99 protein-coding genes, 5 tRNA genes, 5 pseudogenes and 1 riboswitch are annotated in these 114,334 nt (G+C 69.2%); of the genes and pseudogenes, 49 read left to right on the top strand and 60 right to left on the bottom strand.

Annotated elements, in window-relative coordinates; genetic code table 11:
• Positions 1 to 302: 302 nt before the first annotated feature.
• From AB0I15_RS42430 to AB0I15_RS42410, 5 genes and pseudogenes are all read left to right on the top strand, one after another.
• Positions 303 to 2,243: a hypothetical protein gene (locus AB0I15_RS42430; RefSeq protein ID WP_358109296.1), complete on the top strand. Its 1,941-nt coding sequence runs from the start codon at positions 303 to 305 to the stop codon at positions 2,241 to 2,243.
• A 160-nt stretch (positions 2,244 to 2,403) separates the two neighbouring features.
• Positions 2,404 to 2,532, top strand: coding sequence for a hypothetical protein (locus AB0I15_RS42425; protein ID WP_358109294.1), 129 nt, complete (start codon positions 2,404 to 2,406; stop codon positions 2,530 to 2,532).
• Between the two features lie 223 nt (positions 2,533 to 2,755).
• Entirely contained in the window at positions 2,756 to 3,199 is a 444-nt protein-coding gene (locus tag AB0I15_RS42420; RefSeq protein ID WP_358109291.1) for a helix-turn-helix domain-containing protein, read from the top strand.
• Positions 3,200 to 3,225: 26 nt separating this feature from the next.
• Positions 3,226 to 3,282, top strand: a pseudogene (locus AB0I15_RS42415) (hypothetical protein); the annotation flags it as partial.
• A gap of 58 nt (positions 3,283 to 3,340) precedes the next feature.
• On the top strand, positions 3,341 to 4,279 hold the full coding sequence (locus AB0I15_RS42410) for a hypothetical protein (protein WP_358109288.1): 939 nt from the start codon (positions 3,341 to 3,343) through the stop codon (positions 4,277 to 4,279).
• 39 nt (positions 4,280 to 4,318) lie between these two features.
• On the opposite strand, the gene AB0I15_RS42405 is transcribed toward AB0I15_RS42410, so the two are convergent.
• Positions 4,319 to 4,882 carry a helix-turn-helix domain-containing protein gene (locus AB0I15_RS42405; RefSeq protein ID WP_358109284.1) on the bottom strand — a complete coding sequence of 188 codons (564 nt, stop codon included), beginning with the start codon at positions 4,880 to 4,882 and terminating at the stop codon, positions 4,319 to 4,321.
• 209 nt (positions 4,883 to 5,091) lie between these two features.
• Here AB0I15_RS42405 and AB0I15_RS42400 point away from each other — a divergent pair, with 209 nt between their 5' ends.
• Positions 5,092 to 5,928 carry a CPBP family intramembrane glutamic endopeptidase gene (locus AB0I15_RS42400; RefSeq protein WP_358109281.1) on the top strand — a complete coding sequence of 279 codons (837 nt, stop codon included), beginning with the start codon at positions 5,092 to 5,094 and terminating at the stop codon, positions 5,926 to 5,928.
• A gap of 12 nt (positions 5,929 to 5,940) precedes the next feature.
• Here the strand turns inward: AB0I15_RS42400 and AB0I15_RS42395 are convergent, their stop codons facing one another.
• Positions 5,941 to 8,097, bottom strand: coding sequence for a hypothetical protein (locus tag AB0I15_RS42395; protein ID WP_358109278.1), 2,157 nt, complete (start codon positions 8,095 to 8,097; stop codon positions 5,941 to 5,943).
• 988 nt (positions 8,098 to 9,085) lie between these two features.
• Positions 9,086 to 9,424 (bottom strand): hypothetical protein, encoded by a 339-nt coding sequence (locus AB0I15_RS42390; RefSeq protein WP_358109275.1) that lies wholly within the window; start codon positions 9,422 to 9,424, stop codon positions 9,086 to 9,088.
• 909 nt (positions 9,425 to 10,333) lie between these two features.
• Between AB0I15_RS42390 and AB0I15_RS42385 the strand changes: the two genes are divergently transcribed.
• Together AB0I15_RS42385 and AB0I15_RS42380 are read left to right on the top strand one after the other, a co-directional pair.
• Positions 10,334 to 10,465: a hypothetical protein gene (locus AB0I15_RS42385; protein WP_358109273.1), complete on the top strand. Its 132-nt coding sequence runs from the start codon at positions 10,334 to 10,336 to the stop codon at positions 10,463 to 10,465.
• A gap of 416 nt (positions 10,466 to 10,881) precedes the next feature.
• Positions 10,882 to 11,136: a hypothetical protein gene (locus tag AB0I15_RS42380; protein WP_358109270.1), complete on the top strand. Its 255-nt coding sequence runs from the start codon at positions 10,882 to 10,884 to the stop codon at positions 11,134 to 11,136.
• Positions 11,137 to 11,201: 65 nt separating this feature from the next.
• On the opposite strand, the gene AB0I15_RS42375 is transcribed toward AB0I15_RS42380, so the two are convergent.
• Positions 11,202 to 13,568, bottom strand: coding sequence for a S1 family peptidase (locus AB0I15_RS42375; RefSeq protein WP_358109267.1), 2,367 nt, complete (start codon positions 13,566 to 13,568; stop codon positions 11,202 to 11,204).
• A 158-nt stretch (positions 13,569 to 13,726) separates the two neighbouring features.
• On the opposite strand from AB0I15_RS42375, the gene AB0I15_RS42370 reads away from it, so the two are divergent.
• From AB0I15_RS42370 to AB0I15_RS42340, 7 genes are all read left to right on the top strand, one after another.
• Positions 13,727 to 13,921: a hypothetical protein gene (locus AB0I15_RS42370; RefSeq protein WP_358109264.1), complete on the top strand. Its 195-nt coding sequence runs from the start codon at positions 13,727 to 13,729 to the stop codon at positions 13,919 to 13,921.
• A complete protein-coding gene (locus AB0I15_RS42365; RefSeq protein WP_358109261.1) occupies positions 13,918 to 15,102 on the top strand; it encodes a DUF2786 domain-containing protein in 1,185 nt (394 codons plus the stop codon). The genes AB0I15_RS42370 and AB0I15_RS42365 overlap by 4 nt, the downstream gene beginning before the upstream one ends.
• 607 nt (positions 15,103 to 15,709) lie before the next feature.
• Complete coding sequence (locus tag AB0I15_RS42360) at positions 15,710 to 16,033, top strand: YciI family protein (RefSeq protein ID WP_358109258.1); 324 nt, start codon at positions 15,710 to 15,712, stop codon at positions 16,031 to 16,033.
• Positions 16,030 to 17,265 carry a DUF6596 domain-containing protein gene (locus tag AB0I15_RS42355; RefSeq protein WP_358109255.1) on the top strand — a complete coding sequence of 412 codons (1,236 nt, stop codon included), beginning with the start codon at positions 16,030 to 16,032 and terminating at the stop codon, positions 17,263 to 17,265. Before AB0I15_RS42360 ends, AB0I15_RS42355 begins: the two co-directional genes overlap by 4 nt.
• 469 nt (positions 17,266 to 17,734) lie before the next feature.
• On the top strand, positions 17,735 to 17,866 hold the full coding sequence (locus AB0I15_RS42350) for a hypothetical protein (protein ID WP_358109253.1): 132 nt from the start codon (positions 17,735 to 17,737) through the stop codon (positions 17,864 to 17,866).
• An 87-nt stretch (positions 17,867 to 17,953) separates the two neighbouring features.
• On the top strand, positions 17,954 to 19,813 hold the full coding sequence (locus AB0I15_RS42345; RefSeq protein WP_358109250.1) for a RiPP maturation radical SAM C-methyltransferase: 1,860 nt from the start codon (positions 17,954 to 17,956) through the stop codon (positions 19,811 to 19,813).
• Positions 19,810 to 20,424, top strand: a complete 615-nt coding sequence (locus tag AB0I15_RS42340) for a DUF5825 family protein (protein WP_358109247.1) — start codon at positions 19,810 to 19,812, stop codon at positions 20,422 to 20,424. The genes AB0I15_RS42345 and AB0I15_RS42340 overlap by 4 nt, the downstream gene beginning before the upstream one ends.
• 69 nt (positions 20,425 to 20,493) lie before the next feature.
• Here AB0I15_RS42340 and AB0I15_RS42335 read toward each other — a convergent pair whose 3' ends face one another.
• Positions 20,494 to 21,102 (bottom strand): TetR family transcriptional regulator, encoded by a 609-nt coding sequence (locus tag AB0I15_RS42335; RefSeq protein ID WP_358109245.1) that lies wholly within the window; start codon positions 21,100 to 21,102, stop codon positions 20,494 to 20,496.
• Positions 21,103 to 21,172: 70 nt separating this feature from the next.
• Between AB0I15_RS42335 and AB0I15_RS42330 the strand changes: the two genes are divergently transcribed.
• Positions 21,173 to 22,201, top strand: coding sequence for a hypothetical protein (locus tag AB0I15_RS42330; RefSeq protein ID WP_358109242.1), 1,029 nt, complete (start codon positions 21,173 to 21,175; stop codon positions 22,199 to 22,201).
• A gap of 104 nt (positions 22,202 to 22,305) precedes the next feature.
• Here AB0I15_RS42330 and AB0I15_RS42325 read toward each other — a convergent pair whose 3' ends face one another.
• Entirely contained in the window at positions 22,306 to 25,839 is a 3,534-nt protein-coding gene (locus AB0I15_RS42325) for a protein kinase (RefSeq protein ID WP_358109239.1), read from the bottom strand.
• 176 nt (positions 25,840 to 26,015) lie between these two features.
• On the opposite strand from AB0I15_RS42325, the gene AB0I15_RS42320 reads away from it, so the two are divergent.
• Positions 26,016 to 26,282, top strand: a complete 267-nt coding sequence (locus tag AB0I15_RS42320) for a hypothetical protein (RefSeq protein WP_358109236.1) — start codon at positions 26,016 to 26,018, stop codon at positions 26,280 to 26,282.
• A 104-nt stretch (positions 26,283 to 26,386) separates the two neighbouring features.
• Here the strand turns inward: AB0I15_RS42320 and AB0I15_RS42315 are convergent, their stop codons facing one another.
• Together AB0I15_RS42315 and sigJ are read right to left on the bottom strand one after the other, a co-directional pair.
• Positions 26,387 to 26,797, bottom strand: coding sequence for a hypothetical protein (locus tag AB0I15_RS42315; RefSeq protein WP_358109234.1), 411 nt, complete (start codon positions 26,795 to 26,797; stop codon positions 26,387 to 26,389).
• 213 nt (positions 26,798 to 27,010) lie between these two features.
• A complete protein-coding gene (gene sigJ / locus AB0I15_RS42310) occupies positions 27,011 to 27,907 on the bottom strand; it encodes an RNA polymerase sigma factor SigJ (protein ID WP_358109231.1) in 897 nt (298 codons plus the stop codon).
• A gap of 138 nt (positions 27,908 to 28,045) precedes the next feature.
• Between sigJ and AB0I15_RS42305 the strand changes: the two genes are divergently transcribed.
• The 3 genes from AB0I15_RS42305 to AB0I15_RS42295 are packed head-to-tail and all read left to right on the top strand — an operon-like array spanning position 28,046 to position 31,561.
• Positions 28,046 to 29,194, top strand: coding sequence for a serine hydrolase domain-containing protein (locus AB0I15_RS42305; protein WP_358109227.1), 1,149 nt, complete (start codon positions 28,046 to 28,048; stop codon positions 29,192 to 29,194).
• 10 nt (positions 29,195 to 29,204) lie between these two features.
• A complete protein-coding gene (locus AB0I15_RS42300; RefSeq protein WP_358109224.1) occupies positions 29,205 to 30,620 on the top strand; it encodes an MFS transporter in 1,416 nt (471 codons plus the stop codon).
• The gene (locus AB0I15_RS42295) at positions 30,617 to 31,561 is read left to right on the top strand and encodes an NADP-dependent oxidoreductase (RefSeq protein ID WP_358109221.1); all 945 of its coding nucleotides are present in this window, start codon (positions 30,617 to 30,619) and stop codon (positions 31,559 to 31,561) included. Before AB0I15_RS42300 ends, AB0I15_RS42295 begins: the two co-directional genes overlap by 4 nt.
• Positions 31,562 to 31,764: 203 nt before the next feature.
• Here the strand turns inward: AB0I15_RS42295 and AB0I15_RS42290 are convergent, their stop codons facing one another.
• The 6 genes from AB0I15_RS42290 to AB0I15_RS42265 all read right to left on the bottom strand — a co-directional run bounded on the left by AB0I15_RS42290 (position 31,765) and on the right by AB0I15_RS42265 (position 35,144).
• Positions 31,765 to 32,718, bottom strand: a complete 954-nt coding sequence (locus AB0I15_RS42290; protein ID WP_358109217.1) for an endonuclease/exonuclease/phosphatase family protein — start codon at positions 32,716 to 32,718, stop codon at positions 31,765 to 31,767.
• 199 nt (positions 32,719 to 32,917) lie between these two features.
• Complete coding sequence (locus AB0I15_RS42285; protein WP_358109302.1) at positions 32,918 to 33,133, bottom strand: dihydrofolate reductase family protein; 216 nt, start codon at positions 33,131 to 33,133, stop codon at positions 32,918 to 32,920.
• Positions 33,134 to 33,248: 115 nt separating this feature from the next.
• Positions 33,249 to 33,482, bottom strand: coding sequence for a hypothetical protein (locus AB0I15_RS42280; RefSeq protein ID WP_358109214.1), 234 nt, complete (start codon positions 33,480 to 33,482; stop codon positions 33,249 to 33,251).
• A gap of 162 nt (positions 33,483 to 33,644) precedes the next feature.
• Positions 33,645 to 34,307 (bottom strand): hypothetical protein, encoded by a 663-nt coding sequence (locus tag AB0I15_RS42275; RefSeq protein WP_358109210.1) that lies wholly within the window; start codon positions 34,305 to 34,307, stop codon positions 33,645 to 33,647.
• On the bottom strand, positions 34,300 to 34,908 hold the full coding sequence (locus AB0I15_RS42270; RefSeq protein WP_358109207.1) for an RNA polymerase sigma factor: 609 nt from the start codon (positions 34,906 to 34,908) through the stop codon (positions 34,300 to 34,302). Before AB0I15_RS42270 ends, AB0I15_RS42275 begins: the two co-directional genes overlap by 8 nt.
• 11 nt (positions 34,909 to 34,919) lie before the next feature.
• Entirely contained in the window at positions 34,920 to 35,144 is a 225-nt protein-coding gene (locus AB0I15_RS42265) for a hypothetical protein (RefSeq protein WP_358109307.1), read from the bottom strand.
• 327 nt (positions 35,145 to 35,471) lie between these two features.
• Here AB0I15_RS42265 and AB0I15_RS42260 point away from each other — a divergent pair, with 327 nt between their 5' ends.
• Positions 35,472 to 35,969, top strand: a complete 498-nt coding sequence (locus tag AB0I15_RS42260; RefSeq protein ID WP_358109204.1) for an ABC transporter ATP-binding protein — start codon at positions 35,472 to 35,474, stop codon at positions 35,967 to 35,969.
• 32 nt (positions 35,970 to 36,001) lie between these two features.
• A complete protein-coding gene (locus tag AB0I15_RS42255) occupies positions 36,002 to 36,367 on the top strand; it encodes a S26 family signal peptidase (RefSeq protein ID WP_358109201.1) in 366 nt (121 codons plus the stop codon).
• A gap of 418 nt (positions 36,368 to 36,785) precedes the next feature.
• Here the strand turns inward: AB0I15_RS42255 and AB0I15_RS42250 are convergent, their stop codons facing one another.
• Positions 36,786 to 37,724, bottom strand: a complete 939-nt coding sequence (locus AB0I15_RS42250; RefSeq protein WP_358109199.1) for a CU044_5270 family protein — start codon at positions 37,722 to 37,724, stop codon at positions 36,786 to 36,788.
• Positions 37,721 to 38,293: an RNA polymerase sigma factor gene (locus AB0I15_RS42245; RefSeq protein ID WP_358109196.1), complete on the bottom strand. Its 573-nt coding sequence runs from the start codon at positions 38,291 to 38,293 to the stop codon at positions 37,721 to 37,723. Before AB0I15_RS42245 ends, AB0I15_RS42250 begins: the two co-directional genes overlap by 4 nt.
• A gap of 393 nt (positions 38,294 to 38,686) precedes the next feature.
• Here AB0I15_RS42245 and AB0I15_RS42240 point away from each other — a divergent pair, with 393 nt between their 5' ends.
• Positions 38,687 to 39,289: a hypothetical protein gene (locus AB0I15_RS42240; protein WP_358109193.1), complete on the top strand. Its 603-nt coding sequence runs from the start codon at positions 38,687 to 38,689 to the stop codon at positions 39,287 to 39,289.
• Positions 39,290 to 39,495: 206 nt separating this feature from the next.
• The gene (locus AB0I15_RS42235) at positions 39,496 to 40,461 is read left to right on the top strand and encodes a winged helix-turn-helix domain-containing protein (protein ID WP_358109190.1); all 966 of its coding nucleotides are present in this window, start codon (positions 39,496 to 39,498) and stop codon (positions 40,459 to 40,461) included.
• Positions 40,462 to 40,517: 56 nt separating this feature from the next.
• On the opposite strand, the pseudogene AB0I15_RS42230 reads toward AB0I15_RS42235, so the two are convergent.
• Positions 40,518 to 40,643, bottom strand: a pseudogene (locus AB0I15_RS42230) (transposase); the annotation flags it as partial.
• A 195-nt stretch (positions 40,644 to 40,838) separates the two neighbouring features.
• On the opposite strand from AB0I15_RS42230, the gene AB0I15_RS42225 reads away from it, so the two are divergent.
• Both AB0I15_RS42225 and AB0I15_RS42220 read left to right on the top strand, forming a co-directional pair.
• Positions 40,839 to 44,036: a BTAD domain-containing putative transcriptional regulator gene (locus tag AB0I15_RS42225; protein ID WP_358109187.1), complete on the top strand. Its 3,198-nt coding sequence runs from the start codon at positions 40,839 to 40,841 to the stop codon at positions 44,034 to 44,036.
• A 327-nt stretch (positions 44,037 to 44,363) separates the two neighbouring features.
• Positions 44,364 to 45,161 carry a response regulator transcription factor gene (locus AB0I15_RS42220; protein WP_358109184.1) on the top strand — a complete coding sequence of 266 codons (798 nt, stop codon included), beginning with the start codon at positions 44,364 to 44,366 and terminating at the stop codon, positions 45,159 to 45,161.
• Between the two features lie 85 nt (positions 45,162 to 45,246).
• Here the strand turns inward: AB0I15_RS42220 and AB0I15_RS42215 are convergent, their stop codons facing one another.
• The 18 genes from AB0I15_RS42215 to AB0I15_RS42130 all read right to left on the bottom strand — a co-directional run bounded on the left by AB0I15_RS42215 (position 45,247) and on the right by AB0I15_RS42130 (position 67,272).
• Positions 45,247 to 46,503, bottom strand: coding sequence for an amidohydrolase family protein (locus AB0I15_RS42215; protein WP_358109181.1), 1,257 nt, complete (start codon positions 46,501 to 46,503; stop codon positions 45,247 to 45,249).
• Between the two features lie 109 nt (positions 46,504 to 46,612).
• Entirely contained in the window at positions 46,613 to 46,747 is a 135-nt protein-coding gene (locus AB0I15_RS42210; protein ID WP_358109178.1) for a hypothetical protein, read from the bottom strand.
• A gap of 33 nt (positions 46,748 to 46,780) precedes the next feature.
• A complete protein-coding gene (locus tag AB0I15_RS42205; protein ID WP_358109175.1) occupies positions 46,781 to 47,734 on the bottom strand; it encodes a hypothetical protein in 954 nt (317 codons plus the stop codon).
• Positions 47,735 to 47,843: 109 nt separating this feature from the next.
• On the bottom strand, positions 47,844 to 48,668 hold the full coding sequence (locus tag AB0I15_RS42200) for an ABC transporter permease (protein ID WP_358109172.1): 825 nt from the start codon (positions 48,666 to 48,668) through the stop codon (positions 47,844 to 47,846).
• The gene (locus AB0I15_RS42195; protein WP_358109169.1) at positions 48,665 to 49,429 is read right to left on the bottom strand and encodes an alpha/beta fold hydrolase; all 765 of its coding nucleotides are present in this window, start codon (positions 49,427 to 49,429) and stop codon (positions 48,665 to 48,667) included. Before AB0I15_RS42195 ends, AB0I15_RS42200 begins: the two co-directional genes overlap by 4 nt.
• Positions 49,422 to 50,342 (bottom strand): LLM class flavin-dependent oxidoreductase, encoded by a 921-nt coding sequence (locus AB0I15_RS42190; RefSeq protein ID WP_358109166.1) that lies wholly within the window; start codon positions 50,340 to 50,342, stop codon positions 49,422 to 49,424. Before AB0I15_RS42190 ends, AB0I15_RS42195 begins: the two co-directional genes overlap by 8 nt.
• 79 nt (positions 50,343 to 50,421) lie before the next feature.
• Entirely contained in the window at positions 50,422 to 55,953 is a 5,532-nt protein-coding gene (locus AB0I15_RS42185) for an SDR family oxidoreductase (protein ID WP_358109163.1), read from the bottom strand.
• On the bottom strand, positions 55,953 to 56,324 hold the full coding sequence (locus AB0I15_RS42180; protein WP_358109160.1) for an acyl carrier protein: 372 nt from the start codon (positions 56,322 to 56,324) through the stop codon (positions 55,953 to 55,955). The genes AB0I15_RS42185 and AB0I15_RS42180 overlap by 1 nt, the downstream gene beginning before the upstream one ends.
• A 50-nt stretch (positions 56,325 to 56,374) precedes the next feature.
• Positions 56,375 to 57,037: a GNAT family protein gene (locus AB0I15_RS42175; RefSeq protein ID WP_358109157.1), complete on the bottom strand. Its 663-nt coding sequence runs from the start codon at positions 57,035 to 57,037 to the stop codon at positions 56,375 to 56,377.
• Entirely contained in the window at positions 57,038 to 58,594 is a 1,557-nt protein-coding gene (locus AB0I15_RS42170) for an AMP-binding protein (protein WP_358109154.1), read from the bottom strand.
• Complete coding sequence (locus AB0I15_RS42165) at positions 58,591 to 61,239, bottom strand: amino acid adenylation domain-containing protein (RefSeq protein ID WP_358109152.1); 2,649 nt, start codon at positions 61,237 to 61,239, stop codon at positions 58,591 to 58,593. Before AB0I15_RS42165 ends, AB0I15_RS42170 begins: the two co-directional genes overlap by 4 nt.
• A complete protein-coding gene (locus AB0I15_RS42160) occupies positions 61,236 to 61,643 on the bottom strand; it encodes a phosphopantetheine-binding protein (RefSeq protein WP_358109148.1) in 408 nt (135 codons plus the stop codon). Before AB0I15_RS42160 ends, AB0I15_RS42165 begins: the two co-directional genes overlap by 4 nt.
• Positions 61,636 to 62,175 (bottom strand): phosphopantetheine-binding protein, encoded by a 540-nt coding sequence (locus AB0I15_RS42155; RefSeq protein ID WP_358109146.1) that lies wholly within the window; start codon positions 62,173 to 62,175, stop codon positions 61,636 to 61,638. Before AB0I15_RS42155 ends, AB0I15_RS42160 begins: the two co-directional genes overlap by 8 nt.
• Complete coding sequence (locus AB0I15_RS42150) at positions 62,168 to 63,610, bottom strand: AMP-binding protein (protein WP_358109144.1); 1,443 nt, start codon at positions 63,608 to 63,610, stop codon at positions 62,168 to 62,170. Before AB0I15_RS42150 ends, AB0I15_RS42155 begins: the two co-directional genes overlap by 8 nt.
• Positions 63,611 to 63,612: 2 nt before the next feature.
• Positions 63,613 to 65,214: a hypothetical protein gene (locus AB0I15_RS42145; protein WP_358109141.1), complete on the bottom strand. Its 1,602-nt coding sequence runs from the start codon at positions 65,212 to 65,214 to the stop codon at positions 63,613 to 63,615.
• 17 nt (positions 65,215 to 65,231) lie between these two features.
• Entirely contained in the window at positions 65,232 to 66,071 is an 840-nt protein-coding gene (locus tag AB0I15_RS42140; protein ID WP_358109138.1) for an ABC transporter permease, read from the bottom strand.
• Positions 66,068 to 67,066, bottom strand: a complete 999-nt coding sequence (locus AB0I15_RS42135) for an ABC transporter ATP-binding protein (protein ID WP_358109135.1) — start codon at positions 67,064 to 67,066, stop codon at positions 66,068 to 66,070. Before AB0I15_RS42135 ends, AB0I15_RS42140 begins: the two co-directional genes overlap by 4 nt.
• Positions 67,067 to 67,083: 17 nt before the next feature.
• Positions 67,084 to 67,272, bottom strand: coding sequence for an MbtH family NRPS accessory protein (locus tag AB0I15_RS42130; protein ID WP_358109132.1), 189 nt, complete (start codon positions 67,270 to 67,272; stop codon positions 67,084 to 67,086).
• A 218-nt stretch (positions 67,273 to 67,490) separates the two neighbouring features.
• Here AB0I15_RS42130 and AB0I15_RS42125 point away from each other — a divergent pair, with 218 nt between their 5' ends.
• Positions 67,491 to 67,742, top strand: a complete 252-nt coding sequence (locus tag AB0I15_RS42125; RefSeq protein WP_358109129.1) for a phosphopantetheine-binding protein — start codon at positions 67,491 to 67,493, stop codon at positions 67,740 to 67,742.
• Positions 67,743 to 67,750: 8 nt separating this feature from the next.
• On the top strand, positions 67,751 to 68,533 hold the full coding sequence (locus AB0I15_RS42120; RefSeq protein ID WP_358109126.1) for a thioesterase domain-containing protein: 783 nt from the start codon (positions 67,751 to 67,753) through the stop codon (positions 68,531 to 68,533).
• A gap of 24 nt (positions 68,534 to 68,557) precedes the next feature.
• Here AB0I15_RS42120 and AB0I15_RS42115 read toward each other — a convergent pair whose 3' ends face one another.
• The 5 genes from AB0I15_RS42115 to AB0I15_RS42095 form a co-directional block, all read right to left on the bottom strand.
• Positions 68,558 to 69,400: an LLM class flavin-dependent oxidoreductase gene (locus tag AB0I15_RS42115; protein ID WP_358109123.1), complete on the bottom strand. Its 843-nt coding sequence runs from the start codon at positions 69,398 to 69,400 to the stop codon at positions 68,558 to 68,560.
• 13 nt (positions 69,401 to 69,413) lie between these two features.
• Positions 69,414 to 70,661: an ATP-grasp domain-containing protein gene (locus AB0I15_RS42110; RefSeq protein WP_358109120.1), complete on the bottom strand. Its 1,248-nt coding sequence runs from the start codon at positions 70,659 to 70,661 to the stop codon at positions 69,414 to 69,416.
• Between the two features lie 581 nt (positions 70,662 to 71,242).
• On the bottom strand, positions 71,243 to 72,913 hold the full coding sequence (locus tag AB0I15_RS42105; protein WP_358109117.1) for an FAD-dependent monooxygenase: 1,671 nt from the start codon (positions 72,911 to 72,913) through the stop codon (positions 71,243 to 71,245).
• Between the two features lie 384 nt (positions 72,914 to 73,297).
• Positions 73,298 to 74,326: a hypothetical protein gene (locus AB0I15_RS42100; protein WP_358109114.1), complete on the bottom strand. Its 1,029-nt coding sequence runs from the start codon at positions 74,324 to 74,326 to the stop codon at positions 73,298 to 73,300.
• A 347-nt stretch (positions 74,327 to 74,673) separates the two neighbouring features.
• Entirely contained in the window at positions 74,674 to 76,074 is a 1,401-nt protein-coding gene (locus AB0I15_RS42095; RefSeq protein ID WP_358109111.1) for a hypothetical protein, read from the bottom strand.
• A 205-nt stretch (positions 76,075 to 76,279) separates the two neighbouring features.
• Between AB0I15_RS42095 and AB0I15_RS42090 the strand changes: the two genes are divergently transcribed.
• Both AB0I15_RS42090 and AB0I15_RS42085 read left to right on the top strand, forming a co-directional pair.
• Positions 76,280 to 76,906, top strand: coding sequence for a TetR/AcrR family transcriptional regulator (locus AB0I15_RS42090; RefSeq protein WP_358109108.1), 627 nt, complete (start codon positions 76,280 to 76,282; stop codon positions 76,904 to 76,906).
• Positions 76,907 to 77,167: 261 nt separating this feature from the next.
• Positions 77,168 to 77,299, top strand: a pseudogene (locus AB0I15_RS42085) (IS5/IS1182 family transposase); the annotation flags it as partial.
• A 55-nt stretch (positions 77,300 to 77,354) separates the two neighbouring features.
• On the opposite strand, the gene AB0I15_RS42080 reads toward AB0I15_RS42085, so the two are convergent.
• The 3 genes from AB0I15_RS42080 to AB0I15_RS42070 form a co-directional block, all read right to left on the bottom strand.
• Positions 77,355 to 78,353: a hypothetical protein gene (locus tag AB0I15_RS42080; protein ID WP_358109105.1), complete on the bottom strand. Its 999-nt coding sequence runs from the start codon at positions 78,351 to 78,353 to the stop codon at positions 77,355 to 77,357.
• Between the two features lie 205 nt (positions 78,354 to 78,558).
• On the bottom strand, positions 78,559 to 79,719 hold the full coding sequence (locus tag AB0I15_RS42075) for a GNAT family N-acetyltransferase (RefSeq protein ID WP_358109102.1): 1,161 nt from the start codon (positions 79,717 to 79,719) through the stop codon (positions 78,559 to 78,561).
• A gap of 539 nt (positions 79,720 to 80,258) precedes the next feature.
• On the bottom strand, positions 80,259 to 80,996 hold the full coding sequence (locus AB0I15_RS42070; protein ID WP_358109099.1) for a haloacid dehalogenase type II: 738 nt from the start codon (positions 80,994 to 80,996) through the stop codon (positions 80,259 to 80,261).
• Positions 80,997 to 81,143: 147 nt separating this feature from the next.
• On the opposite strand from AB0I15_RS42070, the gene AB0I15_RS42065 reads away from it, so the two are divergent.
• From AB0I15_RS42065 to AB0I15_RS42055, 3 genes are read left to right on the top strand one after another with little or no spacing between them, the layout of a single operon-like run.
• Entirely contained in the window at positions 81,144 to 82,151 is a 1,008-nt protein-coding gene (locus AB0I15_RS42065) for a hypothetical protein (protein ID WP_358109096.1), read from the top strand.
• Entirely contained in the window at positions 82,135 to 83,301 is a 1,167-nt protein-coding gene (locus AB0I15_RS42060; protein WP_358109093.1) for a CaiB/BaiF CoA-transferase family protein, read from the top strand. Before AB0I15_RS42065 ends, AB0I15_RS42060 begins: the two co-directional genes overlap by 17 nt.
• Positions 83,302 to 83,329: 28 nt before the next feature.
• A complete protein-coding gene (locus tag AB0I15_RS42055; protein WP_358109090.1) occupies positions 83,330 to 86,107 on the top strand; it encodes an FAD-binding and (Fe-S)-binding domain-containing protein in 2,778 nt (925 codons plus the stop codon).
• Positions 86,108 to 86,145: 38 nt separating this feature from the next.
• Here AB0I15_RS42055 and AB0I15_RS42050 read toward each other — a convergent pair whose 3' ends face one another.
• Entirely contained in the window at positions 86,146 to 87,762 is a 1,617-nt protein-coding gene (locus tag AB0I15_RS42050) for a helix-turn-helix domain-containing protein (RefSeq protein ID WP_358109087.1), read from the bottom strand.
• A gap of 223 nt (positions 87,763 to 87,985) precedes the next feature.
• On the opposite strand from AB0I15_RS42050, the gene AB0I15_RS42045 reads away from it, so the two are divergent.
• Positions 87,986 to 89,323, top strand: a complete 1,338-nt coding sequence (locus AB0I15_RS42045) for an SLC13 family permease (RefSeq protein ID WP_358109084.1) — start codon at positions 87,986 to 87,988, stop codon at positions 89,321 to 89,323.
• Between the two features lie 90 nt (positions 89,324 to 89,413).
• On the opposite strand, the gene AB0I15_RS42040 is transcribed toward AB0I15_RS42045, so the two are convergent.
• The 12 genes from AB0I15_RS42040 to AB0I15_RS41985 form a co-directional block, all read right to left on the bottom strand.
• On the bottom strand, positions 89,414 to 89,578 hold the full coding sequence (locus tag AB0I15_RS42040) for a S8 family serine peptidase (RefSeq protein WP_358109081.1): 165 nt from the start codon (positions 89,576 to 89,578) through the stop codon (positions 89,414 to 89,416).
• A gap of 433 nt (positions 89,579 to 90,011) precedes the next feature.
• Positions 90,012 to 90,524: a LuxR C-terminal-related transcriptional regulator gene (locus AB0I15_RS42035; RefSeq protein WP_358109078.1), complete on the bottom strand. Its 513-nt coding sequence runs from the start codon at positions 90,522 to 90,524 to the stop codon at positions 90,012 to 90,014.
• 387 nt (positions 90,525 to 90,911) lie between these two features.
• Positions 90,912 to 90,987 (bottom strand) — tRNA-Pro (locus AB0I15_RS42030).
• A gap of 198 nt (positions 90,988 to 91,185) precedes the next feature.
• Positions 91,186 to 92,277: a mechanosensitive ion channel domain-containing protein gene (locus AB0I15_RS42025; protein ID WP_358109075.1), complete on the bottom strand. Its 1,092-nt coding sequence runs from the start codon at positions 92,275 to 92,277 to the stop codon at positions 91,186 to 91,188.
• Between the two features lie 12 nt (positions 92,278 to 92,289).
• Entirely contained in the window at positions 92,290 to 93,285 is a 996-nt protein-coding gene (locus AB0I15_RS42020) for a ribonucleotide-diphosphate reductase subunit beta (protein WP_358109072.1), read from the bottom strand.
• A 10-nt stretch (positions 93,286 to 93,295) separates the two neighbouring features.
• Positions 93,296 to 95,458, bottom strand: coding sequence for a ribonucleoside-diphosphate reductase subunit alpha (locus AB0I15_RS42015; protein WP_358109069.1), 2,163 nt, complete (start codon positions 95,456 to 95,458; stop codon positions 93,296 to 93,298).
• Positions 95,459 to 95,568: 110 nt separating this feature from the next.
• A riboswitch (cobalamin riboswitch) is annotated at positions 95,569 to 95,765 on the bottom strand.
• Positions 95,766 to 95,769: 4 nt separating this feature from the next.
• Complete coding sequence (locus tag AB0I15_RS42010; protein WP_358109066.1) at positions 95,770 to 96,651, bottom strand: tripartite tricarboxylate transporter substrate-binding protein; 882 nt, start codon at positions 96,649 to 96,651, stop codon at positions 95,770 to 95,772.
• Positions 96,652 to 96,827: 176 nt separating this feature from the next.
• A complete protein-coding gene (locus AB0I15_RS42005; RefSeq protein ID WP_358109063.1) occupies positions 96,828 to 97,217 on the bottom strand; it encodes a hypothetical protein in 390 nt (129 codons plus the stop codon).
• 80 nt (positions 97,218 to 97,297) lie between these two features.
• Positions 97,298 to 98,080 carry an SAM-dependent methyltransferase gene (locus AB0I15_RS42000; RefSeq protein WP_358109060.1) on the bottom strand — a complete coding sequence of 261 codons (783 nt, stop codon included), beginning with the start codon at positions 98,078 to 98,080 and terminating at the stop codon, positions 97,298 to 97,300.
• 60 nt (positions 98,081 to 98,140) lie between these two features.
• Positions 98,141 to 99,961: a glutamine--fructose-6-phosphate transaminase (isomerizing) gene (gene glmS / locus AB0I15_RS41995; protein WP_358109057.1), complete on the bottom strand. Its 1,821-nt coding sequence runs from the start codon at positions 99,959 to 99,961 to the stop codon at positions 98,141 to 98,143.
• A gap of 11 nt (positions 99,962 to 99,972) precedes the next feature.
• Complete coding sequence (locus AB0I15_RS41990; RefSeq protein WP_358109054.1) at positions 99,973 to 100,260, bottom strand: hypothetical protein; 288 nt, start codon at positions 100,258 to 100,260, stop codon at positions 99,973 to 99,975.
• 51 nt (positions 100,261 to 100,311) lie between these two features.
• On the bottom strand, positions 100,312 to 100,572 hold the full coding sequence (locus AB0I15_RS41985; protein WP_358109051.1) for a hypothetical protein: 261 nt from the start codon (positions 100,570 to 100,572) through the stop codon (positions 100,312 to 100,314).
• A gap of 441 nt (positions 100,573 to 101,013) precedes the next feature.
• Between AB0I15_RS41985 and AB0I15_RS41980 the strand changes: the two genes are divergently transcribed.
• The 5 genes from AB0I15_RS41980 (at position 101,014) to AB0I15_RS41960 (ending at position 103,504) form a co-directional block, all read left to right on the top strand.
• Positions 101,014 to 103,041 (top strand): N-acetylmuramoyl-L-alanine amidase, encoded by a 2,028-nt coding sequence (locus AB0I15_RS41980; protein WP_358109047.1) that lies wholly within the window; start codon positions 101,014 to 101,016, stop codon positions 103,039 to 103,041.
• A 91-nt stretch (positions 103,042 to 103,132) separates the two neighbouring features.
• A tRNA-Gly gene (locus tag AB0I15_RS41975) sits at positions 103,133 to 103,204 on the top strand.
• Positions 103,205 to 103,219: 15 nt separating this feature from the next.
• Positions 103,220 to 103,290: transfer RNA gene (locus AB0I15_RS41970), tRNA-Cys, on the top strand.
• A 49-nt stretch (positions 103,291 to 103,339) separates the two neighbouring features.
• A tRNA-Gly gene (locus tag AB0I15_RS41965) sits at positions 103,340 to 103,411 on the top strand.
• Between the two features lie 21 nt (positions 103,412 to 103,432).
• Positions 103,433 to 103,504: transfer RNA gene (locus AB0I15_RS41960), tRNA-Val, on the top strand.
• Positions 103,505 to 103,585: 81 nt separating this feature from the next.
• On the opposite strand, the gene AB0I15_RS41955 is transcribed toward AB0I15_RS41960, so the two are convergent.
• A complete protein-coding gene (locus tag AB0I15_RS41955; protein WP_358109044.1) occupies positions 103,586 to 104,215 on the bottom strand; it encodes a GNAT family protein in 630 nt (209 codons plus the stop codon).
• 249 nt (positions 104,216 to 104,464) lie between these two features.
• Here AB0I15_RS41955 and AB0I15_RS41950 point away from each other — a divergent pair.
• Positions 104,465 to 104,647, top strand: a pseudogene (locus AB0I15_RS41950) (hypothetical protein); the annotation flags it as partial.
• Between the two features lie 163 nt (positions 104,648 to 104,810).
• Positions 104,811 to 105,686 carry a 3,4-dihydroxy-2-butanone-4-phosphate synthase gene (locus AB0I15_RS41945; protein WP_358109041.1) on the top strand — a complete coding sequence of 292 codons (876 nt, stop codon included), beginning with the start codon at positions 104,811 to 104,813 and terminating at the stop codon, positions 105,684 to 105,686.
• Positions 105,687 to 105,714: 28 nt separating this feature from the next.
• Here AB0I15_RS41945 and AB0I15_RS41940 read toward each other — a convergent pair whose 3' ends face one another.
• From AB0I15_RS41940 to AB0I15_RS41930, 3 genes are read right to left on the bottom strand one after another with little or no spacing between them, the layout of a single operon-like run.
• Positions 105,715 to 106,488: a DeoR/GlpR family DNA-binding transcription regulator gene (locus AB0I15_RS41940; RefSeq protein ID WP_358109038.1), complete on the bottom strand. Its 774-nt coding sequence runs from the start codon at positions 106,486 to 106,488 to the stop codon at positions 105,715 to 105,717.
• 20 nt (positions 106,489 to 106,508) lie between these two features.
• Positions 106,509 to 107,507 (bottom strand): 4-hydroxythreonine-4-phosphate dehydrogenase PdxA, encoded by a 999-nt coding sequence (gene pdxA / locus AB0I15_RS41935; RefSeq protein WP_358109035.1) that lies wholly within the window; start codon positions 107,505 to 107,507, stop codon positions 106,509 to 106,511.
• The gene (locus AB0I15_RS41930; protein ID WP_358109299.1) at positions 107,504 to 108,973 is read right to left on the bottom strand and encodes a four-carbon acid sugar kinase family protein; all 1,470 of its coding nucleotides are present in this window, start codon (positions 108,971 to 108,973) and stop codon (positions 107,504 to 107,506) included. Before AB0I15_RS41930 ends, pdxA begins: the two co-directional genes overlap by 4 nt.
• Between AB0I15_RS41930 and AB0I15_RS41925 the strand changes: the two genes are divergently transcribed.
• From AB0I15_RS41925 to AB0I15_RS41890, 8 genes and pseudogenes are all read left to right on the top strand, one after another.
• Positions 108,963 to 109,136, top strand: coding sequence for a hypothetical protein (locus tag AB0I15_RS41925; protein ID WP_358109305.1), 174 nt, complete (start codon positions 108,963 to 108,965; stop codon positions 109,134 to 109,136). The genes AB0I15_RS41930 and AB0I15_RS41925 overlap by 11 nt on opposite strands.
• Complete coding sequence (locus AB0I15_RS41920) at positions 109,133 to 110,053, top strand: aldo/keto reductase (RefSeq protein WP_358109033.1); 921 nt, start codon at positions 109,133 to 109,135, stop codon at positions 110,051 to 110,053. Before AB0I15_RS41925 ends, AB0I15_RS41920 begins: the two co-directional genes overlap by 4 nt.
• Before the next feature lie 11 nt (positions 110,054 to 110,064).
• Positions 110,065 to 111,150: an exo-alpha-sialidase gene (locus AB0I15_RS41915; protein WP_358109030.1), complete on the top strand. Its 1,086-nt coding sequence runs from the start codon at positions 110,065 to 110,067 to the stop codon at positions 111,148 to 111,150.
• Positions 111,147 to 111,911, top strand: a complete 765-nt coding sequence (locus AB0I15_RS41910; RefSeq protein ID WP_358109027.1) for an aldolase/citrate lyase family protein — start codon at positions 111,147 to 111,149, stop codon at positions 111,909 to 111,911. Before AB0I15_RS41915 ends, AB0I15_RS41910 begins: the two co-directional genes overlap by 4 nt.
• A 93-nt stretch (positions 111,912 to 112,004) precedes the next feature.
• Positions 112,005 to 112,139 (top strand): annotated as a pseudogene (locus tag AB0I15_RS41905) (3-phosphoglycerate dehydrogenase); the annotation flags it as partial.
• Positions 112,140 to 112,170: 31 nt separating this feature from the next.
• Complete coding sequence (locus AB0I15_RS41900) at positions 112,171 to 112,302, top strand: hypothetical protein (protein WP_358109024.1); 132 nt, start codon at positions 112,171 to 112,173, stop codon at positions 112,300 to 112,302.
• The gene (locus AB0I15_RS41895) at positions 112,281 to 112,703 is read left to right on the top strand and encodes a hypothetical protein (RefSeq protein WP_358109021.1); all 423 of its coding nucleotides are present in this window, start codon (positions 112,281 to 112,283) and stop codon (positions 112,701 to 112,703) included. Before AB0I15_RS41900 ends, AB0I15_RS41895 begins: the two co-directional genes overlap by 22 nt.
• Positions 112,704 to 112,789: 86 nt before the next feature.
• Positions 112,790 to 114,334: AAA family ATPase (locus AB0I15_RS41890; RefSeq protein WP_358109018.1), on the top strand; the 1,545-nt coding region annotated here is incomplete at its 3' end.

Genomic DNA, 114,334 nt, shown 5'->3' with positions numbered 1-114,334 from the left:
CGAGACGACCGAACTCCGTCGCGGCGACGACGAACCGGACGCCGCCTGCACACACATTCCCGAGCTTCGTGGCCGGCGGCGACATACCTCGGATAAACCGCCCCTCACTACCATCGCCACCGTTTGGATCTTCCAACTCCGACGCTGGGACAGCGAAATGCCAGAGCTCCGCAGAAGGTGGCCGCCATCGTGACGGTGGCACCCTGCGGATCCGCCGCTCTGCCGCGCGGCGGAGAATCCGCTGACCCCATTCGGAAATTACGGTCAAGCCCGTTATATCAAAACTCCTTCAGGAGGTGCCCGTGCGGGCACGGATCACGGCCGTCGTCGCCGCGCTGTTATTGCTGATCCCGGTCCCGGCCGAAGCCGCCGCGCCACCCACCGGGTGCGGCTTCCAGAACCTCGACCCGCTGCCGCTCACCGGCGTGACCACCGCCGGCACGGCGCTCGACGGTGACCGCGTCTACTCGGTCACCTCCAGCGCCTCCGGACCCGCCGTCCTCGGCATCAGGAACGCCCGCGACGCATCGCTGATCGCCGAGCGCCCTCTGCCTCTGGCGCTCGGCTCCTGGGCCGTCACCGTGGCCCCCGACCACAGCGTCTACGTCGGCAGCTACAACTCCACCCCGGGCGCGATGGGCCGTCTGTTCCGCTACACCCCGGCCGACGACAAGGTGACCGAGCTGGGCATCCCCATCCCCACCGAGACCTACATCTGGACCGTCGCCGCCACCACGGGCGCCGTCTACGGCGGCACCTCCCCCAACGGAAAGCTCTTCCGCTACGACGTCGCCACCGGCCAGGTCAAGGACCTCGGCAGCCCCGTCCCCGGCGAGCAGTTCATCCGCGACCTGGCGATCGGCCGGGACGGTACCATCTACGCGGGCATGGGCTCGACGAGCATGAAGGTCGCCGTCCTGTCGCCCGGCGGCGAGCTCCAGCGGATCATCGAGCCGCCGTTCCAGGCCACCGGCTGGTCCTACGACGTCGACGTGGTGGGACGCTACCTGCTCGTCCGCTACTCCACCTCCTCCGGCACCAACCCGATGGGCATCTACGACCTGTCCGCTAACAAGTGGAAGCACGTGGTCGAGGACGTCGACAGCCTCACCCTCGGCGGCGGCGCGCTGGGCGGCAAGGTCTACCTCGTCCAGCACAGCGAGCTCGCCGTCCTCGACCTCAGGTCGGGCAAGACCAAGGCGCTCGGCTACACCGACTTCGGTGACGGCGCCGTCCGGCCCCTCGGCTGGATCGGCCACACCCTCGTGGGTACGACCGGCTTCGGCCTCATGTGGCACTACGACCGCAAGACAGGCGCCGGCAAGCTCTTCGAGAGCACGGTGACGAACCAGCGGGTCACCATCAGGTCGATGACCGTCGGACCCGAGGGGCACATCTACGGCGGCGGCTTCTTCACCGGCGGCCTGGCCTCCTTCGACCCCGCCACCGGGGAGAAAAGGTTCTGGCCCAATGTCGGCCAGAGCGAGGGCATGGTCACTCACAAGGGCAGGCTCTACCTCGGTGTCTATCCCGGTGCCCGTATCTACGCCTGGAACGGCACCTCCCCCGAGCTCCTGCTCTCCCTCGACGACCAGGAGCAGGACAGGCCCTTCGCGATGGCCTCGGCCGGCGACTGGCTGGCATTCGGCACCGTGCCCAAGTCGGGAACCGTCGGCGGCGCCCTCGGCCTGCTCAACCCCGACACCGGCGAGACCAGGATCAGGCGCAACATCATCCCCAACCACAGCATCCTCGGCCTGGCCTACCGCGACGGCATCCTGTACGGCGCCACCACGACCTTCGGCGGGGTCGGTTACCCGCTGGACACCGCCGCCAAGGTCTTCGCCTACGACATCGCCACCGACACGGTGAAGTGGGTGACCGCCCCCGTCGAGGGCGACCTGGCACTCGGCTCGATCACCTTCGACGACGAGGGCATGCTGTGGGGGCTCACCCCCGACGCGCTCTACGTGATCGACCCCGCCACCGGCCGGACGCTCCGGACCGCCAAGCACCAGACCTACCCCTGGGCGACCCAGACGCAGGTCTGGCTGGACACCTACATCGAGTTCCGCAACGGCCATCTGTGGGGCAAGGCGCAGGGCAGGGCCTACCGGATCGACCGGGCGACCATGGGGATGACACAGATCACGAGCCAGCGGATCGGGATCCTGATCAAGGGGTCCGACGGGCACATGTACCTGTCGCGCTTCGAGAACTTCTACACCTACAGGATCTGCTAGTACTTCTGCACGCAAAGGTCTTCTGGCGGCAAAATGCTGGACGGGATCTCCGAAATCAGGATATTTGCGGAAGGTTCGCCATACCCGCTTAGTTGTCTCCTGTGTTGGCTCAAACAAGAAGTGTCGGACGGATGCCGGCACGCCATTCTCGGGGGGAATCATGACGATCAAGCAATACCTCGGGCTGCTGGGCTTCGGCGTGCCCTACGCCCCGTACCCGGACCCGAAGACGCCCAGCGGCGGCTCCGACAGCAGCCGGAGTTCGCGCCGCCGGAGACGCCGCCGCTGACGCCGCCACACCGGCGGACGACGTGACGGCGACCATGTGATCTGACACCCTCGGCCGCGAACCGCATGGCGGGTCGCGGCCGAGTGGCGGCCGGGCCGGGAACGATCACAAGGCCGTCACCCACGATGAGCAGGCGATCCAGCATGCAGCCACGGCAGGTCTGCCGTGCCTATCTCTGGCAGGGTGTGGCTGGGTCGCGAACCGGCCCCCAATATTGTGAGCCATGAACACGAGACGACGGCTCGGCGAGTTCCTGCAGACGAGGCGCTCCCAGTTGCGGCCCGAAGACGTAGGAGTCGCCACGTACGGTGGCCGGCGCCGGGTCCCCGGGTTACGCCGGGAGGAGCTGGCGCTGCTGGCCGGGGTGAGCGTGTCGTACTACTCGCGGCTGGAGCAGGGCCAGGCGCCCAACGCCTCGCCCGAGGTGCTGGACGCGCCGGCCCGGGCACTCCGCCTGAACGACGCGGAACGCCGGCACCTGCACGAACTGGCCACCGGCACCCGTCGCAGGGACCGTCGGCCCACCCCCGAACAGGTCGGCCCGGCGACGCGCCAACTGATCGCGGCACTGGGCGACGTGCCCGTGGTGGTGCTGGGCCGACGCAGCGACGTGCTGGCCTGGAACACGCCGGGACACTCCCTGTACGCCAGCTGCTCGGGGAGCTGACGGTCAGGAGCCCGGAGTTCGCCAGGATGTGGGCCGACCACCGGGTCAAGGCCGGCGGCGACGCGGTCTACGAGATGCGGCACCCGCTGGTGGGCGCCATGCAGGTGACCCAGCAGACGCTGCGGACCGCCGACGAGCAGAATGCTCACCCTCGCGGTCGCCGCCATGACAGCCGGGATCGGTCTGGTGACCGTACCGCCGTCGAACACCACCGCATCGTCCCCTGCGGCGGTGCCGTCCCGGATCGCGGCGCACTTCGACCTGACGAAGGGCCAACTGCCGGAGAACATCGCGCTCGGCCCGGACGGCACGGCCTACGTCACCTTCGCGACCGCCCGCCAGGTCGCCGCGATCAGCCCGGCCGGCGCCACCCGGATCCTGGCGACCCTCCCCGCGCCCGCCGACGGCGGCGCCGGCACCCCGGCCCTCGGGTTCGCGCTCACCACCGGCATCGTCCGCACGGCCGACGGCACGCTGTACTTCCTGTACGCCAGTGGCGACGCCGCGACCACCGGCCTCTACCGGCTGCGTCCCGGGCAGGAACCGCGGCGGATCGCGACGCTGCCGGCCGACGGACTGCCCAACGGCCTGGCGTACGACGAGCCGGCGAAGACCTTCTACCTCACCGACTCGGTTCTCGGCACCATCTCCGCCGTGCCCCTGACCGGCGGCCGCGCCCGGGTCTGGTCGTCGGCTCCGGAACTCGCCGCGACCGAATTCCTCGGCGCCAACGGCATCAAGGTACGGCACGGCGCGATCTGGGCCACCAACCTCGACCGCGGAACCCTGCTACGCATCCCGCTGCGGCCCGTCCGGGTCAAGGCCGCCGGGCTGGCCGGCATCGACGACATCGCTTTCGCCGGAACCGGCGACGACCACGTCATCGCGACCCTCAACGCGCCGAACAAGGTCGTCCGCATCGACGCGGACGGCCACGCGAAGACGCTCCTGACGGCCGCCGCCGGACTGCAGAACCCGACCTCGGTGGTCGTACGCGACCGCACCGTCTACGTGCTCAGCGCCGCCTACACCACCGCCACCGACCCCAACCTGGTGCTGGCCACCCTGCCGCGCCGCTGACCCGCATCCCTGGAGGCGTACCGCCCGCCCTGGATCAGTTCACCCGGCGTCACCCTCGGCGTCGGCGGGCGGCCCGGCGTGCTTGTCCGGCACGACGACGAGGCTGACGATGCGACGGGTGCGGCCCTGATCCCCGGGGCGGCCGACTCGTGTGACGACCGCCTTCTCTATTTCCTCGATCATCTCGGCGAACTCGTCGTCGGACAGCCACACCGCCGCCTGCCGGTAGACCACCCCGTCGCCAAGGGGATCGGCGTCTTCGCGGGCGAGGTAGCGGTCGAAATCCGCCAGCAACGATGCGACGAACGTGGCGTACGCCCGTTGGTGGTCCTCCCGCGTCATGGCCGCCCGCGCCGCGGGGTCGACCACCGCCTCCTCCGCGCGGATCCGGTAACTGCGCACCACGATTCCGCGCACCCGTTCCTCGCTCGCCACATCCAGCACGCCCCCCTCGGTCAACAGGGCGATGTGCCGGTACATCGTCGCCGGCGGGATGTCGGGCAGCCGGTCACGGAGCTGCGCGGTGGTCAGCGGATCGGTGTCGAACAGCGCTTGCAGGATGCGCATCCGAACGGGGTGCAGGAGAAGGTCTGCCGTTGCCACGCGCTGATTCTCTCACATAGGATAATGTAACCAAATTCGATAACGTTCCCAAAAATGAGAGATACAGTGGGCCGCGGACGGCAGACCTCCACCCGTGCCCCCAGCCCGGGACACCTCTGCCGATGAGACGCGCCCGAATGCAGGTTTCGCCCACCCCCCGCGGAATGGATCATGAATCCCTCTCCTCGACTCCCGCGAAAGAGACAAGCGTGACCACCACAACCCCCGTTCCCCAGAAGAGTGGCCTTGTCCTTTTCTGGGCCGTCACATTCGCGACGACCTTTGCCTTCTGGTCCGTCGCGATCGCGCTCGGTGGATCGGTGATGAGTCCCCCCACCGTCATCCCCTACGTGCTCGGCGGCTTCGGCCCGGTGTTCGGCGCGATCGCGGTCCGCGTCCGCCGTGCCCGCCTCGGTCAACCCGTCCCCACGCATACGGTGAGGCTCCGACTGACCGTGCGGCTGCTCTGGGTGCTGCCCCTGCTGGTGCTGGCATCGGCGACCGTACTGGGAGCCGCGCTGCTCGCGGAACTCCTGGGTGGTCCCGCGATGAGCTTCACGGCTGGACAGAGTTTGATCGCGGCCGCGGGCGGACCCGTCCCCTTCTTCATCACCATGCTGGTCGCCGGTCCGTTGGCCGAGGAGCCCGGCTGGCGCGGCACGGCCTATCCCCGCCTGCGTGCGTCGATGAGCAGGCTGCGGGCCGGCCTGCTCATGGGCGCCGTCTGGGCGGTATGGCATCTGCCGCTGTTCTTCATCTCCGGCACCGTCCATTCCGCGTTCGGTCTGGTCAGTTGGAGCGGGCTGCTGTTCACGCTCAGCGTCATCCCGATGGCGCTGCTGACCTGTTACGCCTACGAGCGTGCCGGGGTCGCGGCGTCGATCGCGGTTCACTTGGGGGTCAACGCGACGATGGCGCTGCTGAGCGTCAATTCGCCCATCACGCAGGCGTCCATTCTGGTGGTGCAGTTCCTTGTCGCGATCGCGCTGCTTGCTCGGCAGCGCGAACGCCGGCCGGAACGACGGGTCGACATGGCCCATGGGTGAGCCTTGATCGGTTCACGGGGTGAGGTTGAGCGGCGTGGTGACCATCAGCGACCATTCGCCGTCCGAGAAGTACGAGCCGTTGCCGTCCGTCCAGACGATCACCGGCCGTCCCGCCCGGTCGAGCGTCATGGCCAGGCCGTCGCCCGGCCCGTTGCGCAGGCCGGCCACCGCGGTACGGGCGCAACGGCCGTCCGCGCAGGTGGCGAGCATGACGTACGGGCGGCCGACGTCCTGGTAGGCCACCAGGACGTGCCCCGCCCGATCGATCACCGGCACCGGCGGGGCGTACGACCCACCGGACAAAGTGACCGTGACGTGCCGCCCGCAGTCCCGGGTGCGGCAATCGAGATACCTGACCGCCGAATCCCGTATGTCCTGGTACGCCAGCACCGGCCGACCGTCCAGGCGCACCGCCACCGCCACGGCGTGGCGTGGGCCGTCGCGGGTCGGCTCGATCGTCCGGGGCGCCACCGGCCGGGTGACGTGCGGGCGCGCGCAGGCCGGATCCTCGCACGAGACCACGTGGACCGCGCCGGTCCTGCTGTCCATCCGCGCGACCACCGGACGGTCGTCAGCGCCGACCACGACGGACAGGGTCTGCGACTCGGGAGCGAAACCTCCCGAGGGGACCCGCGCCACCTCCCGGGTGACCGGGCGTGAACAGCCGGGGTCCGCGCAGAAGACCAAGGAGATCACGTCGTCGTACCGCCTGAGCCCTCGGCCGATCTCCACCTGCTCGGCGATGGCGACGACCAGCCCGCCGCCGGGTCGCGCGGACATTGCCAGCGACAAGCCACGGGCGAAGTCGTGCCGCGGGATGAGGGGACTGCCGTCCCGCGGCGGGACGCACCCCTCCCGGTCACAGATCAGCAGCCCGAGCCGCTCCCACGAGTCGAACCCGGCGTGGTGCCGCGTCCACGAGGTCAGCACCAGGCGGCCGTCCGGCAGCGCGGCCCCGACGGCCTCGACACCGAGGTCCTGGTCCGGGCCCGCCTGCGCTTCATGGAGGCGGGCCCGGCGACAGGCGGGGTCGGCGCACGCGAACATCGCCGACGGCGTGTCGGGTCCGCCGTGGACCAGCGCGACCATCCCCTTGCCCGGCCCCGGGTACAGGGCGCGCAGGTCTCCCCTGCGGAGCACCGGAGCTCCGATGCCGACGTCGAACGAGTCACGCCACGCGGCGGTGACGTCCGTCTCGCTGGTCTCCAGCCAGCCGAACGGGTTGACCGCCGCGACGCCGCCGTACACGAGGCCGGGCAGGACCAGCGCGGGCAGCACGAGCGGAAACCGGACCCGGCGGCGCGGGCCCGCCCCGGGCAGGTCCGCCAGGATCCGGCCGAACTCCTCGGCCGGGACCGGGGCCGGCCGCAGTGCCAGCCGGTGCAGGAACTGGCGGGTGACCACGCTCGCCTGGAAGGCCGTTCCGGCCAGCGCCAGTACGCCGCCCGCCAGGCCCGAGGCGTACATCAGCGCCGGACCGTGCAGCCCTGCCATGACCGCGTCCAGGACTTGGGAGACGACGCCCGGGATGACGTACACGCCGCAGGCGAGCGTGAAGGTGCTCGACGGCGCGTGCCCGACCACCAGGTCGTAGCCGCGTCCGACGGCGGCGGGAGCCGAGCGGCCCTCCAGGACGACGGCGGGCACGGCCAGCAGCGCCGGCATGGTGAACAACGCCAGCCCCACGAACACGAACACCGCCGGCGCCAAGCTCCCGGTCACCAGCAGCGCCCCGTACCCGGCCGCCACCACCAGCGCGAACACGGGCACGGCCAGCACCACGAGCGGCAACATGGAGGGCAGCCGCCGCAGGGCCACCCGCAACGCCCGCAGCGCGGGCACGGGCGGCCCGCCCGCCTGCAGCGCCGCCGCGATCACCACGGTCGCGGGGAACACCACAGCCTGCGCCACGACGAACGCCACCAGCACCGCCGCGCTCCAGACGAGCAGGTGGCGCGGCTCGGCCCCATAGATCTCCAGCTCGTCGTTCCGCACCACGGCCGAGTCGCTGAGCAGCGGCAGCAGCGCCGACGCGGCGATCAGGGCCAGCGGCACGAACACCACCGCGGCCGGCGCCACCAGCGGCACCAGGTGCCTGGCAGCGTCGAGATAGGCGCGCACGACGACGAACGGCCGCCGCAGCCGCACCAGGGCATCCACGATCTCCACGGGTCGCCACTGTCGCAGCCTTGGTGATCGTTCGCTGTTCACCGGAGGAAAAGGATCTGCCGCGTCACGGTCCCGCGCCCACGAAGGCCGGCGGGAAAAATGGTGCGCCGCGGCCAGAGGGCGCCGTAGGGTGCAGGAGGCAGTGACTGAGCGTCGCAGGATGGCCGGAAATCTGATCCGGTGGGGGTCGACTCTGCGAGAGCCGAATATTCACCCGTGCAGGTCGTGGCAGTACTGGGCCCTCTTGTTCTTCCGCCGCGCGCTCGCACGGCATGATGCCCGATCGTTTTGCTGCACTTGACCTACCTCACGATGACGACCACCTTTTCGCTCCCGCGACCGCTGCCCCGAACCGACCGTGACAAGGAGATCGAAATCGTGGTGTACGGCACCAGGTGACGGTGCTGCAGCGGCAGGTGACCAAGCCCGTGTTCACGCGGGCCGATCGGTTCCTCCTCGCTGGGCTAATTCACTGCCTGCCGACGGACAAACTCGCCAAGCGCGCGCCTCGCGAGCGTGGACGCCCACATACCGTCCGGTCCAACGGTGAGCTGGCCGCGCCCGGTATCAAGGTCGCCGCTTCCACCGTGTGGGAGATCCTCAAAGCGCACGACATCGACCCGTCTCCCGAGTGGACACCACAACCTGGCAACGTTCCTGCGCAGCCGGGCAGGCGCCCTGCTCGCGTGCGACCTCTTCAAGGTCCGCACCCTCACCGGCACGCGCCTAGACGTTCTGGCCGTCATCGAGCACGCCACCCGACGTATCCGCGTCCGCGGCGTCACCGCCCATCCCACCGGCCAATGGGCAGCCCAGCTCGACCCCAACCTCGCCATGGACCTGCAGGATGTGGGCACCACCACCAGATTCCTCATCCTGACCTGGCCGGATGTCTAATCGGCACCCGCAAACCAGGGCTGTGACCTGGACCGTTGATCGGTGCCTACGACGCTCGCCTGCGCGGCGGCTTACCTCGGAGGGCGGAAGGTCAGAACATCACGGCGCGCCGGGCGATCACCAGCCACACCGCGAGCGGCGGGCCGAGCACCGCCATCAGCACGTACAGGTTGAAGCGTTCCTCATTGTCATCGGAGATGGACTTCTCGCGAGACCACGTGTAGGCCGTGAACCCGGTTGACGCGCTGCTGATCAGGAGCACCACCGCCATGAACCATAGGTTGACAGACAGCTGCACGCGTTCCATGGGCGTCGTGTAGCCCTTGGCCAGGTCGTCGTACTCGAAAATCCAACCAAGGGCGGACAGGATCATCAGACCCCCGACCCACGGCGCGATGTAGGGCAGCAAGCCAGGGACGATGGCGCGCACGTAGTCCTCAACCGGGGCGCCGGGTGGCGAGGAGGGGTGCGCTTCCTCTACCTGCGCATCTCCGACCTGCGGATCGGGGCACGGATGGGACTCTGGCACGTGGCGCTGTTGGGGCGCTTCGGGCGTCGGTTCGGCGGGGGCGCCGTGTGGCGGCTGCCCAGAACCGGGGGAAGGCACCGGCCCGGCGCTCGTGGCTCGCGGAGGCGACGGAGGAGGCGACGCGTTCTCGGCCAAGCCCGTCTGTTGAGGCATCGCCTGACTGCGTGAATGACGTAGCTGCAGCCAGGCGAGGCAGACCTGTGCAACGCCGATTGCGATCGTGACAACGAAACTGATCACGCTTAAGTCCACCGTGCCAGCGTGCCGTCGATGATCGGGGCTTCGCAAGCGGCACGGTTTGACGTGGAACGAGCCGACATCCACGAGAGCCCTACCCCTTGACCCCCGCAGCCAGTTGGGGCCGCGTCCTGACCGCCTGGACGATGCGGCTTGGCGGCGCAGCAGGGCTTCCCTACCCGAGTCAGGGGGTGAAGATCTTCTTGGGACCTTCTCGAGCCGCGCACCACGAAGCAACGTGGGCGCCCACCCACGGTCCGCTCCATCCGCGCTCTCGTCCTGCGCCTGGTTCGAGAGAACCCCAGCTCGGGATATCGGCGGATCCACGGAGAGCTCCCCACGCTCGGCATCGAGATCGATTTCATCGCGACCATCACCATGAACGGGCAACGCCAGTACGTCCTAGCGGGGATCGAGCACGCCACCAGGCGGGTCCGCGTGTTGGGGGCCACCGCTCACCCCACCGCAAACTGGGCAGCCAGGCGACAAAGAACTTGATGATGGACCCTGGACGATGCGGACTGCCGGGCACGCCATCTGATCCGCGATCGGGATGGGAAGTTCCCCGCCCTCATGGACGAGATCCCCGCCGAACCCGGCATCAAGACCGCGCGCACCGGCATCCGAATGCCTTACATGAACTCGGTCATGGAACGGTGGGCGCTGTCATGCCGCCACGAACTCCTCGACCGCTGCCTCCTGTAGAACGAACACCACCTACGGCACGCCCTGCGCGAGTACGAACGCTTCTACAATCAGAACCGCGCGTCAAAGGTCTAAACCAAGCCGCCCCGTCCCGGACCCGATCACAGACCCCAAGCGAGTCACCGACCAGAACATACACCGAAGAGACCGGCTCGGCAGAGTTCGCCACGAGTACTCACATGCAGCTTGAACTGCACGGATGGAATTTTCGGCGGGCGCACAGGCACCGTGCTTCACTGGACGTCTCCGGTGTGATGCGCTGAGCTCATCGCCATCTGGAGGTGGACAATGAACATCCCACACGCCCAAATTCAGCTCTCGTAGCAAGACCGGCGGCAAGGAACTGGGCGAACAGACGTACTGCAGTGTGGGCTACTTTGCTCAAGGCCCCGCCTGCTCACCGGCCAAGGGGGTTCGTGAGAAACATCATCTGGTCAGCGACGATCGCAGCACTGATTCTCGTCCGCACCGCCTGCCGGCCACGCCCTAGCCGATGGGTGGAGCTTGAGAACCGCACGGGTGAAACCGTGTCCGTGAAATGGCTCAGCGATACGAACTACGGTCGACAGGTTCCATCCGGAGAGTCGACGCGGATTGTGGTCGTGTCCGGAGCCTGCCTCCATGCGGGAGCCGAAGACGTGATCGTGGCCGAAACGCCCGGCGAGTGCTGATCTCGCGGTCAATGAATGGGCTGAACGGCCGGCCGGATGTCCTATGCCGGCCGGCCGTTCGGTTCTCAGCTGACGACCCGCAATTCCAGGAGGGTCTCTCGGCAGTTGTCGGGATAATCCTGGTGACTCTCGTCACAGGTGGTATCCGTACGTCCGAACTGCTCGCTCTCGTCCCGTTCGACGAGCTTGGTTCGCTCCACGCCGGACGACACGTTCACGACTGTCGCGTCCACGTCATGGCCGGCCCCTGGCGAGCGGCTGTCTCCCTGAACCTCGTAGACGTTCGGGATCCGGATCTTCACCCACCCTGCGGAGCCGAGGACCTTGAAGCAGACCGCCGTCACGCCGAGATGCGGCTCGCCGATCTCGGTCTGGCCGTTCAGCAAGCCCGGGAACACCTTGATCACGCCGACCCCGTTCTCCGTGGACGCCGTGCACGAGACCCAGATGATCCCGCCGTTCCCGGAGATCAGCTCGAAGTTCTGCGCCTCGGCCTCGTCCGTGCCCCAATCGTCCTGGCCGGAGGTGCCCGCGAATTCGTGCGGGAAGTTCACGGGATAGTCGAAACGCTCCACGATGGAGTCCGGGCCGATGACGGGCGACACGGTGACCGGAACCACCCGTACAGGCGGAAGAGCCCGTCCCGCGAAATAGGTGATCTGGTCGCCTGGCCGGTAGAGGAACAGATGGCTCTGCCCGCCTGTACTCCTGTAGTCGAAGGCGATGATGCGGTCCTTCGCCAATTCCAGGTCGTAGCCGCCGATGCCGGTCGAGCTGTGGAACACCGCCGTGAACGAATTGCCCGCGCCGTGTTGCAGAATCCAGGCCGTCTTCCCGCCCGGACGGTAAAGCAGCAGGTGATCCAGCTTCCCCGAATGCTCGTAGTCGAAGGCGATGATCTGATCCGCCGTGCTCTTCAGGTCATAGCCGCCGATGCCGGCCGCGCTGTTGAAGACGGCTCTGAACGTGTTTCCCGCGCCGTGCTCGAGAACCCAGGCCGTCTGCCCGCCCGGACGATAGAGCACCAGGTGATCCTGCTTACCCGAACTCGTGTAGTCGAAGGCGATGATGCGGTCTCGGGCATCTTTCAGGTTGTAGCCACCGATCCCACCGTCGGCCGTGGCAAAGACCGGCGTGAACGTGGCGCCACCGCTGTGCTGGAGAATGTGGGCCATCCCGGTCCCCGGACGATACAACAGCAGATCATCCAGCTTCCCCGAATGCTCGTAGTCGAAGGCGATGATCTGGTCCTCCGCGGCCTTCAGGTCATAGCCGCCGATGCCGGTCGAGCTGTGGAACACGGCTCTGAACGTGTTTCCCGCCCCGTGCTCGAGAACCCAGGCCGTCTGCCCGCCCGGACGATAGAGCAGCAGATGATCCTGCTTACCCGAGCCCGTGTAGTCGAAGGCGATGATGCGGTCCCGGGCATCTTTCAGGTCATAGCCACCGATACCGGAGGTCGAGGAATAGACCGGAGCGTAGGTGCCGTCCGTGTTCCGCTTGACGATGAAGACGATCTGCGAGCCCGGACGGTAGAGGACCAGATGGTCCAGCTTTCCCGAATGCTCGTAGTCGAACGCCACCACCTGATCACGGTTGTCAGCCAGGTCATAACCACCGATACCGTTCAGAGTGGATCCGTACCGGGTGAAGGACGTGGTGGGCTCGACCGCGACCGTGCCGAACCAGCTCGCCAGGTCGTCCACCCGTACCGCGTCGCCGCCGCGCGCCCCGTTGTCGGCCGCACCGAGGCAGCCCCCCTTCCCCGCGCCGGAGCTGAGCCCGACGAGCTCCGCGCGACCCCCGCTCGTGCGGAGCACCGGCGCGCCCGCGTCACCCTGACAGGCGCTCACGTCGCTGCCGCTCGCTCCGGTCCAACCGAACGAGCCGGCGGCCACGGCCCCGGCCACCACCGGCGCGGCATGCAGCCGGTTGGGCGCCCACTGCTCAGCGGTCCGGCCATAGCCGGCGACCTGCAGCGCGTCTCCCGCGACGGGAACGGCGGAGCCGACCGCCACAGGCGTGATGCCGACAGCCCGCAACGACAGCTTGACCAGCACGACATCCCGGTCGCGGTGCGGGTGGATCCACTCCACGGGCAGCACCCGCCCGCCCGATCCGGACAGGTCCGTCCTGCCGACCGTCACCGTCGTCGCGGTCCTCGGCGGCCCACTCCCGACGGACTGCCCCTGAGAGGCGAAACAACTGGCGGCGGTGAGCACCCACTGCGGGCTGACCAAGGCTCCGGTGCAGCCGTGAGTCTCGCCCACGTTCACCTTCGCCACGAAGCCCAATGTGCCGGCGGCCACCGGGCTTCCGCCCTTCACCGCCTGGGCCGGCATCGCCCCTGCCCAGAGCACTACCGAGGAGACAACCATCAATAACGAGAGGGTTGTGATGTGTAATGACCGGATGATTCGCTGGAGGTTCACGGCATGATTGTGAAGATCACGCCTTCTGCGGACCAGGGCGTAGCCCGGACATATGGCGGACATATGCTCAGCGGAGTCACCTGACGGCGATTCGCTGAGCCCTGCGCAACCGGCTGATCTTCATCGAGCACGGCACCCGGAAACCACACCTACCCGGAGTGACCGCGTACCCGACCGGAGCCTGGACGGCGCAGCGGGCCCGCAACCCGGTCCGCGAGCGCGTCATCGGCACCCTGCGCCGCGAACTCCTGGACCGCGTCCTGGCCGCCTTCCACCGCGCCGGTGAGCAGGGGATGAGGCCGCGTCGCGGTAGGGTTCTGGCGGAGTTTCTTCGAGGTGGACGGCACGTGTGAGTAAGGCTAATGAGCTGATCGGCGCGGCGATGGAGGCCCTTGCCCGCGAGGATGAGGCGGCCTTCGACTCCGCCGCCGCCTTCCTGGCCGACCGCGACGACGCCGATCGTGTGCTGGTGGAGGTCGTGACCCAGGCGATCTCGGGGTTGTGGCGCCACGGCTGGCAGCCCGCCGACGTGGTCAGGATCGCGGCCAGGCGGCTGACCGACTGGCACGGGCGGGCGGCGGCCGACCTCATCGCCTGGGAGATGCGGGCCTACGCGCCGGCCACGGTGGATGAGCGCTGGCGCGACCAACTCGCCGGCCTGGAGGCCGCGGTGTGGTGGAAGGGCGGCTACCTGGCGGCGCGGCAGGCGAGCGACGGGGCCGGCCGGCTGGTGACCGTCTCCGGTGTGCTGGAGCTGCTGGGGTTGCTGACCGGGCTGCCGCGGCTGGAGTCGCTGAGCCCGCGGCCCGGGGCCGCCCGCCGTACGGTCCGGGCACGCCCGCACGCGGTCGGCGAGAAGACGCTCACGCGGGTACGGGCGCTGCTCGCCAAGGCGGAGTCGACGACGTACGAGGCGGAGGCGGAGACGTTCACGTCGGCGGCGCAGAGCCTGATGACGAAGTACAGCATCGACGCGGCGATGCTGGCCGCGCAGCCGGGCGGAGGCGAGGCCCCGGCGGGCATCCGGGTCGGCATCGACGCGCCGTACGAGCAGCCCAAGGCCGTGCTGCTCGACCTCATCGCCGAGGCCAACAGGTGCCGGGTGATCTGGTCGAAGGAACTGGGGTTCGCCACCGTGCTGGGGTTCGGGGCGGACCTGTCCTGGGTGGAGGTGCTGTTCACCTCGCTGCTGGTGCAGGCGCAGACCGCGCTGGTGAACTCGGGCACCAAGAAGCACGGCGCCGGCCGGTCGAGGAACAAGACGTTCCGCCAGTCGTTCCTGTCGGCGTTCGCCTCCAGGATCGGGGAGCGGCTCGCCGAGGCCACGGCGGATGCGGTCTCGCAGGAGAGCGCCGGCCGGGGCACCGACCTGGTGCCGGTGCTGGCGGCCCGCGAACAGGAGGTGGAGCAGGCGGTCGAGCGCATGTTCCCGAACCTGGTCTCGCACGCGATCCGCACGTCCTGGGACCGGGAGGGCTGGGCGGCCGGCCGTACCGCAGCCGATCAGGCCAGCCTCGGAGCGCGAGACCGATAGCGCCTGAGTGCTTGAGAGGTGGCGCGTTTGGCAAGCGGAAGCCCTTCTCGGCGACGCCGCCGACGAGTTCGGCCACCTTCTCGCCGCCTTTACCGTACTCGCGCTCCATCGGAGACCAGGCTGGGCCGGCATCGCGCGGTCGTCGCGGTCTGCGTCGCGGACATCGGGCACGCCGCGCTGACGACCGGCGTACCGGAAAATTCTTCGAAGAAGTCCGGGAGACGGTGTCGGATCGGGGCGGTGGTGTTCGTAGCAGGGGTGAGACCGCCCGCAAAGGGGGCGGCGCCGAGGCAAAGGACCCGCGATCATGAAGCCGGCTGCGCGCACAAGTACGTCGCCTCGACCACGCTCACCGCGTCGCGTTGGGAGGACACGACCGTTCTCCGCGGTGACCTCGCGGCGGCCATCAGTGAGCTCAAGGCCAAAGCCCGGGGGTGAGCCGCAGGTGCACGGCAGTGGCATCCTGATCCCGGTGGCTGCTGGAGAACGAGATGGTCCTGATCGTGATCCCGATGATCCTCGGCCAGGGCGCGAGACCGTTCCCGCAGACCGGTACGCGACGGCCTGAAGTCCCTGGACACCGAACCACACAGGAGATGATCTTGAGATGCGATACCTGGTTTCTGTGATCGATGACAAGAGCAATCCGGGCAGCACGGACAGGCAGCCGGCCATCAGCGCGTTCAACGAACGACTGATCGCCGAGGGCTACTGGGTTTTCGCGGGCGGACTCGCGGACACCGACGCGGCCACGGTCGTCGACAACCGGGGCGAGGAGGCGGTGTTCAGCGACGGGCCTTTCGTGGAGTCGAAGGAGTACCTCGCCGGCGTCTGGGTGTGGGAGGCCCCCGATCTGGACGTGGCGCTCAAGCTCGCCGCCGAGGCGTCGAAGGCCTGCGATCGGAAGATCGAGGTGCGGCCGTTCCAGTGAGCGACGTCGAGAAGGCGATCACCCGGGCCCACCACGACGAGTGGGCGCGGGTGGTGGCCGCCCTGACCAGGCGCTTCGGTGACCTCGGCATCGCCGAGGAGGCAGCGGCCGAGGCGTTCACGACCGCCGTCGAGCGGTGGCGGGCCGATGGCGTACCGCCCAACCCGGGCGCGTGGCTGACCACCACCGCCAACCGCAAGGCCATCGACCGGCTCCGGCGCGAGAACAAACGCGACGACAAGCACAAGGAGGCTCAGATGCTGCACGACAACACCCCACCCGAGCCGCTGGGCGCCATCGACGACGACCGGCTCCGGCTGATCTTCACCTGCTGTCACCCGGCGCTGGCGGTGGAAGCGCGCGTGGCGTTGACGCTGCGCATGGTCGGCGGTCTGACCGTGCCCGAGATCGCCCGTGCCTTCCTGGTGCAGGGGACCACCATGGAGCAGCGCATCACCCGCGCGAAGGCCAAGATCAGGGCGGCTCGCATCCCCTATCGGATGCCGTCCGCCGACGATCTGCCGGCTCGTGTCTCCGGCGTCCTGGCCGTGCTGTTCCTCGTCTTCAACGAGGGCTACCTGGCCAGCGGCCCCGACACCGATCCCGTACGGCACGACCTGACCACCGAGGCGATCCGGCTCACCCGCCTGATCCGCGCGCTCCTGCCGCAGGACGGAGAAGCGGCCGGCCTGCTGGCGCTGATGCTGCTCATCGAGGCCCGCCGCCCCGCCCGGGTCTCGGCCGGCGGCGAACTGGTCGCGCTCGACGAGCAGGACCGCGGCGCGTGGGACGCGGAACTGATCGCCGAAGGTCATCGCCTGGTACGCGAGCGCCTGGCCGCTGCCGCTGCCGGAGTGGCTCCGGGCCGCTATCAGATCCTCGCCGCGATCAACGCGGTGCACACCTCCGCCCGCGACATCCGCGACACCGACTGGTCGCAGATCCTCGCCCTCTACGACCAGCTCGTCCGCCTCGACACCTCGCCGATCATCGCCCTCAACCGGGCCGTCGCCGTGGCCGAACTCGACGGGCCGGAGGTGGCACTGGCCATCGTCGACCGCCTCGCCGAGGCGCTGGCCGGCTATCACGCCTACCACGCCACCCGCGCCGACCTGCTGCGCCGGCTGGGCCACAGCCAGCAGTCACGCGCAGCCTACGACCGGGCCATCGAGCTGGCCGGCAACACCGGCGAGACCGCCTACCTCACCCGCCGCCGCGACCAACTGCAGTAGCGCCCGCGGTTGACCTGACACAGCGGTCAAAGGCGACGCTGCACTATTGGCATGTTCAGACGCCAGCCTTCTCGTCGAACAATGGCGCGGCCTTCGTTCCAGCAGCCCCAACCACAGATCCGGCGGGCCAACGACGGCTCGCCCGTCAGGCAGTCGCAGTCCCGCCATGGCGCACGAATATGCCACGGCCTCGCCCTGGTAGAGGTATTCGGCGAGAACCTCGTCGGCCGACAGGTGTCCGCCGGCGTCGCCGGTGGCGGGCGATCAGGATCGGCGACTCCAGCGTCCCGCCCCTGGACGGAGGCCTCTGCGCTGCAAGTGATTCGAGTTCTTGAGTCTCACGCCGCTGTGTGACACCTGTGGTGGGGGTTGCCCTGAACCCGGGGCAATGTCATCCTGGATCAAGGTCATCCTGGGCCAAGGGCGCGCAGGCACTACGTGCCTCCATTGGCAAGAAGAGGGAATGAGCATGGAAAAGAAGATCGTTGACAACGATCCACAGAGCCCCGACGCCGATGCTTTTCAGATCTTTCCCCACGTGAAGAGGCTCTCAGCGCATTCCAAGGGAAACAACAGCGACGAAACGGCGACCCACGAATAGCCTTCCCTGGCATGGACACGGCTCCCCGCAGATGTGACTGCGAGGGGCCGTTTTTCTATGCCGCAGCGACCTGATTGAGGAGAGGCGATGCGAGTCACCCTTGTTTCCATGCCCTGGGCGTCGATCGACGCGCCATCCCTCGCGCTGGGAATTCTCACCTCGCGGCTTCGCGAGACCCTGCCCGAGGTCGATGTGGAGACGCACTACGTCAACATCGCATGCGCCGAGTGGATGCGGAGCACGCTGCCCGGATCAAGCGGCGACGACTACGATTTCTTTGCGCTGAGAAGCTATTTCAAGGGCTGTGGCGACTGGGTGTTCTCTTCGGCGCTGCACGGCACGCGTGAATGGAACGTCGAGAGCTTCGCCGAGCAGATGAACGGAAAGATCTCCCCCAGAGACTACGACATCTGCATGCGCCTTCATGCCGGCGCTCCGGAATTCATCGACGCCCAGGCCGCATCGATTTCGGCCACCAAGCCCGACCTGGTCTGTTTCACCTCGACGGTTCAGCAGAATGTGGCGTCGCTGGCGTTGGCACGTCGGCTGAAAGAGATCCTGCCGAACGTCCGTTGCGTCATGGGCGGCGCCAACTGCGACGGAGACCAGGGCGCAGGGTTTCACCGCATGTTCGAGCAGATGGACTTCGTCGTGCGCGGCGAGGGCGAGCGGAGCTTCCCGGAGCTCGTACGCCGCCTCATGACCGACGCGGATCTCACGGACATCCCCGGGCTCTGCTGGCGAAAGGGCGGAGAGTCGGTCGCCAATCCCATGTCAGACCGCCTGCTGACGCCGGCGGAGATTCCGGCTCCCGACTATGACGCCTACTTCTCGCGGATCGAGACCACCAGCGTAGCGTCGTGGTTCGAGCCACGGCTGGTGCTCGAGTCCGCCCGCGGGTGCTGGTGGGGAGAGAAGCACCATTGCACGTTCTGCGGGCTCAACGGCTCGATGATGACCTTCCGCAGCAAGCCTCCCGAAGTGTTCACCCGCGAGTTGGAGGACCTGGCACGCCGGCACAAGGTCATGGACTTCCTCGTAGTCGACAACATCCTGGACATGAAGTATCTGAACACCGCCGTACGCGAAATAGCGGAACGAGGTCACGACTTCCGCATCCATTACGAGATCAAGTCGAACATGAAGTTCCACCAACTGGAGCAGCTCCGCGACGCGGGAATAGTGTCCATCCAGCCGGGAATCGAGAACCTGAACGCGACGGTGCTCCGCCTCATGGACAAGGGCGTCAGCGGGGTGCAGAACGTTCGTATGCTGCGGGACGCCGAGAGTCTCTGTGTCTCCGTGTCCTGGAACTATCTGTTCGGTTTTCCAGGTGAATCAGCGGATCACTATCTCCCGGTCATCGCCCAGCTTCCGCGTCTGCACCACCTGCAACCGCCAGGAGGTGCGTCACGCATCGCCCTTGAGCGTTTCAGTCCCTATTTCGACCGGCCTGAGCTCGGGTTCGCGGCCCGGCGACCACACCGCCAGTACACGATGATCTATGACCTCCCGGAGTCGGACCTCCATGACATCGCCTACCTCTTCGACACGCCTGACAAGGGAATCGAAAGCACGGTGGTCGAGGCCCTCGAAGAGGCTCTCGTCGTGTGGGCCCAACAGCACCACTCCAGCACCTTGACCCATCAGGACGTCGGCGAGGCCATTCTCCTCACGAACACCAGGCCGGGGTTCGACTGGCACCAGGTCGAGCTCCGAGCACCCGAAGAGGTCCTGCTCTTCCGCATGCTCGACCAGCCGCGCACGGAGGCCGCGCTGCGTACCGCGCTGGGCGACGCCGGCGCGACGGTCAGCAAGATCCTTACGGAATGGCAACGCCTCGGCTTGGTCTTCACCGACGAAGGGCGCCATGTTCATGTCGCCACCACCGCCGAGAACCAGCAGCTCTGCCGCATCACCCGGCACGCCGAGGAGGCCGTCGCATGATGGACGCGCGCACAACCGACGTGTCCGCACCGCAGCGAGCGGACCGCGCCGACCGGCTGAAGGTCCGGGTGCGGGACGCCGTCCCGTTCCCTGCCGGGCACCTCTATCGCTCCGGGGTCCGTACCGTGGAGCTCGACGAGCCTGTCGACCTTGCCGCGCCCTCGTCAACGGATTGCCAGAGGCTGGACATCGTGCGGTTGGCGACCGCCCGCGGTATGCGCGTGATCTGGGAGCTCGGCGCCACGTCCCCGTCCATCGACACGAACGAGCTGAGTCACCTCCACCCGCCGCGCCGAATCGGCGGCGACCCTGAGGGCACCAGGAAGATCGCAACCTGGTGGGAAGGGTTCTACCTCGGGCGTTGCTGCTGGCGGCAGGGGCCGGGGTTCCTGCAGATACGTGACCGGCGGGATCGCCGGCTGGTCAAGTACACGCTGACCGAACCGGATCTGATGGCCGCTCTGCACGAACTCGATCAGGGGAATCACCACGTGTCCGCCGAGGCTGTCAGGCCGCTGCTGGAGGAGCGGCTCGTCCTGGCGATGGGCGACCTGTTCTGGCTGGCCCCATACCGCATGGTCCGCTGGCCAGACCCGTCGATGACGGTGTGAACCGGCGCTCCTCCCGTGCTCGCTGCTTGCGACCCCCTGGGCGACGATGATGGTCACGGCAAGGCATGGTCAGAATGATCGCAAACCGCGTACGGCGATCTCGGCGGCTCGGCGCATCGAGGCGATCTGTTCCTCCTCCGACTGGCCCAGCTCGTGGCCGGCAAGGCCGGCGGCCTGAACGGCCCCCATCATGCTGCCGACGGCTGCGGCGGCGCTGATCGGGTCGAGCTGGTCGGGGAACGAGGTGAGGAGTGCCTGGGCGATCTCGTGTTGCAGGTCGGTCAGGATGTTCATGGCCCTGGTCTGGAGGGCGGGCACGGTGGTGACCAGCCGAAAGTAGATCTCCGCCAGCTCGGGCTGATCTGCCATCGGGCCTTCGACCAGATAACTCGCGATGGCCCGGTCGAAGATTCTGAGCAGCAGGTCGGCGACGCTTTCGTGCCGCGTACGAGCGGCGAGCAGTTGCGAGGCCACCGTTACGTACTGCTCCATCCCGGCGAACACCACGTCCGCCTTGCTCGGGAAGTAGTTGAAGAACGTCTTCCTCGCCACGTCGGCCGCGGAGGCGATCTGCTCGATGGTGGTCTGTTCGTAGCCCTGCTCGTCGAACAGCCTGAAGGCCGTCGTGACGAGGAGCTGCTTGGTGTGGCGTTTCTTGCGCTCGCGGTGGCTCTCCATGAGACGATCTTACACTGGCGTAAATTTACACTGTTGTATTTTTGCAGACCATGCTGCTATACCTGCCCGCATGGCCGAACCCAGCGCCCTGCGCCGCGTGCTGCCCGCTCTCGGGCTCTACTTCCTCTCGCCGCTCGTCGCCGAGTTCCTGCTCGGCAACATCCCGATCACCGCGATTGCCGCCTACCTGGCCGTGTCCACCATGTACGGCGGCGGCGCCCTCCTCGTCCGCGAACTCGCACGACGAGCCGGCTACGGCTGGCCCTCCATGATCACGTTCGCGCTCGCCTTCGGCGTGATCGAGGAGAGCTTCGCCACGATGACCCTGTTCAACCCGAACTGGGAACATCGGCACCAGCTCGACTACGGCTATCTGCCCGCCCTCGGCATCAGCCCGCCCTGGACGTTATTCGTGCTCGCCCTGCACACCGTCTGGAGCATCAGCGTCCCCATCGCGATCGCGGAGACGCTGGCCCGCTCGCGGCGCACCACGCCATGGCTGGGGAAGGCCGGCCTCGCGGTAGCGGCCACGCTGTTCGTGCTCGGCCTCCTTACCGTCCTCGCCAGCTCCGTCACCAGGGGCAACTTCGTCGCCTCTCCGGCGCAGTACGGCGGCGCGGGACTGGCCGTCGTCGCCATCATCGCCGTCGGCATGATCCTGGGCCGCCGCGAAGCCACCGCCCCCTCGGCATCCACCGCATCCGCACGCCGCGCACCGAACCCGTGGCTGGTCGGAACCGCCTCCCTGGCAGCGGGTTCGGCCTTCATGCTCCTGTACGCCACAGACCCGCGCGGCCTGTCGCCATGGCTGACCGGCCTCGACGTCCCGCCATGGACGGCCACGGTGCTCTATCTCGCCCTGTTCACCGCTCTCGCCGTCGCGACAAGCCGGTGGTCACGCCGGACAGGCTGGTCGGACGCCCATCGCCTGGCACTCGCCGGCGGGGCGCTGCTGACCTACGCCTGGCACGCCTTCCCCTGGGAACCCATCACGACATCCCCCGTCAGCAACGCCACCGACCTGACCAGCAACGCCGTCCTGGCGACAGCCACCATCGCGCTACTCACCGTCGCCGCACTCCGTCTCCCGCGAAGATGATCCACCCCGGGAACCACCATCACCGGGCGAGCCGCGCTCTCGGAGCGGTGAGCGTATGTGCCGGAGCAGCGCCGTCAGGATGGTGAGCGGCGGCGGTGAAAGGCTCAGGGGCACACCTTCCGGTACGGCTCTTCGGGCAGGTACTGGGCCCACTGCTCCCGGCTCAGCGGGCCGGCGATCTCGCACAGGTCTCCGGCCGGGTCGGCGGGGGCGGTCACGTCCCACAACCGCACCGCAGGGTCGTTGCCCGCAGCGGCTGCTACGCGCCCGTCCGGGCTGAAGGCCACCGCGTGAATCACCCCGGTTCCGACGGTCAGCGGGTCGCCCAGCGGACGGCGGGTGGCCACATCCCACAACCGCACCGTTCCGTCCGCTCCGGCGCTGGCCAGGGCGCCGCCGGAGCGGCTGAAGGCCAGCGCGAAGACCTGGCCGGTGTGACCGGTCAGCGGGGAGCCGACCGGGTGCCGGGTGGCCACGTCCCAGAACCGTACCGACTGATCGGCTCCGGCGCTGGCCAGCGTGCGCCCGTCCGGGCCGAACGCCACCACCTCCACCGCGTCGGTGTGACCGGCCAGCGGAGCACCGAGCGGGCGCCGGGTGGCCACGTCCCACAACCGCACCATCCCGTCGCCCCCCGCGCTGGCCAGCGTGCGTCCATCCGGGCTGAACGCCACGCCCTTGACCGCGTCGGTGTGACCGGCCAGCGGAGCACCGAGCGGGCGCCGGGTGGCCACGTCCCACAACCGCACCATGCCGTCGCCCCCGGCGCCGGCCAGCGTGCGCCCGTCCGGGCTCAGCGCCGTCCCCCAGAGCACCACGTCGGCGGGTCCGGAGAGGGTGCCGCCGATCTGGCGGCGGGCGCTCGCGTCCCACAACCGCACCGTGCCGAAGAGCTCGGCGGTGACCAGGGTGCGGCCGTCCGGGCCGAACGCCACGCTCTCCACTCCGCCACCGCCGGCCAGCGAAGCTCCGGAGGGGCGGCGGGTGATCGCGTCCCACAGCCGCACCGTGTCACCGCCGGCGGCGGCCACGGTACGACCGTCCGGGCTGAACGCCACAGCCTGGACCTCCCTGGTGTGACCGGCGAGCGGGCCACCCGCAGGGCGGCGGGTGACCGTGTCCCACAGCCGGATCGTGCCGTCGAAGCCGGCGCTGGCCAGCGTGCGCCCGTCGGGCGCGAAGGCCAGGCCCTCGATCCTGTCGGCGTGGCCGGTCAGCGGGGCGCCGAGCGGGCGGCCGATGGTGGCGTCCCACAGCCGGACCGTCCCGTCGTAACCGGCGCTGGCCAGGGTGCGCCCGTCGGAGGCGAAGGCCACCGCGGTGACGTTGCCCGTGTGGCCGGTCAGCGGAGCACCGAGCGGGCGGCGGGTGGCCACGTTCCACAGCCGGACCGTCCCGTCGAAGCCGGCGCCGGCCAGGGTACGCCCGTCCGGGCTGAACGCGACCGCGCTGACCCAGTCACCATGACCGGTGAGCGGCGCGCCGAGCGGACGGCGGCCGGCGACGCTCCACAACCGGACCGTCCCGTCGCCACCCGCGCTCGCCAGGGTACGCCCGTCCGGGCTGAACGCGACCGCGTCGACCCAGTCACCATGACCGGTGAGCGGCGCGCCGAGCGGACGGCGGCCGGCGACGCTCCACAGCCGGACCGTCCCGTCGTGACCGGCGCTGGCCAGGGTGCGGCCGTCCGGGCTGAACGCCACCCTTCTGACGCCGGAGGTGTGGCCGGTCAGCGGCGCGCCGATGCGGCGCCGGGTGGCCGCGTTCCACAACCGGATCGTCCGGTCGTCTCCGGCGGTCGCCAGCACGCTCCCGTCCGGGCTGAAGGCCGCTGCGCGCACCCACTCGGTGTGGCCGGTCAGCGGGGCGCCGAGCGGGCGGCGGGTGGCCACGTCCCATAACCGGACGGTCTCGCCGGAGCCCGCACTGGCCACCGTACGCCCGTCCGGGCCGAACGCCACGGCGCTGAGATCGCCGCCGTGGTCGAGCACCTGGCGGGCGGGGTGGCGCAGGGCGTCGAGCAGGCCGCGCCCGGCCTCGGCGGTGGGGGCGATCCGGTACGCGGCGACGGCGAGGCGGTGCGCGGTGACCGGATCGGCGGTCAGCAGCACCTCGCTCTGTGCCGCGAGCTGGCGGGACAGCGCGGTCAGCTCGCCCGACCTGGCCAGCCGCCGCTGCTCGTCGGCGTCCCGGCGTAGCACCTCGGCCAGCACGCCGAACGCCAGCGCCACGACGAGCAGCACCGCCAGCGCCATGGTGGTCATGGCCCGCCGCCGGGCCCGGCGGCCAGCCAGCGACACGCTCGCGTCCAGGAAGGCCCGCTCGGCCGCGTTGAGCTGGAGCTGCCGGCGGCCGGTGGCGGCCCACCGCAGGGCCGTGTCCAGCGCCGTGCCGCCGAGCAGGTCCGCGTCCCGGTGGCCGCCGCCGGCCCACTCCCGTGCGGCCACCCGCAGCCGCTGGTGCAGCGCCCGGCCCGGCCGGTCCGCCTCCAGCCAGTCCCGCAGCCGCGGCCAGGCGTACAGCAGGGCGGCGTTGGCGAGCTCGGCCGTGCCGCTCGCCCGGGTGATCAGGCCGGCGGCGGCGAGCCGGGTCAGCGCCGTCTCCAGTGCCGCCGGGCTCTCCTCGCCGGACAGCTCGGCCTCGTCGACGGTGTGCAACACCTCGCCCGGCCCGGCCATCCGCAGCAGGAGCTGGGCGACGATCCGCTGTTCCGCGGCCGGTAGGGCGCCGTAGACCTCCTCGGCCACCTGCCCCAGCGCGGGCTCCTGGCCGGCGAGGGCGCCCGGCGGGCGTACCGACGCCGCCGCCCGGCCACCGTGCCGCAGCATGCTCTCGACCTCGGTGTCACCGGCCCGGCCGACCAGCGACAGCAGCAGATCGGGGGCGGACGGCCGCTGGGCGGGATCCTTGCTCAGCGCGGCGGCGACCAGCGGGCGCAGCGTCGCGGGCAGCATGCTCAGGTCGGCTTCGGAGGTCAGGATCTGGTGTACGGTCGCGGCCAGATGGTCACGCTGGAACGCGGCCCTGCCCGTCGCGGCGAACACCATCACCGCTCCCCAGGCGTACACGTCCGCCGCCGGCTCGGCGCGCTCGCCGGAGAACACCTCCGGCGCCATGTACGCCGGAGTGCCGATCAGCCCGCCGTCGGTGACCGAGCCCTCGATCACCCGGGCGATGCCGAAGTCGATCACCCTCGGGCCGTCCTGACCGAGCAGCACGTTGTCCGGTTTCAGATCGCGATGCACGACCCCGGCCCGGTGAATCGCGACCAGCGCCGTGGCCACCCCGGCGGCCAGCCGGTGCAACGCGTCCCCCTGGTACGGCCCCGCCCGCTCGACCGCCGCCCGCAGGCTCGGCCCCCCGATGAACTCGCTCACGATGTACGGCGGCGAGCCCTCCAGGTCCACGGCCACGATCCTGGCCGTGCAGAACGAGGCCACCCGCCGCGCGGCCGCCACCTCCTTGGCCGGCGGCCGTCCCAGCCCGTCGGCCGTGCGCAGCGCCTTCACCGCGACCCGGGTGCCCTGCCGGTCGTACGCCTCGTACACCACGCCCTGGCCACCGCTGCCCAGCCGCCCGGCCAGGGCGTACTCCCCCAGGCGCAACGGATCACCGGCGACCAGCGGTGTACGGCCCATGACGCCTCCCGTGCGCGTTCTACCTTGCTGAGACAGCGACTCCCCGCACAAGGTTCATCGTCGGACCACGCCGATGGGATCACCCCAGGGCCATGGTGGCCTCATACGTTCGTTGGTCTTGGGCAAATCTCCGTGAGGGCAGGATTCGGGCGTTTCCTCCAGGAGAGATTCGCGGCATGACCAACGATGAGCGCCCGACGATCGACGACCTGCTGCGTCACGCTCGAGAGTTCCATGAGCTGACCGTCCTGCTGAAGTACGACAAGGACTTCGAGGGCAGGTTCAGCGCCGCTGTCGAGGCGGGCGACGAGGGGCGGCTCTCGAGTCTGCTGGCGCCTTTGGGGATCGAGGGGGTCTCGATCGGAGCGGAGGGCGAACGCAGTGTGTGCGAGCGGTGCTGGTTCTGGCACGGCAAGTGGGTCTGCGTGCCCATCTGCAAGTAGCGCATGATCCTCATCGCGTGGGGCGCCCTGCTCGCCGTGATCCAGCAGGCCACGTCTCCGAGATAATGGAGGCATCGCCTGCCGGCATCACATGGATCCTATTGTCAGTTGCACCGCGACGGCCGTGTCGCATTGAGGTAGAGCTCCGTGATGATGAAGTGCAGCTGCCTGGTCACAATTCTCTCGCCATCGAACCAGCGGTATGTCGGCAAGTTGGCGGAGTCCCAGTCGCAGAACTCATGGTAGCCGGCGGAGCAGTGCTGGATGGGGACATCTCTACCGCAGGTGTAGGTGAAGTAGCCGCTCCAGCCGGTCGCGCGGAACCCCATGATATCCACTCCGGGGTAGTAGCGGCCGCTGCACGACTTGCTGTAGTTGCCGCTTTGGTAGCCGATGAACGTGAAGCTGACGGACTGACATCCCGCATATGCCGGAGACTGGAGCCCGACGATTGAGACCAGGAGCAGAAGCGGCACAAGAAGCACCTTCGGCACCCTTGATCTGAGTTTCTTCATGCCGTTTACCCCGTGTTTCTGTTGTGGACGGATTCGATGCCCCAAAGTTCGACACCTGGGGATCCGTTTGTACGTCACCAGGGGTTGTCCAGCAAGATGACTATCCACTGAACAAACAATTCAAGAGCTGCGGCGCAGGTCGTATGGCTGCATCCCGCAAAGTACGTCGAGGCGGTCCTCAACAGTGGCGCACAATGGATGGGCGACGCGCTGTCAGTGGTCGGTGATGATGTCGCGGGTGAGGTCGAGGCGGGCCAGCCGGTCGAGGTCGGACAGGATGTCGATCGTGGCGATCCTGCCGTCGGCGATGGTGAAGCTCATGACGGAGATCGCCTGGCCGTCGATGGTGTTGACCAGGCCGGCGGCTCCGTTGATCAGGGCAGGATGCGTGGTGGCGGCGGTGGCCATGCGCTGGAAGATGGCGAGTTGCCCGGCCACGGCCGCGCCACCGCGGATGACCTTCAGGCCGCCGGCGAGCATCCCGCCGTCAGCGCGAAGCACCACGCCGGGGTCGAGGATGGACAGCAGCGCGTCGAAGTCGCCGGCGCGTGCGGCGGTCAGGAACGCATCCACCACCCGGCGCTGATCGGCCAGGTCCGGGTCGGGGGTCGGGGCGGCGCCGCGGACCCGCCGGCGGGCGCGGCTGGCGAGCTTCTTGGCCGTCGCCGGGGTGCGGTCCACGATGGGCGCGATCTGCTCGAACGGCAGGCCGAACATGTCGTGCAGCACGAACGCCAGCCGTTCCGCCGGGCTCAGCGACTCCAGCACCATCAGCAGCGCCAGCCCGACCGATTCGGCCAGCAGGACCTCCTGTTCCGGATCGGTGACGTCCGCACGGCTGATCACCGGGTCCGGCAGGCGGTCCTCCAGCGGCTCCTCGCGCCGGGCCCTGCGGCTGCGGAGCATGTCCAGGCAGACCCGGCCGACCGCGGTGGTCAGCCAGCCGCCCAGGTTGTCGATGTCGCCGGAATCCGACCGCGCCAGCCGCAGCCACGCCTCCTGGACCGCGTCCTCGGCCTCGGCCAGCGAGCCGAGCATGCGGTAGGCGACCGCCTTCAGGTGGGGGCGGTGGCCCTCGAACCGGTCGGCCAGGAAGTCGTGGGGTGTCACGGTCGCGATCCTCTCGTCGGCGATGTCGTACCACTGACGAATCGAACCGGTCCAAGGTGACCCGCCACCTCACCCGGTCACCTTTCACCGTCGCCGTCCGTCATCCCGGCGACCGACACCCACGAAAGGTTGCTGACGATGATCAGGACGGACGTCCACGGAACGGTGGCAGACGGCTTCGAGCAGGTGCGCGAAGCGTTCGCCGCGGTGGTGGCCGAGCAGGACGGCCAGACGGGTTCGCAGTTGGCCGTTCATGTACGCGGCCGGCGGGTGGTGGACCTGTGGGCCGGCGACGAGGTCGGCGGTGACACGCTGACCGGCGTCTACTCCTCCACCAAGGGTGCCGCAACGCTGGCGACGGCGCTACTGGTGCAGGAAGGCGTCCTCGAACTCGACGAGCCGGTGGCCCGGCACTGGCCGGAGTTCGCCGCCGCCGGCAAGGACACGATCACCCTGCGGGACGTGCTCACCCACCGCTCCGGGGTCATCGGCGTGGACGGCGGCCTGCCGGCGGACGAACTGGCCGACGACGCGGTGATCGCGCGCCGCCTGGCCGGGCAGCGGCCGTACTGGAAGCCGGGTTCGGCCTACGGCTACGGCGGGTTCGTCACGTTCGCCATGGTGAACGAGGTGATCCGGCGGGTGACCGGACAGTCGCTCCAGCAGGTCTACGACGAGCGCATCCGGACTCCGTACGACCTGGACCTCTATCTGGGGCTGCCCGCGGCCGAAGAGCAGCGGTTCCGGCCGATCCACTGGTGGACGGCCACCCCGGAGCAGGAGGCCGCGTTCTGGTCGAACCTGCCGGGCCCGCACAGCATCCTCGGCGTCGGCTACGGCCTCAACAGCACGCCGCCGCTGGACCAGGTGGCCTTCGCCAACACCCGCGCCGTCCGCGCGAACGGCCAGGCGTCGGCCGGCGGCGTGGGCAGCGCGCGCGGCCTGGCCGGCCTGTACGCGGCGGCCGTCTGGGGCATCGACGGACTCCCACCGCTGCTCAAGCCGGACACCGTCGGCGAGTTCTCCACGCCGCACTCCACCGGCCACGACCTGGTCCGCGGCGACCAGGGCGACTACGCGCTCGGGTTCCAGGCCAAGGGCCTGCGATATGGGTTCCTCAGCGCGAACGCGTTCGGCCACGACGGCTCGGCCGGTTCTGAGTCCTTCGCCGACCCGGTCAGCGGCATCACCTTCGGATACACGCGGCGCCGTTTCGGATTCGGCTGGTCCTACCCCGAGCACGACCGGCTCGCCGCCGCCGTCCACCGCGCCGCCACCGCCTCCTGAAGGAGCCGGCATGACCTCGATCAACGCCACCCGTCCTGGGCGAAGCAGCCTCGCGCTGCCGGTGATAGCCGCCGCGCAACTGCTGATGGTGATGGACGGCACCATCGTGACCGTGGGCCTGCCCGTCATCGGGACCGGGCTCGGCATCGCCGAGACCGACCTGGACTGGGTCCTCACCGCCTACGCCCTGGCCTTCGGTGGCCTGCTGCTGGCCGGCGGGCGCGCCGGCGACCTGTTCGGCCGACGCCGGCCGTTCCGCGCCGGGCTGGCCGTGTTCCTGGCCGCGTCCCTGCTGGGCGGCCTGGCCGGCAACGGGACCGTGCTGATCGCCGCCCGCGTCCTTCAGGGGGTCGGCGCCGCGATCGTCGCGCCGGCCGCGCTGTCCCTGCTCGCCGACACCTTCCCCGCGGGGCCGCAGCGCAACAGGGCGCTCGGCGTGTACGGCGCCATGGGCGGTCTCGGCTCGGTCGTCGGGCTGCTGCTGGGCGGCGCCCTCACCGAATACCTGGGCTGGCGCTGGATCATGTTCGTCAACATCCCCATCGCGCTGCTGGTCCTGGCCGGAACCTTCGCCCTCGTGCCCGGCACCCGCGAGCGCGGCGGCATCGACCTGCCCGGCGCGGCCACCGTGACCCTGGCCCTCGGCTCGCTGGTCTACGCGATCAACCGGGCCGGCTCGCACGGCGCCGGCGACGCGCTCACCCTGACCTTCGGCGCGGTCGCCGTCGCGCTGCTGGCCGCCTTCGTGCTCATCCAGCGCGGCGCGCGCAACCCGATGCTGCCGGCAGGGGTGCCGGCCGATCGCCGCGGACTGGGCGCCAATCTGGTCATGCTGCTCATGGGCGCGGGGCAGCTCGCCACGTTCTACTTCCTCACCATCTACATGCAGACGATCGAGCGGTACTCGCCCATGATCACTGGACTGGCCTACCTGCCGTTCGCCATCGGCATCGGCATCGGCATCGGCTTCGGCTTCGGCTTCGTCGCCGCCACCCTCGGCGGCGTCCAGGGCATCGCACCGCAGGACTCAGGCATCGCCTCCGGACTCGTCAACACCAGCCAGCAGATCGGTGGTGCCCTCGGCCTGGCCGTCCTGGCCGGCGTCGCCGTCACCACCACCGCGAACCAGCCGCCGGGCACGGGCATGCGCGAGGCGCTCACCAGTGGTTACACCGCCGGCATGCTCGGCGCGGGCGTGTTCTACCTGGCCGCCATACTTACCGCCGTCCTCCTCCTGCGCCCCGGAGCCGCCAAGCAGCCCACCCGGCGTCGCCCACCGTGTGGCGCAGGAGGCTGCTCACCTCGATCAGCGCGGTCGTGCCGCAGTCGCACTTGCTTCGAGTTCGAAGCAGTGCTAGCTTCATTCAACGTAGGTGCTTCGAATCCGAAGCACATTGACTCCATCGAAGAAAGAAGTCCGCCATGAAGGCAGTGCGATTCCACGAGTACGGCGATGCTGATGTCCTGCGCTACGAGGACGTGGCGCTGCCCGTCCCCGGCGCTGGTGAGGTTCGCATCCGGGTCGCGGCGACGTCGTTCAACCCGGTCGACGCCGGTATCCGCAGCGGTGGTCTCCAGGGCCCGTTCCCGGTGACGCTCCCGCACACGCCTGGCATCGACGTCGCCGGGACGGTCGACGCGCTCGGTGACGGCGTCGACGCGGTGGCGGTCGGTGACGAGGTCGTCGGATTCCTCCCGATGATCGGCGACGGCGCAGCCGCTGAGTACGTCATCACGCCCGCCGAGGTCCTGGCTGCCGCGCCTTCGAACGTTCCGCTCGCTGACGCGGCGGCCCTGCCACTGGTGGGCCTGACCGCATGGCAGGCACTGTTCGAACTCGGCGAGCTCACCGCCGGGCAACGCGTGCTCATCACCGGTGCCGGAGGCGCTGTCGGTGCGTACGCGGTGCAACTGGCGAAGAACGTCGGCGCGCACGTCATCGCCACGGCGAGCCCGCGCAGCGCGGACCGGGTCCGGGCCGCCGGTGCCGGCGAGGTCCTCGACCACACCACGACCGACGTGGTGGACGCCGTGACCCAGCCGGTCGACCTCGTGCTCAACCTCGCACCGATCGAGCCCTCGCAGCTCGCCGCCCTGGCCGCTCTCGTGCGATCCGGCGGGGCCGTGGTCAACACCACGGTGTGGATGCAGGCGCCGAGCGACGAATCGCGTCAGGTGCGCGGGCTCAACGTCTTCGTCCGGAGCGACTCCAAGCAGCTCGCCGGCCTCGTGGAGGCGATCGACCGAGGAGAACTTCACATCGACATCAGCCGCCGCATCCAGCTCAAGGACCTCCCGGCCTTCCACGCGGAAGTCGCCGCCGGCGCCGTGTCCGGCAAGGTCGTCGTCCTTGCGCCGACCGCCTGACCCTTTCATCCCTCCCGGAGAACGTCACCACGCACGACTACGTCGCCGCCCAAATCACGATGCGCTGGTACGCCAGAACGAGAGCATCCCGGCTCGGCCGACAAATCGCCCGCCCCTGACCCTCCTCGGCCTCACATGATCAAGAGTCACTCCACCGGCTTTGCCTCCGGGGCCCTGGCCTGGGGTTGGTCAGTGCGGTCGCGTCACTCCCCGGTCGTGACCGAGAGAGTGGCATCGACGATGCGGTGGTCGGAGCAGGGCCTGTCGCGGTCGCCGCCGCAGACGTGCCCAATCGGATGGGCGTCCGCGTGGTAACCGGTCAGGCGGTCGGCGGGGACGAAGATCAGATCGACCTTTCCCGACTGGCCGCAGGCTCCCAGCTTGTTGCTCTCGGTGGTCTGCTCGCCCCAGCCGGGGCACACGGCCTCGCGATCGTCGAGCTCGTGGTAACCGCCGACGTTGCCGTGATTGGCGTCGGTGTCGACCGAGGCGTCGTACCAGGTGTTCAGCAGCGGCGAGTCCGGCTGCACGTTGAAGTCGCCCGCGATGATCGGGACGTCTCCCCGGGAGCGATAGGACTCCAGTGCGCTGTGCACATGGCCGAGCTGGGCGGCCTTGTAGGCGGCGACGGTCGTCAGGTGGGTGGTGCAGAACCTGGTCGTGGGCTGCGCCGCGACGGGTGCGCAGAGGAGTTTGCGCTGCTTGCCCGACCCGTCGTAGGGCAGGGCCTGCCGTAGCGCGTCGCCCAGCGCGAAGCGGCTGAAGATCGCAATGCCGATGCCGTGCCCGGCGCAGTAGCCGGGGTCGCCCGCCGCCGTCATCGGCTCGTAGCGGGCGAAGTTCGCGGGACTCTGCGGCCAGCCCATGCTCTGCAGCGCATCGATCACGGCGCCGTACTGGTTGCGGCAGATCTCGTTGATCGACACGAAGTCCGGCCGGCGATAGCCGATCGAGCCGGCTATGGCCTGGATGATGCCGTTCGTCGTCGAGCCCAGATGCTGTTGATGCCCGGCCATGTTCCAGTGCCAGATCTTGTACGTCGCGGTCGCGGAGGAGGCCGCGGACACGGGACCCGCAGGCAGGACGGCGGTGGTGATGAGGACCGCCACCACCGTCAACAACCGGCGCACGAAACCCGGCACCCTCGAGATCCGCATGAGCCGTTCCTTTCTCCGTGATCAGTTATCAGCGATCTTGTCCAAAGGGCGTTTCCGGCGCCAGGCATAAGGTGGACATCTCGGAGCGGGCCAGCACGATGATCAGCTCAAGCACGCACCGCACCATCAGGTGAGCGAGGGACAACGGCACCTCGTAGGCTCCCAGACAGGCTCACACAACCGCGGACAAAGCCCCAGCTCACAAGTTTGCGATGCCCCCATGTCGTCGTAACGACGGCCACCGTGCACCAGCCCCGAAGAGCCGCTCGCGGGCGCCGAGGACGGTGGGGAAGGCCAGCAGCCGGTATGCGTCGATCAGGTCCTTCGCCGTCAGCGCATGGACGACGCTCAGGCTCCCGGTGATGATCACATCGCGCTGTTCGCGCTTGACGGCGTCGACGAGGTCACCGTCGATCGGCTGCGAGTTCGCCCATGCCGAGGTGTCGGTCAGGGCGCGGGAGGCGACCAGTTACTGCATGACGATGACGCTCACGATGGGTGTCCCTACGTACCGGCGGCATCGGGCGAACTCATCGCGGCCCGTCGACCATGTTGAAAAAGATCTGCTGGGACAGGCCGAAAGCCTCGAACACGACGTTGTGCGCGACCTGCCCTGCGGTGACGGTGAAGACCTGCAGCGTGTGCAGGCGATGCCCGCCGCCGGGCTCGGGGGCGTACGCGGCGACGGCGGGCTGCCCGTTGGCGGTCAGCCGGCGAAGCACCCAGCCCGTGCCGCGCACGTCGAACACGCGGCGCACGAACATGCCACATAGAGGCGCGATCCGGTCAGGCCACTGCGTACCGGCAGCCGGTAGGGCCCTGTACCGCTACTGAATGCCCGCCTGTCCCCTGGCGCCGTCAGCCAGGCCGCCGATGCCGCCCAGCATCCAGCGCATCGCCGACTGCTGCTTCACCACCTACGACCTCTATTCGATGGCTTGATCACTGTCGAGCTGTACGCACGGCGCGACCGGGCCTTCCGCCAGTTCGAAGCCGATCGCCGAGCCCGAGTCGGCATCGGTGGGATCGTTGAACGTCGCCGTGGCCACCAGAGTCTGGCCGGCCTCGATCGTTTCCGGATGAATCGTGAAGCTCGCGCCCACGTTGCCTTGAACCACACGATTGACGGAGGCGCCCAGATAGCGGGCGCGCGGTTCCCGGCAGCGCTTGCCCTCGGGCACGTAGTCCACGACGGCGGCGACTCCGAGCCGCCGAAGATCCTGCTCCAGCTTTTCAGCGTCCGTGAACTGGTTGATCGTGATGGTGATCGTGCCGCCCGGGTTCTTGGTCAGCAGGTAGGCCGCGTGAGCGGGGTTCTCGGCGCCGGTCGTCAAGGGGAGGACGATCATCGCGGAGAGGACCAGAGCGGTGGCGACGAGGCCGAGCTTCAACCTTCGCCGGGCCTGGGACCGGAACCAGCCGGCGCGGGCGGGCGGCAGAGGCGGCGCGGAGCGCGAGGGCGTTTCGGCCGCACTTGCGCGTTCGTCGGTTGCCGCGGCCAGCAACAGGGACCTTGTGCGGGCACGGGCCTGCTCCGACACTGGCGGCATATCCGTTCCCATACTGCTCAGCAGCTTGATCTCATCCATGGTCGTCATACCTGTCGTCGTTGGTGGCAGAGAGTGCGGTGCGCAACCGGAGCCGGGCTCGGTGCAGGCGCGACCGGACGGTTCCGACGGGAACGCCCAGGGCGGCGGAGATCTCCTCGTACGTCAGCCCGGCCCAGGCGAAGAGCAACAGGGCGTCGCGATCACCGTCCGCCAGCTCTTCGAGCACCCCGGCCATCAGCCGGTAGGTGACTTCCGCGTCGACGCGGGCGGCCACCTGATCGGTCGGCTCCGGTACCGCCGGGTCGGTCCCGGTACGCGCCATGGCGGCCCAGCGTCTGGTCTCGGATCGTTGGTGCATGCGCAGCACGTTGGTCGCGATGCCCAGCAGCCACGGAAGTGCGCCGGTGGGACTTCGGCTGGAGGTGAAGCGATCGCGTTGTTTGAACGCCTGCAGGAAGGTTTCGGACATCAGGTCGTCGGCGTCGGCAGGTCCTGCCCGCCGCGCCAGATAGCGGTGTACCTGGCCTCCGTGCCGGTCGAACACGAGGGCGAAGATCTCGGGTTCGCGGAGTGAGCGGTCGATCAGCGAGGTGTCGCTCTGCTCGATTTCGATCTCCGGTGGGGTCGATCGATCCATCATCGTCACACCTGCTATTTGCCGGTGCTCATGATCAGGTTCGCGGGACGGGCGGAGGACTGGGTCGCCGGCCACGCCGTGGCCCTGCCGGCCGGGCGCACCGACCAGGTCATCGCCGCGCCCGCATCGAGGCCTGCATCCGCCATCTCACCAACAACGCCGAGCATCTGCGCTATGACCAGGCGCTCGAAGCGGGATGGCCGATCGCGACCGGAGTGATCGAGGGCGCGTGTCGTCATCTGATCGCCGACAGGTCTGGAGGAGTACTGGAGCTTCCACGCCAGTCACCGAGAACGAGCCGCACCCAGATCAAAAGGCCCTCTCCTCAAGATCGGGTCCCGGCATCGTCGCCACCGCACCGTTGTCGACCACGGGCACGGATAAGGGACGGGCGCGCGACCGGCTGCATGACCATCTTCGGGGTGGCGGTGGGCTTGAACCTGCGAGCCGTCGCATTCAGCAGATCTTTCGGCCCCCGTTGGGCTCGATACATCTTGACCGAAATGACGAACACCAGTGCCTATTGATCATTTCCAACGAAATTAAGCTCGACCGCTGCGCCGTAAGTGGGCCTCGGCGACCTGCCCGCCCTGGACGACCCGGCCCGGATCAAGGAGGCAGGCGTCCGCGCGGGAGTGCACGAGACGCTCTCGGGGCTGCCGCGAGGCTACGACACGCTGCTCACCCGCATCTTCTTCTCCGAGGCCGACAAGGGCGATCCGGAGACGGGAGTGGTGCTGTCCGGCGGACAGTGGCAACGCCTCGCGCTGGCCAGAGCCCTCGTCCGCGACGGCAGAGACCTGATGATCCTCGACGAGCCCGGCTCCGGCCTGGATCCGGAGGCCGAGCACGAGGTCCACACCAGCATCCGGCAGTATCGGGCGGGTCGCACGAGCCTGCTGATCTCCCACCGGCTCAGCGCCGTACGGGATGCCGACCTCATCGCCGTGCTCCATGACGGGCGGATCGCCGAACAGGGACCGCATGAGGCGCTGCTCACCGCAGACGGACACTACGCCCGCCTGTTCCGGCTCCAGGCCTCGGGATACCAGGAGGTGCGATGAAGGCAGGCAATCTTCTCCTCCCGGCAGCCGGCTTGCTGACCTTGGGAATGTCGCTGTGGCGAGTCCGCGCCGGCCAGATCGTGGTCGTCAAGATCCCGAATCCTCCCCCGCTGGACGGCCTGCCGCCGGGCATCGAACCCGGCGACGAGGACAAGGTGCCGGAGAGATCGGATCCTGGCTGGCGCCTGCTCGTCAAGCGGGCGGTCGCGGTGGCCGGCGAACCTGTGCCGAGACAGGTCTTCCCGGCGCTCCACGACGTACCCGAGACCGTCGTGCCCTCTCGCGCCCTGGTCGTGCTGGGCGACAACCCGGACACCAGCTGGGATTCCCGGGACATCGGTTTCGTGCGGGGCGACCAGTTCATCGGCGTCATGATGCGCCGCCTGCCATCGCGTTGACCGCCCGCGGCTTCGTCCACGATCCCCGGCGGGACCGGGAACACCGCCGCCGCAACGCCGAGCCGGTCGCGCCGTACCCGAGCCGGACATGGGTGATGCCCGAGCCGGGTTCGGACTCCATGACGAAACGGGTCCCAGGGTCTTCGAACTCGGCGCCGCCCAGGTCGGCGGCGGCGTGCTTGCGGAAGCCGCGATACTAACGGGAGTGATCACAGTGGCCCAGTGCACGGCGCGCCCGACGGTAGGGGGCTACCTGCCACGAGCACGGTTCGTGCGCCAGGTCGGGCGGGTCGCAGTAGCTGGTGATCAGGGCGGACGGACGCTCCGCAGTGTGGGCGGCAGACGTTATGCGCTGATCGGCCAGCGCATCAGGCAGGCCACGCGGCCCTGGATTGACGTGTCATCTCGCTGGTCGGCGTCAGGGACGCTGACCAGGCTCGTTGACGAGGGCGGTTTCGAGCTGGGCGGTCCAGGTGACCGGGGTGCCCGCGGGCACGTCCGCCTTGCCGCCAGTCCAGGTGAACGTCTTGTCGATCACGCTCTCACCGTAGGTTCCCAGGAAACGGTAGTCCTCGGAGCTGAGGATGAGATCGTAACGCGCCCAGTCGCCGGTGTGGCTGAAGGCGATGCCGCGCCGTCCGCCGGCGTCGGTCGCGTCCTGGATGACCGTGACGCCCTCGATCGTGGGCAGAGCCCGGAACAGCGCCGCCCGTACCTCCGGGGGCAGCGCCTGCTCGCCCATCAGCTGGTATATGGACTGGAAGAGCAGCTCGTTCATGGCTGGAAGGGGATCGCCACCCGCCGAGTTCAGCGGCGCGAGCACGGCCCTGAGCCGGTCGAGCACGGTTTCCGGGGTGACGGGCTCCTTGGCCAGTTGGGCGGCGCCGATGCCGGGGTGGGTGAACTGATTGTCCAGCCTGCCCTTCTCGTCGAAGGAGGCCACCTTCTTGCCGTCGACGCTCGTCCACTGCTCCCAGGTGACGCGCTTGCTCGTACTGACGCCATAGCCGCTGTACTTGTCGTGTGCGGCCTTGAGCTCCTTGATGTACAGCCACTGGCCCGTACGCGTGCCCGGGTCCGGGCTCCGTTCGGCGGCGTCGGCCGCCCGCTCGCTCAGCTCGCGCACGTCAGCGACCGGGGTCATCACGGGTTCACGCGTCGCGACCCAGGTGCCGCCGACCACGACGGTCAGGGCCGCCGCGATCGCCGGCCGCCATGCCGGCCGACGGCGGGGCAGGCGACGCGGGGCGGGCTCCCGCATGGCGGCCAGCAGCCTGGCCCGGGCCGCCTGCTCCGCCTGCGGCGTCATTGTGGGCGTGGAGCGGCGCAGCCGCTTCACAGAGTCCAGGTCGTTCATCGGTTTCCCTCCATCATCGGGATCGCGGCCTTGATCTTCTTGCGCGCACGGTGCAGGCGAGATCGCGCCGTCCCCGCGGGTACGCCCAGCGTCTGGGCAGCCTCCTCCAGGCTCATGTCCTCCCAGGCCACGAGCAGCAGAACGTCACGGTCGCCTTGTGACAGCGCCGCCAGCGCCCCCGCCAGCCGGCGTTCCTCACTCTGGGCGGCGACCCGCGCGGTGACGGTGTCGGCGATCGGCTCCGGCAGCGGGTCCACCCCCGTACGGCTCAGCGCGCGCAGGTACCGTTCCTCGCTCCGCCGGTGCTTGGCGATCAGTTTGGTGGCGATGCCGTACAACCAGGGCCTGGCCATGGGGACGGCGGGATCGTAGGACGCGCGGCGGCGGAACGCGGCGAGGAACGTCTCCGCCACGATGTCGTCGGCCGCCTGCGAGCCGAGCCGGCGCGCGACGTAGAGGTGGATCTGCTGGGCGTACCGGTCGAACAGCGTGGCGAACTGTTCGGGATCGTCCCTGGAGCGGCGGATCAACTCCGCGTCGCCCTCTTCGGACAGGTTCACCAGGGTCACATCGTTCCTTCCACGAGGTGGGGTCACCTCCTTGTCTCCCGTAGCGGGCAGGACCGTTCGCGGTCCCGCCCACCCATGACACCGCGCCCCGCCGCCCGCTGTCCGGGTAGCCGTCGAAAGTCTTTCGATGACGCCACCTCGTGGCCTGCGTTTTGTGCGCCACGAGCGCGGAAGGTGAGGTCGCCGTGCAGGTGACCTTGCCGCCGCCTGCCCCGAACCGGCCGGTTCGTCATCCTGCGGCCCCAGACCGATCTCGAACGCGAGCGCATCGCCAGGGCGGCCGGGGCCACCAGGACCAACGCCCACCTCGCGCTGCAGGACCTGCCCACGCTCGCGAACGGTCCTGCCCGCTACGGGCGACAAGGAGGTGACCCACCTCGTGGAAGGAACGATGTGACCCTGGCGAACCTGTCCGAAGAGGGCGACGCGGAGTTGATCCACCACTCCAGGGACGATCCCGCCGTCCCCATGGCCAGGCCCTGGTTGTACGGCATCGTCACCAGGCTGATCGCCAAGCCCCGGCGCGTGGACAGCGGCCGTGAGCCAGTTGACATCAGGATCGGAAGGATATTCATGAGCACTCGCAAGCTGGCGACTCTCCTGGCCGGCGTGGCCGTGGCCGCCACCACCACGCTGGTGGTGGACGCCGCCCCGGCCGGCGCGGCCGGACCCTGCGGCAGCAGTTACTCCCGGATCGGCGTCTACTCAGTCTCCAGAGGGGACGGGACCCGCACAGGAACGCTGGAGGTCTACTACAGCTCCAGCACCGGCAAGAACTGCGCCCTGACCTACGGCTACGGCCCCTACGCCAACACCACGAGCTGGAAGAGGGTCACCATATCGAGAGGCGACGGCAGCGGCGAAAGCACCGATGCCGGGCGATACACGACCTACGCCGGCCCGGTCTACGTCTCCGCCCCCGGCCAGTGCATCGACGTCGCCGGAACCGTACCGGACTACGTGACCCGCAACCTCAACAACGTGCACTGCGGCTGAATCCCCTGTGACGGCTCCCGCCGTACGCGAGCATCCGCACGCCGGCCTGGTCAGGTGACGCAGATGACGGGCCACAACCGGCTTCCAGGCCGGCGGCGCGTTGCCGATGCGCTGCCGACCAGCGAAGAGAGCTTGGACCTGCCACCGTCACGCTGCCCGGACATCGCTGATCCTTGTTGGCTGAAGCTTGAAAGGAAGACGCACTCATGCGCACGCGACTGTTCATCGGGCGGCTCGACCGGGTTCCCGTGAACGTGACCATGGTCCCCGGTCTGTCCATGCTCGCCCTGATCAGCGACGCGCTCGCGGGCAGGGACAGGGGCGCCCCCGAGCGGTGGCGGCGGCTCGTGCGCTCCGCCGTGATGACGCCCGACGAGACGGTGGTGGACTCGCTGGCGTCACCCGGCTACACCATCTTTCCCGATGCTGCCTTCCCTGGGGACTTCCGTCGAGATCTGGACGTTCCCACGCAGCTCGAGATGGTTCGCGACGCGCCACCCGACGCGTTACAGGAGGAGTTGGACGTCATGACCGACGGGCAGCCGCCACCCCACTGGCAGCCCGCGATGAAACACCCGCGCCGCTGGCTGCACGGCTTCGCCGGCCTGCTTGAGCAGACGTGGAGCGCCATGTATGAGGAGTGGCAGCAGACCCGGGAGCTATTCGATCGCGAGGTCGAGCGGGTCGCCGTGGCCAGCGCCCGCGGAGCACTCGACGTCGTGCTCAACAACCTGCACGTTGACTGCTCCTTCCGCGAAGGCGCGTTCAGCGTCCCCGACTACGGGTGCGACGAGTTCTCCATCGAGTCCAAGAATCTGGTGCTGATGCCCCTGCTCGCCGGGTCGAACGCGCTCATCGCCCGCCTCGACGGTCCGGACACCGTGTGGATCGCCTACTCCCCGCCGCACCTGACGACGCCCAGGCCCAAGAGCACCGAGGAACAGCTCAAGCTCCTCCTCGGCGATGCGCGGGCGGCCGTCCTGATCAGCCTCGACCGCCCCTTGTCGATGGGTGTGCTGGCCAGGCGCGTCAAATGCCACCCCAGCGTGATCACCTACCACTGCAGCCGCCTTGAATCGGCGGGACTGATCACTCGGCGGCGCGAGGGCAGAGAGATCTACGTCCACCGCACCAAACGCGGCACGGCTCTGCTCAACCTCTTCGACTCCTGACCGCGCCCGCAGGCGAACGGGCTGCGCCACCTTCCCCTGCCGGATTTGGGGGTGTCCTTGGGCGCGGCCTGCTCGTTCGGGAAGTGGCCGCGCTCCTCGACCACCCGCCGAATCCGGGCGTTGGCCGAGCAGATCACCCGGCGGATCTCGATGTCGAAGTCGAGGAAGGGTACGAACTCGGCCTCACGATCCTCGCGAACGGCTCCCTCAGACGGGCGGCGAAACGGCCGGCGTGCGGGGCCCTTCGACGGACCGCTCGGGGACGGATCCGGGAACGGATGCCAGGACCGCCGCACAGTCCCAGACGCCGTGATGTGAGAGGAGCAAGGGGCCGGAGAAGCTATCCAACGCACAAGTGATCCCTTACTGTCCCAGCTATGGTGGAAACTGGCCATGGCTTCCGGATCCTGGGCTCGGTTTCGGTCACGATCCACGGCAGGGAGATCCTTCCGCCGCCCCAGCAACGGACCGTCCTGCTGGCGCTGCTGCTGAGCGCCAACACCACGGTGTCGGTGGATCACCTGGCGGACGTCCTGTGGGGAGACACGGTCCCCGACACCTACCGATCCAGGATCCGCATGCTGATCTCCAAGCTCCGCACGGCCTGTGGCCCCGCGGGAGACACGCTGATCGTGACACGCGAGCCCGGTTACGTCCTGAACGTCCGCCCCGGCGAACTCGACGCCGACCTGTTCGCCGACCTCATTGGCCAGGCACGGCTCGCAACCGAGGAAAGCCGGCTCTCACAGGCGCTCGCCCACTACGACAACGCACTTGCCCTATGGGGCGGCCCTCCATTGGCCGGAACCGACCACTCTTTCGCCCACGCGGAGGTGGCCCGGCTCTGGGAGCTGCGCGTCACCGCTCTGGAGGAGAGAGCCGAGGTGATGCTGGTCCAGGGACGCGCCGCCGAGGTCGTCACCGACCTGCAACCGGTGGTCGTGGATCATCCCCTGAGAGAGCGGCCGTACGGGCAGCTCATGCGCGCCCTGGCCGAAAGCGGCAGGACGGCGGAGGCTCTGAACCTCTACCACCGGTTACGCGACCATCTTCGCACGGAGCTCGGCGTGGAACCCGCGCCCCAGCTTCGCGAGCAGCACAGCAGGCTGCTGCGCGCGGAGCAGACGGAAGTTCCTTCGACACCCCGCCAGTTGCCGCCCGCCACCGGCCGGCTGTTCGGCAGGCAGGCTGAGCTGGACCGGCTCACCGCACTGGCCCAGGACCCAGGCGCGACGGTGGCAATCGTGGGCCAGGCGGCCATCGGCAAGACCAGCCTGGCTCTGCGCTGGGCGCACGACCACGCGAGCCTGTTCCCTGATGGCCAGCTCTTTCTCGACCTGCGCGGATTCGAGCGGGACTCCGCCGCCGACGATCCGCTCACCCGGCTACTCATCACCCTTGGGCACCCGCCCCAGGACGTAAAGGCGGATCCGCAGCGACAGCTTGCGCTCTACCGCTCGTCGCTCGCCGGTCGCCGGATGCTCGTCGTCCTGGACAACGCCGCCGACGCGGCGCAGGTGCGGCCGCTCCTGCCGGGCGAGCCGCAATGCCTGACACTCGTCACCAGCCGCGACCGGCTCAGCGGCCTGGTAGCGCTGAACGGAGCGCAACGCATCGCCCTCGACGGCCTGACGTTCGAATCCTCGCTCGAACTCCTCGCGGCCACCGTCGGCCGCGACAGGATCGAGGGCGAGCTTGACGCGGCAGCCGAGCTCGTCCGCCAGTGTGCGAACTTGCCGCTGGCGCTCCGGATCGCGGGCGCCCGGCTGGCCGACCATCCGCACCTCACGGTCGACCGCTATCTGACGCAGCTGACCAAGCAGGGACGGCTGGCGGAGCTGCGGATCGACGGCGATGGCGGCACGGCCGTTCGGCACGGCTTCGATGTGTCGTACCAGGCGCTTCCCCCGTCGGCCCGCAGGATGTTCCGCCTGATGCACCTGGTTCCGGGTGACGGCATCAGCACGGACGCGGCCGCGGCACTCGCCGGGGTCAGCGTCACCGAGGCGGAGAGCCTGCTGGACGCGCTCGCCCGGGTCCATCTGACCACCGAGACCGGCGTGCGTCGCTTCACCTGCCACGACCTGCTCGTGGAGTTCGCCCGCGAGGCCGGCGCCGCCGAAGACGACCCGGCGGCGCGCGGCGCGGCCACCGAGCGCCTGCTGGAGTTCTACCTGTACGGCGTCGCCGCCGTGGCGGCCGTGGCCTATTCCCGCCCGGTCGACCTGCTCGACGATCCATCGACCGTGAGTGCGCAGATCGTCACGTGCCCCGAGGAGGCGGACGCATGGCTGACAGCCGAGTGGCAGAACGTCGTGGTGGCGATCGAACACGCCGCGCGGCAGGGGCTGAACCGGGCGGCCTGGCAGCTGGCGCACGCCATGCGCACCGTGCTCTACCGGCGGCGCTGGCTGCGCACCTGGCTGCGGCTGGCCGATCTCGGCCTTGCGGCGGCGCAGCGAGACGGTGACGTTCTCGGGCAGGCCGCGATGCATCTGTCACTCGGGCTGGCGCATGTCTGCACCGGCGACTACCGGCTCTCCATCGAGGAACTGGAGAGGGCGACGGTGTCCTACCACACGGCCGGATGGCGTAGCGGCGAAGCGGACGCGCTGCGAGCCGCGGGCACGTCGCTCGCATACGTCGGCTCGTTCAGGCTCGCCGCGGACAAGACCCGCCGGGCGCTTCGGATCTACCAGACGATCGGCGATCGCGGCCGCGAGGCCTCCAGCAACAACAACCTCGCCTGGTTGCTGCGCAACCTGGGCCGGCTGACCGAGGCGGAGGACTGCTTGGAGAGCGCTCTGGCCACGGCCGAGGAGAGCGGTCCCTTGGAGCTGGAGGTCCTGACGCTCGCCGGACTCGGCCTGGTCCGGCAGGAGCAGGGTCGGCTCGACGACGCGCTGGGCATCCTGCGGCGTGCGCAGAGCACCAGCAGGGCGGCGGGGATGCTCTACGGCCAGATGGTCGCACTGGACGCCATCGCCGCCGTGCACGCCGACGCGGAGCGGCACGAGAAGGCGTTCCTGGCCCGGACGGAGATGCTCGACCTCGCCAGACAGATCAAGGACCGCGGCCATGAGGTCCTCGCACTCGTCGGATTGGCGCGCGCGGAGATCGGCCTTGGGCGGCCGGGCGACGACCGGCTGCTGGCAGCCCAGAGCAAGGCGGAAAATCTCGACCACCTCCAAGGCCGCGTGGAGGCGGCGCTCGCGCTGTCGGAGCTCGCCGCGAGAGAGAGCCGCTACCAGGAGGCCCGCGCCCACGCCGAGTCGGCGCTACGCCTGGCCGCGCAGGGGTGCGTTCTGAGCGTGGGCAGGGCATGGCTCGCGCTGGCGGTGGCCGACCTCGGCGATCAGGAGTTCGATCGATGCGTGCGACATTGCGAGCGGGCCCTGCGCGCCTTCACCGACACCGGGCAGCGGCTCGGTCACGCCCGCACGCTGATCGTCCTGGGACGGGCGCGCGAACAGATGGGGAACGAGCACGGGGCCCGTTCCGCCCGGCGGCGGGCGCAAGCCGTACTGGACGAGATCTCGGCGCCCCCGCAACGCGGCATACTCGCAGGGCTGTGAAGATGGCGCCCGTATGCGCTCCGTAGGCGCGTAGGTCAGAAACTGCCTCTTGCCGGCTCACATCGCGGTGCCAGAGAGCGAACACCATGAGCGTGCGGCTGTTGGGGCCGGTCGGCTTGCGAGACAAGGAAACCCGTATCGCCCGATGCGCGGTAACCCGCGGTCGGACCCGATCGACAGAGAACTCCGGCATCGCGATACAGCGACATCGCCAGAGCGCCGAACAAATCCCCCGAAGGCGACACCACCCTCCTCTTACATGCTCACCCTCGAAGCGAACCCACGAGCCACACAAGGTATCGACAGTGCGGAACCGAGGAGCAAGCAATGATGAACGACCCTGATGCTCCGACGCGCTCGCTCCTGGCGGGCAGGGAGCGTCGTGATGGGAGCCCGCGCTCCTCTGAATTCGTCGGCAACGGCCACCATGTGATGTCGCGGGCAGCCGATTCGGGGCCGGCGCGGGACCGCCGCAACATCGTCTTCCTGCACGACGGCTCCGTGGTGATGCGCGGCGCGCTGAGCGTCCTGGAATCCGCGGGCAATTCCTTTGACATCGTCTCCGCCGACTCCGTCGGTGAAGTCGACCGGCACCTGACCATCCGGCCACCGGCGGCCGAGATCCTCCTCGTGGGCCTGCCCAAGGAAATCGAGACCGAGTTGCTCGACCGGCTGCGCGTCTGGTCACGGTCGGTCCTCGTCCTGACGATCTCCCGGAGAGTGGACTACGAACAACTCCTCTCGCTGATCTCCGCCGGCGTCCATGGCTATCTGGACATCGACGTCGAGCCGCAGAACCTGTACGCGGCCTTGAGCCTGCTGAGCCGAGACCGTTTCTTTCTCTCCGGCTCCGCGACGAGCCTGTTCCAGGACGACAGCGCTCGTCCCGGAGCCTCCCAAACCTCTTCCTTCGCCCTTCTTGCCGACCTGACCGAGCGGGAACTTCAGGTGCTCGGACTCGTCGCCGACGGCTGGACGCACAAGCAGATCAGCTCCAGGTTGGGGTTGTCGAAAACCACTGTGGACACCTATGTCCAGCACATCAGACAGAAACTAGGCATTCACAACAAGGCCGAACTCACGCGCGCGGCCGTCCGGTTGGGGATCAGCCCCATCCGCGAGTAGCCGCGAGCGATGACGTTCCCCGCTCAATGCTGTGGTCCGCGGTGCTCGTACCCGACCGCAACCTCGTGACCGCTCACCTGCCCGGTCATGCCTTGCGGTTGTCCACCCACCGCGTCTTGCTGGATCCAGGGGCGATTCCGGCGAAGGCCGGGCACTTGGCGACTTCGACCGGCAACGTGGCGGGATCGACCCCGCGGCCCACCTCCACGCGTTCCGGGCCGATGTCCTGCGCGAGCCGGCCGAGTTGGTCAAGGTCGAATCCGAACACCCGGCTCGCGTTCCCGCCGAGCATCAACTCGACCTCCGGCTCGGGAATGCCGGCGTAGGCGAACCTGATCGCAGCTTCGGAGAAGGGGTAGCTGCTCTCGGTGTGCGGGTAATCGCTGCCCCACATGATCTGGCCGACACCAATGGCATCACGAATGGCGCTCTCAGATGGATGCATGAAGCTCGCGCCGGCGTAGCACTGCCTTCGCCAGTATTCGCTGGGCCGTAGCGAGAGCTTCTGTGCGACCTGCGCTCCGTGGCTGAGCTCGTCGCCGGCGTGCCGCATGGAATCGACGAACTGGTCCATGGCACTGAGCTGGCCTGGGATCCAGCCCAACCCTTCCTCGGTGAAGATCACCATGAGGTCAGGGTGCCGTTCGAGCACACCACCCAAGATCAAGTGACGTAGGGTGCGCTGATCCCACCAACGTAGTTCCAGCATGAACAGGACGTGATCCTCCGGCCGGTCTCCCGGTCGCGGCCCTGCGCTTCCGCTGTGCACATTGATCGGGATGCCCAGCTCCGCGCAGGCCCGCCACAGCGGGTCGTAGTAGTGGTAATACAGCGGCGGCAGCCCGGAGCCGGGTGGTGTTCCCGGCAGCAGCAGGCCACCGCGCAACCCGGCCGCGGCGGCACGGTGAACCTCTTCGACGGCCGCGTCGATGTCGTGCAGCATCACCTGGAAAACGCCCGTCCTCCGGCCTTTCGCGGCCGCGCAGAACTCGGCCAGCCAGCGGTTGTGCGCCTGCAGCCCCGCCCAGCGACGGCGCAGCTCCTCCGGGGATTCGGCCTCCCGCTGGCTGCCCAGCGACGAGCTGGAGAAGAAGGGCGGAATCGTGTTGGGGAAAAGGACCTCGGCCACGATGCCGTCGGCCTCGAGCTCCCGCAGACGCTGGTCGGAATCCCAGTTGCGAATGCCCTCCTCACCTTTGAGGTCCTCGTACGGAATCTCGTAGTCTGCGGCCCAGGAGTCGAAATCCGCACGGTAGACGGGGTCCAGGTAGTCGCGATAAGCCAAAAGGTCGGCGCCACCGTGGCAGTCCGCCGAGATCACCATATAACGCGTGCTGTTCATCTTTTCTCCGTTGCGACAGCTTCCAGAAAAAATAGGTCACGGAAAAACTTGTGAACAGTGGGTGGCCGGCCCGGCGATCGAATCCGCCCACCCAACTGCCATGCCTCGGCTAGATCCGCGCGTAGCCGTAGCTGAGCGAGGCGGCCTCAACCGAGTCGCCAGACTCCAGTCGCTCCTTTCCGGTGACCAGGCGTTCGTCCTCGTCGATCATCCAGGACTGGTCGTTGATGGTGATGTTGCGCATTTGATTCTCCATCTCCTTTGGCATGATCCGCCGCTACGCGGATGCGTCGAATCGGTGCTCACAGCGGGCGACCACGAAATCCATGTGAGCACCGGTGATTCCTTCGCCGAATCCGAGATGAACCGGTCCGGCGCCTTCGTTGAGCTGCGAGTTGTACGTCCAGTCCACCCGTGGAAGCAGGCTCATGTTGGTGCCGATGCCCAGTTCCAGGGTGTGCAGCTCGTAATCGGGATTGGTCACCTCCCTTACGGCATCGCTGTATTCTTCGCCGCTCGCCATGACCGAGGTGAGGACACCATTCCGGAGCCGCATCGTGATGGGCCCCTTGGCGACCATCTCGGCCCGTAGCTCGCGGGCCTGCTCGATGCGCGCCATTCCGTCCCGTCCCGCGCGGGGGTCGTGCGCCACCAGGAGCCCGGAGGCCAGAGCCGTGCCGTTGATGTCGAACGCCCCGCGCCAGTCCCGCGACGAAGGGGCGGTGATGGAGAATTCGCAGTAGCTCGCCACGCTGATCCATTTCCCGACATCGATCTCCGGGGTCAGCCAGGCGTCAGCGCTCAGATCGTCGGCGAACGAGCAGACCAGCTCGGTGCCGGAGCCGGTGAAGACGAGAGGACCGGGTTGCCGGGTGAGGTTGTCCGCCCAATAGCGATTCCAGTCGCACGCCTTTTCATAGTCGGTGTGCCTGGTGAGCTCAAAGGTGTATTGGGCCGCGTCGAGCGCGGAGTCGAAGCTGGCGATGGGGATCAGCAGCACTCGGAACCTGCGGAACATCTTCCTGATCTCGCGGCTCACCAGGCTGTTCCGCAGGAAGAGCGCGACGCCGGCACCGTCCGGCAGAGTTTCCACCTCGTCGAGGAGGAGCGTTCTCAGGCCGCGCCCGCTGGCGAATTCAGCCAATTCGCGGTCATCGCACACTGCGAACACGTCGCCTTCAGGAAAGACCTGACGGAGGCCACCAAGTGGTTGACCGAAACTCTCAGCCATTGCCGCTTCCCGTGTTATCGACATGAACTTGACCCTAGCAAGGACATCGGTTGCGGATCAGCTCCAAATCGGCGACCCAATAGGAGGGACATATAAAAGAGAGGGCCGGTCAATGCTGTGCCAGCCGCCCGTCCGCGCGCAGCTTCTTTTCTGTTTTCGCGAACATCAGCCTGCCGATCAGCGCATACACCGCAGAGGTCAGGACAAGCGCGGCGGCCTCGAACGGAACCGGCAGGAGCGTGTCCGCGCCGAGGGAGAAATGACGAGCCAGATCGATGGCCCATGTGGTGGGGATGAGCCAGGACACCGGTTGCAACGCCGCGGAGAGCGCGACGACGGGAAAGGTGACACCGGACAGAATGGTGACGACATAGCCGAGGTTGTCGGTGATCCCCGAGGCCTGTCGCCAGAGCAGGGCGAGCGAGGCGCTCATGTAGCCCATCCCGACCAAACCGATGACGAGCACGGCGAGGACGGGAAGGGACAGGAACGCGCCGGGCCGGTAGCGGGCGCCGAAGAGCAACGCGACGGTGCCGACCATGAGCGCGGCGCTGACGAGGCTGAGCACGATCATGCCGCTCATGACGCCGAGTACCATCGAACTCCGGCTCAGGGGCATCGCCCACGTCTGTTCAAGTGTGCCGGAATCGCGCTCCCCCATCATCGCGCGTGCCGGGCCTGCCAGAGCGGTGCTGGTGACGATCGCCCCCACCATGCCGATGGCCAGCCATCCGGCGAAGTCAGTGGTCCCGGTGAGCGCGCTCATCCCGAGCGCCTGCCCTTGTACGAGGAAGGCGGCGCCGAGCAGCAACGCGGGCAGCACCAACTGGTACAGGGGCGTGAGGACCAGCGAATTCGCCAGGCTCAACGGATAGCGGCGCATGAGCCGCAGTTCCTTGCCCGTCACCATGGCAAAGGTCCGCAGATCGATCATGAGGAGTTCTCCAGCCGCCGCCGGATCAGGTCCAGGACGAATTCCCGGGCGGATTCGAGGTAGAAGTGCGCACCGCCGACCAGTCGGATCTCGAAGCCCGCGCGCGTGTAGTCGGCCCATCCCTGGAACAGGTTCGGGGGCACGGCCGCGTCGTCCCACCCGCCCATGACGGTGAGGGGGCAATCCAGGGGCTCTCCTGGCCGGCGGTCATATTGCTGCAGCAGGGCGACGTCCGCGCGGAGCTTGGGCAGGAAGATCTTGAGAAGCTCGGGATCGTCGAGCAGGCCCGAGCCGCGGTCATACTTGCGGAGCCTTTCCACGAACTCCGGCGCCGGTAGGTCGTACCAGGGTGCCTCCGGGTCCGGCCGGTTCGGAGGTCTCCCCGCGGAGATGAACAGCCGGACCGGGCCGGGGAGCCTGCACTGGCGCGCGGCGTAGGCGAACTCCAGGGCGATGGCGCCTCCCATGCTGTGCCCGAAGAGCGCGTACGGTCCTTCGCGGAGTGCCGGCCCGAACTCCGCCAGCAAGGCGGAAACGAGCCGGGCCATGTCGTCGTACGGGGATTCGTCGAAGCGGCTCTCCCTCCCGGGCAACTGCACCGGCCACACGTCGATGCCATCCGCGCCGAGCGCCTCCACCCACTGTCGGTAGGCCAGCGCCCCGCCTCCGGCGCTCGGGAGGCAGAGCAGCCGGACACGGGCAGCCGTCGCCGGGCGGGTGAACTCGGTCCACAGGTCGGGCGGCCCGGCCGTATCAGCCAACGCATGCCGCCTTGACGAACCGGCCGAAGGCCTCCTCGCTCGCCAGTTGCAACAGTCCTGAGCCGACGGAGGCGACGGGTACCGGAACACATCCGATGGCGCGGTAGTCGTCCAGTCTCCCCGCGATCTCGTCCGGCCCGCCGACGATCACCAGATCGTCGATCATCGCACGGTCGATGGTGCCGCGTTCGAGACGGCCGCCGTGACCCGACTGCTCCATGACATGCCGGTAGGCGGGCATCATCGCATAACGCGTGATCATGCCCTCGAGGTCGTCGTAGAGGTTCGGGTGGTCGTCAGGGAGATAGACGGGAACTTCGACCAGGATCGAGATGGAGGAGCGGTCTCGCCCGGCCTCCTTACAGACCTCATCGATGACCGGCAGCACGTGCTCCTCGACGTAGCGGGGAGGGGCCAGCCACAGGAGGAGTCCGTCGGCGTGCTCCGCGGCCAGGCGCACCATCCTCGGACGCATCGCGCCCAGGTAGATCGGTACCTCCGGGCCCGTGCCCGTGACGTTCGACGCGTGGGCCGCGTGGTGCTCCCCCACATAGTCGACGCGACCGTCGCGCAGGTAGGCACGCAGGATGGTCAAGAACTCGCGCATCGCCGCCACCGCGGGCATCGATGGCAGGCCGAGCACGAACTCGTTGATGAAGGGATGCCCCGTCCCCAGACCCAGCAGGAAACGATTGTCAGACAGGTCGGTCAGCGCGGTGGCGGCCTGCCCCACCATCACCGGATGCCGGCCCGGCACGGGCAGCACCGCGGTGCCGACGCTCATCGAGGTCGTGGCCGCCAGACACGCGGCAGCCACTACCGTCGTGTCGTGGTGGTCGGGGTTCTGGCCCAGCCAGAGCTGATCCACTCCGGCTTCCTCGGCCATCTTGACCCGATCGATCAAGGTACGCATGCCGTACGTACCCGGGCCCAGCAGCAGCGGGCTCGAAGCTCGCGCGGCAAAGGTGTTCATCATCGTCGCTACCTGCTCTCTATCCGATGCGAGTTCGCGTTAGCTCCTGTTCCACCAGGTCCGCGAGGGTACGAACGGTCGGACGCTGGAACAGCCTGGCAACCGTGACCTCTACGTCGAAGTGCTGGCGGATCCGCCAGGCGAGCTGCACGGCCATCAGGGAGTTGCCGCCGAGGTCCGCGAAGTCGTCGTCCATCCCGATCTGCCGGATTCCGAACATCTCCGCCCAGTAGCTCGCGACCTGCTTCTGCACAGGCGTGTCCGGCTCGACGTACGGCGTGTCGAGCTCCCGCTCGGCCTGTTCGCCGACGAAGATCGGCTCGGCCTCGCCGAGCTTCTGCTCGAGCCGCTCGCCGGTGAGGGAACGAACCCGCCGCAGGTTGGTCGCCAGCCCTTCGGGACAAACCACCAGGTGCGGTGCGGACCAGTGCCGCAGCAAGGCGCGCAGGCAGGTCATCCCGTCCTCCGGCTTGATCATCCAGTTGCCGCCCTGCCGCACCTCGGCGCGCGAGGCCGTCTTCAACTGGCTGTCGGCGTCCTTGCGCATGTCGGCCTTGACGGCTTCGGGGTCCAGCCGCCGGAGCGAGTACTGCTGGATGTCGACGATCTCCGTGCCGTCCTCGGCGATGATCGAGACGTCGGCCAGCACGAACTCGCCATCGCCGTCGTCCAGGTCCCGTACGTGCACGTAGAAGCGTGGAGGCAGGGCGCCGCGGACGCGGATCCGCCGGTAACCGAACGGAAGGTACTTGTAGCCCAGCCGCAGGCCCTTGATGACACGGGCGTTGGAGACGGCATCGTCGAACAGCCCGGGGTGCAGGCCGTATTGCCGGCATTCGTCCTTGAACTCGTCCGGGAGATCAATCGTGGCGAACTGCGCCCGTTCGCCGATGTCAATGGAGACCACGCTGTACCAGTGGGGGCCGAACTCCACGATGCTCTTGGAGACGAAGCCCGGCTCGGGCACGAACGTATGGTCGCGGCAGCCGGCCCGGGCGGCTGCGAGATCGTGCACCGGGGCCGCCTCCACCGGCACCCGGCGAACGTGGGCTTTGGCGCACTCCAGCCACTCCGGGCCCGCGGCGTCCGCGGAATCCACGAAGACGGTGACGTCGTACCCGCCTCTGGCGGGGCGCAGTTGCACCCGCAACTCCCGCTCGGCGGGGACGGCCACAGCACTGAGGAAGAGGATGTCGTCGATCTCCGCCTCCAATCCCGCGTCCGCGTCGGCGAGGGCCGCCGCCCGGATCATCTCGATGAGAGCTGAGCCGGGCACGATGGGAACCCCGTCGATGCGGTGGTCGGTGAGGATCCAGTGCGAGTCAGGGCCGAGCAGCGTGGAGAAGACGATGTCGTCGGAGAGATCGTGCAGACGACGTCCGAGCAGCGGGTGAGCCGCAGGCTCCGACCACTGGCCGCTCCGGAGCTCGCGGAACACGTTCGGGGTGATGCCCTTGTGATCGACCATCATGCCCACGTCGCGCCACGCGGCCCAGCTGATCGACAGCACGGATTCGCCGAGCGCGGACCGCTGTCGGGCGAACGCGTCGAGGAAGTTGTTCGCGGCGCAGTAGTCGACCTGCCCGAAGTCACCCACCACCGAGGTGATCGAGGAGAAGAGCACCATGAAGTCGACCCGGTCGCCGAGCGTCCGGTGGAGGGCGAGTGTGCCGGCCACCTTCGGCGCCAGCACCTGGCTCGCGGCTTCACGGGTCCGCACGACCAGCATGCCGCCGCCCGCCACGCCCGCGGAATGGAAGACGCCGTCGATGCGGCCGAACCGCTCGATGGCCTCGTCGACGACGGCGCGCAGGGCGTTCTCGTCGGACACGTCGCATGAGGAGACCATCACCGCCCCGCCCAGCGACTCGAGCGCCAGGAGCCGTTCGATCCGCCCGCGCACCGCGCTGCCGCCGTTGTCCGAGGCGAGGATGGCCGGCCACTCGGCGCGATCGGGCACCGGTGTCCTGCCGATGAGAACGAGGTTGGCCCTGCACGTCTTCATCAGCTCTTCGGCCGTCGTCAGGCCGATGCCGCCCAGCCCGCCGGTGACGAGATAGGTTCCCCCCTCCTTCAACGCGGCCGGCGTCTCGGCGGAGAGCTCGATGGGCACCTTCGAGTACGACCAGGCCCAGCGCTTCAGGCCGCGCCAGGCCACCTGCTGATCGTCGGTCTCGGTCAGTGCCTCCTGGAGCAGCCGTACGGCAAGCTCTCGCGCCGGGAGTCTGGTGGGCGCGGCAAGATCGACACTGCGGCAGGCGATACCCTTGAGCTCGCGGCTGACGAGGATGCTCGGGCCGAGCAGGAGCGCCTTTCCCGGCTCGATCCGGTCCTCTCCCGACACTTCCTGCATGTTGGTGCTGACGGCGAGAATTCGCACGGAGTGATCGGGAACCTGGGCCGCGAGTACTTGCGTGAGAAACAGCAGGGAGTAGAAACCCCGCTCTCCGACCTCGTCCACGACCTGGGGGGCCAGGCAGTCCTCCGTAGGATCCGTGGCAGTCCAGCCGTGCACCACGTGCGTCGGGAGACCATCCTTCCCGAGCGCCTCGAACATGGCCTCATAGTCGGCGAGCTCTCCCGGCCGGAGCGTGAAGCCGCCAGCGGCGGGCCGCCCGAACTCGGTGCCGGCGACGACCGTGGTGACCTCCGCTCCGGCCTGTTCCAGCAGGGCGCTGAGAGCCTCGACCGGGCCGTCGCCCGGCGTCAGCAGCATCCAGCGGGAGCCCGGCGGGACGACCGAGGTCACCTGCGTCAGCGGACGTTCCACCCACTCCGGCCGGTACACGGCCCGGTCGATGGGCAGGACGTCCTCGTCCTCATCGGCCGCGGCCGCGGCTTTCGAGTCCACGGGGTCGGGATCCAGCCAGAAGCGCTGCCGCTCGAAGGGGTAGGTCGGCAGGGACACCCGCCGGCCGGGCCTCTCGTGGCCGACGGACTCCCATGCGACCTCGACACCCGCGGACCACAGGGTGCCGAGCGCTTCGAGCGCCAGCACCTCGTCGTCTCCCTCCACCAGCGGGTGGCGCATGGTGGTCACGATCGTCGTACGGTTCTTTCCGCCGCTCTTGCGGGCCAGGGCCGACAGGGTTCTTCCCGGCCCGACCTCCACGAGCGCCAGGTCGGGATCGTGGGCGAGGGTCTCCAGGCAGGCGGCGAAGCGGACGGTGTTGCGCAGGTGACCGGCCCAATAACCGGGGTCCGTGGCCTGTTCGGCGGTGATCCACGTGCCCGTGCCGTTGGACAGGAACGGCAGCCTCGGCTCCTCCCGCGACGTGGACGCCACCCTTTCGCGGAACGGCGCGATGATCGGCTCCATCATTCCCGTGTGGAACGCGTGCGAGGTCATGAGCCGCTGGCACCGTACGCCCCACGGGACGAGGTGGTTCTCCAGCGCCGCCACGGCCCCCGGCGGGCCCGCGATCACGGTGACATCGAGGCTGTTGACGGCGGCGACCTCGGCTCCGCCCATCAGCATCGGGGAGACCAGCCCTTCGGGAAGCGGCACTGCCATCATCACGCCGGGCGGCATGCTCTGCATGAACGCGCCGCGCGCCGCCACCAGGGACAGAGCGTCCTCAAGGGTGAAGACGCCGGCCAGGCAGGCGGCGGCGTACTCGCCGATGCTGTGCCCGAGCATCGCGGCCGGGGTCAGGCCCCATGACCTCATCAGCTGAGCCATCGCGTATTCGATCGTGAACAGGGCCGGCTGCGCGAACTCCGTCCGGCTCAGCACCTCGCCGGCCGCTTCGTGGTCGCCGTACAGGAGTTCCCGCAGGTCCTCGCCCAGCAGCGGCGTCAGGACCTCCGCGCACCGATCCACCTCCCATCGGAAGACCTTCTGAGACCGGTAGAGGCCCTGTCCCATTCCCGGGTACTGCGCCCCTTGTCCCGGGAAGAGAAAGGCGATTCCGGGCTCGGTGTGCGACACGGGCTTCACCCCCGGCCGGGAGCTCCGCAGGCCGTCCAGCGCCGCGGCCGCCTCGGCGACGGATCCGGCCACGACCGTCCGGCGGTGGGGCAGCGGGCGACGGCCCTTCTGCAGCGTCCAGGCGGCGTCTTCCAGACGCGGTTCGGCCGTCCGCAGGTGCTCGGCGAGCTGCCCGGCAGCGTTTTCCAGGGCCGTGACGGTCTTGGCGGAGATCGGCAGCAGATGCCGCGGGGCCGCGCCGGCCGTTGCGGAGATCGCCGGCAGTTGCCGGAGGGCTGCCGTGTCGTGCTGTTCGGACGCGGCCGGCGCCGTCCGTGGCGGCGGCTGCTCCAGCACCATGTGCGCGTTGGTGCCGCCGATACCGAACGAGCTCACGCCGGCCCGTCGTTCACCTTCCCAATCCTTGCCGGAGGTGTTGACGAAGAAGGGACTCCTCTCGAAGTCGATAGCGGGGTTGGGCGTGACGAAGTTGAGTGTCGGCGGGATCTGCCCGTTCTCGATCATCAGGCAGACCTTGATGAAACCGGCCACGCCGGCCGCCGCGCCGAGGTGGCCGATGTTGGGCTTGACCGAGCCGAGCGCGCAGAACTGCTCCGATGCGGCGCCGGCCGCCTGGAAGGCGTTGGTCAGCGCGGTCACTTCGATGGGGTCACCGACCAGGGTTCCCGTACCGTGCGCCTCAACGAAGCCGATGGAGCCGGGATCGACCTCGGCGACGGCGAGCGCCTCCAGGACCAGCTTCATCTGCCCTTCGACGCCGGGCGCGGTGTATCCGGCCCTGGCCGCTCCGTCGTTGTTGACCGCGGAGCCGCGCACGACCGCGTACACGTGATCACCATCCGCCATGGCCTCGCCCAGGCGCTTGAGCGTCACGACGCCGACCCCGCTCCCGAACACCGTGCCGGAGGCCGCGGCGTCGAACGCCCTGATGCGGCCATCGGCCGACCCGATCCCGCCGTCGACCCGCCAGTGCCCTTGGCCATAGGGCAGCCGGACATCCACGGCGCCTGCGAGCGCCATGTCGCACTCGCCCACGCGGAGCGACTGGCAGGCGAGGTGGATGGCCACGAGCGCCGTCGAGCAGGCCGTCTGCACAGTGAAACTCGGGCCCTGCAGGCCGAGCCGATAGGACACGGTCGTGGTCAGGTAGTCGGGTTCGGTGGCGGTCGCGACGCTCATCCCGCCGACGGCCTTGACGGCGGCGCGGTTGCGGCGGACGTTCTGGTGGCCGTAGTCGTACTCGCCGGCACCGCCGTACACGCCGACGGTGCCGTCGTAGCGGCGCACGTCGTATCCCGCGTCCTCCAAAGAGGTGTGGCACATCTCCAGGAACAGCCGCCCCTGCGGGTCCCTGAGCTGGGCGTCCCGCGCCGTGTATCCGAAGAACGCCGCGTCGAAGCCGTCCATCTCATCGATCATCGGACAGACCTTGACGTAGTCCGGGTCGTTGATCGTCTTCTGGGAGACCCCGTTCGCGGACAATTCCTCATCGGTCAGAACCCTGATCGAGTTCACGCCGTTCATGAGGTTCTCCCAGAAACGGCGGATGTCCGGCGCGCCGGGGAAGCGGCAAGCCATTCCGATGACCGCAATATCGTCCTCACGGGGGTTCAGGCCCATCAGTCCACCTTCCGTAAGGCGGCGCGAGCCGCCACGCGCAGTTCCCGTTGCCGTCGGCCGTCCACCGCCGGTCGGCCCTTTTCGCCGGGCTGGTCCGAATCGGCGTCCCCATGGGCCAGGTAACGAGCCAGAGCACGAACGTTCTGATACCGGTAAAAGGCGACGAGCGGGACCTCGCGCTCCAGTCGGGCGGCCAGGGCGAGGCGCACACTCGCGATCAGGCGCGACGTTCCGCCAATTTCGAAGAAATTATCTTCGACATCGGGTCCCGGATTTCCGGTCCGCTCGGCCCAGACGGCACGGACGGCTTCGACCATCGACCGTTCCGCAGCATCCATTGCTCGCTTTCCCTCTCGGCCGAGCACTTCCATACCACCATCTTTCGGCGTTCCGGGGCCAGTCTCATTTTGTTGGTCCCACGTCAGGGCTCCGCACTCTGCCGGCGCCGGGCAAGCAGATCGGCGAGATATCCGTCGGGAAGTTTCTCCAGATGCACCCGCATCATTTCGCGGGCCACCTGCTTGTCCTCCGCGGAGATGGCGTCCAGCGTGCTCTGGAACCCGGCCAGGTCGGCGAACCGGTAGAACTCGTCACGCAGCACCGAGCACATGGCGGCGTCGTGATATTCGCCGTCGAGATAGAAGTAGTCACGCAGTATTCCTTCGACTGTCACCCCCCACTGCGTGATGATGGGAAGCACATTCTTGTTGTAGACGCCGAAAATGAAATCCACGCGATGCGCATTTCTTCCGTGGAAGAGGTAGGAAAGCAGGAGCACGATGGCCTCGGCACCGTAGCCCTGGTTGAAAAGCTCTTTGTCGCCGATTCCGGTGCCGATGTGGTAGCTGCCTTCGTACTGCAGGTTCTGCTTCCAGGTCACGGTCCCCACCCGACGCCGGCCGACGTTCTCGACCACCATCATGAAATGGTTTTCGCCGTGCTGGTCCTCGTTTCTCATGTCCTCCGCGGAGTGGACCTTCGGCCGGCCCGCGGCATACCAGCTCGATTCGGCGGTCAGCCACTTCGCCAGTCTCTCGTAGTCGCCGATGCCGCACGGCTCCAGGGAAACGATGTTGCCTTTCATTTATCCCGCCTCTTGAGCGTCAGATTCCCACCCGAACTCGTCGGCCAGCAGTTTCCTGTGCACTTTCCCGTTGTCATTCAGCGGAAGGGACGGCCGGTGCTCGAACCGCTGCGGGAGCATGTAGGCCGGCAGCGAGTCACGTGCCAGCGCGGCGAGTTCGGCCGCCAGGTCCCGCCGGCCCGTGTAGACGGCGACCAGCCCGCGATCGGAGACGGCCGCGTGAGCGGGGACGACCACCACGTCGTCCACGGCAGGGTGCTGCCGCAGGACCGCCTCGACCTCGCCCGGCTCCACCCGGTATCCGCGGATCTTGATCTGCTGGTCCAGGCGTCCCAGATGGACGAGCTCGCCGCCCTGGACGCCGACGCGGTCTCCGGTGCGGTACCAGTGCTCGTGTCCCGAGTGATCCGATCGCGGCTGGGAGCCGTCACCGTGGCAGAACCGCCCAATGTCGTCGGAGGACGCCAGGTAGCCGGGGAACCGCTGTGGCCCGCGAAGGAGTAGCTCCCCCTCGTCGGCCGGCCGGCCCGCCTCGTCGATGATCAGGTGCCGCACGCTCGGCAGCGGACCTCCGATGGGTAGGGTCCCGTTGGACGTTTCCGGCCAGTCACGCGGCTCCGGCGGCAGCCGGTAGACCATGCAGAACACGGTCACTTCCGTGGGCCCGTAGGTGTTCTCGATCACGCTGTTCGGCGCCGCCTCCGACCACGCCTTCGCCTGACGCATGGTCAGCCGGTCACCGCCGAAGAGCGTCCAGCGCAGGCCGGGCATGCTTCCGGGCCGCAAATCACCCGTACGCAGGGCGAACGAGATCGCCGATGGCACGGAGAACCAGTGGGTGATACGCCGCCGGTTGACGTACACCGACGGCCTGAGCGCTTCCGCACCGGCAGGCACGACCACTGTCGCTCCTTTGCCCCATCCGAGGAAAAGGTCGAACACCGACGGGTCGAAAGTCAGGTCGAAGTTGTGGGAAAGCCGATCGCCGGGCCCCATGGGGTAACGCATCGAGCACGAGCGGAGGTAGGCGTCCACGTTGGCGTGAGTCACCGGCACCCCCTTGGGCAGTCCGGTCGAGCCGGACGTGAAGAGGATGTAGGCCACGTCGTTCTGCCCGACCGGCTCTGGAGGAAAGCCGGTTTCCGGTCCGAGTCCGTCGAGCGCCGCAGGCAGGGCCACCGCTGTCGCGCCCGCGGCTTCGGCCACCTCTGCCAGCCGGCCGGTTCCCGCTGTGTCCGCCAGGACCAGGTCGAGTCCGCTGGTGGCCGCCACGAGCCGGTTCCGCTCCGGAGGGCCTTCGGCGTGCAACGGGACGACGGTCGCGCCGAGCCTCAGGCCGGCGAGGTAGCCGGCGTAGGAGGAGAAGGTGCGCCCCGTCAGCAGTCCCATCCGCCTGGGCGTGCTCCCGTGCCGCCGGCGCAGCGCCGCCCCCAGCCGGTTCGCGGCCCGCTCGAGTTCGCCATAGGTCCAGGAGCGACCGCCGATCTCCAGGGCGGGCAGGTCGGCGTGACGGGCCGCGCTCCGCGCGAACCAGTCGTACAGGGAAGGGCCGGTCATCGGCGCTCCCCAGGGTCGCGTCTGGTCACGTAGGCCACCAGACGCGGGTCACCGGGTGTGTCTTCCCGCAGCATGACGACGGCGTCGCGAACCCGGCTGTGCCGGCGTAGCACGGCCTCGATCTCCGCCGGCTCGATGCGATGGCCGTTCAGTTTCACCTGCCGGTCCAGCCTGCCGAGGAACTGGAGGTCTCCGTCGGGCCGGCGGCGCACCAGATCGCCTGTGCGATAGAGCACCGTGCCCGGGGCGCCGTGGGGGTCGGGAACGAAGCGGTCCGCGGTCAGGTCCGGCCTGCCGCGATACCCCTCCGCCACGCCCGGCATCCCGATGCACAGCTCGCCGGGAACACCCGGCGGTGCCGGCTCGTCCCAGCCGTCCAGCACCATGAGCGAGGTCGCGCCGAGCGGCGAGCCGATGGGAACGACGTCCATTCCCGGCTCCAGCCGCCTGGCCAGCGACCATACGGTGGTCTCGGTGGGGCCGTAGAGATTCCACGCCTCCGCGGCGACCGAAGCCAGCCGATCAGCCAGCCGCGCGTCGAGGGCTTCGCCTCCGCACCAGGCGCGCCGGAGCCGCCAGGCCTCGACGTCGGCGAGCAGGAGTTGCCGCCAGCCTGTCGGTGTCGCCTGCACGGTGCTCACCCCGTGCTCACGTACGAGTTCCCCGACGGCCTCCGGCTCATGTCGCAGGGCGGGCGGCGCGACCACAACGCGGGCGCCGACGGTGAGCGGGAGCAGCAGCTCGGCCAGGGAGATGTCGAACGTCGGCCTCGTCAGCGCCAGCACCGCGTCGCGGGCGTCCAGTCCAGGCCGCTCCGCCATGGCCTGCAGCAGGTGGGCTATGGCCCGATGCGGTACGTCGACGCCCTTGGGCTCGCCGCTGGACCCTGAGGTGTACATGAGGTAGGCGAGATCATCGGGTTCTGGCGTCCGCGGGCGGCTACCTCTTGGTGCTGCGGGCGTCGGCGCCGCCAGGTGCGGCGGTGCGCACATGACCGCTGCCGCGGCCGCGCCGGTAACGAGCGACGTCAGGCGCGCGGTCGGCTCGTCGGGGTTCAGCGGCAGGTAGACCGCGCCGATGCGCCAGATCCCAAGGATCGCGGTGATCATGTCGAGTCCGCTGTCGAACGGGACCGCGACGACGTCGCCGTGGCCCACGCCGGCCGCCTTGAGGTGATCGGCGCACGCGGCCGCCCGTGCGCTCAACTCCCCGTACGTGACCGTGTCGGCCCCATCGTGCACGGCGGCGGCCTCCGACCGGCGGGCCAGTTCGCGATCTATCAGGTCCAGGGCTGTGACGGGGGCGACCTGCCGCCTGGACGACGCGGTGCCGGGGGTCATGTGCCGGGCGCCGAGCGGAGCCTCCGGCTCGGCCAGCGCGCCGGCCAGCACGTTCTCGTAGTGGCTGAGCAGGTTGTCGGCTGTGCCCTTGTCGTACAGGTCGGTGCTGTACAGCAGTCTCACCTGGATGCCCGAGGCATCGGGTGCGGTCACCGTCAGGGCGAGGTCGGTCTGCACCGTCTCCACGAACCCGGAGAGGTAGCGGCACTGTGCCCCATCCAGCTCGAGTGGTCTCTGACGAGTCCTGACCAGGTTGAAGAGGACTTGGAAGATCGGGGTCATGGACAGGTCCCGCCGATCTTGAAGGTCCGCGACGAGGTCGGCCAGCGACACCTCTTGGTGCTCCAGACAGCCGAGCAGCTCGTGGCGGACCTTTTGGGCCAGCGTGGTGAACGGCTCCGTGCGGTCCACCACGATCCGCAGCGGATACGTATCGGCGAACGGCCCGATCACCGACTCGGCCGCGGAGCTGTCCCTGCCGGACGTCGCGATACCGATCACTACTTCGTCCTGGCCCGCATAACGGGACAGGGTCGCGGTCCAGGCCGCCGTGAGCACCATGAAGAGTGAGGCCCGCCGCCGAACGGCGAGATCCTGGGCCGCCGCAAGGAGGCCGGGCGCCAGCGTTCGGGTCGCGATGGCGCCGCGCTGTGTGCCCACGGCCGGGCGGGGGCGGTCCGCCGGGATCAGCGACGTCGCAGGAGCTCCGGCGAGCCGTCGCCGCCAGAACCCCCGGTGCCGTTCGGATTCCCGACGCGCTTCCTCACCGAACTGGCCTTCGGCATATTGACCGTAGGTGAGAGACAGCGGCGTCGGCTGCCAGGGCAGACCCCGGATGTGCGCCGCGTAGGCCGCGCCGAGTTCCTCCCACAGCACGCCGAGCGACCAGGCGTCGCAGACCAGGTGGTGCGCCACCACGACGAGCAGGGTGAGCCGCGGCGATCGGCGTATCAGGAGGCAGCGGAGCAGCGGTGCCGCGGTCAAGTCGAAGGGGCGGCTCGCCTCAGCCCTGACGAGGCTTCGCCAGTCATCCGCCTCGGCGATCGGCAGTTCGACGGCCACGTCGTCGAGAACGCGTGCTACAGGCGTTCCCGCACGATCCTGGAACGCGGTCCTGAACGCCTCGTGGCGGATCGCCAGAGCACGCAGCGCCTCGGTGAGAGCCGGGACGTCCAGGGGTCCTTCGATCTCGTAGGCCGCGGCGACATGGTGCATCGCGGTGCCCGGCAGGAGCTGCTCCCGTAACCACATGGCCAGTTGCTGCCGGGACAGCCGGTGCTCGCCTGCACGCTTCGTCGTGTTCATGACGTGCGCTGCTCGCGTACGGCAGCGGCCAGAGCACGAACGGTCGGGTCCCGGAAGAACCGAAGCGCCGGAATGCGCATGCCGAACCGGTCCGCTATGCGGGCAATGACGCGTATGGCATGGACCGAGGACCCGCCGAGCAGGAAGAGGTTGTCGTCGGCGCAAACTGGCCGGACGTTCAGAACATCGGCGAAGATCGCGGCGATGAGCTCCTCTTCGCCATCGCTCGCTTGTGCCGCGGAGCCGGCGTGGGCCGTCCGCGGCGCGGGCAGCCGGGCCTGGTCCACCTTGCCGCTCGCGGTCACCGGAAGCTCTGCCAGCTCCACGATCAGGCTGGGCACCATCGACGAGGGGAGCCGGTCGGCCACGAAGCGGCGTAGTTCGTCGGTCAGGTCGTCAATCACGGCAGGAGTCGATCCTGGCCGCGAGGCCTGCGATCGTGCCCATCTCGAACAGGTCCCCCACGGAAACATCGGCGCCGATACCCGTCAGCTCGGTCAAGATGACCGCCGCCCTGTACGAGTCCCCGCCCACATCGATGAAGTCGTCGTGCACCCCGATCCATGGCCGATCCAAGACCCGGCACCAGATCGCGGCAAGCTGCCGTTCCCTGGCGGTTCCAGGCAATGCGAAGTGGTACACCGCGGGCCACGACGCCAGCAACGCCCGCGACGCGCCGACGTCCACCGTCCGGTCGCCATTCATAGGAATCTCCGGCAGCAACGCGATGGTGGCGGGAACTTCCCCGAAGCCGAGCGAGATGGCGACGTGGTCGGCCAAATCCGGCCCGGTGGCATAGCCGTCGGACGCGACCAGCGCCACCGTGCCCGCGTTCAGGGTGCCTGGGCCGAGTACTGCGGCGTCGAGGACGTCCGCGTGTGTCCGAAGCACGGCCTCGACCGTCAGGACGTCTGGGGAGAGCAACGGATCAGCCATGAGACCCTTCCATTTCCGTGATTCGGTGGCGATGCAGCTTGCCCGCAGGGGTACGCGGCAGCTCCGGCACGAACCGTACGGACCACGGCACCTTGTGCGGGGCCAGGCGGCTCTCGGCGTGGGCGGAGATCTGGTCGGCGGTCGGCATGGACCCCGGCACCGTGATGACGAAGGCCTCCAGCCGCTCACCAAGGAGGTCGTCGGGGAGCCCGACGACCGCGACATCGAGCACGTCGGGATGCTCCATGATCACTGCCTCGACCTCCGCCGGATAGACGTTGCCTCCGCCGACAATGACCAGGTCGTGGCGGCGGGGGGCGAGATACAGGTAGCCGTCCCGGTCGAGCCGGCCGTGGTCCCCAACGCTGAGGAAGCCGTCCACCGTGCGCTTCAGCCCGTGCCCGCCCCGGTCACGACCGGATGCGGGCCGTCTCATGAACACCTCGCCCTCCTCGCCGATCGGCACGGATCTGCCGGCCTCGTCGAGGATGCGTAGCTGCGTACAGAAGCCGCGGCCCACCGATGCGGGGTGGGCCAGCCATTCGCGGCCGTCGAGCAAGGTGGTGCCGATGGCTTCGGTCGCCCCGTAGATCTCGTAGAGGCGCTCAGGGCCGACAAGATCGATCCAGCTCCTCTTGAGCGCCTCCGGGCAGGGCGCCGCTGTGTGCACGATGGCGCGCAGCGAGCCGAACGACGTGCTCTGGCCGCCGGAGGCATGCGCCGCCCACTGCATGTGTGTGGGCGTGAGCTGGGCCCACTCGATCCGATGACGGTCAATGGCCTTGAGCATCGCGCGCGCGTCGAAACGCGGCAGCAACACCAGCGTGTTCGCATCGAGCAGCCCTTCCCAGCAGCACATGAAAGGGGCGGCGTGGTGCAGCGGGCCTGCGATGAGCTGCCGCTGTCCGTGCTGCCAGCCGACGGCGCGCAGCATCGGGTTCGGAACCAGCGCGGGATCATGGCGCAACGGCCGCGGATGCCTGATCAGCCGGGGTGACCCGGATGAGCCACTGGTGGCCAGCAAATAGCCGGCGGCTGAATTCGCCCCGGCCGGCGGTTCATGAGTGGCGCGCTCGCCCCATGCGTCCTCCAGCCGCACAGGCCGGTGCGTGCGCGCGAGCGTGTCCAGCACCCGCGCCGCCTCCGCGACGGGCATGAGCGGATCGAGCGGCAGGAAGGGAACCTCCGCGCGCATGCAGGCGGCGAACCCGATCACGGTGTCCGCGGAGTTGGTCGCGTCGATCACCACCGCGGCCGTGCCGAACGCCCGGCGCCTCAGCCGCTCGGCGAGATCGGCTGACGCCTCGTCCAGTTCCGCCCACGTGATCACGGTGTCCGTCGTACGGGCGCCGGCGACGATCAGAGCAGGTCGCCCGGGATCCTCCCGCGCGATGGCGGCAAGACGTTCGCCGGCGGATACAGATGCTTTGTCCATGGTCAGATCTGTTCCTCTTCACAGCTCATCTCGGCCGCGACCGCGCGCAGACTCATCGGGCTCTCGACATGCTCGGCGCGCAGGCCGTGGTAGCCGCGCCGGCTCAGTTCCGCGGCGAACCGCGAGACCAGGTGCAGGCGTCCGCCCGCGCCGACGTAGTCTTGCGTGAGATCGACCTCTTCCAGAGGATGGGTCGCGAGCAGCGCGGCGGCCAGCGCGGCCTCCGCGAGGCAGGAAGGACCTCCGCCGCCATCCGAACACCGTTCAGACGGAGGTTCGGAGGCGCGCGGCTCGATGCCCAGCCGCCGTCCGAACTCCGAAAGGCGGAGGCCGTTGTGCTCCTCTGTCAGCAACCGCAGGCCGCGCGCGGTCCAGCGCAGCACCTGGTCGACCTCCTCGGGGGTGAGTGGCGCGCTGTCACTGCGCAGTGACCAGGTCATTTCCTCGCCGGCCACCTGTGCGATGAAGATGTCCTCCGGCGCGCCCGCGGTCCGCCACTGGTGCTCGACAGGTGGAAGCGCTCCCTGGCGTGCGCGGCGAGAGTCGGCTCGAACGGGCCGCGATGGCAGACCGCTGACCATGAAGTCGAAGATGAACTCGAATTTCGGGACAAAACCGCGAGCACGGGCCGCGTGGACACGCAGCTCACGAACCTCGTCCTCGGGATAGCGCGTGTACTGATACGCGCTGACGGACTCCTGCCACGTCCGGCGCAGCACTTCGGGCATCGACGGGTCGCCTGAGAGGTCGATGTTGAGATAGGCACGCTGGTAGAGGCCCTGGATGGTCTCCCGTTCGCGGTTGGAGTCACGATTGGCGACCAGGCTGCGAATGGGGCACGACCATTGCCCCGTCCGCAGCGCGAGAACGGCGACGAGGACCCCGAGCACCACGGTGGGCCTGGTCAGGCGCAGGCGATGACAGACGAGATCGGTGTCCGCCAGCAGCTCGGTGGACCGCATCACAGCGATCTTGTACGGCGGTGGCGCCGGGTCCCTCGCCGAGCCGGGGACGAGGCTTTCCGGCGCGGATGCGAAGACCCGCGCGAGCCGGCTCAGCGCCGCGTCCGCCTTCCCCCGTCCGTCGCGGGACCGTTCGTGGGCCGCCCGCTCCAGCGGGTTCAGCGGGATGCTGCGCGGTCCGAGCCTTCCCAGGAGCGACGCCTGGAGTTGCCGGCGGAACTCGACCATGCTCCAGCCGTCCATGAGGCCGCGATCGGCGGCAAGGCAGACCGTCAGGACGCGGTCGTCCTTGACGCCCAGCACCGCACGCCACGGGAGGCGGCCCCGCGAGCCGGGTCCTGGGCGGCGAAAAGTGCCGAGTGCGCCATCGATGTCCGCGCGCAACCGGGACAGCTCCATGACCCGCAACGGAGGGGTGACCGCGTCGAGGGGTCGGACCCCCTGAAACGCGATTCCGAGCTCGTCCTGATCGAGGAAGGTCCGCAGCACTTCCTGTCTCGCCATCACCTCGGCGAAGGCCGAACGCACCTCAGGGATCGATGGTTTCTGAGGCAGATACCAGATCTCGCTCATCGGCGGGTATTCACGATCCTGCGGATCCCAGTACCGCTCCCACCAGACCATTTCCTGGTACCAGGTCATCGGACCTCTTGCCGTCATCAGAACAGCCCCAGCCGGCCTGTCCTGCGGGCGTACCGGACGCTCAGCGACAGCAGCGTCATCGCGACGATCCCCAGGAGAACGGCCTCACCGAGAAGGATGAACAGACGGGGCACCTCACCGGCGAACTCCTGCGAGCCGCCGGCCGCCGCCCGGAGCGCGCCGATCACGTGAGTCGGCGGCAGCGCCTCACCGATCAGACGGAACACGTCAGGCAACACGGCGAGGGGGTAGGTGACGCCGCACAAGAGGGTGAACGCGCCACGGATGACCTGCAATACTCCAGCGGCGTCCTGCAGCGACAACGACACGGTCGCGAAGAGCCCGCCCAGCGCCATGAGCGCGGGGAAGGCCACGAGCAGGACGGCGAACCAGCGTACGAGTTCGGACCAGCCGAGCGGCACGCCGAAGAACACGCGCATCGATATCGCGGCGCTGGCGAACACCACCAACGCCGGAACGAGCTGAGCGGGGGCGCCACCGAACAGGAGCGTGAACCGGGATGTGGGAGAGACGAAGACGATCTCGAACGACCCGCGCCGGCGTTCCTGCATGAGGGCCAGTCCAGGTCCCCACAAGACCGCCGTCAGCCACAGGTACACCAACCAGCCCACGTACAGGAACATGACCACGTCGTCTGTACCGGCACGCCGAGCGAACGCGTCGATCGCGGCCGGTTCGTCCGCTGAGAAGGCCTGCGCCTGGGCGATATAGGCGATGGGGAGCAGCAGCATCCAAACGGACAGCGAGATGATCTCCGCCGGGTATCGCCGCATCAACCGGAGCTCCTTACGGGTGGTCGCGACGATCGCGTACCACTCCCCCGCGAGATTGCTCATTCACGCCCGCCGTTCTCCGTCGCCGCCAGGAAGACGTCCCGGAGTGTCACCGGCTCGATCTCGACCGTGCGCAGCACCGCCTCGTGCCTCTTGCTCACCTCGACCAGCCGTGGCAGCAGATCCACTTCCAGCGGCAGGTGCAGCACCATGTGGAGGTCTGAGCCGTCGATGGACTTCTCGGCTATGGTCGCGAAGTCCTCCACGTCGGAAACCAGGTTGTCGTCGGCTCCTCCGGGCCTCAGGGAGAGCCGGACGATAGCCCGCCGGTCGACCTGGAGCGCCGCTTTCAGCGCTCCTGGGGTGCCGGATCGGACGACCCGTCCACGGTCGATGATCGCGACGCGGTCGCAGAGCCGGTCCGCCTCGTCCATGTTGTGCGTGGTGACCAGGACGCAGTGTCCGTTCTCACGCAACCGCGCTATCCGCTCGTGCAGCTGAGTGACCGAGCGCGGGTCGAGGCCGGACGTCGGTTCGTCGAGCAGCAGGACCGTCGGCTCCTGGAGCAGGGCCCTTGCCAGCGACAGCCGCTGGCGCATGCCGGTGGAATACCGCTCGGCGTAGTCGTCGGCGCGGTCCAGCAGGTTCATCTCCGCCAGCACGCGCTCGATCCTGCGTGGTACCTCGCGCCTCGGCACGTGGTAGAGCGCGGCGAAGTACTCAAGATTCTCCCGACCGGTGAGCTTCCAGTAGACGCTCCGCTCGCCGCCGATCACCACACCCAGATGACGGCGGGCGCGTTGGGGATGCGCCACGGCGTCGACGCCACAGACTTCGACCTTTCCCCTTGTCGGCTCCAGCAGGGTCGCGATCATGCGGACGGTGGTGGACTTGCCCGCGCCGTTGGGCCCCACCAGCCCGAACACCTCACGGGTCGAGACCTCCAGGTCGATGCCGTCGACGGCGACGACCTCACTCCGGGTGTCTGGAGCCCGCCTGAGCCGCTGCTCCAGCGTCCGCCGCCCCTGGCGGAAGGCCTTGGAAACACCGGCAATCACAACAGCCGCGCTGTGGGTCATCGGCCACCATCCACGTCGGCCGACCCGATCCATGCCAGGCAGTCGGCCTTGGCGCCGGTGAACCCAGCCCATTCCCACCCGTCGGGCATCGCACGGCCGGCCGGCCAGATCGAATTCCGGCCCTGTTGGTTCCGGACCACGGCGAACACCGACGTCGGATCGTCGTAGACAGATGTCCAGGTCACAAGTCACCAGGGGACCAGCGACCACCACCCTGGGTAAAGATCGATCTTCGGTCGTCCGAGCGGATCCTTCTGGTAGGTGTCTTCCTCGGAAGACGATCGCCTGCCGTCGTCGAGGGCGTGGACGTCCTCATACGCATGACACCCAAGACGGACTAGGCAAGCCCGTCCTCGGCCCCGCAAGCTTCCAGCAGTGGCGTTCCCACCAGAAACTGAGGGCGATGACGAACGTAGAGCCATCCGAGGGTGACATGGCCTCCCAGTTGCACGGGATCTGGGAGGAGGTGTTACGGGTCCCGATCGCGCAGGATGCCGATTTCTTCGATCTTGGCGGCGATTCGCTGACTGCCGTGCGGATCGTTGTCCGTGTTCGCGAACGACTCGGTGTCGATCTCTCGGCGCTCGATGTCTTCGACGCGCCCACTGTCCCAGAGTTCATCAGTGTGGTGCGCAGCGCGCTCCAGGAGGCCTGAGGCCGGGGATGACGGACAAGCAATGGAATTGGCTGCTCCGGCTGAACGACCGTTCCCGGGCGTCAGTGCGCCTTTTCGGTTTTCCGGGCGCGGGCGCGGGTCCCAGCGCGTTCACCGAACTGGCCCGGCGGCTGCCGCCTCATGTGGAGCTGTGGGGAGTGGCCCTGCCCGGGAGGGAGGCCCGGTTCTCCGAGCCACCACCGTCCGAGCTCGAACCCTTGATGGCACAGCTGACGGAGTCGGTCCTTCCCTTCACCAACGAGCCCTACGCGCTGTTCGGCTACTGCTCGGGAGCGCTTCTGGCCTACCTCACCGCCCAGCATCTCATCTCGTCGGGCGCCCCCGCGCCCTCGCGTCTCTTCGTGGCGAACTATCCGCCACCGCACGTGGTCAACAGGACGGCGAGAGAGCTGGCGTCCTGCGGCTCCGACGAGTTCTGGGCGAAGATCATCTCGCTCGGGGGCGTGCCCGACAACATCCTCGAACTCGAAGACCTTCGAGCCGTCTTCGAGCCGGCCTTTCGCGCCGACTACCGGCTGCTCGCCCGGTACGAGCACAATGCTCGAGCGGAGAGCCGCTTTCCTCTCACGATTGTGTCGAGCGACCGCGATCCGTCGGCCGCGCACAACGTGACCGGCTGGGCCCGGTACGCCACCCACACGGCACAGCATGAGCAGATCCGAAGTGGCAGGTGGCTCTTGTCCGAGGCCACCGAGCAGCTCGGCGCCCTCCTGGGCAGGCTCCTGGCCGGGCATACGGAAGTAACGCCTCCGGCGGCATCCTCACGGTGACCGCCGAGCAGGCCCATGGGGCGGTCAGTCGCTGACGACCGTGGGCACGACCTCCTCCATGAAGCGGAGCAGGTCGCTGGCCCGCAGGACAGGGTCGACCGGTTGGATGACGAAATGCTCGACGCCGAGCTCGCGATCGGCCCGCAACTGCCGCGCCAGCTCTTCCGACGTTCCCGTCAGCACCCAGTCCGGGACATCCGTGCGAGGTGACAGAGCGATGGAGTAGTTGGCCGAGACACGTACGCCTCCGGCCAGCGGGATGAGCTCACGGAGGCGGTGACGCTCGGGCGCCCAGCAGTTCCACCAGGTGGCCCGGGACCTCGCCAGCTCAAGTGTGCCGCTGCCCGTGCCACCGAGGTAAAGCGGGATCGGGCGCTGCAAGGCGGCGGGTCCTCCCAGGGGATCGCGTATCGTGTGGAAACGGCCCTGATGATCGACGGGACTCCCGCCCATCACGGCTTCGAGGATGTCGATCGTCTCCGCGAGCCGGGCCAGGCGCACGGCGGGCGGGTCTCCTGTGAACCCCAGAGTGCTCAGCTCCGACGGTGACGAGCCCCAGCCCAACCCCAGGTTGAGACGACCTCCGCTGATCCTGTCGAGCGTGACCGCCATGCGGGCCAGCAGGAACGGATGCCGAAAGGCGTCGCAGAGGACCAGGTGCCCGATGCGGATCGTCGACGTCCTGACGGCCACCGCGGTGGCGACCGTCCATCCCTCCAGGGCTCCGCCCGCCACCCCCGGCAGGGTGAGATGGTCCATGAACCAGACGGAGTCGAAACCCACGTGCTCCGCGGCCTCCGCCAGCTCCGCCAGCTCGCCGAAATCGCGGCGTACTTGTGGCAGGTACAGTCCGAACGTCGGTGACACCGTTCCTCCTTGGTCAGACGGCCTCGACGTGCAATCTCGCCTGCGCGGAGTCCAGCGCCGCCTGGCACTCCCCGAGATCGGCACCGACGGCGGTGACATAGGCGATCCGGCCGGACAGCATGTCGGTGAACGGTGTGGAGACCGTCTGCCCAGGCTGCGCGATGATCACTGCGGTGTTCTCGGCCGGCGTCGCCCGGTCCCGCGTGAAGCCGATGGACCGGATGGTCATGCCATCCCGCTCGGGGTGGAGAAATCGGATCGCGGCCACGAGTTTGCGGTCGGGTGCAAGCACCGGCGCCCGGCCACAGGCCACCGCCGCGGCGACCAGGCCGACGTCGACGCCGGTGGCGCACTGGGCGAGAAACGGCAGCAGGCCGCCGGCGAGCCGCGCGTTCACCTCGATGACCCGTGGGCCGCGTGGCGTCAGCCTGATCTCGGTGTGCGTGATGCCGTTCGCCAGGCCCAGCGCCGTGTGGGTCCGCTGCAGCACCTCCATCAGCGCCTGATCCCCCAGCAGCGGGTCCACGGCGTCGATCCAGTGGCCGACCTCGGCGAAGAACGGCGGGTAACCGAGCGTCTTCCTGGCGATGTACATCGGCTGCACCCTCCCCTGATGCACCACCGCGTCCACGCTGATTTCCGGGCCGTCGACGTACTCTTCCACCAGCACCGGGATGTCGTATCTGACCTCGCCGGGCGCGCTGGCGTCACGAGCGACGCCGAACAGGGCCGACAATTCGTCCGGGCCGTCCACCCTGACGACGCCGACGCTGCCCGCCAGTCCACGCGGCTTGAGCACGGCCGGATAGCCGACCTCGTCAGCGGCACGCAACGCCTCCGCCTGTGTGGTCACGGCGACCATCCTGGGCTGCGGCACCCCCGCGACGGCCAGCGCCGACCTCGTCCGCGACTTGTCGCAACACCTGGCGACCGCCTCAGGGTCGCCGCCAGGCAGCCCCAGCGCCCGAGCAACCTGCGCGGCCGGCACGATCATGTCCTCCAGCCAGCACATCACGCCCCGCACCGGCTCCCTGCTCGCCAACCGCAACGCCTCGGCCGCCATCGCCAGACCGTCCCGGGGGTTCTCCACAATGCTGTGGCCGGAAATGTAGCCGGCCGCCCATTCCGGCACTGCCGCGCAGAAAAGATGCACCCGATACCGGGTGGAAAGCGAACGAAGAAGGTACTCGCGATACGCTTTGGGCCCGGTCTCCACGACCAGCAAACAAGGCCGACGCGAACTCTCTTCGGATTCCGGCATACCAGCTTTCCCCGCAGACGGCGAAGTATGATGAGCAGAAATCTATGGCAGGTAGAAGATCTGCGAAAAGTCTCTTATTGAAGGCCCCCTTTATGAGAGGGCTCCGGCCGGTGCGGCGCCATCGGCCGGCGGGCATCCGCTCTCCAGCAGTCTCACTGGGTTTGATGCGCCCCCTGGTGTGCCCCGAGTTCGGTGGACTCGCGCTCCTGGATCGTCATGCCACGGTGGGTGCGTTCTCGAACTGAGGCGGTCTCACACAAGTACTCGGCGCGCGGGTGGGACGGCCGGCCGCGTCGGGTACGGACAGCCCCCGCCGCCTCGCCCGCGCGACTTAAGGGCGCAGGGTGGTCAGGAGCCGGCCGCGCTCCACGGTGATCGCGTGCACAAGTTGATCACCCTGGTTGCGGTCGTGTTCGCGCCGTCCCTATCCGGCTGACGGCCGCGCCATCAACTTTGGCTTGGGTGGCAGGGGTAGTGGTCCATTTCTCCCAGCCACATGTCTTCCGTGCGGTCGTGAAGGTGTGCGGCGGACACAACGCGCATCAATCCACGGGGCCGGCGAAACGCCTCGCCGCCGCCCGCTATCGGGTGACGGCTGTTGATGCCGCGCCCGGCAGTCGCTGGGCGAGATCGGCAAGGAGTGTGCCGGTGTCGATGGGCGTACCGCGGTAGCAGAGGTGCAGGTCTGGCCGGATCACGAACGCGGCGGCCCGGCTGAGGCCGTACTGGTCGTGCGCGGAGTGGTCCGGGTCGCCGACGAGAGCAGGGTGGCCGGTGAAACGCTCGGTGCTGATCACGTACGCGGCCACCAGGTCCGGGTAGGCGTGCCTGATCCGGTCGGCGACACGGCACAACTCGGCCTCCTGGCGGGCCCCGCTGGTCCCGGCGAACAGCAGCACAGTGTGCCGCGTACCGAGAAGGAGATCGTGCAGACGCCTGGGCTCGCCGTCGATGAGCACGTCGGCCTGCCGAGCCCGGTCGCCGGGCGCCGGCGCGTCCTTCCAGCCTGAACCGTCCTCACGATTGAGCGGGCTCGCCGGATAGGCGACGCGCAGTTGCGCCAGCGTGCCGACGAGCCAGGTGCGGATCGAGCGGCGAGCGAGCACCCGCGAGGCGATCTGCGGGGCCAGATGCGCGCGAAGGAACGTGGCTATGGCGGCCTGTCCGGAGATCACCGCGAAGAGCCGGTCCGTGGTCGTGAGCAGCCGCTTGCCGACGGGGTGGCGCTCGGCATGGTAGCTGTCCAGGAGGGGATTCGTGGCGATGCCGCGTACCACGAGGGCGAGCTTCCACGCGAGGTTGTAGGCGTCCTGGATGCCGGTGTTCATGCCCTGCGCTCCGGCCGGGCTGTGCACGTGGGCGGCGTCGCCGACCAGGAAGACCCGGCCGTCGCGGTAGCGCGGCGCGACACGCCGGTGCAGCCGGTAGCGGCTGACCCAGTGCTCCTTGAGCACGGTGGCGGGCAGCGGCATCCGTTCGTCCACCATCGCCTGGAACTCCTCGTGGGTCGGCCGGCTGTATTCCGGGCTGGGCCCTTCGGGACCGACGATCACGTTGCCGAAGATGCGGAACCGGTGTTCACCCGGCATCGCGAAGGCCGCGATGAATCCGGCGCGGCTGGGGAATGCGTAGATGTCGCCGTCCGGCAGGTCCCAGTCGAGTTCGGCGTCGGCCATGATGAACTCGTCCGGATAGGTGGTGCCCTCGAACGGGATTCCGGCCGCCTCGCGTACCGCGCTGTGCGCCCCGTCGCAGCCGATGACCCATGCGCACCGGATCGCCCTCGTCGTACCGTCGGCCGCGTGTACGGACACGGTCACGTGCTCCTCGCCGGTGTCGAGGGCCGTCATGGTCAGGCCACGTTCGACGTGTACCCCGCGCTCCTCCAGCTTCTTGGTGAGGATCCGCTCGGTGTCGTCCTGGGAGAGCGTGAAGAGGGACTGGTAGGTGGTGTAGTTCGCCGGATCGTTCAGCAGGTCGTCGAGTTCCAGCCGGACGCTCTTGTCGTCGGCGAACATGACGTTGATGCTGGGCGCCTTACTGCCCGTCGCGAGAACGTCGTCGATGACGCCCATGTCCTCGAAGATCTCCAGGGAACGCGGCTGGACGACCAGCGCTCGGGACGTTGTCGCCGGAGTGGTCGCGCGATCAATGATCCGCACCGTGACGCCGTGGCGGGCCAGCTCGTTGGCCAGGGTCAGTCCACTCGGACCGGCGCCGACCACGAGCACAGGCGTGTCGACAGTGACCATCGTTGTCTCCCCCTGTTTCCCATCACAAAATTCATCTCCTGACGAAATCTACGCTAGTTGAATTTCTGGGCAGCCGACAACCGCGTATCCGTCACCGCGCCGGAAGAGTCATGTAACGGCTGCGAAGGAGAGCCGGGAAAGGGATTGCGACAAACTCAAGGACCGGCGTGTCATCTGCGGGAATGCGCGTTGCAGGCAAGATCGGGCCAACACGTTCACTGCGGCAGAGCGTCCTGGCGTTCGACTCCGGCCAGATGGCCCCAACGCCCCTGTGCGACCGCCGCCCACTCTCGCGGTCGAAGAAGCCGGACCGCGGCCCGCCCTCGTACTCGCATAGGAGTAGCCGGGAATCCGAACAGCGGACGAGCTCCCAGAGCATGATCGTTAAATGAACGGCATACCTTGGCGGTCACGCGGCACGACGCCGGCTCCTATCACGCCCGGCTCAGGTTCGGCGTGCTTTTCTCGCGGGCTTACGTGTTTGGCGAGAATGGCCAGCAGGACTACCTGAGCCACAATTGTCAGTGAGCCGATGACTACGGCAGCCGGCGAACCAGGCATCATGAACGCGGTGTGCGAGAAAAGAATGCCGCCAATAAGCCAAATTCGATGCCGATCATCCCAGTTGGCCGCCGCTCGCCAGCGCAGCACCAGCAATCCGAAGGGAACGGCGGTCATTGCCGCCGTGACCAGCCGCAGGGGATCCGGCATCATGTCGCCGAACAGTAGTTCAGATCCGAGGCCGAGTGGAAGCAGTGTCGTCAGGAATGCCATGGTCAAGTACATGGACACGAATCCGACCACTCCTGGGCGCGGTGCGTTTCGCTCTGTTCGACGGCGTTCCGGGAGATGGTAGCGAGGAATGACCACCAGGGCGAGCAGGGCAAGCACGATGATGGCTGCGATGAACGCCGCCGTCCAGCCCCATGGCGTCTGGTATCCAGGGTCCTGGTTCGCGGAAATGATATAACGCAGTCCGAGTACGCCTACGATTGCCAGTGCGCCGACTCCCGTGAACCCACCTTTTCCCAGATACGGCTGACCACGATGGCCCGGGAAGAGGAGGTCGACAAGGGCGATGGGGACGAGGACGCTGAGGACCACGTGAACCCCGATCTGCGACTCCCAGTAGGTCCAGTTCACACCGAGGGCTCGCAGTCCCCAGTCAGCGGCGCCGTACATCCGGGGGCTGGTCAGGGCTTGCAGGCCCAGTCCGTCTTCCGCGATCTGGTAGGCCACGCCCAGCAGCACGAGGCTCGGCCAGCCGCCGCGGACGCGCACGAGCGCCTCTCGGATCACGAGGACACCAGCCCCGTACATCACCAGCAGCAGTGGCAGGAGTAGCCAGGTCAACGGCACTGCGACCGCGGTGAACGTCAATTCCGCGCACAGCGTCGTCAGCAGGACGAGCACCCATGGGGCACGCGTCCCAGGCCAGTTCCTACGTCTGCCCCGTCTGCTCATCAGGGTCGGGTCTCCTTCTGTTCGAGTCACGCGATCGAGCCATCGGGGGGTGGTGGCCTGCGCGGCCGTTTGCGGTTCGGTACGCCATTCCGGTCGCCGACCATGGCCGGCCGAAGCACGAATTCATCCAGCGCTCTGCCCGGCATGGCGGCCGGAGCCGGGCAGAGCGCTCGATTCCTGCTCAGGTCAGCCACGCGTGCGTCCGTCCGACCGTTGAACGCCGGGTTCTGTCGAGGCACGCAGAGGCGGGAAATCATCCGCGAAGATCGATCGCCCGGCATCAACGAGTTGGGGGCCTACAGTGCGTTGTGCGCATCCAGGAGTTGTTGGAGTTTTGCGCTCTGTTCGCGCGCTATGGCCAGGCCCTGCTGTTCGAAGGCGGCTCGTTCTGCCGGGTCTTCCGGCATCGGCGGGGCGATGTTCGGTTGCAGCCGGGAAGTGTGCATCCAGGCGCCGATGTCGTCGTTGCCCGACCAGCGCAGCTGTTCCGCATTGATGGACAGTGCGAACCGCAGCCAGTCGGTGTCGGTTTTCGGGTTTGGCGTAACAGGGCAGAGCTCGTTTTTCACGGAGTCGTCCGGATGGGTCGCCTCCACGTGCGCGATGAGGGCCGCGCTGAACACCGGCTGGCATGCTCGCACCGATTGCAGAGTGATCAGCCCATCTTGGAATATCGGGACGATGGGGAGTTGCTTGGCGGCGTCGGCGGTGCAGTCCACATACAACGCGCGGTGGCTGGTCGGTACGGTGCCACCGTCGAGTTCGATGTCTGTTTCGGTGATTCGTTTCACCCGGCCGAGGCGGACGACATTTTCGATCGTGCGTAGCTGTTCCAGCTCGGCCTGCGAGACGGTCGCGCAGCGAAACGCCGTCGGCCGCTCGTCCGGGGAAATTCTCAGCAGGACACCGGCGGCGTTGAGCCGGTCGAAGAGGTCGGGTACGGATTCGGCTCGCATGATGGCGTCGTGCTTGGCGACGTAGTCTTTCACGATGTCTTCGACGCGATAGAGAGGGCGTGGTTGCACGGTGGCCCGGTCGATGAGCCACGGTGCACGGGGCATGATCCAGGTCAGGTCCGCGGGGGCGACTCCTCGTTCAAGCAGCCAGAGGCAGGCGTCGATCCCGGTTTTGCCGGCACCGATGATCACGTACTGACCGTGGGGTTCGCGAATGGCCGGCAGCTCGTTGGGGGGCACCACGCGGACGCCGGCAGCGATCGGGAACTCTGGTGGTTGCATGGCGGGCACGGTCACACCCTGATAGGTGGTGTCCACGATCTTCCGTCGCACGGTCACCTGGTATTCGTCACCGGAGGTCGTCAGGTGGAATCGGCCGCCACCGTCATATTCGGCCATGGGAAAGTACGACACCCGCCCGGACGGCAGGAACGTCTGCCGCATGACCTGGTCGAAATAGCTGCAGATCTCGCTTGCGCCGGCCAGTTCGTAGAGTCCGGCGTTCCAGCCGGTTTGGTCGATGGTGTCGTTGCCGAGTGGACGGGAGTTCACGCCGTACATCGCCGAGGGCTGATGTAGCCGCACGTAGGGATAGGCGACCGTCCAGTGCCCGCCTGGTTGGTGATAGCGGTCGACCAGCACCACGGTCGCGTCCGATTCGGTCAGCAGCGTGTCCACGAAGGCCATCGCCGTGGCGCCCGCGCCGACCACGAGGTAGTCAGTTTCGATCTTGGTCACCATCATCTGCTCCTGTTCTGCTCGCTGGTCACATGCGGTTCGAGATGCGAGTCTAGCCCCAACTTAGGAGTAATCTCTCATATTGAGGGAACACACCCATTGTGAGACTGGACACCCAGCAGGTTGTCCAAGGTCAGCGGCTGTTCGGGGATGCTGGCGTACGATGTCGCTGCGGTTGTGACCCGTCCGCCGAGGAGCGCATCGAGACGTGGGGAGAAGTGAGCTGTCCGAGAACGGATCGTCCGATGGGCCGTGGGAACGTAAGCGGGCCAGGACCAAGCAGGCGATTCAACGGCACGCGCTGCGCCTGTTCAGTGAGCAGGGCTATCACGCGACCACGGTGGAGCAGGTCGCGGCCGCCGCGGATCTCGCGCCGAGTACGGTCTTCCGGTATTTCCCCACCAAGCATGATCTGGTGGTGATCGACGATGACCTCATCCTGATCAGGCCGTTCATCGCGCCGTTTCGGGCCCAGCCGGCAGAATTGGGCGTCGTCGCCGCACTGCACAACGCCGTTCGCACCGCTTTCGATGACACCGGCGCCAGTCGGCAGGAGCACGTGGACCTGCAGAACAGGGCCCGGCTGGTGGTGTCCATTCCCGAGGCGTGGGCCGCGAACATGGGCAGTCTGACCACCGTCATCCGGGTGATGTCCGAACTCTTCGCCGAACGGGCGGGACGCGACTCGACCGACCCGGAAATCCTCAGCCTCACCAGAATGCTCTGCGGATCCATGACGGTGGCCTGGCTCACCGCGGGCAACGGCGACGAATTCGATCTGCCCGCCATATTGGAGGACACCGTCGCCCACCTGCGAACCGGATTCGATCTATGACCTCGCCCGAGAGGGCCCGACGGCATGCCGAGGATGGACCTGCGAAAGCTTGTTGAGCAGGGCTTCCGCCGCCTGAGGCGTGGCATGGTCGGTTGTTGGGTGAAGTCTTGTTCGTGGGAGCGATTCGGCTGTCACGAAGGAGCTTGAATTCCTCCATACGCTTCGCGCCGGCGGTGGTTTCGCAGGTAACGCCACTGGCGGCCGGATCAGCTCCCACCGCTCATCGGACAGATCGCCAGGGTACGGCAGACGCTGAACCGGGTCCTGGCCGGAGCGAACCGTCATGAGGCTCCGCTGCTCGCCCCGACCCCGGACAAGCTTGATGATCTGGGGCCGCTGCCGGAGCGGGTCACCGTACATTTGCATGCCGGCTACGACTCCGCGGTCACCCGCGCCGGGCCGGCCTGATCGACGCCTATGATCCGCAACCCATGCTCTTGACCTTTGGTCAGTGCGGGGTGCGGCAGTGGCACGAATCTTGGTACATCGGCGTCATCAGGTCGAGGCGCTCCGCGTATTCGGGCCGGCCGAGATCTCGGTACGCGCGTGCCCACAACGGCTTGAGGTCGGCGAAGTAGCAGCTCGGTCTGTTGACGAACGTGTCCTTGAGCCCGAGCAGCGCGGTCGCCGGCCGTCCGGCATCGAGCCAGTGTGCGGCGGCGACCAGCTCTGCCTCGAGCGGCGGGTCCTCCACGACCACCGGCCTCCGATCGGCGTACGTGGCGGCTGGGGCGAGCACACCTATGCCGTCCTCGCCGGGCTCGTGCCGCCACCCCTCCAGTACGTCGAACACGATCTCGAACTCGGTGTCCTCCGAGACGCTGGAGCCGCGCCAGGACGAGCCGGGGTACGTCCGATCCGGGCCCGGCCGTACGCCGAGTTCGGCGGCCAGCCGATCGAGGAGTCGCCGGTCCTCGGCGCGCGCATCGCTGAGGTACTGGTTCTGGGCGCGCCACACATCCGGATCACGCCCCGCAGGCGGTTCCAGGGCCGGCCGCTCGCGCCACCGCCGCAACGCCCACGACAATATGAACTCCAGACCGGAACGGGTGTCCGCCCCGATCAGGGTCACCCCGTAGTCATGACCGCTGGCCAGCGCAACCGGATGATCCAGCCGCCCGAGTTCCGGCGCGGGCACCAGCCAGCCGACGTACCCGCCGTCGCCCAGAGCACCGAAGGGTACGAACTCCGGCGTGGCGTACAACGGTGTCGACGGCTGCCGGAAGAACTCCGGATCGACGTCGCAGCCATCGGGCGGTCGGGGAAACATGTCGAAGTCGAAGATGAAATCGTAGTGAGTTTCCAACAGGCCGTAATCGTAGGACTCGTTCTCCAGGTAAAAGTCGTAAGCGTGCTGCCAGGCGATGTCCACCAGCGTACGGAGTGCGGGCGGGGTGGGAAACGGAAAGAGATCATCAACCCACGGCGGCGGTGTGGAGTCGGTCATGGCACCGCACAATACTGCCCGGGCTTCAACGGTTCGCCGACAAGCATGCAGGGGCCGACCAGGGCGAGGCTGGTGCCGATCCCGGACATGGGAGAGGCACAGAAAGCGGATGTCGGCGCCTGAGACGCCGATTTGGGGGCGCGGCCGGCGACGGGCAGCCGCGAGCGGTGCCGGCAGCGCCCACACACGAAGGTCCGGGGTGGGCTCAGCTCCCGACGGTCCTGCTGCGTCGCTCCATCATGATCACGTCGCGCCAGGAGCCGTGGAACCGGCCGATGCGTTCGCGGGCGCCGACCATGCGGAAGCCGAGCGCCTGATGCAAGGAGAGGCTGCGGGCGTTGTCGGGGAATATGCTCGACTGGATGGTCCAGATCCCCGCGTCCTCGGATGCGGTGATGAAGGCGGCGAGCAGGGCGCGGCCGATGCCGTGCGCCTGGTGGCGCGGGTGCACGTAGACGCTGTGCTCGATCACCCCGGCATGGGCCGGCTGGTTGGACGCGGCGGACGCGGCGACCCACCCCACGAGGTCGTTCGTCTCGGTGTCGACGGCGACGTAGCGCAGATACGGCAATCTGCTCTCGGTGAAGCCTTCCCAGCTTGGGGCGGTGGTCTCGACACCGGCCTGGCCGGTGTCGAGGCCCTTCTGGTAGATGGCGAGCACCTGTCCGGCGTCGCCGTCGCGCATCGGGCGTATCTCCAGGCCAGGGCCGATGGCGGGCTTGGTGGCGTGCACGATGGCCGAGTGCACGCCGCCGCCGTGGTCGACCGTGAGCGTGATCGCCTGGTTGACGAACCCGCTCGTACGCAGCAGCTTGCGATAGTCGCTCAGCGCCAGGGTCCCGGCATCGCACCCCAGCCGCTGCACGGCGGCCGGGTCGACGTTCTCGTCGGTGACCATGTCGCTGATCGTCAGCCGTCCGCCTGGCCGCAGCACCCGGAACGCCTCGCCCAGTACGGCCGCCTTGTCATCGGACAGGTTGACCACGCAGTTGGAGATGACCGCGTCCACGGCGTGCGCGGGCAACGGGATGTCCTCGATCGTGCCGTGCAGGAACGCGACGTTGTCTACGTCTGCCGCGTTGCGCCGGGCCAGCTCGATCATGTCGGGGCTGGCGTCCAGTCCGTAGGCCGTACCGTACGGGCCGACCCGGCGGGCGGCCAGCAGCACGTCGATGCCTCCACCTGAGCCCAGGTCGAGAACGCTCTGCCCGGCTCGGAGCTCGGCCACAGCCACCGGGTTGCCGCAGCCGAGGCTGGCCAGCAGGGCGCCTTGGGGAAGGCCGGAGGTGTCGTCGTAGCCGGCCGTGCCGAAACAGCCCCTTGCGAACTCGTCGGCCGCGCAGTCGATGACGGATCTGCCGGTCATCGCGGTGGCAACGACCGTCGTCTCCTTGCGTACTGCAGCGCCTCAGAGGTTGTTGCCGACTGGTGATCTCGCCCGTGTCGATCTCGGCCAGCGCCCGCTCGCGGCCGAATCGGGTGATGACGCGGTCGATCGCGGAGGCGTAGGCGCGCGGGGGTTGGCCGTGCGCCGGGAACCTGGAAGGCGCCGGCGCCGCCACCGCAGAGGAGACCCGTGACAATGCGCGGATATCCCGACAACCTACGCAGAGCCGCCCCAACCAAGACGGCCGCCGCCATTCCGCGAGCCGAGCAAGGACTGGACGACATGATCCGCCGAGGCGACCGGATCACTTTCCGGGCACTCACCGATGATCTGGCTGCGCCGCAACCACGGGCGACCGCCTGGAGCGGTTCATGCCGCCGGCCGACCCTGCCCGGCGCCGGGTCGTTGTCACCTGCTGCATGCGCCACGGCGACGAGTTCACCCCTCGCGGTTGGGTGGCGGTGGCGTCGTCGGCCGGTCCCAGCCGCGTCGCATCCAGGGGCCGCCGCCGTCAGCGGTCAGGCCACTGCCCGCCCTTCCCGCATGACCGTCTGGGCCAGGTGCGCGAGGTCCTCCACCACCAGGTCCGGCGGGTAGGTCGAGTTGCCGAAGGGCCGCTTGCGCCGGTCGATGAATGCGGTCTTCATGCCCGCGGCCTTCGCGCCCACGCAGTCGAACGCGTGATTCGCCACGAAAAGGACCTGCTCCGGCTCCAACTCCATCAGCCACGCACCCGTCCGGTAGGTGTCGGCGTGCGGCTTGAACGACTTGGCCTCCGCTACCGAGATCACCCGATCCCACAGGTGCTCGGTACCCGAATACGGCACGCCGCTGGCCAGCATGTCATCGTCGCCGTTCGACAGGATGACCAGGTCGAGGCCCTGTGCCTTGATGTCGGACAGCGCGTCGACGACGTCCGGGAACGGCTTGAGCCGCTCGATCTGGGAGACCAGGCCGCGCACCTCCTCGTCGGTGTGCTCGATGCCGGCCCGGTCCAGGGTGTAGTGGACGGCTTGGCGGCCGATCTCCCGGTACGGGGTGTGCTCGCGGTGGAGCAGGGCGTCGATCATCGAGTTCTCGAAGTGGGTCCGCCGCCACCAGGTCACCACGCGGGACGGCGGGTTGGCGGTGTAACCCTTGGCGGCAAGGTACGGCGCGATGGCCTCGGTGAGCCCGCCCTGCATGTCCACGACGGTCCCGTAGAAGTCGAACATCAGCGCTTTGACTCCGCGGACGGCGTCTTCCCTGTTCTCCATGACGAATACTCCTGGAAGGCGAGAACGACTGTTGATGCAGCCGAAGCTAGGCGGTCGACAGGTCCCCTGGCATCGGGTGTTCGTGCAATCCCAGGCGCGTCGCGTTGGGAGATCCCACCTGGCCCTCGCGGCGCGGGGTGATGAAGCGTGGAGCACATGCAGCCACGCGACACAGGAGACGACGACATCGCCGCCAGAGCGCTCCGCGCCTTCGAGCTCGCCCGGGTGACCGGCGTTCCCTGGCTCGCCGGCATGGTGGGAGTCGAAGCGATGCCGGCTGTCGGGCCGGCCGCCCACGAGCTGCGTTGCGACGCAGGTGACGCGCTCGGCAGCGCATCCCTCGGGCTGCTGGACATCGCCATGCTGGCCGATCTCGCGTTGGGCGCGGCGCTGCGCTCACGACTCGGTGCCGGGCGCCCACTGCCCACGCTGACCCTCACGCTCGAACTCGACCCGGTCCGGCTGCCCACAGGGACGTCGGTGCGCGGCTGGAGCGAGCCCGTCATCACCGGGCTCGGCCGCACCCACGGCGTGATCTTGCACGAAGGCAGGCCGATCGGTCGCTGTCTCGCGCTCTTCGCCGTGTCGGAATCGGCACCGGATCTCGTCCCGCTGCCATGGGAGACGCCGGGTGATGCGAGGAGCGCCGAGGGGCGGGCGGTGGAACCGCTCTCGGAGGCGGAGCGGGCGGTGCTCGCCGCCCTGCCCGCCCGTGGGGCGCCGCAGCTCGGCAAGGACTTCTCCTGGACGGACGCGCTGCTCGCGGCCGCGTGCACCGGTGATCCCGACATGCCGGGTGACACTCTGCTTTCTCCGAACGCCGCGATGCTCAACCGCTCGGGACAGGTGCAGGGAGGGGTTCTGTTCTGGCTGGCGGCGACGGCGACGGCAACGGCAACGGCAACGGCAACGGCAACGCTGCCCGGGGCAGCCGCCGGTGGTAGGCCGAGGCTGGTGTCGGGCCGGCTGCAGTTCTCGTCGGTGGCCCGGCCGACATCGCCGCTGTCCGCGTCGCCCACGGTCACGCATGCCACCCGCAGAACATCGTTCGCACGCACGGAAATTCGGCAGGACGGCCGTCCGGTGGCGTCGGGAGAGTTCGTCTTCCGGAACCCGAGCGGCGCCAAGGAGGGTAACGATGACGAACACTCATAAGGCGTTTCCACTGGCCGGGCTCATGGTCGTGACCCTGGAACACGCCGTGGCCGCGCCGCTGTGCACCCGCCACCTGGCGGACCTGGGCGCCGACGTGATCAAGATCGAGAATCCCGAGGGCGGAGATCTCTCCCGGGCGTACGACACGGTGGTCAACGGCGAGTCCGCGTACTTCGTATGGGCGAACAGGGGCAAGCGCAGCGTGACGCTCGACCTGAAGAGCGAACGCGGACAGATGGTCCTCACCGAACTCCTGGGCAGAGCCGACATCTTCGTTCACAACCTTGGCCCAGGAGCGGTCGACCGGCTCGGTTTCGGCCATGACACCGTCGCGAGCCGGTGGCCGGGGCTGATCGTGTGCGCGATCTCCGGCTACGGGGCAGACGGGCCCTATCAGCACCGCAAGGCGTTCGACCTGCTGATCCAAGGAGAGGCCGGCCTGCTCTCGCTCACCGGAGAGCCGGACGGACCGGCGAAGGTCGGCATCTCGATCGCGGACATGTGTGCGGCCGTCTACGCGTTGTCGTCGATCCTGGCCGCGGTGCTGGACAGGTCACGTGACGGCGGCGGCCGGTTCATCGACATTTCCATGCTGGACTGCCTCGCCGAATGGATGATGGCGCCGGCGTACCACCAGCTCTACGCGGGCAGGCAGCCAGGCCGCGCCGGCGCCCGGCACAACATGATGGTGCCCTACGGCGTATACAGGGTCGGCGACGAGGGACACGTCAACTTCGCGGTGCAGACGGACGCGCAGTGGCGCGCGCTGTGCATGGAGGTGCTGGAGCTACCCGACCTCGTCGACGATCCGAGGTTCGCCCGCAACGAGGCGCGTGTACGGCACCGGCACGCACTCGAGCCGCTCATCGAGGATCGGTTCAGGGCGCTCGGGATCGCCGAGGTCACCACCCGGCTCATCACCGCGGGCGTGCCGACCGGCGATGTCAACGACCTGCGGGACCTGGTGGCGCACCCCCAGCTCGACGCCCGTTCCCGATGGATCGAGATCGGTTCCCCAGCCGGGCCCGTGCGCGCGCTCAGGCCGCCGTTCAACCTCAGCGGCCTGCCCGACCGCCGCACGAGCGTGCCGGCGCTCGGCGAGCACACCGATGAGGTGCTGGCGGCCCTGTCGTGGGAGGCCGGCCGATGAGCGCAGCGGGAAGCACGTCGTCGCCGCGTTGCGCCGAGCCGGCGTCACCGACGTGGACGACTCCACGCGACGTCGCGCCGAGTACTCCACGGACGCCTCGTTGTACCGGGTGGTGCCGGCCGTCGTGGTGTTCCCGCGCGCGGGTGACGAGGTTTCCGCGACGGTGGAGGCCTGCCGCTCGCTCGGGGTGCCCCTCACCGCGAGAGGCGCCGGGACGTCCATCGCCGGCAACGCCATCGGACCGGGCGTCGTGCTCGACTTCTCCCGGCACCTCAACCGGATTCACGATGTCGACCCGGAGGCGGCCGTCGCCGTGGTCGATCCCGGGGTGGTCTTGGACGACCTGCAACGAGCGGCGGCCCCGTACGGGCTGCGCTTCGGCCCTGATCCGTCCACGCACAGCAGGTGCACCGTCGGCGGCATGATCGGCAACAACGCGTGTGGCTCCCGCGCCCTCGGCTACGGCCGCACCGCCGACAACGTGGTCGGGCTCGACGTGGTGACCGGCGCCGGCGAGCACCTCCGAGTGGGCCCGGACGCCGATCCGCGGTCCGCACCCGTGCTGGCCGCCCTGGACCGGGTCGTCCGCTCGCGGCTGGCGGTGATCCGGACCGAGTTCGGCCGGTTCCCTCGGCAACTGTCCGGTTACTCGCTGGAGCACCTGCTGGCGGAGCGCGGGTTCGACGTGGCCAAGGCACTGGTCGGCACCGAAGGCACCTGGGCGGTGGTGCGGCAGGCGACTGTACATCTGGTTCGCGCGCCCGCCGCCACCCGGCTCGTCGTGCTCGGCTATCCCGACATCGCGTCCGCCGCCGACGCGGTGCCGTCGCTCCTCCCCTTCGCTCCCATCGCCCTCGAAGGACTGGACTCGCGGATCGTGGACGTCGTCCGTCGCCGCCGAGGAGCCCCGGCCGTGCCGGAACTGCCACGTGGTGGCGGCTGGCTGCTCGTCGAGCTGGGCGGGGACGACCTCGACGGACGGGCTGCGGCGCTCGTCCGCGACTCCGGCGCGCTCGGCTCGCGCACGGTGCCGGCCGGCGGCGAGGCGGCGGCGCTGTGGCGGATCCGGGAGGACGGTGCCGGCCTGGCCGCGCGAGCCTCCGCCGCAAGGCCCGGCCTGTCTGGCTGGGAGGACGCCGCCGTGCCACCCGAGCGTCTGGGGGCCTACCTGCGCGACTTCGAGGCGCTCCTGACAGAAGACGGGCTGACGGGAGTCCCCTACGGGCATTTCGGAGACGGGTGCGTGCATGCGCGCATCGACTTCCCGCTGGGCCACGCAACCGGACGGGCAGCGTTCCGGGCTTTTCTCGTCGACGCCGCGAAGCTAGTGGCCAGGCACGGCGGCTCGATGTCCGGAGAGCACGGAGACGGCCGCGCCAGGGGCGAGTTGCTGCCCCACATGTACTCGCCGGCCGCCCTGGAGGCCTTCGCCGCGGTCAAGAACGTGTTCGACCCGCTGGATGTGCTGAACCCCGGAGTCATTGTGCGACCCCGGCCCGTCGACGCCGACCTGCGACTGGTGTCCGCGCGATCGCACCGCACAGCATTGGGCTTCGGGTACGACGCGGACGGCGGAGACTTCGGTGCGGCCGCGCATCGGTGTACCGGGGTAGGCAAGTGCCGGGCGGCCGGCTCTTCCGGAGGGGCGATGTGCCCGTCGTATCGCGCCACCCGTGATGAAAAGGACTCCACCCGCGGCAGGGCGAGGGTGCTGCAGGAACTGGCCAACGGAGCACTCGTGACGGGCTGGCGGTCGCCCGAGGTGCTCCAGTCGCTCGACTTGTGCCTCTCCTGCAAGGCGTGCTCCGCCGAGTGCCCCACCGGGGTGGACATGGCCACGTACAAGGCCGAGGCCCTCTACCAGCGCTACCGTGGCCGGCTGCGGCCGGCCACGCACTACTCGCTGGGCTGGCTGCCCATCTGGGCCCGGCTGGCCTCCCGCATGCCGCGATTCGCCAATCGCGTGATGTCTGGTCCGCTGGGCTCTGCCGGCAAGAGGCTGGCAGGCGTCGATCGCCGGCGCTCCGTGCCGGCCTTGGCGTCGCGCACGTTTCGGCGATGGTTCGCCGGGCATCCGGTGGCGCCGGGCGAACCGGTCCTGCTGTGGGTTGACACCTTCACCAACACCTTCGCCCCGCACATCGGTGTCGCGGCCGTGCGGGTGCTGGAAAGCGCCGGCTTCTCGGTGACCATCCCCGACCGCGAGCTGTGCTGCGGGCTGACGTGGCTGTCGACCGGGCAACTCGGCACCGCCCGCCGCGTGCTTGGACGCAGCGTCGCGGCCCTCGCTACGGCGGCGCGGAACGGCGTCCCCATCGTCGGGCTGGAGCCTTCCTGCACCGCGGTGTTCGCGGGAGACGCCCTCGAACTGCTCGGCCCCGGCCCCGACGTCACCGCCGTCGCGGGGGCGGTGCGCCCGCTCGCCCAACTGCTCGCCACGGTCGAAGGCTGGCGTCCACCCGACCTGAGCGGTAGGTCGGCGATCGTGCAACCGCACTGCCACCATCACGCGGTGCTGGGATTCTCACCGGACCGGGCACTGCTGGAGCGGACGGGCATCGACGTGAACGTGGTCGAGGGCTGCTGTGGCATGGCCGGCAACTTCGGCGCCGAGCGCGGCCATTACGATCTCAGCACCGCGGTGGCCGAGCTCGCGCTTCTTCCCGCCGTACGCGCCGCCGCTCCCACGACGGAGGTGCTGGCGGACGGGTTCTCCTGCCGCACCCAGTTGGAGCAGCTCGCCGGTCGTCGTGGCAGACACCTCGCCGAGCTGCTCGCCATTGATCTCGACTCCAGTGACGCCTGACGCGGCACGGGGAGACCTCCCCGCAAGCGAGCCCGCCATCAGGGTGGGGAGGCTTCCTCCCGACCCTCCACCTGGAGCACGCGGAGCTGCACCCCGACCGCCAGCCGCTGGGTGTGGTCGCCGATGTCCAGCCCGGAGATCTCACCGAGCCGCTGCAGGCGGTGTCGCAGCGTATTCGGATGCAGCACGAGGCGTTCGGATGCTTTGGAGATCGATCCGAACTCCTCAAGATAGACGCGCAACGTGCGCAGGTAGTCGGTCCTGTGCCGCCGGTCGTGCTCCAGCAGCCGCTGCAACTGGGCGCACATCGTGAAGTCCGGGCCACCGATTGCCCGTTCTACGGGCAGCAGCACAAGCTCCGGCCAAAGGTCCTCGACGGTCACGATTCGGTGAGCGTCGGACCGCGTGTCACGCATCGCCACGTGCAGCAGGTCATCCACGAGCCGGCGCGCGGCTGGAATCGCCGTCAGATCCGGCACCCACGACCCGATCGCCGCGTGCAAGGCCACGCCCATGTGCTCGAGCTGGCTCAGCGACGGCTTGACGCGCCGCATGATCCTGGCGTGCGCGCCGTCGCTTGGAGTGGGGATGAGGGCGTAGTAGGTCGACCCGTCCAGCAGCGCACCGGCCGCCGGGTCAATGCTGCTCATCTGCAGTGACAGCAGGTGCAGGACCCGTTCCTCCAGCACCTTCGCAGCAGAGCTCGCCCTCGACGATGCGGCGTTCCGCCCGAACCCGACCACCGCGAAACCCGCCTTGCCCTCCAGCCCGAGTTCGGCCGCCACATGCCTCTCCGAGGAGACATCGCCGTACAGCAGCCCGCGCAACATACGTGTCCTTGTCGCCCGGTCGGTGTCCTCGACCAGGCGATGCCTGAGCATGAACGGCACCGCCAGACGGGCCGCCCGCAGCAGCGCCGCCTCCGCCTCCTGACCGAGCGCGTACTGGCCTTCGGCGACGGATATCTCGCCGAGTATCTCGCCTTCGGAGCAGATCACGACCCGCAACCGAGTCCGCAGCCCGGGATATCCGTCCACCCGGACCACGGAATCCGGCCGCCGGAAGGTCTCGTAAGCGCTCCGGTCGGCCGTGAACTGCTCGACCCACTGGTCGGGCGTCCTTCGCCCCAGGATGGTGTCGCGCCGGACGCTGTCGATCTCGTATCCCTGGACGGAATACGCGACGACCCGGTGCGCCCGGTCGTAGAGCACCACCGATCCCCCGACGAGCGCGGCGATGGCGTCGGCCAATCCGTACACGTTGCTCGGCGCCAGGCGTTCGCCATGGGACTCGGGGTCGGCGGCCGTGGCCGAGATCAGCGTCCGCACCAGGATCACCAGTTGTGCCCACCCCAGTCGCGGCGCGACGCGCAGGATGGAGACACCGCAGTCACGAGCGGTCTGCGCCGGCCCCGGGTCGTTCGTGGCCCGGAACGCCACGGCTGCCGCTCCCGCCTTCGCTGCCTTGGCGACGAGGTCGCCGGCAGCGGGGGCGCCGGCGTCCACGCCGACGGCGAGCACCAGTTGCCCGCGTTCTATCGGAGACTGCGAGTCGTGGATGATCACATCGCTGACGACTACGGCACCCTCACGAACGACTGTCTCCCCGTGGAGCTGCTCCGAACCCAGGGTGACGAGAAGGTCACTGAGCTTCATTAGATACTGCCGATCCGCCGCTGGCGGCGCCCTCTCCGAGATAGCTCCATTTGCGACGTCTGTCCCAGAATAGCCGACTCCTCTCCGCCCGAGGCATGGTCCATTCATCCAACGGAGACACCGCTCCTTTGGAGTTTCTCCTGACGTGATGCACGTCACACGCTCCTACCATCGTGGCAATCGCATGGCCGGCCGTGCACCAGCAACGATGAATCGAGGCAGCATGTCCACCGAAGTGATCGCGCTCCTGGTGCTGGGGGCCGTCTTCCTCGTGGCCACGGTCAGGCCTGTCAATATGGGCGCGCTGGCCCTGGTCGCCACGTTCATGGTCGGGACGTTCGTTTTCGGCATGTCCGACAAGGAGATCCTGGCCGGCTTCCCGGGCACGATGTTCGTCATCCTCGTCGGCGTGACATACCTGTTCGCCCTGGCCATGCGCAACGGCACGGTGGACTGGCTGGTACACGCCGCGACTCGTGCCGTCGGCGGGCGCATCGCCCTGATGCCCTTCGGCATGTTCCTGATCCCGGCGGCGATCACCGCCATCGGCGCGGCGGCGCCCGCCGCCTGCGCCATCACCATCCCCTTGGCCTTGCGGTTCGCGCGCCGTTACGAGATCAATCCGCTGCTCATGAGCCTCATGGTCATCCAAGGCACCACGGCCGGAGGCTTCTCGCCCATCGGGATCTACGGCGTGATCGTCAACGGTGTCACCGACGGCGCGGGCCTGGCCACGGATCCCGGGCTCCTGTTCGCCGGCACATTCGCCGCCTCCTCCATCCTCGGCATTGCCGCGTTCCTCGTCCTCGGTGGCCGCCAACTGATCGGCCGTCGGCACGAGAGCCGGGCCAGGCCCCAGGCGGCGACCGTCGTCAGCGGTACGCCGGCACCTCACCACCCCGGAACGACCGCAGCCGCGACGACGACGGAGGACGCCGACCAGGGGGCCGAGGAGGTGCCGACCCTGGACGCGCAGCGTGTTGCCACCCTTGGAGGACTCGTCGCGCTGATGGTGGCCACCTTGGTCTTCGGCCTGCACGTCGGTTTCGTAGCGCTGACGATCGGCGTGCTGCTGACCGTGGCCTTCCCCGCCACCGCCAAGGCGATCGTCGCCAAGGTGGCATGGTCCACCGTCCTGCTCATCAGCGGCATCATGACCTATGTGGCCATGTTGGAGGCGCAGGGCACCATCACGTGGCTGGGGCAGGGCATCGTCGCCATCGGCACGCCACTGATCGCCGCCCTGGTCCTGCTGCTCGTCGGCGCCGTGGTGTCAGCGTTCGCATCCACCACGGCCCTCCTGGGCGCGGTGATCCCGTTGGCCACCCCGCTCCTGCTGACCGGTGATCTCAACGTCACCTCCGTGGTCGTGGCCCTGTGCGTGTGCAGCTCCGTCGTCGACTGCAGCCCGCTGTCCACCATGGGCGCCCTCGCCGTGGCCAACTCCGCCGAGGAGGCCCGCGAAAGGACCTTCCGCGGTCTGATGGCATGGGGCATGTCCCTGGTGCTGATCGCCCCCGCCGTGCTGTGGACGTGCCTGATCCTGCCCACTGTCCGCTGAGTGGGTGTCTGGTGCCGGGTTCAGGTGCCGCGCCAGTCCCGGAAACAACCTCCCTGAACATCCCGCCCGCGACGTGACCGAATTCGAGCGCTACCCGGCCGAGCACGCCGGCAGGGGGATGCCGCCGACCAGCGCGTCGCGGATGTCGGGGTCGTCGCTGAAGTTGCGCTCCTGCGGCACCGCGTCCTTCCGGTCCGGATGATCGGGGTCGTAGCCGGAGTCGAGGACCGCGACGGTGACGCCCTTGCCCGTCATACCCTGCTGCCACGCCTGCGGGGCGCCGATCTGCTTGACGCTCTGGTCCAGCGAGAACGACCTGCGGCCGTCCAGCCACAGCTTGGTACGCCCCCGCCGACAGGGCGCGGGCGTCGCCCGCCACCTCCTTCCACGTCTGAGGCCGCGCTGCCCTTGGGCAGGCGAAGCGTGGTCATGCCGAGGGCCCGAGCTGAGGGGTACCCTGCGCGCCCCGGAGCGCGAGGGCCGGGCCCGATGCCGACTGCGTGATCAGCGGGATGTCGCGGGTGTCGGCGTCGCCGTATCGCCACTGCAGCAACCGGGTGACGGCGATCTGATCGCGATCAGCCGGCAGGTGCAGATGGCCTCAGCGGCCGAGTCCCGTGATGGACTCCCCACCGGCCGGCCGATGCCCCAACCACCGTCAACGGCCGCCCTGACGAAGTGACAGGGACTACGGGTGTTCTCCCGGCGGAGTCGCCTGGAGGTAGGTGAGGACCGCCAGGACGCGCCGGTTGCCGTCTTCCGGTTGGAAGCCGAGTTTGGCGAAGATGTTGCCAATGTGCTTGACGATCGCGCCCTCGGTGACGTGCAGGCCCGCGGCGATGTGGCCGTTGCTCTCCCCGGTCGCCATCCGGCCCAGGACCTCGCGTTCGCGTTCGCTGAGGATGTCGAGCGCGTGCGGGCGCCTGGTGGACATGAGATGCCCGACGACCTTGGGGTCGATGACGATGCCACCGCCCGCGATGATGTCGAGGGAGTGCATGAAGTCGGCGACCCTTCCGACACGGTCCTTGAGGAGGTAGCCGACGCCGCCGCCGCGTGGCCCGCCCACGGGCTCGGCGATCAGCTTGGCCGCGTAGGCGTCACCGAGATACTGCGACAGCACCAGAATGCCGATACCCGGATGCTCGGCGCGGATCTCCAGCGCGGCCCGCAGCCCGTCGTCGAGGTTGCGCGGCGGCATCCGCACATCGGTGATTCACGGGTCTTTGGTGGAGACCAACTGCGCCGGATACGCTGTTCGCTATCTCGTGACCGGCCAGACCTTTTCCAGACACTGTCGGCCTGACTGAACGTGAGGTCTCTGACGTGATCTCAGTGAATTGATGGCGGGTAGTTCACAAGCTTTGTTGCCGTAGCCGAATTCGCACTCGCGCGACACACGCTCGTTACCATCGGCCTCAATTCGGCATCCGCCTCCTGAAGACCGCGCCTGTGCCGTTGGCTGGCGCGACTGGGCCCCGGGCCTGGCTGGCGTGGGCCGGCCCGGGGCGAGGGCGGGGTCCGGCCGGGGGGCGCCATTCCCGTCGGCCAGGCCGTTGCCCGCGGCCCTTTTCTTTCAGGGCCGTCGTCCGAGTGGCAGGATTCGAACCTGCGGTGCTCCTGCTCCCAAGGCAGGCGGGCTGACCAAGCTGCCCCACACTCGGTGGTGAATGAAAGAAGCCGTCTCGATTGCGCTGAGACGGCTTTCCGGTGATTTCCGCGGAGGTCATCCGGAAAGCGGCTCGGGCAGAGTCAGGAGCGGTCTCGGGGTGTTCGGGGCGCGCACTTCTTCGCCTTTCGGGCCGGGGTTCGGACTGGACGATGTCCACGGTAAACCCGTGATCGGCGATGGTGCCACGTATTTAATTCTGGCCGTCGCGGTCCTTTGTCCAGGTGACGCCCACGCGGGTCTCCGGTGTTTCGAGGCGGAAGCGCGGCAGGGCGTCGGGGTGATTGTCGCGGACGTAGTTGACAAGGAATTCGCGTACGTCGCACTTGAGGTCCCAGGACGACGGTGAGTCGGCGGCGCTCATCAGGGCGCGCAACTCCACCAGGCCGTTCGGCAGCACGTCGGTCACCTGCAGCGTCCAGTCCTTCTGGTCCCAGAGCGGGTTGGTCTGGAGGAATTCGTACAGGACCTCGCGGAGCCTGGGTACGGGGACGGACCAGTCGACGCGCAGGAACACCACGGCCAGGACGCGGCTGCCATGCCTGGTCCAGTTCTCGAAGGGGGTCTGGGTGAAGTACGAGACCGGCAGCACGAGCCGGCGTTCGTCCCAGAGGCGCACGACCACGTAGGTGAGCGTGAGTTCCTCGATGCGGCCCCACTCGTCCTCGACCACGACCACGTCGTCCAGGCGGAGCGCGTCGCTGAAGGCGAGCTGGAGCCCGGCCAGCACGTTGCCGATGGTGGGCTGGGCGGCGATGCCGACGATCGCGCCGGCGATGCCGGCCGAGGCCAGGAGGCCGGCGCCGAGGGCGCGTACCTGCGGGAAGGAGAAGAGCATCGCGCCGACCGCGACCACGATGATGACGGCGGCGGCGACGCGGCGGACCAGGGCGATCTGGGTCATGATGCGGCGGGCGCGCCGGTTGCGCTCGCCCTCGACCAGGACCAGCCGGTCGAGGACGACGTCCGTCAGCGCGTACGTGGCCTGCACGATCAGCCAGGTGACCCCGGCGATCGTGAGCAGGCCGAGCACCCGCTGCACCGTGCCGCCGAGGCTCCGCTCAGTCGGGGAGGCGCCGAACATCCCCGGCTCGAACACGAGGTTGAACGCCACCACGGCGGCCACCGCGAAGGCCGGCCACGTGCAGTGCTCCACGAGATGCCGGGCCAGCGCCCATTTGCGCCCCACCCTGTTCAGCACCCGCCGGACGACTTCTACCAGAAGGATGGATCCGACCACCGAGATTACGAGGATCGGCCAGTCCGCTGGAGACTGCACGCTCATGCCCCCAATGTCTTAGAACGTCTCGTCAAAGCTCACATTGCCCTCAACCGCCACTTGGTAAGCAGAGACACGCCGTTCAAAGAAGTTGGCAAGTTCTTGGACGTCCTGCAACTCCATGAACGCGAAGGGGTTGGCCGAGTCGTACCTCTTGGGCATGCCCAGCCTGACCAGGCGCTGGTCGGCGACGTACTCCAGGTACCGGCGCATCTGGTCCACCCCCATGCCGGGCATGCCGTCGCCGCACAGGTCGTCGGCGAAGGCCAGCTCGGCGGCCACGGCCTCTTCGAGCATGATCGTGACCTGCTTGGCCAGCTCGTCGTCGAACAGCGACGGCTCCTCGGCCCTGACCGTGTCCACCACGCTGAAGGCGAACTCCATGTGCATGGACTCGTCCCTGAAAACCCAGTTCGTCCCGGTGGCCAGTCCGCTCAGGAGACCGCGGGAGCGGAACCAGTAGACGTACGCGAACGCGCCGTAGAAGAACAGGCCCTCGATGCAGGCCGCGAAGCAGATGAGGTTCAGCAGGAACTGGCGCCGCTCGTCGGCGGTCTCGAGCCGCCGCAGGCCGCCGAGCGAGTCGATCCACTTGAAGCAGAACTCGGCCTTGTCGCGGATCGACGGGATGTGCTCGATCGCGGCGAACGCCTTGACCCGCTCGTCCGGATCGGGCAGGTACGTGTCCAGCAGCGTCAGGTAGAACTGCACGTGCACCGCCTCCTCGAAGAGCTGCCTGCTCAGGTAGAGGCGCGCTTCCGGGGCGTTGACGTGCTGGTAGAGGTTGAGCACGAGGTTGTTGGCCACGATGGAGTCGCCGGTGGCGAAGAAGGCGACCAGGCGGTTGATCAGGTGGCGCTCCTGCGGCGTCATCCTGGCCAGGTCGGCGAGGTCGTTGTGCAGGTCCACCTCCTCGACGGTCCAGGTGTTGCGGATGGCGGCGCGGTAGCGCTCGTAGAAGTCCGGATAGCGCATGGGCCGGAGGGTGAGGTCCATGCCGGGGTCGAGCAGCACAAGATCTCCTTTACTGGCAGGCTTCGCAGGTTTCGGGGTTCTCGAGGGAGCAGGCGACCGCCTCCGCCGAGACGGTCGCCGCCACCGTGGTCTGGGCGATGCGCGTGGCAGGGCGGGAGCGCAGGTAGTACGTGGTCTTGAGGCCCTGCTTCCAGGCGTAGGCGTACATCGACGAGAGCTTGCCGATGGTGGGGCTGGCCATGAAGAGGTTGAGCGACTGCGACTGGTCGATGTACGGCTGCCGCGCGGCCGCCAGGTCGATCAGCGCCTTCTGCGGCAGCTCCCAGGCCGTGCGGTAGAGGAGTTTGAGGTCGCCGGGGATGCCGGGCACCGTCTGCACCGAGCCGTCGGCGCGCTTGAGGTCGTCGCGAAGCTGCTGCGTCCACAGCCCGCGCGCCTGCAGGTCGGCCACCAGATAGCGGTTGACCTGGAGGAACTCGCCGGACAGGGTCTCGCGCTTGAACACGTTGGACACCTGCGGCTCGATGCACTCGTAGCAGCCGGCGATGGAGGCGATCGTCGCGGTGGGCGCGATGGCGACCATGAGCGAGTTCCGCAGGCCGGTACGGGCGATCTTGTCGCGGAGCGCGTCCCAGCGCGGCGACCCCGTCACCGGGTAGTGGTCGGGGTGCAGCACTCCCCCGGCCGCCCGCGTGTCGGCGTACGACGGGTGCCGCCCGCGCTCGACGGCCAGGTCGGCCGAGGTGTCGTACGCGGCCAGCGCGATCTCCTCGGCGATCCTGGTGGACAGCTCCAGCGCCCGCGGCGAGTCGAACGGCAGCCGCAGCGTGAAGAACACGTCCGCCAGCCCCATCACGCCGAGCCCGATCGGCCGCCAGCGCTTGTTGGCCGCCTCCGCCTCGGGCGTCGGGTAGAAGCCGAGGTCGATGGTGCGGTCGAGGAAGCGCACGGCCGTGCGGACGGTCGCGCGCAGCCGGTCCCAGTCGATCTCGCCGCCGGTCAGGTGCGCGGCCAGGTTGACCGAGCCGAGGTTGCAGACCGCGGTCTCGGCGTCGCTGGTGACCTCGAGGATCTCGGTGCACAGGTTCGACAGGTGGATGACGTTCCCGGGGCGGGCGGTCTGGTTGGAGGTGCGGTTGGCGGCGTCCTTGAACGTCATCCAGCCGTTGCCGGTCTGGGCGAGCGTGCGCATCATGCGGCCGTACAGGGTCCGGGCGGGGATCTGGCGGGTGAAACGGCCCTCGGCCTCGTACGCGCGGTACGCGGCCGTGAACGCCTCCCCGTACAGGTCGGTGAGGTCGGGCACCTCCTTCGGGTCGAACAGCGACCATGTCTCGTCCGCCTCGACGCGGCGCATGAACTCGTCGGGCACCCAGTTGGCCAGGTTCAGGTTGTGGGTGCGGCGGGCGTCCTCGCCGGTGTTGTCGCGCAGTTCGAGGAACTCCTCGATGTCGGCGTGCCAGGTCTCCAGGTAGACGCAGGCCGCGCCCTTGCGCCGCCCGCCCTGGTTGACCGCCGCCACCGACGAGTCCAGCGTGCGCAGCCAGGGCACGATGCCGTTGGAGTGGCCGTTCGTGCCCCTGATCAGGGAGCCGCGCGAGCGTACCCGGGTCCAGGAGACGCCGATGCCGCCGGCGTACTTGGACAGGCGCGCCACCTGCCCGTACCGGTCGTAGATGGCCTCCAGCTCGTCGCGCGGCGAGTCGAGCAGGAAGCACGACGACAGTTGCGGGCGGCGCGCGCCGGAGTTGAACAGGGTGGGCGAGCTGGGCAGGTACGACAGCGTGGACATGAGCGCGTACAGCTCGGCCGCCTCGGCCACCGTCTCCGACAGACCGCAGGCCACGCGGAGGAAGAAGTGCTGCGGCCGCTCCAGCACCGCCCGCGTCTCGGGGTGGCGCAGCAGGTAGCGGTCGTAGACCGTGCGCAGCCCGAAATACTCGAACCGCTCGTCCGCCTCGCCCGAGACCAGCGCGTCCAGCTCGGCGGCGTGCGCGGCGACGAACTCGGCGAGCCCGTCCTGGATGAGCCCGGCCGCGTGGGTGGCGGCGATGGACTCGGAGAACGACCGCACCCCGTGCCCGGCCGCCTCGTCGGCGATCTCCTCGGCCAGCAGCCGGGCGGCGACCCGGGAGTTGGCCGGGTCCGCGATCACCCGGGCCGCGGCCTCCTCGATGGCCAGGCGGCGGTCAACCTCAACGATCTGCGTCACGTGCTCTCTCTCCTCGCGAGCTCACTCCCCCGCGAGGGCACGCCAAGAGCACGACGGCACGGATCGGCCGCGTCGCGCCTGGCCCACCCTCGAGGCCCTGAACACTGCATGCCTGACGGCATGCCGCTGGCAGGTCTTCGGGCTCGCGGGCGTGCTCCAAGGCTCCTACTGGCCGTCGCTTCCCGGATCTCTCCAGTGCTCATGACGGCGGTCGTTCCCGCTCACCGCTGCGGGGCAGCCCCGGAATCTCACCGGGTTCCCTTTTGCTCCGCCTCCGAAAAGGCGAACCAGCGACGAGCAGGATCCTACATCTAGTGGCCGTTCCCGCAACTACCCCAGCATGTTGTGGCCTTGGTGGCGTCGATCAAGCCGAGGTCCCGCAGCACGGCGCGGGTGCGCTCGATCTCGGAGCCGAGCCAGCGGGTGAAGTCGTCGCCGGTGAGCGGGATCGGCAACCAGCCCGCGGCCCGGCAGGCCGCCTGCCACGCGTGCGAGTCCATCACCTCGTCGCACATGCGGACGGCCCGCTCGCGGCTCTCGGCGGGCATGCGGTCGGGGCCGAAGGCAGCCACCCAGTCCGCGAAGTCCACCCGTACGCCGGCCTCCAGGAGCGTCGGCGCGTCCAGGTCCGGGACCCGCTCGGCCGAGGACACCGCCAGCGCCACGACGCGGCCCCTGCCGATGTGCTCGCGCCAGTCGGCGAGCAGGCCGGCGGCGGCGGCCACCTTGCCGGCGAGCAGCGCGGTGACGGCTCCGGTGCTGGTGGGGTAGCCGGTGTAGTCGACCTGCCGGGTGTCGGCGCCGAGGCCCTTGGCGATCAGGCCGAACAGCAGGTGGTCGGGCTCGGCCTGCGGCCCGCCGGCCAGCGGCGTCTGGCCGGGCCGGGCGAGGAGCTGGGCACCGAAGTCGTCGAAGTCCCTGAGAGGCGAGCCCGCGCGCACCACCACGACCTCGATCTCGCCGCTGAGCCTGGCCAGCGGGGTGGCGGCGTCGAGCAGGGTCTGGCCGTTGTTGAGCTCGGCGGCGGCCAGCGCGGCCAGGCCGGTCACGGTGATCGTCGTGCCCGCCCCGGTGGCGAACCCGGCCGCGCGGGCCGCCCCGGCGAACGCCTCCCCCACATGAGTCCAGCGGCGCCCGCCGGGGCTGATCGAGAAGCGGAGGAGCGGCGCGGCGCCGCCGGTGACGCGTTCCATGCCGCACCCGGACGCGCACGCCGCGGCACCCGCCGCCACACCGAGCCCCCATGCCAAGAACCGCCGACGCCGCATGTGCCTACTCCCCCGAGCATCCCATTACGAGAAGTTATTGACACATTACGCGGAGTTACACATCGCCGCCTTGGACTACGATGTCGTGATTTTTCGGGTTTTTATTGGACTGCTGTGACGGTGATCGCGTTGCTCAGCCCGGACTTGTTCCCCGCCGCGTCCACCGCCAGCAGCGTGAGCGTGACGGGGCCGGGCTCGTCGGCGTACGCGAAGGCCACCGAGATGTTCGGGAATTGGGGACGGATGAAGGGGTTGATGTCGCTCTCGAACACGCCGTCGAGATACAGCTCGTACGTGATGCCGGCCTTCGGCGTGACATTGTCCGTCGAGAGCGAGTAGCTGAACATCAACTCGAGGAATGGCTGTTCGAAGACGGTCAGAAGCGTCGGGACGCTGGGCGGGGTGGTGTCCGTCGCGGCCGATGCGGGGCCGGTGAGGAGGGAGGCGCCGAGCAGGGCGCCGAAAACCAGGGCGAGCGTGCGGTGGAACATTGGCTGATTCCCATCTGCCGATGAAGACAACGACACGTGCGTGGTTCGCCTTCATCACACGTATGGAGATGGTGAATGGTTCAACCGTTCTTCTTCTTGCCGACTCCGGCCATGAGAGAAGAGGGCAACGACCAGTCGCCCACCAGCTTGGGCCGGTCGGGACGCCAGTCGGTGGCCTGGACGAGACCGGGCGGCTCGAGCGGGAAATCCCCGAAGAACGCGCGGATCTCGGCCGGGGTGCGGTCGGTGCCGCCGCCCGCCGACACGTTCCGGTACATGCCCGTGGTCCGCTCCTCGTCCTCCAGCCGGCCCATCGTCGTGGCGTGGGAGATCACCAGGAAGCTGCCCGGCGCCATCCGCTCGCGCAGCACCGCCATCGCCTGGCTCGGCCCCGCGGAGTCGGGCAGGAAGTGCAGGATCGACACCAGCAGCACCCCGACGGGCCGGTTCAGGTCCAGGAAGCCGACGGCCTGGGCCAGCACGTCGGCGGCGTCCAGCAGGTCGGCGTGGACGAAGAAGGCCCTGTCCGGGCAGGAGTGCCTGAGCAGGGCCGTGGCGTGGGCGGCGACCACCGGATCATGATCGACGTAGACCACTCTGGCATCGGGGGCCACCTCGTGCGCGCTGCCCTGGGTGGGCAGCCCGCTGCCGAGGTCGAGGAACTGGCAGACCCCGGCGCGGGTCACATAACGTACGGCACGCTGCAGGAAGGCCCGGTTCGCGCGGGCCAGCGCGACCGCCTCCGGGATCAGCTCGGCGAGCTGGTCGATGGCCTGGCGGTCGACCGCGAAGTTGTCCTTCCCGCCGAGCATGTAGTCGTACATGCGTGCGGGATTGGGCCGCTGATGGTCGAACTGCCGCACAGTATCGAATTTATGTCGTCCGCAGCGAGATAACGATAGTTTGCGCCGAATTCGAGAGAACTACTCGACCGTGACGCTCTTGGCTAGATTGCGAGGCTTGTCCACATCCCTGCCGAGAGCCACGGCCGCGTGGTACGCGAGGAGCTGCAGCGGGATCGTGAGCAGGATCGGGTCGAGCTCGATCTCGTTCTTCGGGATCACGATCACGTCGTCGGCCAGCTTGGCGTCGGGCTCGCGGTGGCCGACCATGAGCACCCGGCCGCCGCGGGCACGGATCTCGCCCAGCGTGGTGAGGTTCTTGTCGAGCAGCTCGTCGTCGGGGACGATCGCGACCGTCGGCATGTCGGGGCCGATCAGCGCGAGCGGGCCGTGCTTGAGCTCGCTGGCCGGATAGGCCTCGGCGTGCACGTACGAGATCTCCTTGAGCTTCTGCGCGCCCTCCCTGGCCACCGGGTAGCCGCGGACCCGGCCGACGAACATCATGCTCGGGTGCTGGGCGTACTTCTTGGCCAGCTCGGCGATCGCCTCGCCCTGTCCGATGATCTGCTCGATCTGGCCGGGCAGCCGGCGCAGGCCCTCCACGATGCGCCGCCCGTCGGCGGGCGACAGGTCGCGCACCCGGCCCAGGTGCAGCGCGAGCAGCGCGAACGCCACCGAGGTCGAGGTGAACGCCTTGGTCGAGGCCACCGAGACCTCGGGACCGGCGTGCAGGTAGATGCCGCCGTCGACCTCGCGGGCGATGGCGCTGCCCACGGCGTTGACGATGCCGATGACCCGGCCGCCCTTGCGCTTGAGCTCCTGCACGGCGGCGAGCGTGTCGTAGGTCTCGCCCGACTGGCTGATCGCGACGTAGAGCGTGTCGGGGTCGACGACCGGGTTGCGGTAGCGGAACTCGCTGGCCGGCTCGGCGTCGGCCGGGATGCGCGCCAGCTCCTCGATGAGCTGCGCCCCGATCTGGCCCGAGTAGTAGGCCGACCCGCAGCCGATGATCTTCACCCGCCGGAAGCCGCGCATCTCGCGGGCGTCCATGTTGAGCCCGCCGAGGTGGGCGACGTGGAAGCGCTCGTCGAGCCGGCCGCTCATGGTCCGGGTGATCGTCTCGGGCTGCTCGGAGATCTCCTTGAGCAGGTAGTGCTCGTAGCCGCCGGTGTCGTAGTGCCCGGCGTCCCAGTCGACGGTCAGCGGCTCCTTGGCCGTCTCGCGGGCGTCGCTGGCGAAGGTGTGGAAGCCGTCGGCCTTGAGCACGGCCAGCTCGCCGTCCTCCAGGTGCACGACCTGGCGCGTGTAGCGGACCAGCGCGGCCACGTCGGAGGCGGCGAACATCTCCTTCTCGCCGATGCCCACCACGATCGGGCTGCCGTTGCGCGCCACGACCACCTCGCCGGGCCGCTCGGAGTCGATCACGGCGATGCCGTACGTGCCCACGATGCTCTTGAGCGTCTTCCTGACCGCCTCCTCGAGCGAGTCGTTCTCGTCGACCGCGTGGGCGATCAGGTGCGCGAGCACCTCGGTGTCGGTCTCGGACGCGAACGTGACGCCGTCGGCCTCCAGCTTGGCGCGCAGCTCGCCGGCGTTCTCGATGATGCCGTTGTGCACGACCGCGATGCGCTGGTCGGTGGACAGGTGGGGGTGTGCGTTCTCGTCACTGGGGACGCCGTGCGTGGCCCACCGGGTGTGCCCGATGCCGAGGCCGCCCTTGAACCGGGCGGGCACCACCTTGGCCAGGTCGGCCACCCGGCCCTTGACCTTGCGCAGCTTCAGCCCTTTGTTGGACACCACCACCCCGGCCGAGTCGTAGCCCCGATATTCCAGCCGCTGCAGGCCCTCCAGCAGGATGGGCGCCGCGTCCTTGGGGCCGACATAGGCCACGATTCCGCACATCGAGGTCTCCTCTATCCGTAAACGATCCTGCGTAGCTGCCTCAAGGACAGCTCGGGAGCCGCCACCCGGCGGCCGTGTAACTCGGCGGCGATCCTGGGAAAGATCTCGTCGTTGGTGAGGCCGCGGGACTTCAACTCCCCGTGACGACGCCGGACGAACTCCTCGACGCGCTCGGAGAAGTAGGACAGCACGTCGGCGACCACGCGGGCCGCCTCGCCCGGGCCGAGCGGGCTCGTCCTGGTGAGGTGTGCGATGAGATCTTCGTACGGATGCCGTGCCGGGGACACAGACGAGGACATTACGGCTCTGGAACGAGGCACGCCAATATCCTGCCCGATATCGGGCAGGAATTAACGCGAAAGGGCTCCCGCGCGACCGAGACGCCACCAGGTGAAGGCTCCGTCGGCGGCCCACAGGGCGACGAGCACCGCCGCCGGACCGGCCGCGCCGGCGACGGCGACCGCGACCGCGAGCACCCCGTAGACCAGCAGGCCGGTCACGGCCTGGGCGGCCTCGCCCAGCAGGCTCTTGAAGATCAGCATGAGCACCATGGGCATGACGAGGTGGGCCGGGCCGCGCATGCGCAGCAGCACGTTGCGCCCGGCCGGCACGACGATGCGGCGCTGCGACGCCCGCCGTGCCTCTGGCGATCACGCGGCCGTGCGAAAACTCAAGACCTCGCGGCATCCGGAAATCCTCGACGCGGCGCTCGCGATCGCCGACGAGCGCGGGCTGGAGCGCTGTCGATGCGGGCCTGGCGGAGCGGGCCGGGGTGACGCCCATGGCCCTCCACGGCTGTTTCCGCGACAAGGACGAGCTGCTCGACGGGCTCGTGGGACGGCTGCTCACCGAGCTCGCCCCCGAGGATCCCGGGGCCACCGGGCCACCGGGGAGGAGCGGCCGGTGGGGCATCTGGCAGCCGATGACTGGGATGCCGAGTTCGCCGCCGATCTGGCGGATCTCATGCGTATCATCCGACCCGTCTGACACATCCCTTTCTGGGAACAGTTACGGTGAGTAGTCGAATCGTGACGTTCTTGGGGGAGATGGTCATGCAACCGCTCTGGCTCGCCGCCGTCCTGGTCGCCGGTGCGCTCACCGCACCCGCCGCCGTACCCGGATCGAGTGGCTCCGGGCGGCAGTCCGACTTCGCCGCCGCCGCCCGTGATTACGGGGTGCCGGAGAGCGTGCTGCTCGGGGTGGCGTACCTGGAGTCGCGGTGGGACGGCAACGCGGGACGGCCGAGCACGGCCGGCGGGTACGGGCCGATGCACCTGGTGGACGTCTTCCCCGCCGAAAGCACGCACCTGGGGGACATGCACGGCGATCCGCGCGGGGACGACGCCCGGCCGATGTCGCCCGCGCGCGCCCTCGACCCCTCGGCCCTGCGGATGGCGGCGGCCCCGCCCCGGACGACCCTGCCCGAGGCCGGCCGGCTGACCGGCGTGGACGCCGCCCGGCTGCGGACCGACCCCGCCGCGAACATCCGCGCCGGCGCCGCCCTGCTCGCCTCCTACCAGGAGCGTCCCAGCGCCGACCCGGCCGACTGGCATGGGGCGATCGAGCGGTACGCGGGGACGGATGACCCGGTCGCGTCCCGGGCGTTCGCCGACGAGGTGTTCGCGGTGATGCGGGAGGGCGCGGAGCGGATCACCGACGACGGGCATCCGGTACGCCTCGACCCCGTACCGGGCCTGCCCGCAGAGACGGAGACCCCGCTCGACGACGACGCCCCGGTGACGTCCGACGAGGAGTTCGAGGTCGACACCGACGGCGCGCCGATCACCGACGAGGACTCGCTGGACCAGGAGACCGACACGGACGAGGACGTCCACCTCGGCCCGGAGCCCGAGCTCGCCGAGCCCGCCAGACCGAAGGGGCAGACGTCGGAGCGGGCGGAATGCCCCTCCTCGCTGACGTGCGAGTGGATGCCCGCCGCCTTCAAGCGGTTCGGCAAGAAGAATGACCGCGACTACGGCAACCACGACCGCCTGAACCGCGAACGCGCCGTCGACTACCTCATCGTCCACGACACCGAGGGCTCCTACCAGGGCATCCCCTCCATGATCCGCAACCCGAAGTACGTGAGCTGGCACTACACCATCCGCTCCCGCGACGGACATGTCGCCCAGCACGTGGCCACGAAGGACATCGCCTGGCACGCGGGCAACTGGGACGTCAACACCCGCTCGATCGGCATCGAACACGAGGGCTACCTGGCCAAGGGCGGCACCTGGTACACGGAGGCGATGTACCGGTCGTCGGCGAAGCTGGCGAGGTACCTGGCCGACAAGTACGACATCCCCATCAACCGCGCCCACATCCTCGGCCACGACAACGTGCCGGGCACGAACCCGAAGACGGTCGCCGGGATGCACGAGGACCCGGGGCCGTACTGGGACTGGGCGCACTACTTCGAGCTCATGGGCAGGCCGCTCAAGGCCGCCAAGAACGGCGACTCGATCATCATCCGCCCGTCGTACAACGCCAACCGCCCGCGCTTCACCGGCTGCGTGAGCACGAAGGCGGCCCAGGCGTGCCCCGCGCACGGCGCCGCGACCGTCTGGCTGCACACCTCGCCCAGCACCACCGCTCCCCTGGTGACCGACCTCGGCAAGCATCCGGGCAAGCCGAGCACGTACAGCGTGTACGACCACAGCGCCCGCGCCTCGACCGGCCAGCGTTACGCCGTCGCGGAACGGCAGGGGGACTGGACGGCCATCTGGTACCTGGGGCAGAAGGCCTGGTTCCACAACCCGGCCTCGAACCCGACCGCCATCCCGGCCAAGGGCCCGCTCGTCACGCCGTTGACGGCCGACGTGAAGGTGTACGGGCGCGCCTATCCGGAGAAGTCGGCCTACAAAGGGGTGTCGTACCAGCCGCTGACGCCGCTCAAGTATCGGATCGCGCCGGGGCAGACGTACACGGTGGGTGACACGGTCACGGGCTCGTACTATGCCGCCAACGCCTTCAACGCGGCCCGGCACGTCACGACGACGGGCAAGGTCCGTTACCACCAGATCCAGCTCGGCCACCGGGTGATGTTCGTGATGACCAAGGACGTCCGCATGATCGGCTGAATTTGGCCGCACCCGCCGTTCGGTGCGCACGGGCACTCTCCGGAGACGATATGGTTTTCCCGTGGCCCGGCGCACGTCGCCGGGGATTCACGCGGAAGTGGCTCAGTGGTAGAGCATCACCTTGCCAAGGTGAGGGTCGCGGGTTCGAATCCCGTCTTCCGCTCGGAGCAAGACTCCTGGTGGAGTGGCCGAGAGGCGAGGCAGCGGCCTGCAAAGCCGTCTACACGGGTTCAAATCCCGTCTCCACCTCGACGACCGGCGGACCCCTCGGGATCCGCTAAAGTAAGTGAAACGCCATGCGGAAGTGGCTCAGTGGTAGAGCATCACCTTGCCAAGGTGAGGGTCGCGGGTTCGAATCCCGTCTTCCGCTCTGAGTTCACCAACTCAATACGGACGATTAGCTCAGCGGGAGAGCGCTTCCCTGACACGGAAGAGGTCACTGGTTCAATCCCAGTATCGTCCACCGGTTTTCATGGAAGCCCTGGCTTTCCGGCATATGCCGGGAGCTGGGGTTTCTTGTTTTTCAGGTTGTGCCCGGCCGTCGTCAGGCGCCGGCTACCTCTCTCTTGAGGCGGGCTTCGAGCCGTGAGCGGCAGTCCGGCCATTCCTGCGCGATGACCGAGAAGACGGCCGAGTCGCGGAGCAGGCCGTCTTCTCCTGGGGCCCATGACTGCGACCAGTTCCTGAGCACCCCTTCGAAGCGCGCGCCCACCTTCTCGATGGCGGCGCGGGAGCGGCCGTTGCGCGCGTCCGTCTTCAGGTCGACGCGGGCGACGTCCCATTCCTCGAAGGCGTGGCCGAACAGCAGCAGCTTCGACTCCACGTTAAGCCCCGTGCCCTGCGCCGGACCCGCCAGCCAGGTGAAGCCGATCTCGACCGCGCACAGCCGCTCTGTCCCGGGCCAGAATCGTGGGTCCCAGTAGGCCGTGGCTCCCACCGCGCGGCCCGTCGCCTTCGCCACCTGCGCGTACGGTGCCAGCCTGCCCGTCGCCGCGCGCTCTAGCTGCGCGTCGATGTAGCGGCCGACCTCGTGCGCCCTGGGCACCCAGGTGAACGCGTAGGAGCCACGGTCCTCTTCGGCCGCCACGGCGAGGTCGGGCGCGTGGTGGTGGCCCAGCGGCTCGAGGCGGACGAGGGCGCCCTCCAGCGTGGGCCCCTCAAGCTTGTTGGTCATCGGCACTCCCCCGGCTCGCGGGCGATCATCGTGACCCAGGCTGAGCTGGGGCGTCAAGGAAGTTTCGCCGCGCCTGTGGCCGCCGTGTTAAGGTGGAGCCGGTGTAATTCCAGGTGCGGCGGTGACAGCCCGCCGGTTCCGCCGGTGGCGGAACGACCCGGTGCGATTCCGGGGCCGCGCGGTGAGACCCCGCCATCTCTCGGGCCTGCCCAGGCCCCTGACGTCCTCGTACTCAGAAAGGGATGGCCGATGTTCAGCGGGCGTATTCAGGAGATCGGGCAGATCGAGTCCGTCCACGAGGAGCGGATCTTCGTACGGGCGCCCAAGAGCGTCGCCGACCTGCGGGCGGGCGGGTCGCTGGCCGTGGCCGGGGTGTGCGTCACCCTGGAGGAGGTCGGCGACGGCGGGGTGACCGCGACCGTGAGCGGTGAGACGCGGCGGCGGACGACGTTCGACGAGCTGAGCGAGGGGCGGCAGGTCAACGTCGAGGTGCCGCTGGCCCTGGGCGATCGGCTGGACGGGCACCTGGTGCAGGGGCACGTCGACGCGGTCGGCAAGGTCACCGCGGTGGAGGAGCAGGGGCCCGGGACGGCGGGTGTGGATCAGGCCGCCCGCGCGGTTCCTGGAGCGGGTGGTGGCCAAGGGGTCGATCGCCGTGGACGGGGCGAGCCTGACGGTGGCCGAGGTCGTACGCGACCGGTTCTCGGTGGTGCTGATCCCGGCCACGCTGGCCGGCACGACGCTGGGCACGGTGGCGGTCGGGCAGCGGGTGAACCTGGAGTCCGACCTGGTGGGGCGGCTGGCCATGGCCCGGCCCGCGGCGGCCGCCGCCGACGTGGCGCGGGCGGTGGCCGCGCTCGGCTGGGCGGGGCACATCTCGGGGCGTGCCGGGGTGGACAAGGCCGTCGCCCAGATCGCGGCCGGTGGGGCGGTGGTGGTGTGGGATCCCGACCGGGAGACGGAGGGTGACGTGATCTTCGGCGGGGCGCGGCTGCGGCCCGACGCGTTCACGTTCCTGCTCACCCAGTGCTGCGGCCACACGACCGTGCCGTGCGCGCCCGAGGTGCTGGAACGGCTGGAGATCCCGCCGATCCCCGGCGACGGCGACCGGCACGGCACCCGGCCGCACGTCCCCGTCGATCTCACCGAGGGCACCGGCACCGGGGTGTCGGCCGCCGAGCGCGCCGCCACCGTACGGCGGCTGGCCCATCCGGACGCGCGCCCCTCGGACTTCCTGCGGCCGGGGCACGTGTTCCCCCTCCAGGCGAGGGCGGGGCTGCTGGCCGAGCGCGCCGGTCACACGGAGGCGACCGTGGCACTGTGCCAGGCCGCCGGGCTGCCGCCGGTGGGGGTGTGCTGCGAGATCATGAAGCCGGACGGGGTCATGGCGGGACCCGCCGACCTGGAGGCGTCCGCGCTGCGGTGGGGGTTGCCGTTGATCGACGTACGGGATCTGCGGGCCTGGCTGTGAAGCGCGAAACCCGCCCGGCGCCGACGGCCTACCCCGGGGTGACGACCATGGTTTCGACGCCCTTTGCGGTGAAGGGTTTGAGGGCTTCTCCGGTGGCCGCCGCGTCCGTCACCAAGGTCCAGGTGTCGGGCATGCGGGCCCAGGCGTGGAAGGGGCGGCGGCCCAGTTTGGCGGCGTGGACGAGCACGTAGATGTGGCGTGAGCGGTCCATCATCAGTTCCTTGAACCGGGTCTGCTGCAGGCTCGCCTCGCAGATGCCCTCCTCCGCCGTCACCCCGTCGGCGCCCAGGAAGACGCGGTCGAAGGTCATGCGACTGAGGGCCGCCTCCGCCAGGGGGCCGATGAAGCCCTGGCTCATGTGCCGGAGGGTGCCGCCGAGGCATTCGACGTGTACGCCCGTAGCCCCCGCCAGCTCCTGCAGGGCGTTCAGGCCCGTGGTCGCCACCGTCAGGTCCACGGCGTGCCGCAGTTCGTGGGCCAGGGCGCCCGTGGTCGAGCCGGCGTCCAGCAGGACCGTCTCGCCGGGGCGGATCTGGGCGGCGGCCCAGGCGGCTATGGCGCGCTTGGCCTCGAACGCCTCGCCGATGCGCTGCCGCAGCGACGCCTCCGGGTGGGTGACGACCGCCATCGCCCCGCCGTACGTGCGGGCCAGCAGGCCCGCCGCCTTGAGGTGGGCGAGGTCGCGGCGGATGGTGGAGGCCGTCACGCCCAGTTGGGCCGACAGCTCCTCGACGCTGGCCAGGCCGGTCGTGGTGGCCAGGCGGACGATCTCGTCGCGGCGAACCTGTGCTGCGCGGCCCATCGGTGGTCGGTCCTTTCCCGTCACAGGCCCCGCGCGGACGACAGTTCGGCCGCCTGGCGCAGGGCCTCGATCATGCTACCCGCGTCCGCGACACCCTTCCCCGCGATGTCGAAAGCGGTCCCGTGGTCGACCGAGGTCCTGATGACGGGCAGGCCGACGGTGATGTTGACCCCCGCCTCCAGGCCCAGGATCTTGACCGGGCCGTGGCCCTGGTCGTGGTACATGGCGACGATGAGGTCGTAGTCGCCGCGGCCCGCGAGGAAGAACGCCGTGTCGGCCGGGAGCGGGCCGTGCACGTCCATGCCCTCGGCGCGCAGGCGCTCGATGGCCGGGACGATCTTCTCCCCCTCCTCGCCGTAGCCGAAGAGGCCGTTCTCGCCCGCGTGCGGGTTGATGCCGCAGACGCCGATCTTCGGGCGCTCCACGCCGGAGCCGCGCATCGCGGCCTCTCCCCGGCGGATCGTCCGCTCGACCAGGCCCGGCTCGATGCGGGCGACCGCGTCGATCAGGCCGATGTGGGTGGTGACGTGGATGACCTTGACCTTCGTGGTCGAGAGCATCATGGACACCTCCTCCGTACCGGTGAGGTGGGCCAGCAGCTCGGTGTGGCCGGGGAAGACGTGGCCGGCGGCGTGCAGGGCCTCCTTGTTCAGCGGGGCCGTGCAGATCGCCTGCACCTGGCCGGACATCGCCAGCTCGCCGGCCAGCCGGACGTACTCGTACGCGGCGTCGCCCGCGACCGGCGACACCTCCCCCCACGGCAGGTCGTCGGGGATCAGACCGGGGTCGATGACGTTGACGCGGCCCGGTTCGAACGACGCCTCGGCGACGCCGTTCACGGTCACCACCTCCGGCCGTACGCCGAGGAATCCGGCGGCCTTGCGCAGGCGTGCTGCGTCACCGATGACGACCGGGCGGCAGAACGTGGAGACCTCGGGGGCGAGCAGCGCGCCAACGACGACCTCCGGTCCCACGCCGGAGCCGTCCCCCATGGTGAGGGCGATGAGAGGGGTGCTCATGTGAACCTTTCGTCGAGAGTGAGGTGGGCGGCTATGCGAAGGAGGCTGTCGCGGTCGCCGAAGCTGCCGGGGCGGGTGACCACCGAGTGGCCCTGCGGGGTGCGGCTGTGCACGGCGCCGTGGTGGACCTGGCCGATCGGGAACAGTTCGCGTACGCCGAGGGCGTCCAGGACGCGCCGGGCGGTCTCGCCGCCGGTCAGGACCAGGTGCGCCGGGCGGTCCGCGAGCGCCTCCGCGACGATCCGGCCCAGGATGGAGGGCAGGTCCGCCGGTACGGGTGAGCCCTGGACGGTCAGCACGACCGGGCCGGTCTCGAGCGCCGTGCGCACGCGATGGGCCGGGGTGGTGCCGGGTTGCGTGCGTACGTGGCGGGCGGTGCCGAGGTCGTTCGCGTCGAGGGTGACGGAGTGGGCGCCTTGGGCGATGAGGCGTTCGGCCTGGGTGGCCGCGCCGGGGGCGGCGGTGCCGACCACGACGAGCAGCGGGAATTCCGGAGGCCCATCAGGTTCAGAGGGTCCGGGTTCGCAGGGCGAAGGCTCCGAGGGCCGGCTGCGGCCGAGGGCGGCGGCCAGGCCGCCGGCGCCGATCAGGTGTGCGCGCGGGTCCGCTGCGAACGCGGCGGCCACGATGGTGTCCAGGTCGGCGTCCGTCTCCGCGTCGCAGATCGCCACCCGCCCGGCGGTCCGCTCGAGCGCCTGGACGAGCCCGGCGCGGACCGTGGCCAGCGGGATGGACACCGACGGTACGCCGTCCAGGGCGGCGGCGACGGTGGCGGGGGCGGAACGTGTTTCGACGTGCCAGGCGCGCGTTTCGCGCAACGGCACCCCGTCCACGAAAGGCACACCGCCGACCACGGTCCGCCCGGCGGACGGCAGCGCGGGCGCGAGAACGACCAGCCCGCTGTCCGCCGACCCCGGAACGGCGACGGCAGCAGAAGCCGCTGCGCGCGCAACAGGCGCGAAAGACGCAGCGGACGGAGTGGGCACAGAGGGCACAGCGGCCGAAGCGGGCACGGCAGGCGGAATGTGCGCGGAGGGCGTGGAGCTTGCGGCCGTGAGGGTGGCTGAGGTGGTGGCGGACACGTTGCCGCGTAGCAGGGAGTCGATCTTGACGAAGACGCGGCGGTCGCCCGCGTGCGCGAGCGCCTCCCGTACCAGCTCGGCGGCCCTCGGGTGGTGCCGGTTGTCGAGGTCGGCGACGAGCACGGGCTCGGCGGACGCGTACGGCGGGCCGGACAGCGCGATTCGCGCAGGGCGCGCGGATGACATGAGCACCGCCGCCACCTCCGCCGCCCCCGACAGGTCGTCGGCTAGCGCGAATACACGAAGGCCACCGCCCTGCCTGCCTCCGTTTGCGTGAATCACGCGATGAGTATTGCACGGAACGCGCACATTATGCCACAGTTGCCCGCAAGTAACGCGGACGTAGCCCGGCGCCCGGATCGACAGTGACGAGGTGCTGGTCATGCGCGCGGGCCGGATGGTCGAGCACGGCCCGACCGGGACCGTGCTGTCCACGCCGAAGGAGCCGTACACCCGGGCGCTGCCCGCGGCCGCGCTCGACCCGACGACCATGCGAGGACGCAAGCCGCGCGATGTCCTCGCGGCAGCGAAAGGAGCCACTCGATGATCCCCGAGCCGGTGCTCGGAACCATGACCTTCGGCGACACCGTCGACGCGGACACGGCGGGGCGGATGCTCGACCTCGCCCTCGACGCCGGGGTCACCGGCGTCGACACGGCCAACGGCTACGCGGGCGGCGCCGCCGAGGAGATCCTCGGCACGCTGCTGCGCGGCCGGCGTGACCGCGTCGTGCTGGCGACCAAGGCCGGCATCCCCCATCCGGACGCGGGCGGGCACGCGCCGCTGTCGCCCGCCGGCCTGCGCGCGTCGCTCGACGGCAGCCTGCGGCGGCTGGGCGTGGAGCACGTGGACCTGTTCTACCTGCACCAGCCCGACCGGTCCACGCCGCTGGAGGAGACCCTGGCCACGGTGGACGAGCTGCGGCGGGAAGGCAAGATCGGCGAGCTGGGCGTGTCCAACTACGCCGCCTGGCAGATCGCCGGGATGACCCCGCGGCCCGTGGTCGCCCAGCAGCTCTACAACCTGCTGGCCAGGCGGATCGAGGACGAGTACGCCGAGTTCGCCCTCGCCGGCGGGCTGCGCACGATGGTCTACAACCCGCTCGGCGGCGGCCTGCTGACCGGCCAGCACCGCTTCGACCGGGCGCCGGACAAGGGCCGCTTCGGCGACTCGCGGCTGGCGGCGATGTACCGGGAGCGCTATTGGGACGCCGAGCTGTTCAAGGCCGTCGAGGCCCTCGACGGGATCGACGTCCAGGCCGGGCTGCCGCTGACCGAGCTGTCGCTGCGCTGGCTGCTCGGCCGGCCGGTGGTGAGCGCGGTGCTGCTGGGCGCCTCCAGCATCGAACATCTGCGCGGCAACCTGGCCGCGCTCGCGGCCGGGCCGCTGCCCGCCGAGGTGGCCGCCGCCTGTGACGCCGTGGGCGAGACGCTGCGCGGCCCGATGCCGGCCTACAACCGGTGAAGGCCGGACCGATGAGGGCGGGCCTGCTCCCGGCTCCCACCGTGCAGGCGCACGCCGCCAACCTCATGCCGCTGCCCGGCGGGGACCTCGGTTGCGTGTGGTTCGGCGGGGCCCAGGAGGGCATGCCGGACATCTCCATCTGGTTCTCCCGGCTGAGCGACGGCACGTGGTCGGAGGCGGTCCGCGTGTCCGACGACGACACCCGCTCCGAGCAGAACCCCATCCTGTTCCCCGCCCCCGACGGCGCGCTGTGGCTGCTCTACACCGCGCAGCACGCGGGCGACCAGGACACCGCCGAGGTCAGGGCGCGGATCTCCGAGGACGGCGGCGCGTCGTGGGGCCCGGTGCGCACGCTGATCCCCGCCGACCCCGACGGGGGCGTGTTCGTCCGCCAGCCGATCGTGGTGCTGGGCCACCGCTGGCTGCTGCCGGCCTTCCGGTGCAGGCGCCCGGCGACCGGCAAGTGGGTGGGCGACCAGGACACCAGCGCCCTGTACGTCTCCGAGGACCGCGGCGGGACCTGGCGGCGCCAGGAGATCCCGGACAGCACCGGGTGCGTGCACATGAACGTCGTCCCCCTGGGCGACGGCACGCTGCTCGCGCTGTTCCGCAGCCGCTGGGCGGACCACGTCTACGCGTCCCGGTCCGGCGACGCGGGCCGGACGTGGAGCCCGCCGGAGGCGACGGAGCTGCCCAACAACAACTCCTCCATCCAGGCCACCCGCCTGGCCGACGGCCGGGTCGCCCTGGTGCTCAACCACAGCAGCCGGCTCGACGCCACCGAGCGGCGCACCTCCCTCTACGACGAGATCGAGGGCCACGGCCAGAGCGCCGGCGCCGCGTTCTGGGGCGCGCCGCGGGCGCCGCTGACGCTGGCGCTGTCGGACGACGGCGGCCGGACCTGGCCGTGGGCGCGCGACCTGGAGACCGGCGGCGGGTACTGCATGACCAACAACTCGCGCGACGGGCTCAACAGGGAGCTGTCGTACCCGTCGATCGCTCAGGCGGCGGACGGGAGCGTGCACGTCGCCTACACCTTCCCCCGCAGAGTCATCAAGCACGTCCGCATCACCGCAGAGGAGATCGATACCGCATGACCGCTTCCGAGCTAGCCGTCAGGATCCGCAACCGGGAACAGTGCGTCGGTTACTGGGTGGTGCTCGACGCGCCCGTCGCCACCGAGCGCCTGGCCAGGCTCGGGTACGACTACGTCGCGCTGGACGGCCAGCACGGCCTGATCGGCAACGCCGGGCTGCTGAGCAACCTCATGGCCATCGACGCGGGCGGCCGCTCGGTCGGCATCGTGCGCGTCGAGTCCGGCGACCCCGCCGTCATCGGCCGGGCCCTGGACTTCGGCGCGGGCGGCGTGATCGTGCCGCTGGTCGACACGGCCGAGGACGCGGCGAGCGCCGTGTCCGCCGCCCGCTACCCCGGAAAGGGCCGCCGCTCGTACGGCCCCATGCGCTCCATGCTGCGCATCGGCCCGACGCCGGCGGAGGCGGACGACAGCGTGCTGGTCCTGGCCATGATCGAGACCCCGGCGGGGCTGGCCAACATCGAGGCCATCTGCGCGACCCCGGGCCTGGACGGCGTGTACGTCGGCCCGTCCGATCTCTGCCTGGCCGTGGGCGGCAGGTTCCCGAACGATCCCGACGTCGCCGACGTGTTCGAGGCGGCGCTGGAGAAGGTCCGCACCACCGCCGCGAGCGCGGGCATTGCGGCCGGCATCCACAACCCGACCGGTGAGCAGGCCGCCCGCCGCCTGGCCGAGGGCTTCACGTTCGCCACCGTCGCCTCCGACCTCGTGCACCTCGAACAGGCCGCGGCCGCGCACCTGAAGGCCGTGCGGCGCGTATGAGGGTCCTGATCACCACGCCCACGTTCGCCAAGCACTCCCCCGAGCCGCTGCGCGTGCTGCGACGAGGGCGGCTGCGACGTCGAGACCGGCGGCCTGGACCGCCTGCCCGGGGCCGACGCGGTGATCGTCGGGCTGGACGCCGTGACGGAGGAGGTCGTCACGACCGGCGACCGGCTGAAGGTCATCGCCAAGCACGGCGTCGGCGTGGACACCATCGACGTCGGCGCGGCGCGGGCCCGACGACGGGACGGCCGCCCGCGTGGCGCGGGCCGAGGGCTGGCTGAAGGTCATGCGGCTGGACGTGTTCACCTCGTGGATCGTCTGCACGCTGTGCACGCTGTCCCGCATGTACACCGACACGATGGGGCCGTGGGCGCAGTCGTCTTCCTGATCGGCGCGATCGCGGTGCTCTACTCCACCTACATCGGCTCCACGGCCAGCGTGCCGCGCCTGTGGACGAACACGCTCGGACTGCTCGGCGTCGTGGACTGGGCCGACCCCGCCGCGCGCCGGAAGGTCATCCGGCTGCTCACCTGGTGCCTGCCGCCGGTCTGGGCGATGTTCTTCCTCTTCGTCCAGTCGCCGGTGATCATGGTGCAGATCGGAGCGCTGGGCGGGGGCGTGTTCCTCATCGCGGTGGTCGTCGCCGTGTGGCGGCTGCGCGGCGCCGGCGTCGATCCGCGGTATCGCGGCAGCCCGCTGCTGACCGTGGCCCTGGTGCTGAGCAGCGCGGCCATCACGTTCCTCGGCCTGTACGCGCTGCTGGAGGTCTTCGATCTGAACCCCTTCTGACCTCCGGCGACCCCCGCGCGTTCGTGCCACGGCCCTGGACCGGCCGTGGCACGCGCGTGTCACGCCAACCAGACGGGGGGCGTGACATGATCGAGGCGAATGGGGTGCTGATCCGGCTGGCCGGGGCGTTCACGGTCGAGCGGGACGGCGTGCGTTACCAGCGTGGGGTGGTCGGCGGGAAGGCGCGCACGCTGCTGAAGCTGCTGGCCGCCGAGCGGGGCGGGGTGCTGGCCGCCGACCGGATCGCGGAGGCGCTGTGGCCGGGCATCGGGCCCGCCCACCCGGTGCGTAACGTCGCGACGCTGGTCAGCCGGTTACGCGGCGTGCTGGGCGCCGAGGTCGTGATCGGCGGGCGCACCGGCTATCGGCTGGGCGGGCCGCCCGGCGTGCGGGTCGATCTGGACCTGGCGGCCGGGCTGGTCGCCGAGGCCGAGGGCTGTCTGCGCGGCGGGGAGCCGGCGCTGGCCGCGGCCGCCGCGGGGCGGGCGCTGGAGCTGCTGCACGGCGGCGTGGTGCTGGCGGGCGAGCCGGACGCGGGCTGGATGACGGCGGTCAGGGACGAGGCGGCCACGCTGGTGCGGCGGGCCCGGCACGCGTTCACCGGGGCGGGGCTGCTCGCCGGCGATCCGGCGGGGGCGCGGAGGGTCGCCGAGGCGGCGGTGCGGGCGGATCCGTTCGACGAGGTGGCCTACCGGCTCCTCATGCGGGCGCACGCGGCGGCGGGCGAGCCGGCGAAGGCGCTGCTGGCGTACGAGGTGCTGCGGCGGCGGCTGGCGGCGGAGCTGGGCACGGACCCGGCGCCCGAGACGCGGGAGACGCACCTGGCGATCCTGCGCGAGGAACCCGTGCGCTCGCCCGTCCTGCGGCCCGCGCCCGCCGGTCGGGCCAGGGTCGTGCGGCGGGCCGGGCTCGCGGGACGGGACGCGGAGGTGGCGGCGATCTCGCGGGCCTGGGCGCGGGCCGTGGCCGGGCGTACCGGGGTGCTGGTGATCGCCGGTGAGGCGGGTGTCGGCAAGTCGCGGCTGGCCGCCGAGGGTGAGCGGGTCGCCGGGGTGACGGGCGGGATCGTGCTGCGGGCGCGCTGCCACGAGATCGAGCGGGAGCTGTTCCTGCAGCCGTTCGTGGACGCGCTGCGCCCCCGCCTGTGCCGCCCGGCGAAGGACGGATCGTGCGACCCGACCGGCGAATGGGCGGCGGCGCTGGAGTCGCTGTCGCGCGGGCAGGCGATGGAGCGCAGGTACGCCTTCGAGGCGGTGACCGCGTTCCTGCGCGCGCTGGCCGAGCGGGAGCCGGTGCTGCTGGTGCTGGAGGACCTGCACGCCGCCGGCGCGGCCACCGTGGAGCTCGTGCACTACCTGGCCAGGCGCGTGTCGCAGGCGCGGCTGCTGGTGCTGGCGACGGCGCGGACCGGCGAGCACGACGTGGCCGACGCCCTGCGCGGGGTCGCGGAGGTCGTCCGGCCCGGCCCGCTGCCGCTCGCGGCGGTGCGGGAGCTGGCGGGGGACGCGCGGCTGGCCGAGGAGGTGTTCCGGCGGACCGGCGGGCAGCCGGAGCTCGTGGCCGCGCTGCTCAACGAGGCCGCCGGGCGCGACCCCGGCGGCCGGCGTGGTCGGGGCGGGTGGGGTGGCGAG

Source organism: Nonomuraea sp. NPDC050643 (assembly GCF_040654715.1).
Taxonomy (GTDB): domain Bacteria; phylum Actinomycetota; class Actinomycetes; order Streptosporangiales; family Streptosporangiaceae; genus Nonomuraea.
The sequence above is the reverse complement of the archived record's forward strand: the minus strand, read 5'-3'. Positions and strand labels throughout refer to the sequence as shown.

Excerpts from the sequence above, each read along its gene's own strand:
- AB0I15_RS42215 (WP_358109181.1), bottom strand. The coding sequence starts at position 46,503 with ATGAACAGCACGCGTTATATGGTGATCTCGGCGGACTGCCACGGTGGC.
- AB0I15_RS41910 (WP_358109027.1), top strand. The coding sequence starts at position 111,147 with ATGACCGCTTCCGAGCTAGCCGTCAGGATCCGCAACCGGGAACAGTGC.
- AB0I15_RS42010 (WP_358109066.1), bottom strand. The coding sequence starts at position 96,651 with ATGGAACGCGTCACCGGCGGCGCCGCGCCGCTCCTCCGCTTCTCGATC.
- AB0I15_RS42250 (WP_358109199.1), bottom strand. The coding sequence starts at position 37,724 with ATGAACGACCTGGACTCTGTGAAGCGGCTGCGCCGCTCCACGCCCACA.
- glmS (WP_358109057.1), bottom strand. The coding sequence starts at position 99,961 with ATGTGCGGAATCGTGGCCTATGTCGGCCCCAAGGACGCGGCGCCCATC.
- AB0I15_RS42035 (WP_358109078.1), bottom strand. The coding sequence starts at position 90,524 with ATGCCGCCGCGCAACCTCGACGACGGGCTGCGGGCCGCGCTGGAGATC.
- AB0I15_RS42005 (WP_358109063.1), bottom strand. The coding sequence starts at position 97,217 with ATGTTCCACCGCACGCTCGCCCTGGTTTTCGGCGCCCTGCTCGGCGCC.
- AB0I15_RS42360 (WP_358109258.1), top strand. The coding sequence starts at position 15,710 with ATGCGATACCTGGTTTCTGTGATCGATGACAAGAGCAATCCGGGCAGC.
- AB0I15_RS42180 (WP_358109160.1), bottom strand. The coding sequence starts at position 56,324 with ATGGAAGTGCTCGGCCGAGAGGGAAAGCGAGCAATGGATGCTGCGGAA.
- AB0I15_RS42175 (WP_358109157.1), bottom strand. The coding sequence starts at position 57,037 with ATGAAAGGCAACATCGTTTCCCTGGAGCCGTGCGGCATCGGCGACTAC.
- AB0I15_RS42205 (WP_358109175.1), bottom strand. The coding sequence starts at position 47,734 with ATGGCTGAGAGTTTCGGTCAACCACTTGGTGGCCTCCGTCAGGTCTTT.
- AB0I15_RS41930 (WP_358109299.1), bottom strand. The coding sequence starts at position 108,973 with ATGACCAGCACCTCGTCACTGTCGATCCGGGCGCCGGGCTACGTCCGC.
- AB0I15_RS42095 (WP_358109111.1), bottom strand. The coding sequence starts at position 76,074 with ATGGTGACCAAGATCGAAACTGACTACCTCGTGGTCGGCGCGGGCGCC.
- AB0I15_RS42075 (WP_358109102.1), bottom strand. The coding sequence starts at position 79,719 with ATGACCGGCAGATCCGTCATCGACTGCGCGGCCGACGAGTTCGCAAGG.
- AB0I15_RS42425 (WP_358109294.1), top strand. The coding sequence starts at position 2,404 with ATGACGATCAAGCAATACCTCGGGCTGCTGGGCTTCGGCGTGCCCTAC.
- AB0I15_RS42410 (WP_358109288.1), top strand. The coding sequence starts at position 3,341 with ATGCTCACCCTCGCGGTCGCCGCCATGACAGCCGGGATCGGTCTGGTG.
- AB0I15_RS42315 (WP_358109234.1), bottom strand. The coding sequence starts at position 26,797 with ATGAAGAAACTCAGATCAAGGGTGCCGAAGGTGCTTCTTGTGCCGCTT.
- AB0I15_RS42320 (WP_358109236.1), top strand. The coding sequence starts at position 26,016 with ATGACCAACGATGAGCGCCCGACGATCGACGACCTGCTGCGTCACGCT.
- AB0I15_RS41990 (WP_358109054.1), bottom strand. The coding sequence starts at position 100,260 with ATGTCCTCGTCTGTGTCCCCGGCACGGCATCCGTACGAAGATCTCATC.
- AB0I15_RS42110 (WP_358109120.1), bottom strand. The coding sequence starts at position 70,661 with ATGCCGGAATCCGAAGAGAGTTCGCGTCGGCCTTGTTTGCTGGTCGTG.
- AB0I15_RS42045 (WP_358109084.1), top strand. The coding sequence starts at position 87,986 with ATGTCCACCGAAGTGATCGCGCTCCTGGTGCTGGGGGCCGTCTTCCTC.
- AB0I15_RS42345 (WP_358109250.1), top strand. The coding sequence starts at position 17,954 with ATGCGAGTCACCCTTGTTTCCATGCCCTGGGCGTCGATCGACGCGCCA.
- AB0I15_RS41940 (WP_358109038.1), bottom strand. The coding sequence starts at position 106,488 with ATGGGCCGCGCAGCACAGGTTCGCCGCGACGAGATCGTCCGCCTGGCC.
- AB0I15_RS42185 (WP_358109163.1), bottom strand. The coding sequence starts at position 55,953 with ATGGGCCTGAACCCCCGTGAGGACGATATTGCGGTCATCGGAATGGCT.
- AB0I15_RS42270 (WP_358109207.1), bottom strand. The coding sequence starts at position 34,908 with ATGATGGATCGATCGACCCCACCGGAGATCGAAATCGAGCAGAGCGAC.
- pdxA (WP_358109035.1), bottom strand. The coding sequence starts at position 107,507 with ATGAGCACCCCTCTCATCGCCCTCACCATGGGGGACGGCTCCGGCGTG.
- AB0I15_RS42340 (WP_358109247.1), top strand. The coding sequence starts at position 19,810 with ATGATGGACGCGCGCACAACCGACGTGTCCGCACCGCAGCGAGCGGAC.
- AB0I15_RS42350 (WP_358109253.1), top strand. The coding sequence starts at position 17,735 with ATGGAAAAGAAGATCGTTGACAACGATCCACAGAGCCCCGACGCCGAT.
- AB0I15_RS41915 (WP_358109030.1), top strand. The coding sequence starts at position 110,065 with ATGAGGGCGGGCCTGCTCCCGGCTCCCACCGTGCAGGCGCACGCCGCC.
- AB0I15_RS42385 (WP_358109273.1), top strand. The coding sequence starts at position 10,334 with ATGGACGAGATCCCCGCCGAACCCGGCATCAAGACCGCGCGCACCGGC.
- AB0I15_RS41955 (WP_358109044.1), bottom strand. The coding sequence starts at position 104,215 with ATGACCAACAAGCTTGAGGGGCCCACGCTGGAGGGCGCCCTCGTCCGC.
- AB0I15_RS42220 (WP_358109184.1), top strand. The coding sequence starts at position 44,364 with ATGATGAACGACCCTGATGCTCCGACGCGCTCGCTCCTGGCGGGCAGG.
- AB0I15_RS41920 (WP_358109033.1), top strand. The coding sequence starts at position 109,133 with ATGATCCCCGAGCCGGTGCTCGGAACCATGACCTTCGGCGACACCGTC.
- AB0I15_RS42170 (WP_358109154.1), bottom strand. The coding sequence starts at position 58,594 with ATGACCGGCCCTTCCCTGTACGACTGGTTCGCGCGGAGCGCGGCCCGT.
- AB0I15_RS42325 (WP_358109239.1), bottom strand. The coding sequence starts at position 25,839 with ATGGGCCGTACACCGCTGGTCGCCGGTGATCCGTTGCGCCTGGGGGAG.
- AB0I15_RS42300 (WP_358109224.1), top strand. The coding sequence starts at position 29,205 with ATGACCTCGATCAACGCCACCCGTCCTGGGCGAAGCAGCCTCGCGCTG.
- AB0I15_RS42210 (WP_358109178.1), bottom strand. The coding sequence starts at position 46,747 with ATGCGCAACATCACCATCAACGACCAGTCCTGGATGATCGACGAGGAC.
- AB0I15_RS42105 (WP_358109117.1), bottom strand. The coding sequence starts at position 72,913 with ATGGTCACTGTCGACACGCCTGTGCTCGTGGTCGGCGCCGGTCCGAGT.
- AB0I15_RS42225 (WP_358109187.1), top strand. The coding sequence starts at position 40,839 with ATGGTGGAAACTGGCCATGGCTTCCGGATCCTGGGCTCGGTTTCGGTC.
- AB0I15_RS42040 (WP_358109081.1), bottom strand. The coding sequence starts at position 89,578 with ATGACGGGCAAGGGCGTCACCGTCGCGGTCCTCGACTCCGGCTACGAC.
- AB0I15_RS41980 (WP_358109047.1), top strand. The coding sequence starts at position 101,014 with ATGCAACCGCTCTGGCTCGCCGCCGTCCTGGTCGCCGGTGCGCTCACC.
- AB0I15_RS42420 (WP_358109291.1), top strand. The coding sequence starts at position 2,756 with ATGAACACGAGACGACGGCTCGGCGAGTTCCTGCAGACGAGGCGCTCC.
- AB0I15_RS42280 (WP_358109214.1), bottom strand. The coding sequence starts at position 33,482 with ATGTTCGTGCGCCGCGTGTTCGACGTGCGCGGCACGGGCTGGGTGCTT.
- AB0I15_RS42070 (WP_358109099.1), bottom strand. The coding sequence starts at position 80,996 with ATGGAGAACAGGGAAGACGCCGTCCGCGGAGTCAAAGCGCTGATGTTC.
- AB0I15_RS42200 (WP_358109172.1), bottom strand. The coding sequence starts at position 48,668 with ATGATCGATCTGCGGACCTTTGCCATGGTGACGGGCAAGGAACTGCGG.
- AB0I15_RS42155 (WP_358109146.1), bottom strand. The coding sequence starts at position 62,175 with ATGGCTGATCCGTTGCTCTCCCCAGACGTCCTGACGGTCGAGGCCGTG.
- AB0I15_RS42080 (WP_358109105.1), bottom strand. The coding sequence starts at position 78,353 with ATGACCGACTCCACACCGCCGCCGTGGGTTGATGATCTCTTTCCGTTT.
- AB0I15_RS42060 (WP_358109093.1), top strand. The coding sequence starts at position 82,135 with ATGACGAACACTCATAAGGCGTTTCCACTGGCCGGGCTCATGGTCGTG.
- AB0I15_RS42050 (WP_358109087.1), bottom strand. The coding sequence starts at position 87,762 with ATGAAGCTCAGTGACCTTCTCGTCACCCTGGGTTCGGAGCAGCTCCAC.
- AB0I15_RS42145 (WP_358109141.1), bottom strand. The coding sequence starts at position 65,214 with ATGACCTGGTACCAGGAAATGGTCTGGTGGGAGCGGTACTGGGATCCG.
- AB0I15_RS42140 (WP_358109138.1), bottom strand. The coding sequence starts at position 66,071 with ATGAGCAATCTCGCGGGGGAGTGGTACGCGATCGTCGCGACCACCCGT.
- AB0I15_RS42330 (WP_358109242.1), top strand. The coding sequence starts at position 21,173 with ATGGCCGAACCCAGCGCCCTGCGCCGCGTGCTGCCCGCTCTCGGGCTC.
- AB0I15_RS42120 (WP_358109126.1), top strand. The coding sequence starts at position 67,751 with ATGACGGACAAGCAATGGAATTGGCTGCTCCGGCTGAACGACCGTTCC.
- AB0I15_RS42290 (WP_358109217.1), bottom strand. The coding sequence starts at position 32,718 with ATGCGGATCTCGAGGGTGCCGGGTTTCGTGCGCCGGTTGTTGACGGTG.
- AB0I15_RS42025 (WP_358109075.1), bottom strand. The coding sequence starts at position 92,277 with ATGAGCGTGCAGTCTCCAGCGGACTGGCCGATCCTCGTAATCTCGGTG.
- AB0I15_RS42235 (WP_358109190.1), top strand. The coding sequence starts at position 39,496 with ATGCGCACGCGACTGTTCATCGGGCGGCTCGACCGGGTTCCCGTGAAC.
- AB0I15_RS42305 (WP_358109227.1), top strand. The coding sequence starts at position 28,046 with ATGATCAGGACGGACGTCCACGGAACGGTGGCAGACGGCTTCGAGCAG.
- AB0I15_RS42295 (WP_358109221.1), top strand. The coding sequence starts at position 30,617 with ATGAAGGCAGTGCGATTCCACGAGTACGGCGATGCTGATGTCCTGCGC.
- AB0I15_RS42275 (WP_358109210.1), bottom strand. The coding sequence starts at position 34,307 with ATGGATGAGATCAAGCTGCTGAGCAGTATGGGAACGGATATGCCGCCA.
- AB0I15_RS42165 (WP_358109152.1), bottom strand. The coding sequence starts at position 61,239 with ATGAACACGACGAAGCGTGCAGGCGAGCACCGGCTGTCCCGGCAGCAA.
- AB0I15_RS42190 (WP_358109166.1), bottom strand. The coding sequence starts at position 50,342 with ATGCGTACCTTGATCGATCGGGTCAAGATGGCCGAGGAAGCCGGAGTG.
- AB0I15_RS42125 (WP_358109129.1), top strand. The coding sequence starts at position 67,491 with ATGACGAACGTAGAGCCATCCGAGGGTGACATGGCCTCCCAGTTGCAC.
- AB0I15_RS42335 (WP_358109245.1), bottom strand. The coding sequence starts at position 21,102 with ATGGAGAGCCACCGCGAGCGCAAGAAACGCCACACCAAGCAGCTCCTC.
- AB0I15_RS42150 (WP_358109144.1), bottom strand. The coding sequence starts at position 63,610 with ATGGACAAAGCATCTGTATCCGCCGGCGAACGTCTTGCCGCCATCGCG.
- AB0I15_RS42265 (WP_358109307.1), bottom strand. The coding sequence starts at position 35,144 with ATGACGACACGCGCCCTCGATCACTCCGGTCGCGATCGGCCATCCCGC.